Annotated in this window: 108 protein-coding genes, 1 pseudogene and 1 riboswitch (1 of these 110 cut by a window edge); of the genes and pseudogenes, 40 read left to right on the top strand and 69 right to left on the bottom strand. The window is 66.1% G+C overall.

Annotated elements, in window-relative coordinates; genetic code table 11:
• The first annotated feature begins 91 nt into the window (after window positions 1-91).
• A complete protein-coding gene (gene glnA / locus TVD_RS13790) occupies window positions 92-1501 on the top strand; it encodes a glutamate--ammonia ligase (RefSeq protein WP_018175903.1) in 1410 nt (469 codons plus the stop codon).
• A 227-nt stretch (window positions 1502-1728) separates the two neighbouring features.
• On the opposite strand, the gene asnB is transcribed toward glnA, so the two are convergent.
• The 8 genes from asnB to TVD_RS13755 form a co-directional block, all read right to left on the bottom strand.
• A complete protein-coding gene (gene asnB, locus TVD_RS13785; RefSeq protein ID WP_047251870.1) occupies window positions 1729-3747 on the bottom strand; it encodes an asparagine synthase (glutamine-hydrolyzing) in 2019 nt (672 codons plus the stop codon).
• Between the two features lie 95 nt (window positions 3748-3842).
• The gene (locus tag TVD_RS13780; protein WP_018144908.1) at window positions 3843-4925 is read right to left on the bottom strand and encodes an aspartate/ornithine carbamoyltransferase family protein; all 1083 of its coding nucleotides are present in this window, start codon (window positions 4923-4925) and stop codon (window positions 3843-3845) included.
• The gene (locus tag TVD_RS15015) at window positions 4913-5035 is read right to left on the bottom strand and encodes a hypothetical protein (protein ID WP_018168760.1); all 123 of its coding nucleotides are present in this window, start codon (window positions 5033-5035) and stop codon (window positions 4913-4915) included. The genes TVD_RS13780 and TVD_RS15015 overlap by 13 nt, the downstream gene beginning before the upstream one ends.
• Window positions 5032-6489, bottom strand: a complete 1458-nt coding sequence (locus tag TVD_RS13775; RefSeq protein WP_047251869.1) for a sodium:solute symporter family protein — start codon at window positions 6487-6489, stop codon at window positions 5032-5034. Before TVD_RS13775 ends, TVD_RS15015 begins: the two co-directional genes overlap by 4 nt.
• A complete protein-coding gene (locus tag TVD_RS13770; protein ID WP_047251868.1) occupies window positions 6486-7229 on the bottom strand; it encodes a cysteine hydrolase family protein in 744 nt (247 codons plus the stop codon). Before TVD_RS13770 ends, TVD_RS13775 begins: the two co-directional genes overlap by 4 nt.
• A 25-nt stretch (window positions 7230-7254) precedes the next feature.
• Entirely contained in the window at window positions 7255-8496 is a 1242-nt protein-coding gene (locus TVD_RS13765) for a Zn-dependent hydrolase (RefSeq protein WP_018144912.1), read from the bottom strand.
• Between the two features lie 81 nt (window positions 8497-8577).
• Entirely contained in the window at window positions 8578-8985 is a 408-nt protein-coding gene (locus TVD_RS13760) for a hypothetical protein (protein WP_018144913.1), read from the bottom strand.
• 22 nt (window positions 8986-9007) lie between these two features.
• A complete protein-coding gene (locus TVD_RS13755) occupies window positions 9008-9544 on the bottom strand; it encodes a MarR family winged helix-turn-helix transcriptional regulator (RefSeq protein WP_018168765.1) in 537 nt (178 codons plus the stop codon).
• A gap of 381 nt (window positions 9545-9925) precedes the next feature.
• On the opposite strand from TVD_RS13755, the gene TVD_RS13750 reads away from it, so the two are divergent.
• Complete coding sequence (locus TVD_RS13750; protein WP_018168766.1) at window positions 9926-11137, top strand: porin family protein; 1212 nt, start codon at window positions 9926-9928, stop codon at window positions 11135-11137.
• 108 nt (window positions 11138-11245) lie between these two features.
• Here TVD_RS13750 and TVD_RS13745 read toward each other — a convergent pair whose 3' ends face one another.
• Together TVD_RS13745 and TVD_RS13740 are read right to left on the bottom strand one after the other, a co-directional pair.
• Window positions 11246-12655 (bottom strand): AmpG family muropeptide MFS transporter, encoded by a 1410-nt coding sequence (locus TVD_RS13745; RefSeq protein ID WP_047251867.1) that lies wholly within the window; start codon window positions 12653-12655, stop codon window positions 11246-11248.
• Between the two features lie 36 nt (window positions 12656-12691).
• Window positions 12692-13465, bottom strand: coding sequence for an exodeoxyribonuclease III (locus TVD_RS13740; protein ID WP_255346780.1), 774 nt, complete (start codon window positions 13463-13465; stop codon window positions 12692-12694).
• 103 nt (window positions 13466-13568) lie between these two features.
• On the opposite strand from TVD_RS13740, the gene pyrE reads away from it, so the two are divergent.
• On the top strand, window positions 13569-14204 hold the full coding sequence (gene pyrE, locus TVD_RS13735; protein ID WP_019627695.1) for an orotate phosphoribosyltransferase: 636 nt from the start codon (window positions 13569-13571) through the stop codon (window positions 14202-14204).
• A gap of 252 nt (window positions 14205-14456) precedes the next feature.
• Here the strand turns inward: pyrE and TVD_RS13730 are convergent, their stop codons facing one another.
• The 14 genes from TVD_RS13730 to TVD_RS14845 all read right to left on the bottom strand — a co-directional run bounded on the left by TVD_RS13730 (window position 14457) and on the right by TVD_RS14845 (window position 24079).
• Complete coding sequence (locus TVD_RS13730) at window positions 14457-14813, bottom strand: cupin domain-containing protein (protein WP_018168770.1); 357 nt, start codon at window positions 14811-14813, stop codon at window positions 14457-14459.
• Window positions 14814-14824: 11 nt separating this feature from the next.
• Window positions 14825-16375 (bottom strand): 2,3-bisphosphoglycerate-independent phosphoglycerate mutase, encoded by a 1551-nt coding sequence (gene gpmI, locus TVD_RS13725; RefSeq protein ID WP_047251866.1) that lies wholly within the window; start codon window positions 16373-16375, stop codon window positions 14825-14827.
• A gap of 104 nt (window positions 16376-16479) precedes the next feature.
• Entirely contained in the window at window positions 16480-17655 is a 1176-nt protein-coding gene (gene tatC, locus TVD_RS13720) for a twin-arginine translocase subunit TatC (RefSeq protein ID WP_047251865.1), read from the bottom strand.
• Window positions 17652-18353, bottom strand: coding sequence for a Sec-independent protein translocase protein TatB (tatB, locus tag TVD_RS13715; protein WP_047251864.1), 702 nt, complete (start codon window positions 18351-18353; stop codon window positions 17652-17654). The genes tatC and tatB overlap by 4 nt, the downstream gene beginning before the upstream one ends.
• Window positions 18354-18394: 41 nt before the next feature.
• Complete coding sequence (gene tatA, locus TVD_RS13710; RefSeq protein ID WP_019594634.1) at window positions 18395-18685, bottom strand: twin-arginine translocase TatA/TatE family subunit; 291 nt, start codon at window positions 18683-18685, stop codon at window positions 18395-18397.
• A gap of 220 nt (window positions 18686-18905) precedes the next feature.
• Window positions 18906-19274, bottom strand: coding sequence for a phosphoribosyl-ATP diphosphatase (locus TVD_RS13705; RefSeq protein WP_019594633.1), 369 nt, complete (start codon window positions 19272-19274; stop codon window positions 18906-18908).
• Window positions 19271-20065 carry an imidazole glycerol phosphate synthase subunit HisF gene (gene hisF / locus TVD_RS13700; protein ID WP_018144925.1) on the bottom strand — a complete coding sequence of 265 codons (795 nt, stop codon included), beginning with the start codon at window positions 20063-20065 and terminating at the stop codon, window positions 19271-19273. The genes TVD_RS13705 and hisF overlap by 4 nt, the downstream gene beginning before the upstream one ends.
• 1 nt (window position 20066) lies before the next feature.
• Complete coding sequence (hisA, locus tag TVD_RS13695) at window positions 20067-20795, bottom strand: 1-(5-phosphoribosyl)-5-[(5-phosphoribosylamino)methylideneamino]imidazole-4-carboxamide isomerase (RefSeq protein ID WP_018144926.1); 729 nt, start codon at window positions 20793-20795, stop codon at window positions 20067-20069.
• 10 nt (window positions 20796-20805) lie between these two features.
• Window positions 20806-21462, bottom strand: coding sequence for an imidazole glycerol phosphate synthase subunit HisH (gene hisH / locus TVD_RS13690; RefSeq protein WP_018175911.1), 657 nt, complete (start codon window positions 21460-21462; stop codon window positions 20806-20808).
• Window positions 21463-21486: 24 nt separating this feature from the next.
• Complete coding sequence (gene hisB, locus TVD_RS13685) at window positions 21487-22080, bottom strand: imidazoleglycerol-phosphate dehydratase HisB (protein WP_018144928.1); 594 nt, start codon at window positions 22078-22080, stop codon at window positions 21487-21489.
• Between the two features lie 427 nt (window positions 22081-22507).
• The gene (locus tag TVD_RS13680; RefSeq protein ID WP_018938644.1) at window positions 22508-22885 is read right to left on the bottom strand and encodes a hypothetical protein; all 378 of its coding nucleotides are present in this window, start codon (window positions 22883-22885) and stop codon (window positions 22508-22510) included.
• Window positions 22886-23020: 135 nt separating this feature from the next.
• Window positions 23021-23305: a thiosulfate oxidation carrier complex protein SoxZ gene (gene soxZ / locus TVD_RS13675; RefSeq protein ID WP_018168776.1), complete on the bottom strand. Its 285-nt coding sequence runs from the start codon at window positions 23303-23305 to the stop codon at window positions 23021-23023.
• A gap of 46 nt (window positions 23306-23351) precedes the next feature.
• Window positions 23352-23822, bottom strand: a complete 471-nt coding sequence (gene soxY, locus TVD_RS13670) for a thiosulfate oxidation carrier protein SoxY (RefSeq protein ID WP_018938643.1) — start codon at window positions 23820-23822, stop codon at window positions 23352-23354.
• Window positions 23819-24079, bottom strand: a complete 261-nt coding sequence (locus TVD_RS14845; RefSeq protein ID WP_196799428.1) for a hypothetical protein — start codon at window positions 24077-24079, stop codon at window positions 23819-23821. The genes soxY and TVD_RS14845 overlap by 4 nt, the downstream gene beginning before the upstream one ends.
• A 79-nt stretch (window positions 24080-24158) precedes the next feature.
• Between TVD_RS14845 and lptM the strand changes: the two genes are divergently transcribed.
• From lptM to hslU, 8 genes are all read left to right on the top strand, one after another.
• Window positions 24159-24293 (top strand): LPS translocon maturation chaperone LptM, encoded by a 135-nt coding sequence (gene lptM, locus TVD_RS14485; protein WP_018144932.1) that lies wholly within the window; start codon window positions 24159-24161, stop codon window positions 24291-24293.
• Entirely contained in the window at window positions 24294-25583 is a 1290-nt protein-coding gene (gene lysA / locus TVD_RS13665; RefSeq protein ID WP_018938642.1) for a diaminopimelate decarboxylase, read from the top strand.
• Entirely contained in the window at window positions 25580-26254 is a 675-nt protein-coding gene (locus tag TVD_RS13660) for a class I SAM-dependent methyltransferase (protein WP_047251863.1), read from the top strand. The genes lysA and TVD_RS13660 overlap by 4 nt, the downstream gene beginning before the upstream one ends.
• On the top strand, window positions 26254-27090 hold the full coding sequence (gene dapF, locus TVD_RS13655) for a diaminopimelate epimerase (RefSeq protein WP_047251862.1): 837 nt from the start codon (window positions 26254-26256) through the stop codon (window positions 27088-27090). The genes TVD_RS13660 and dapF overlap by 1 nt, the downstream gene beginning before the upstream one ends.
• Window positions 27087-27824 (top strand): DUF484 family protein, encoded by a 738-nt coding sequence (locus tag TVD_RS13650; RefSeq protein ID WP_018144936.1) that lies wholly within the window; start codon window positions 27087-27089, stop codon window positions 27822-27824. Before dapF ends, TVD_RS13650 begins: the two co-directional genes overlap by 4 nt.
• Entirely contained in the window at window positions 27796-28719 is a 924-nt protein-coding gene (gene xerC / locus TVD_RS13645) for a tyrosine recombinase XerC (protein WP_047251861.1), read from the top strand. Before TVD_RS13650 ends, xerC begins: the two co-directional genes overlap by 29 nt.
• Window positions 28720-28812: 93 nt before the next feature.
• On the top strand, window positions 28813-29355 hold the full coding sequence (gene hslV, locus TVD_RS13640; RefSeq protein ID WP_018168781.1) for an ATP-dependent protease subunit HslV: 543 nt from the start codon (window positions 28813-28815) through the stop codon (window positions 29353-29355).
• Between the two features lie 41 nt (window positions 29356-29396).
• The gene (gene hslU, locus TVD_RS13635) at window positions 29397-30731 is read left to right on the top strand and encodes an ATP-dependent protease ATPase subunit HslU (protein WP_018144939.1); all 1335 of its coding nucleotides are present in this window, start codon (window positions 29397-29399) and stop codon (window positions 30729-30731) included.
• 56 nt (window positions 30732-30787) lie between these two features.
• Here hslU and TVD_RS13630 read toward each other — a convergent pair.
• Window positions 30788-31693 (bottom strand): annotated as a pseudogene (locus tag TVD_RS13630) (lysophospholipid acyltransferase family protein); the annotation flags it as partial.
• Entirely contained in the window at window positions 31668-32480 is an 813-nt protein-coding gene (locus tag TVD_RS13625; RefSeq protein WP_018938637.1) for a tRNA 2-thiocytidine(32) synthetase TtcA, read from the bottom strand. The pseudogene TVD_RS13630 and the gene TVD_RS13625, both read right to left, overlap by 26 nt.
• A gap of 229 nt (window positions 32481-32709) precedes the next feature.
• Between TVD_RS13625 and TVD_RS13620 the strand changes: the two genes are divergently transcribed.
• The 3 genes from TVD_RS13620 (at window position 32710) to dtd (ending at window position 34539) form a co-directional block, all read left to right on the top strand.
• Complete coding sequence (locus TVD_RS13620; protein ID WP_047251860.1) at window positions 32710-33021, top strand: hypothetical protein; 312 nt, start codon at window positions 32710-32712, stop codon at window positions 33019-33021.
• A gap of 88 nt (window positions 33022-33109) precedes the next feature.
• Complete coding sequence (gene pip, locus TVD_RS13615; protein WP_047251859.1) at window positions 33110-34096, top strand: prolyl aminopeptidase; 987 nt, start codon at window positions 33110-33112, stop codon at window positions 34094-34096.
• Window positions 34093-34539, top strand: a complete 447-nt coding sequence (gene dtd, locus TVD_RS13610; RefSeq protein ID WP_018938634.1) for a D-aminoacyl-tRNA deacylase — start codon at window positions 34093-34095, stop codon at window positions 34537-34539. The genes pip and dtd overlap by 4 nt, the downstream gene beginning before the upstream one ends.
• Window positions 34540-34846: 307 nt before the next feature.
• On the opposite strand, the gene TVD_RS13605 is transcribed toward dtd, so the two are convergent.
• The 21 genes from TVD_RS13605 to rpmH all read right to left on the bottom strand — a co-directional run bounded on the left by TVD_RS13605 (window position 34847) and on the right by rpmH (window position 53843).
• Window positions 34847-35143, bottom strand: a complete 297-nt coding sequence (locus TVD_RS13605; RefSeq protein WP_018144945.1) for a hypothetical protein — start codon at window positions 35141-35143, stop codon at window positions 34847-34849.
• 103 nt (window positions 35144-35246) lie between these two features.
• The gene (glmS, locus tag TVD_RS13600; RefSeq protein ID WP_047251858.1) at window positions 35247-37097 is read right to left on the bottom strand and encodes a glutamine--fructose-6-phosphate transaminase (isomerizing); all 1851 of its coding nucleotides are present in this window, start codon (window positions 37095-37097) and stop codon (window positions 35247-35249) included.
• Between the two features lie 3 nt (window positions 37098-37100).
• Window positions 37101-38435 (bottom strand): bifunctional UDP-N-acetylglucosamine diphosphorylase/glucosamine-1-phosphate N-acetyltransferase GlmU, encoded by a 1335-nt coding sequence (gene glmU, locus TVD_RS13595; RefSeq protein ID WP_047251857.1) that lies wholly within the window; start codon window positions 38433-38435, stop codon window positions 37101-37103.
• 127 nt (window positions 38436-38562) lie between these two features.
• The gene (locus TVD_RS13590) at window positions 38563-38982 is read right to left on the bottom strand and encodes a F0F1 ATP synthase subunit epsilon (protein WP_018144948.1); all 420 of its coding nucleotides are present in this window, start codon (window positions 38980-38982) and stop codon (window positions 38563-38565) included.
• 13 nt (window positions 38983-38995) lie between these two features.
• Window positions 38996-40372, bottom strand: a complete 1377-nt coding sequence (gene atpD / locus TVD_RS13585; RefSeq protein WP_047251856.1) for a F0F1 ATP synthase subunit beta — start codon at window positions 40370-40372, stop codon at window positions 38996-38998.
• Window positions 40373-40430: 58 nt separating this feature from the next.
• Complete coding sequence (atpG, locus tag TVD_RS13580) at window positions 40431-41291, bottom strand: F0F1 ATP synthase subunit gamma (RefSeq protein ID WP_018168789.1); 861 nt, start codon at window positions 41289-41291, stop codon at window positions 40431-40433.
• 12 nt (window positions 41292-41303) lie between these two features.
• Window positions 41304-42845: a F0F1 ATP synthase subunit alpha gene (gene atpA / locus TVD_RS13575; RefSeq protein WP_018168790.1), complete on the bottom strand. Its 1542-nt coding sequence runs from the start codon at window positions 42843-42845 to the stop codon at window positions 41304-41306.
• Between the two features lie 13 nt (window positions 42846-42858).
• Window positions 42859-43395 carry a F0F1 ATP synthase subunit delta gene (locus TVD_RS13570; RefSeq protein ID WP_047251855.1) on the bottom strand — a complete coding sequence of 179 codons (537 nt, stop codon included), beginning with the start codon at window positions 43393-43395 and terminating at the stop codon, window positions 42859-42861.
• Window positions 43396-43404: 9 nt separating this feature from the next.
• Window positions 43405-43875: a F0F1 ATP synthase subunit B gene (locus tag TVD_RS13565; RefSeq protein WP_018144953.1), complete on the bottom strand. Its 471-nt coding sequence runs from the start codon at window positions 43873-43875 to the stop codon at window positions 43405-43407.
• 54 nt (window positions 43876-43929) lie between these two features.
• Entirely contained in the window at window positions 43930-44166 is a 237-nt protein-coding gene (gene atpE / locus TVD_RS13560) for a F0F1 ATP synthase subunit C (RefSeq protein ID WP_012983953.1), read from the bottom strand.
• Between the two features lie 53 nt (window positions 44167-44219).
• Window positions 44220-45062 carry a F0F1 ATP synthase subunit A gene (atpB, locus tag TVD_RS13555; RefSeq protein WP_026182062.1) on the bottom strand — a complete coding sequence of 281 codons (843 nt, stop codon included), beginning with the start codon at window positions 45060-45062 and terminating at the stop codon, window positions 44220-44222.
• A 31-nt stretch (window positions 45063-45093) separates the two neighbouring features.
• Entirely contained in the window at window positions 45094-45480 is a 387-nt protein-coding gene (locus tag TVD_RS13550; protein WP_018144955.1) for an ATP synthase subunit I, read from the bottom strand.
• A 109-nt stretch (window positions 45481-45589) separates the two neighbouring features.
• Complete coding sequence (locus TVD_RS13545; RefSeq protein ID WP_047251854.1) at window positions 45590-46432, bottom strand: ParB/RepB/Spo0J family partition protein; 843 nt, start codon at window positions 46430-46432, stop codon at window positions 45590-45592.
• Between the two features lie 46 nt (window positions 46433-46478).
• The gene (locus TVD_RS13540) at window positions 46479-47234 is read right to left on the bottom strand and encodes a ParA family protein (RefSeq protein ID WP_047251853.1); all 756 of its coding nucleotides are present in this window, start codon (window positions 47232-47234) and stop codon (window positions 46479-46481) included.
• Window positions 47231-47860, bottom strand: a complete 630-nt coding sequence (rsmG, locus tag TVD_RS13535; RefSeq protein ID WP_018168794.1) for a 16S rRNA (guanine(527)-N(7))-methyltransferase RsmG — start codon at window positions 47858-47860, stop codon at window positions 47231-47233. The genes TVD_RS13540 and rsmG overlap by 4 nt, the downstream gene beginning before the upstream one ends.
• Window positions 47850-49724 carry a tRNA uridine-5-carboxymethylaminomethyl(34) synthesis enzyme MnmG gene (gene mnmG, locus TVD_RS13530; RefSeq protein WP_047251852.1) on the bottom strand — a complete coding sequence of 625 codons (1875 nt, stop codon included), beginning with the start codon at window positions 49722-49724 and terminating at the stop codon, window positions 47850-47852. The genes rsmG and mnmG overlap by 11 nt, the downstream gene beginning before the upstream one ends.
• Before the next feature lie 322 nt (window positions 49725-50046).
• Window positions 50047-51363 (bottom strand): tRNA uridine-5-carboxymethylaminomethyl(34) synthesis GTPase MnmE, encoded by a 1317-nt coding sequence (gene mnmE / locus TVD_RS13520; protein WP_047251850.1) that lies wholly within the window; start codon window positions 51361-51363, stop codon window positions 50047-50049.
• A gap of 6 nt (window positions 51364-51369) precedes the next feature.
• On the bottom strand, window positions 51370-53070 hold the full coding sequence (gene yidC / locus TVD_RS13515) for a membrane protein insertase YidC (RefSeq protein ID WP_038085732.1): 1701 nt from the start codon (window positions 53068-53070) through the stop codon (window positions 51370-51372).
• 8 nt (window positions 53071-53078) lie between these two features.
• Window positions 53079-53336, bottom strand: coding sequence for a membrane protein insertion efficiency factor YidD (gene yidD, locus TVD_RS13510; RefSeq protein WP_047251849.1), 258 nt, complete (start codon window positions 53334-53336; stop codon window positions 53079-53081).
• Complete coding sequence (gene rnpA, locus TVD_RS13505; protein WP_038084435.1) at window positions 53333-53686, bottom strand: ribonuclease P protein component; 354 nt, start codon at window positions 53684-53686, stop codon at window positions 53333-53335. Before rnpA ends, yidD begins: the two co-directional genes overlap by 4 nt.
• A gap of 22 nt (window positions 53687-53708) precedes the next feature.
• Window positions 53709-53843: a 50S ribosomal protein L34 gene (gene rpmH / locus TVD_RS13500; protein ID WP_018141118.1), complete on the bottom strand. Its 135-nt coding sequence runs from the start codon at window positions 53841-53843 to the stop codon at window positions 53709-53711.
• Window positions 53844-53998: 155 nt separating this feature from the next.
• Between rpmH and dnaA the strand changes: the two genes are divergently transcribed.
• The 9 genes from dnaA to TVD_RS13455 all read left to right on the top strand — a co-directional run bounded on the left by dnaA (window position 53999) and on the right by TVD_RS13455 (window position 66322).
• Entirely contained in the window at window positions 53999-55372 is a 1374-nt protein-coding gene (dnaA, locus tag TVD_RS13495) for a chromosomal replication initiator protein DnaA (protein ID WP_018937512.1), read from the top strand.
• Between the two features lie 242 nt (window positions 55373-55614).
• Window positions 55615-56718 (top strand): DNA polymerase III subunit beta, encoded by a 1104-nt coding sequence (gene dnaN, locus TVD_RS13490; RefSeq protein ID WP_047251848.1) that lies wholly within the window; start codon window positions 55615-55617, stop codon window positions 56716-56718.
• Window positions 56719-56731: 13 nt separating this feature from the next.
• On the top strand, window positions 56732-57814 hold the full coding sequence (gene recF / locus TVD_RS13485; protein ID WP_082119135.1) for a DNA replication/repair protein RecF: 1083 nt from the start codon (window positions 56732-56734) through the stop codon (window positions 57812-57814).
• Window positions 57815-57929: 115 nt separating this feature from the next.
• Window positions 57930-60359, top strand: coding sequence for a DNA topoisomerase (ATP-hydrolyzing) subunit B (gyrB, locus tag TVD_RS13480; protein WP_047251847.1), 2430 nt, complete (start codon window positions 57930-57932; stop codon window positions 60357-60359).
• A 39-nt stretch (window positions 60360-60398) separates the two neighbouring features.
• Entirely contained in the window at window positions 60399-60917 is a 519-nt protein-coding gene (locus tag TVD_RS13475) for a hypothetical protein (RefSeq protein WP_047251846.1), read from the top strand.
• Between the two features lie 93 nt (window positions 60918-61010).
• The gene (locus TVD_RS13470) at window positions 61011-63062 is read left to right on the top strand and encodes a M3 family metallopeptidase (protein WP_047251845.1); all 2052 of its coding nucleotides are present in this window, start codon (window positions 61011-61013) and stop codon (window positions 63060-63062) included.
• Entirely contained in the window at window positions 63059-63826 is a 768-nt protein-coding gene (xth, locus tag TVD_RS13465; RefSeq protein ID WP_047251844.1) for an exodeoxyribonuclease III, read from the top strand. The genes TVD_RS13470 and xth overlap by 4 nt, the downstream gene beginning before the upstream one ends.
• A 45-nt stretch (window positions 63827-63871) precedes the next feature.
• The gene (gene ubiD, locus TVD_RS13460) at window positions 63872-65335 is read left to right on the top strand and encodes a 4-hydroxy-3-polyprenylbenzoate decarboxylase (RefSeq protein WP_047251843.1); all 1464 of its coding nucleotides are present in this window, start codon (window positions 63872-63874) and stop codon (window positions 65333-65335) included.
• 3 nt (window positions 65336-65338) lie between these two features.
• Window positions 65339-66322, top strand: a complete 984-nt coding sequence (locus TVD_RS13455) for an alpha/beta fold hydrolase (RefSeq protein ID WP_047251842.1) — start codon at window positions 65339-65341, stop codon at window positions 66320-66322.
• Here TVD_RS13455 and TVD_RS13450 read toward each other — a convergent pair.
• Complete coding sequence (locus TVD_RS13450) at window positions 66319-66903, bottom strand: hypothetical protein (protein ID WP_047251841.1); 585 nt, start codon at window positions 66901-66903, stop codon at window positions 66319-66321. The genes TVD_RS13455 and TVD_RS13450 overlap by 4 nt on opposite strands.
• A 155-nt stretch (window positions 66904-67058) precedes the next feature.
• On the opposite strand from TVD_RS13450, the gene TVD_RS13445 reads away from it, so the two are divergent.
• A complete protein-coding gene (locus tag TVD_RS13445; protein WP_047251840.1) occupies window positions 67059-68087 on the top strand; it encodes a CDP-6-deoxy-delta-3,4-glucoseen reductase in 1029 nt (342 codons plus the stop codon).
• Window positions 68088-68372: 285 nt separating this feature from the next.
• On the opposite strand, the gene TVD_RS13440 is transcribed toward TVD_RS13445, so the two are convergent.
• From TVD_RS13440 to TVD_RS13425, 4 genes are all read right to left on the bottom strand, one after another.
• On the bottom strand, window positions 68373-69203 hold the full coding sequence (locus TVD_RS13440) for a uroporphyrinogen-III synthase (RefSeq protein ID WP_047251839.1): 831 nt from the start codon (window positions 69201-69203) through the stop codon (window positions 68373-68375).
• Window positions 69204-69207: 4 nt separating this feature from the next.
• A complete protein-coding gene (gene hemC, locus TVD_RS13435; RefSeq protein ID WP_047251838.1) occupies window positions 69208-70110 on the bottom strand; it encodes a hydroxymethylbilane synthase in 903 nt (300 codons plus the stop codon).
• Window positions 70111-70255: 145 nt separating this feature from the next.
• Window positions 70256-70978 (bottom strand): LytR/AlgR family response regulator transcription factor, encoded by a 723-nt coding sequence (locus TVD_RS13430; protein ID WP_018175930.1) that lies wholly within the window; start codon window positions 70976-70978, stop codon window positions 70256-70258.
• Entirely contained in the window at window positions 70975-72006 is a 1032-nt protein-coding gene (locus TVD_RS13425) for a sensor histidine kinase (RefSeq protein ID WP_018168812.1), read from the bottom strand. Before TVD_RS13425 ends, TVD_RS13430 begins: the two co-directional genes overlap by 4 nt.
• A gap of 113 nt (window positions 72007-72119) precedes the next feature.
• On the opposite strand from TVD_RS13425, the gene argH reads away from it, so the two are divergent.
• Window positions 72120-73568 carry an argininosuccinate lyase gene (gene argH, locus TVD_RS13420; RefSeq protein WP_047251837.1) on the top strand — a complete coding sequence of 483 codons (1449 nt, stop codon included), beginning with the start codon at window positions 72120-72122 and terminating at the stop codon, window positions 73566-73568.
• A 64-nt stretch (window positions 73569-73632) separates the two neighbouring features.
• On the opposite strand, the gene TVD_RS13415 is transcribed toward argH, so the two are convergent.
• Window positions 73633-74136, bottom strand: coding sequence for a hypothetical protein (locus tag TVD_RS13415; protein WP_047251836.1), 504 nt, complete (start codon window positions 74134-74136; stop codon window positions 73633-73635).
• Between the two features lie 145 nt (window positions 74137-74281).
• Here TVD_RS13415 and TVD_RS13410 point away from each other — a divergent pair, with 145 nt between their 5' ends.
• Complete coding sequence (locus tag TVD_RS13410; protein WP_047251835.1) at window positions 74282-75790, top strand: protein adenylyltransferase SelO; 1509 nt, start codon at window positions 74282-74284, stop codon at window positions 75788-75790.
• 52 nt (window positions 75791-75842) lie between these two features.
• Here TVD_RS13410 and TVD_RS13405 read toward each other — a convergent pair whose 3' ends face one another.
• Together TVD_RS13405 and TVD_RS13400 are read right to left on the bottom strand one after the other, a co-directional pair.
• The gene (locus tag TVD_RS13405; protein ID WP_018168816.1) at window positions 75843-77102 is read right to left on the bottom strand and encodes an inorganic phosphate transporter; all 1260 of its coding nucleotides are present in this window, start codon (window positions 77100-77102) and stop codon (window positions 75843-75845) included.
• Between the two features lie 34 nt (window positions 77103-77136).
• On the bottom strand, window positions 77137-77817 hold the full coding sequence (locus tag TVD_RS13400) for a TIGR00153 family protein (RefSeq protein ID WP_018144982.1): 681 nt from the start codon (window positions 77815-77817) through the stop codon (window positions 77137-77139).
• Window positions 77818-77918: 101 nt separating this feature from the next.
• Window positions 77919-78016, top strand: a riboswitch (TPP riboswitch).
• Window positions 78017-78097: 81 nt separating this feature from the next.
• Between TVD_RS13400 and thiC the strand changes: the two genes are divergently transcribed.
• On the top strand, window positions 78098-79987 hold the full coding sequence (gene thiC / locus TVD_RS13395; RefSeq protein ID WP_047251834.1) for a phosphomethylpyrimidine synthase ThiC: 1890 nt from the start codon (window positions 78098-78100) through the stop codon (window positions 79985-79987).
• A gap of 185 nt (window positions 79988-80172) precedes the next feature.
• On the opposite strand, the gene TVD_RS13390 is transcribed toward thiC, so the two are convergent.
• Complete coding sequence (locus tag TVD_RS13390; protein ID WP_047251833.1) at window positions 80173-80550, bottom strand: DUF5362 family protein; 378 nt, start codon at window positions 80548-80550, stop codon at window positions 80173-80175.
• A 213-nt stretch (window positions 80551-80763) separates the two neighbouring features.
• Here TVD_RS13390 and TVD_RS13385 point away from each other — a divergent pair, with 213 nt between their 5' ends.
• From TVD_RS13385 to TVD_RS13370, 4 genes are all read left to right on the top strand, one after another.
• Window positions 80764-81249, top strand: a complete 486-nt coding sequence (locus TVD_RS13385; RefSeq protein ID WP_082119155.1) for an FHA domain-containing protein — start codon at window positions 80764-80766, stop codon at window positions 81247-81249.
• Window positions 81250-81269: 20 nt separating this feature from the next.
• Complete coding sequence (locus TVD_RS13380; RefSeq protein WP_082119133.1) at window positions 81270-82997, top strand: serine/threonine-protein kinase; 1728 nt, start codon at window positions 81270-81272, stop codon at window positions 82995-82997.
• 449 nt (window positions 82998-83446) lie between these two features.
• Complete coding sequence (locus TVD_RS13375) at window positions 83447-83893, top strand: DsrE family protein (RefSeq protein ID WP_052772683.1); 447 nt, start codon at window positions 83447-83449, stop codon at window positions 83891-83893.
• 68 nt (window positions 83894-83961) lie between these two features.
• Window positions 83962-85290: a porin family protein gene (locus TVD_RS13370; RefSeq protein WP_047251831.1), complete on the top strand. Its 1329-nt coding sequence runs from the start codon at window positions 83962-83964 to the stop codon at window positions 85288-85290.
• Window positions 85291-85400: 110 nt separating this feature from the next.
• Here TVD_RS13370 and TVD_RS13365 read toward each other — a convergent pair whose 3' ends face one another.
• The 3 genes from TVD_RS13365 to TVD_RS13355 form a co-directional block, all read right to left on the bottom strand.
• On the bottom strand, window positions 85401-86450 hold the full coding sequence (locus TVD_RS13365; RefSeq protein ID WP_047251830.1) for a LysM peptidoglycan-binding domain-containing protein: 1050 nt from the start codon (window positions 86448-86450) through the stop codon (window positions 85401-85403).
• Between the two features lie 47 nt (window positions 86451-86497).
• The gene (locus TVD_RS13360; RefSeq protein ID WP_047251829.1) at window positions 86498-87334 is read right to left on the bottom strand and encodes a PP2C family protein-serine/threonine phosphatase; all 837 of its coding nucleotides are present in this window, start codon (window positions 87332-87334) and stop codon (window positions 86498-86500) included.
• 93 nt (window positions 87335-87427) lie between these two features.
• Window positions 87428-88378, bottom strand: a complete 951-nt coding sequence (locus TVD_RS13355) for a PDC sensor domain-containing protein (RefSeq protein ID WP_047251828.1) — start codon at window positions 88376-88378, stop codon at window positions 87428-87430.
• A gap of 170 nt (window positions 88379-88548) precedes the next feature.
• On the opposite strand from TVD_RS13355, the gene TVD_RS13350 reads away from it, so the two are divergent.
• The gene (locus TVD_RS13350) at window positions 88549-89055 is read left to right on the top strand and encodes a GNAT family N-acetyltransferase (RefSeq protein ID WP_156167554.1); all 507 of its coding nucleotides are present in this window, start codon (window positions 88549-88551) and stop codon (window positions 89053-89055) included.
• 227 nt (window positions 89056-89282) lie between these two features.
• Window positions 89283-90362 (top strand): GGDEF domain-containing protein, encoded by a 1080-nt coding sequence (locus TVD_RS13345; protein WP_047251826.1) that lies wholly within the window; start codon window positions 89283-89285, stop codon window positions 90360-90362.
• 50 nt (window positions 90363-90412) lie between these two features.
• On the opposite strand, the gene TVD_RS13340 is transcribed toward TVD_RS13345, so the two are convergent.
• Entirely contained in the window at window positions 90413-92926 is a 2514-nt protein-coding gene (locus TVD_RS13340; RefSeq protein WP_047251825.1) for an EAL domain-containing protein, read from the bottom strand.
• A gap of 277 nt (window positions 92927-93203) precedes the next feature.
• Here TVD_RS13340 and TVD_RS13335 point away from each other — a divergent pair, with 277 nt between their 5' ends.
• The gene (locus tag TVD_RS13335; RefSeq protein ID WP_019594576.1) at window positions 93204-94823 is read left to right on the top strand and encodes a methyl-accepting chemotaxis protein; all 1620 of its coding nucleotides are present in this window, start codon (window positions 93204-93206) and stop codon (window positions 94821-94823) included.
• Between the two features lie 70 nt (window positions 94824-94893).
• Here TVD_RS13335 and hypE read toward each other — a convergent pair whose 3' ends face one another.
• From hypE to TVD_RS13305, 6 genes are read right to left on the bottom strand one after another with little or no spacing between them, the layout of a single operon-like run.
• Window positions 94894-95898 (bottom strand): hydrogenase expression/formation protein HypE, encoded by a 1005-nt coding sequence (hypE, locus tag TVD_RS13330; RefSeq protein WP_047251824.1) that lies wholly within the window; start codon window positions 95896-95898, stop codon window positions 94894-94896.
• Entirely contained in the window at window positions 95895-96983 is a 1089-nt protein-coding gene (gene hypD / locus TVD_RS13325; RefSeq protein ID WP_047251823.1) for a hydrogenase formation protein HypD, read from the bottom strand. Before hypD ends, hypE begins: the two co-directional genes overlap by 4 nt.
• On the bottom strand, window positions 96980-97234 hold the full coding sequence (locus tag TVD_RS13320) for a HypC/HybG/HupF family hydrogenase formation chaperone (RefSeq protein ID WP_018144995.1): 255 nt from the start codon (window positions 97232-97234) through the stop codon (window positions 96980-96982). The genes hypD and TVD_RS13320 overlap by 4 nt, the downstream gene beginning before the upstream one ends.
• 4 nt (window positions 97235-97238) lie before the next feature.
• A complete protein-coding gene (gene hypF, locus TVD_RS13315) occupies window positions 97239-99548 on the bottom strand; it encodes a carbamoyltransferase HypF (RefSeq protein ID WP_047251822.1) in 2310 nt (769 codons plus the stop codon).
• Window positions 99545-99805: a hydrogenase maturation nickel metallochaperone HypA/HybF gene (locus tag TVD_RS13310; protein ID WP_018168831.1), complete on the bottom strand. Its 261-nt coding sequence runs from the start codon at window positions 99803-99805 to the stop codon at window positions 99545-99547. The genes hypF and TVD_RS13310 overlap by 4 nt, the downstream gene beginning before the upstream one ends.
• 9 nt (window positions 99806-99814) lie before the next feature.
• Complete coding sequence (locus tag TVD_RS13305; protein WP_047251821.1) at window positions 99815-100162, bottom strand: DUF3024 domain-containing protein; 348 nt, start codon at window positions 100160-100162, stop codon at window positions 99815-99817.
• Window positions 100163-100654: 492 nt separating this feature from the next.
• Between TVD_RS13305 and TVD_RS13300 the strand changes: the two genes are divergently transcribed.
• The gene (locus TVD_RS13300) at window positions 100655-100972 is read left to right on the top strand and encodes a response regulator (protein ID WP_047251820.1); all 318 of its coding nucleotides are present in this window, start codon (window positions 100655-100657) and stop codon (window positions 100970-100972) included.
• Between the two features lie 33 nt (window positions 100973-101005).
• On the opposite strand, the gene TVD_RS13295 is transcribed toward TVD_RS13300, so the two are convergent.
• Window positions 101006-102139, bottom strand: a complete 1134-nt coding sequence (locus TVD_RS13295; RefSeq protein WP_047251819.1) for an acyl-CoA desaturase — start codon at window positions 102137-102139, stop codon at window positions 101006-101008.
• A 272-nt stretch (window positions 102140-102411) separates the two neighbouring features.
• Here TVD_RS13295 and gdhA point away from each other — a divergent pair, with 272 nt between their 5' ends.
• The 5 genes from gdhA to TVD_RS13270 all read left to right on the top strand — a co-directional run bounded on the left by gdhA (window position 102412) and on the right by TVD_RS13270 (window position 111610).
• Window positions 102412-103761 carry an NADP-specific glutamate dehydrogenase gene (gene gdhA / locus TVD_RS13290; RefSeq protein ID WP_018937476.1) on the top strand — a complete coding sequence of 450 codons (1350 nt, stop codon included), beginning with the start codon at window positions 102412-102414 and terminating at the stop codon, window positions 103759-103761.
• Between the two features lie 277 nt (window positions 103762-104038).
• The gene (locus TVD_RS13285) at window positions 104039-106213 is read left to right on the top strand and encodes a type I restriction-modification system subunit M (RefSeq protein ID WP_047251818.1); all 2175 of its coding nucleotides are present in this window, start codon (window positions 104039-104041) and stop codon (window positions 106211-106213) included.
• A complete protein-coding gene (locus tag TVD_RS13280) occupies window positions 106210-107226 on the top strand; it encodes a virulence RhuM family protein (protein ID WP_047251817.1) in 1017 nt (338 codons plus the stop codon). The genes TVD_RS13285 and TVD_RS13280 overlap by 4 nt, the downstream gene beginning before the upstream one ends.
• Entirely contained in the window at window positions 107223-108533 is a 1311-nt protein-coding gene (locus tag TVD_RS13275) for a restriction endonuclease subunit S (protein ID WP_082119132.1), read from the top strand. The genes TVD_RS13280 and TVD_RS13275 overlap by 4 nt, the downstream gene beginning before the upstream one ends.
• Before the next feature lie 14 nt (window positions 108534-108547).
• Complete coding sequence (locus TVD_RS13270; protein ID WP_047251816.1) at window positions 108548-111610, top strand: type I restriction endonuclease subunit R; 3063 nt, start codon at window positions 108548-108550, stop codon at window positions 111608-111610.
• Here TVD_RS13270 and TVD_RS13265 read toward each other — a convergent pair.
• Window positions 111607-112257, bottom strand: coding sequence for a hydrogenase maturation protease (locus TVD_RS13265; protein WP_047251815.1), 651 nt, complete (start codon window positions 112255-112257; stop codon window positions 111607-111609). The genes TVD_RS13270 and TVD_RS13265 overlap by 4 nt on opposite strands.
• Before the next feature lie 40 nt (window positions 112258-112297).
• A protein-coding gene (locus TVD_RS13260) for a Ni/Fe hydrogenase subunit alpha (protein WP_047251814.1) crosses the window boundary here: on the bottom strand, window positions 112298-113521 show its 3' portion. 75 nt of this gene lie beyond the right edge of the window; 1224 of the gene's 1299 nt are visible here — the last part of the coding sequence; its start codon lies beyond the right edge, outside the window; its stop codon occupies window positions 112298-112300.

Genomic DNA, 113521 nt, shown 5'->3' with positions numbered 1-113521 from the left:
ATGCCTGCATAATGAACCGCGACGCCGCGCAAGCGCCCGACGGGCCGGCCGGCCACCTTTGAAGACTCAAGTAAAGACCAAGGAGATCCCCATGTCCGCAGCCGACGTGCTGAACCAGATCAAGGAAAAGGAAGTTCGCTTCATCGACTTCCGTTTTACCGACTCCAAGGGCAAGGAACAGCATGTGACCGTGCCGGCCCACGACATCGACGAAGAGACCTTCGAGGAAGGCAAGATGTTCGACGGCTCGTCGATCGCCGGCTGGAAGGGGATCAACGAGTCCGACATGATCCTGATGCCGGACGCCGAGTCCGCGGTCCTCGATCCGTTTTTCGAAGACATGACCATGAACATCCGCTGCGACGTGGTCGAACCGGCCACCATGCAGGGCTACGACCGCTGCCCGCGCTCCCTGGCGCGCCGCGCCGAGGCCTACCTGCAGAGCACCGGCATCGCCGACACCGCGCTGTTCGGCCCGGAGAACGAGTTCTTCATCTTTGACGACGTGAAGTGGGGCAGCACCCTGTCCGGCTCCTACTGCCGCGTGGATTCCCAGGAGGCCTCCTGGAACTCCGAGCGCGTCTACGAGGACGGCAACATCGGTCACCGCCCGGGCGTGAAGGGCGGCTACTTCCCGGTCCCGCCGGTCGACAGCCTGCACGACATCCGCTCCACCATGTGCGAAGTGATGACCGAGATGGGCCTTGAGACCGAGGTGCACCACCACGAGGTGGCGACCGCCGGCCAGTGCGAGATTGGCGTGGGTCCCGCGACCCTGACGCAGAAGGCCGACGAGGTGCAGATCCTGAAGTACGTGATCCAGAACGTGGCCCACGTCCACGGCAAGACCGCGACCTTCATGCCCAAGCCGATCGTTGGTGACAACGGTTCCGGCATGCACGTGCACCAGTCACTGTCCAAGGACGGCAAGAATCTGTTCTCCGGTGACCTGTACGGCGGCCTGTCCGAGACCGCGCTGTACTACATCGGCGGGATCATCAAGCACGCCCGCTCGCTGAATGCCTTCACCAACCCGTCCACCAACAGCTACAAGCGCCTGGTGCCGGGCTTCGAGGCACCGGTCATGCTGGCCTACTCCGCCCGCAACCGCTCCGCCTCGCTGCGTATCCCGTTCGTCATGAACCCGAAGGGCCGTCGCGTCGAGCTGCGCTTCCCGGACTCCACCGCCAACCCGTATCTCGCCTTCGCGGCGATGCTGATGGCCGGCCTGGACGGCATCCAGAACAAGATCCACCCGGGCGACGCGATGGACAAGAACCTCTACGACCTGCCGCCGGAAGAAGAGAAGGGCATTCCGCAGGTCTGCCATTCGCTGGACCAGGCGCTGGAAGCCCTGAACCAGGATCGCGAATACCTGACCCAGGGTGGCGTGTTCACCGACGACATGATCGATGCCTACATCGACCTGAAGATGGAAGACGTCACGCAGATGCGCATGACCACCCATCCGATCGAGTTCGACATGTACTACAGCCTGTAAGGCCGCCGCTTCCGGCCCCTCGGGGCCGCGAAGCCATCAGCCGCCCCCGGCCCCTGGCCGCGGGCGGCTTTTTTGTGCCGGTCGAGCGCGATCCGTGCGCGGCGGGCAACGGATGAGGGCGCTCACCCCCGTCGAGCCCCCGACCGGCCTTGTTGGCCAGAACGAAAAAGGCCCCGCGGATCTTCGTCCGCGGGGCCTTCTGGGTCACTCGAGGCTTGCACCCGTGATCAGGCGTGCCAGCCGAACTCCTCGGCCTTTTGCCGCGCCAGCGCCGGGATGTCGGTGGCGACGAACTTGTCGTGCAGCACCTGGACCCCGATCATGTGGTTGATCACCGCGTCCAGCTGAACCTGGGTGGCGGCCGGCGTGTCCTCGGACTCGTGCAGCTCGAACACCTGACGCACGCCCTCCGGGTCCAGCAACCCGGCCTCGGCGACCTTCTCCGGGGACAGATAGCGATCGGCCAGGGCCTTCATCGCCGCCCACTTGACCGGGTCGGTGTGCGCGGGCGGCGCCATGAAGGCGAACTTCTCGCGCTCGTAGAGCACCTTCGGAAGCAGTCCCTTCATCGATTCGCGCAGCACGTACTTCTCGGTCTTGCCCTTGATGCGCATGGTCGGCGGCAGGTGGGCGGCGAACTCGGCCAGGTGGTGATCGAGGAACGGCGGACGCGCCTCCATCGAATTGGCCATGTCCATGCGGTCGCCGCCCCAGGTCAGGATCTGGCCCTCCAGCATGGTCTTGATCCAGACGTACTGAGCCTTGTCCAGCGGATGCCGGCCTTCCAGCATGTCGTCATCCAGGGCGTTGGCGATCGCCTTGCCCGGCTTGTAGTCCTGCATGCGCTCGCGGCGCTTCGGGTGCAGCAGGCCCGGCACGTGGTCGGCCGCGGCCAGCCACGGCTGCAGGCAGGACGGGGTGAAGCCCATCATCTGCGTGAAGTCGGGGTCGTTGACCTCGTCCTCGGCCAGCATCGCACCGGAGACCAGCTCGTTGGACTCGTTCAGCATCTGCTGCCAGGCCTGGCGGTCGGCCTCCGGCAGGGTATCCAGGCCGTGCAGGAACATGTCGCGGCGGAAGGCCGGATAGCCGCCGAACAGCTCGTCCGAACCCTCGCCGGTGACGACGACCTTGTAGCCGGCCTTGTTCACGTGGCGGCTCATCAGCAACTTGGCGACACCCAGGGTGTTGTAGATGGTGCGCTCGGCGTGCCAGAGGGCCTCTTCGAAGTTGTCGTAGAGGTGGTTGGCGTCCAGGGTCATGATGTCCTGGTCGGCACCCACGCTCTCGGCCATCTCGCGGGCGATCGCGGTCTCGTCATAGTCGTCGTTGTCGAAGCCGATGGTGAAGGCCTTGACCGGCGCCTGCTGGCTGGCCGAGGCCAGCCCCAGGGTGATGCAGGAGTCGATCCCGCCGGAGAGGTAACAGGCGACCGGCACGTCGGCCTCCAGGCGCAACTGCACCGCCTCCATGAGCTGGTCGCGCACGCCCTCGATCCAGTACTCCTCGTCGGTCTCGCTCTCGGGCGGGCGCTCGGAGGCCAGCGGGAAGTCCATGTCCCAGTACTTCTCCTGGCGGATCTTCAGCTTCCCGTGGGCGCGCTCGACGATCACCATGTGGCCGGGCTTCACCTGCTGGATGTCCTCGAAGGCGGTGGTGCCGGGCACCATGGTCTGCATCAGCTGGTGGTAGAGGCCGTCATCGGAAAACTGGCGCGGCACATCGGGGTTGGCGAACAGCACCTTCAGCTCGGAGCCAAACACGAAGCTGCCGTTGGCCTCGGTGAAGTACAGCGGCTTGATGCCGAAGCGGTCGCGGATCAGGATCAGCCGGTCGTGCTTGCGGTCGTACAGCGAGATCGCGAACTCGCCACGGAAATGCTTGACCGCGTCCTCCAGCCCTTCGCGCTGGTACAGGTGCATGACCATCTCGGAGTCGCTCTTGGTGCGGAACTTCACCCCGCGCGAGGTGAGATCGGTGCGGATGCGCTTGTAGTCGTACAGCTCGCCGTTGACCGCGGTCATGATCTCGCCGTTGTCCATGCAGAACGGCTGACGGCCGCGGTTCTCGTCCAGGTCGATAATCGACAGACGCGCATGGGAAAAGCCCACACCGCGGTCATCCTGGGTGCGGTAACCGAAGCCGTCGGGGCCACGGTGATACTGGATCGCGGCCATGTTGACCAGGGTTTGCGGGTCGACCTTGCGGGTCGGGTCGGCGTGAAAGATTCCTGCGATGCCACACATGGCATGTCTCCTTGGTTATCCGTTCGGGGCGAGCGGGGCGCGGGCCGGGCAGGCCCGGCGCGCCACGCCGCTCGCGGTTCAACTAAAAGGCGGCGTCAGCCGTCCGGGGTATCCATCACCGCGCTGATGCGGCGTACCACCGTGGTCAGCAGCGCCATGCGCACGAATACGGCCCCGCGGGCCTGGGCGAAATACCAGTTGTGCGGGGTGGCATCGAGGTCGGTGGACAGCTCTTCACCTCGCGCCAGCGGATGCAGGACCACTGCGCCCTCCTTCAGCGGGGAGTGGCGATCCAGCTTCAGCCCCTCGCCCATCGCCTCGAAGGTGTCACCCACCCAGGCGATCGCGTTGATGTACACGACATCCAGATCCGGCAGCGCCGGGTCCAGGTCGTGCACCACGCGTAGCGAGATCCCGGCCTCTTCCAGTTCCTCGCGCTGACCCGGATCGAAATTCTCGTCCTCGCGCGAGACGAGCACGATCTCGTCGATCGCCTGCGGGAACAGGCTCAACAGGCGCAGCAGGGAGCGCACCGTGCGCATGCGCGAGGGCACCCCGATGATGCCGACCTTGATGCGCTGCTCCGGGGCCACCTCGCCGGTGAACAGCTCCGGGCGCCACTTGGCCAGGGCGTAGACGTCCGCCAGCGCCTGGGTCGGGTGTTCGTCGATCCCGTTGCCGGCGTTCACCAACGGGATGCGCAGGTTCTCCAGCATGTTGTGCGCGGCCTCGCCGTCGGAGGAGCGCAGGACCAGCACATCGCCGTAGTTGTTGAACATCTCGGCGATGTCCGCCAGCGATTCGCCCTTGGCAATACCAGTGCTCTTGGGGTCGGTAATCGACATGACCGAGCCGCCCAGGCGGTGCCAGGCACTCTCGAACGACAGCCGCGTGCGCGTGGACGGCTCGTAGAACGCGCTGATCAGGATCTTGCCCGCCAGCGGCAGGTGCATCAGCGCCGGCGTGGTCTCGTACTGCGCCGCCAGGCGGAACAGCTGCAGCAGCTCGTCGCGCGAGAACTGCTGGCTGGAGACCACATGCGAGGCCGCCAGCTTGAGAAGCGGGTCCGGGTCTTCCTCCACCGCTGCCAGCAACGCCTTCGGCCGGTCGGTACCGGCGGCGCCGTCTTTCGGGTGGAGCACGTGCAGGGGATCTTCGGTGTAATTCACCAGAGGCATCCTTTTTTCCAGTCGCGGATAAACAGGGCAATCAGCAGGATCGGGGTCAGGCTCGCCACCAGTGTGGCGATGATCACGATCACGGACAGGGCTGTAATGGAGATCGTCATGCGACCACCTCGCCGTCCGGACGGGCCAGGCGGCCCCAGTCGAATGGCTGTGGCATCAGCCAGGTGCTCAGCACCATCACGGCCAGCGAGACAGCGGCCCCGACCAGCGCGGCCACATAGAATCCAATCAGGAAGTAGCTGGCCAGGCCAATGCCCGACCCCAGTATCATCGACCAGGCCGCGCCCTGCGGGTTCGCCCGCTGCCAGTACAGCCCGGCGACGATCGGCCAGATCGCGGAGGCCACGAAGGCGCCGGTGAAGTACAGAAGCTCGGCCAGCGAGCCGACGATCGGCAGCTCGCCGCGGTAACTGGCCGCCAGCCAGGTCACGAGGCCCAGGAGCACCACGATCACCTTGGTCGCGTGGAACTGGTGCTGTTCGCTGGCCTGCGGGCGGATGTGGCCGCGGTAGATGTCGCGGGTCACCAGGTCCGAGGTGGCCGCCAGCAGCGAGTCGAGACTGGAGGCGAGCGCGGCGAACACCACGATGAACACCACGATCGCCCCGGTCAGGCCCAGCACCTCGGCGGCCACCAGCGGCCCGACCATGTCCGCGGCGGGCACGTTGAGGCCCAACGCTGGCGTGGCGAGGGCGATGAAGCCGGCCACGATCGGGATGGGCAGCCACAGCAGGCCGCCAAAGAGGTAGGCCCGGAAACCCACGTTGCGGCCAAAGGCGAAGGCGCGCGACCACCAGACATTGGAGTGGAAGATCTCGCCCACGCCAAACAGCAGATTGTTGAACAGGAACATGATCGCGGCCGGGAACAGCAGGTTCAGCAGCTCCGGGCGCTCTTCCATCAGGTTGAAGTGGATCGCCTCGAAGCCGACCTTGTCGATGGTCAGCCAGGCGATGAACGCCGCACCGGCGATGATGATGACGGTCTGGATGAAGTCGGTCCCGATCACCGCGCGCAGGCCGCCCAGCAGGGTGTAGAGCACGCAGACGGTCAAAATCACGGTCATGCCCACGCGGTAGTCGATGCCGGCCAGTGCGTTGATCAGCACCCCGCCGGCCATCGCCATCGAGACCAGCCAGCCGAAGGCGTAGATCAGTGACACCACCAGGAACACCCGCCAGGTGAATTTGCCGTAGCGCAGCCGGATAAAGTCGCCGGAGGTAAAGCCCTCGGGCATCAGTTCGCGGATGCGCCGCGCCAGCGGCGCGAACAGGATCAGGCCCAGCGCACCCAGCGAGTAGCCAAGCATGCCCCAGACGCCCAGTTGCAGCGCCAGCTGCGGGGCCGTCATCGTGGTGTTGGCGGTGACCCAGGTGGCCATCGCGGTGGCGGTGGCCAGCGCCAGGCCGACGTTGCGCCCCGCCAGCATGTGATCCTCGGCGGTCTTGTTGCGACGACCCAGCCACCAGCCCAGCACCACCCAGAGGACGCTGAACGCCGCCAGCAGCCCCCAGGCGATGGAGGTCGGGAGGATCGGGTCGTCGAGACCGGTCACGAAGCCTCCTGCACCTTCTTGATCTCGCGGATCGCCTCGTCGGTGGTCATCACGCGGGCGTAGCGGTCCTTGATGGTCGTGAGCGTGGCCTTCTGCATCTCCGGCGTCACCGTGGCCGTGGCGTCGTCCATCAGGGTGACATAAAAGCCCAGGTCACAGGCATCCCGGACGGCGGTGGATACGCACTCGTTGGAATACACGCCCACGATGAACAGCGCGCTGATGTTCAGGTTGTGCAGGATGTAGTGGAGGTTGGTGGAGTTGAAGACCCCGCTGGCGGTCTTGTCCAGCACGATCTCGTCCCCGACCGGGGCCACCTGCTCGACGAACTCGGCATCCTTGGAGCCGGGGGCCGCATGCAGGTTCAGGCGCTTGTGGCCCGGGCTGCGGTCGCGGCCATCATGCGTCAGCGAGCGGATGCGGGTATGGATCACCTCCAGCCCCTCTTCGCGGAAGGCATCCTGCAGGCGGCGCACATTGGGCAGCACCGTCTGTTCCAGGCGATTGAAGTAATACTCCTGGGCCTCCAGCGGCACGCCAGAGTCGGCGGAGTTCGCGAACACGCCGTGGCCGCGCGCGGCATCCAGATACTGCAAGTCGATGCACAGCAGGGCGACATGGTGCTCCCGCAACTCCTGACGCAGCACCGGCGTGGTGATCAGGCTTTCCTGGTACTGCTCGCGCAGCGGATCCAGGGAGTCGTAGTCAGTCAACTGGGTGACGTTGTCGTGTTCGGCCATTCCGGGCGCTTCCTCTCGTCGCGATTTATTGCCGAGCGGCCAACGCCAGGGCACTTTGCAGGGTCAGATTGGCGCCGGTCTCGATGTCTTCCCAGTTTGTCCATTCCGCGGCGGAATGGCTACGCCCCTGCAGGCTCGGCACGAAGATCATGCCGGTGCGGGTGATGCGGCTCATGCTCTGGGTATCGTGGGCTGCACCGCTGGGCATGGTGATGTACTCCAGCCCCATGCGTTCGGCCTGCGCCTCGATGGTCTGCACGACGCCGGGGTCACAGCGCACCGGATCGATCTCGGAGAGGACGTCGAACTCGAACATCAGGTCGCGTCGGCGCGCCAGACTGGACAGGGTGCGCCGGGCCGCATGGGCCAGCGCAGTCAGGACCTTCTCGTCGGTGTCGCGCACCTCGAAGGAGAAGGTCGCCATGCCCGGCACGGTATTCGCCGCCCCCGGTGCCAGCTCCACGCGGCCGATGGTGGCGCGCGAGTTCGGACTGCCGTGCTCCTCGATCAGGCGATTGATCTCGCCACCGAACTCCGCCAGACCCTGGAAGGGATCGATGCGCATGTCCATCGGCGTGGTGCCGGCGTGGTTGGGCTGGCCCTTCAGGCGCACCTCCCACTTGAACAAGCCGGTGATCGCCTCGACCACCCCGACACTGAGGCCGCGCCGGTCCAGCACCGGGCCCTGCTCGATGTGGGTCTCGATGAAGGCATGCAGGCTGTGCGGATCGCGCCGCGCGGCCAGCGCGTCGTCGGCGTTCAGCCCCCAGTTGGCCATGGCCTCGACCAGGGTCACGCCTTCGAGATCCCGCGCATGGCTGATGCTCTCCGGGGTCAGCTTGCCGGCCATTGCCTGCGAGCCGAACATGCCGCCGAAACGGCCCTCCTCGTCGGTGAAGTCGATCACCTCGAGCGGGTACGCGAGGTCGACCGCGTTCTCCTTGGCGGTGCGCAGCACCTCCAGCCCGATCAGCACGCCCAGCGCCCCGTCCAGCGGACCCCCACCGGGCACCGTATCTAGGTGTGAACCCATGGCCACTACCGGGCGCTTGCCGTCGTAGTCGAGGCGCCCGTGCAGGTTGGCGGCACCGTCCTGCCAGACATCCAGGCCGGCGGCCTCGAGGCGCCCGCGAAACCACTCGCGCCCGGCGCGGTCGCCGTCGCTGAACGCGCGACGATGCAGGCCCCGGTCGGCATCGCGGCCGATCTGCGCGAGATCGTTGATGTCCTGCTGCAGGCGCTGCATGTTGATCTTGAGATCCGTCATGGATACCTCCGAAAGCGGGCCCACCCCGGATCACGCGAGAACGTTAGCTCGACACGGATCGGCAGGGCTGGACCAAGTGAATCAGCTGCGCGGACGCCCGCGCAGGATGGCCCCGATCAGGACCAGAAAGACGACCGCGCCCACGGCAAAAAAACCGAAGGCTCGGGCCAGGCTGTGATGCTCCACCGACACCATGGCTTGATCGGCCCAGGCGTCCGGATCGGCATCCGCGGCGCGCAGGCGAAACCGGTAGTCACCATCGGGCAGGCCGCTGATGACCGTGCTGCTATCGCCGCCCTGATAGAGGATGCGCGCATCCGCGTGGTCGGGACCCGAGGCCTGCTCCAGTACCACGGGCGCATCTGCCTCCCACGCCAGGGTGAAGCCGCCATCCGTTGAGCGCTCGGGTGGCGCATCAAACGTGGGCTGCGCACCCGCCGCCAGTGGAAGGCAGAGAAGAAACGGCAGCAGCACGCGAAACAATCGCATCAGGGCCTCCGCGTCGGACGGTTCAGGACTTGCCGTCGAACGGCTGCAGGCCGGCCTTGGGCTCGGTGGTGTTCATTGCCTCGACCAGCAGGTCCAGGCCCTGGTCCAGCTCCACGAGACGTCCCTTCGGCAACGACTGCAGGGCGCGGTTCAATTCGCCCTGCGGGGCGGCCGGTGCCCTCTCCAGCAGTTCCAGCCCCGCATCGGTGACGTAAAGCCGGACGATGCGCTGGTCCTTTTCCGGGCGCCGGCGCTCGATCAGCCCCCGGTGTTCCAGCTTGTCCAGAAGATTGGACGTGGTAGAGGCATGCACCGATAGCCGGCGCGACAGGTCGCTGACGTTCAATCCCGGCGTGCGCTGCAACTCCCACAACGCCCACAGCTGCGAGGCGCTAATGCCACAGGCGCGCTCCACCGACCGCGAATGCCCCTGCAGGGCGCGGATGATCACGCGCAGCTGGCGGATCACCGACCGCGCAACATCCGGCTCGGCCGGCGCACCGGCAGGGGTACCGGATTCATCCTGGGGTGCCTGGTGCACGGCTTGGGTGGAGGTCATGAAAACTTCTCGCAATAAATCATTCGTCTATTTATTTTTGTACAAAAATAGTTTTATTGCAACTCGCGGTCGAACTGGCGAAATCGCGCCACGGGCTCTAAACAAGTGAGTTGGGGTACCTGCCCCGGCGAGAAACCCGCCTCCCCGCCGGGTCCGAGACGCGCGACCGAAGGGCCCCGAACCCTCGGGGCCACAAGGAGGAACACGGGGCGGGTGTGGTGGTCACACCACAGTGCGCCGAGCTCGCGTATCTTGTTTACAACGCATTAGAAACTGCTTATAAACGTTGCCGGCTACGATCAAGACGCACAGACGCACATTCCGTGTCCGCCCAGGATGGCCTCTGGCGACACCCGAACCGCCCGACCAGAGAGGATCGCAATGAAGAAGACGATGAGCTGGACCCTGGCACCCCTTTCCGGTGCCGTTGCCCTGGCCCTGTTTTTGGGCCCGAATGTCGCTGCCGCGGAATACGACAGCATCCAGGTCGGCAACCTGGCGATCGGCGGCGCCCTGCGCGCGAACTACACCGTGGGTGACTATGAAGGAGACCGACGCGATTGGGACAAGGGCGGCGACTTCCTTCTCGATACTGCCCGGATCAACCTTGACTACGAGAATGGGCCCTGGCTCGGCAAGATGGAATACCGTTGGTACAACGATGCCGCCAGTTCCTACAATATGCTGCACACTGGCTGGGTAGGTTATAGGTTCGAAAACGAGAACCAGCTCGAGGTGGGCGTAACCCGAGCACCGTTTGGGCCGGGTGCGTACGGCGTCTCCCAGAGCTGGTTCTTCGACCAGCATTACTACGTTGGTCTTTCCGACAATATGAACCTCGGCGTCAAGTACACCATGCCGATGGGTGACTGGACGTGGGACGTTGGCTACTTCTACTCGGATGCCGGCTCTTACTCTGGCAACAACTCTGATGACAGTGCGCGATACTCTTACGACGTAGTCGACGAAACCGGAACAGGCTTCGAGGAACGAAACCAAGTCAATTTCCGCGGGATTTACAACATCCCCAATACTGAACACGAGGTCGGTTTCTCGGCACAATATGGCGAGCTGAAGAGCAATGGTCCTCAAAGCGACGGCGACATGTTCGCGGTCTCAGGACACGCAGTTAACCGCTTTGGCAACTGGACCCTTGCCAGTCAACTGTCGTACTACAAGTACGACGTAGAAGAGCATGATCTTCTCGATGTAGGCGGGGAGGTCTTCCGAAGTGACAAGCTAGTGCAGTTTGGGGCCTACGACTACTGGAATGAAGTAGCGGCAGAAGCCTGGATTCCAGCGGTCTCGGCCAGTTACTACCACGAGACTCCAAATATTCCGTGGCTGGACTACGTGATCCCGTACGCAGAATACAGCTCCGTAGTGAAGCGCGAGAGCGACTTCAACAACAGCGACCTGCTGGTTCTAGGTGCCGCTTGGGCTCGGGGGAACTGGTACATCTACACCGACCTCGCTTACTCCAACGGCAACGGCTTTGTTGGCGGTGATACCCCTTACGGCGAACAGCTTGGTGCCAATACCACCGACGACTGGGAAACCCGTATCAACATCAACTTCGGGTATTACTTCTAAGGGCGGTCGCGGAAGGTCGTCGCCGGACGGCCTTCGGGCGAAGCCGAGCCCGCACCGAATGGTGCGGGCTTTTTTGTGCCCGCCGAAAGCCACTCGGATCAGGTGCGGCTACTCGCGAGCGGACGCCGGCGAGGTGTCTGGTCGACCGGGCTGGGGCATACGGTCGGGGTTGGCCCAGCGCATCAGGGCGAAGGCGAGCAGGATGGTGGGGATGCCGATCAGGGCGGAGCTGGCGAAGAACCAGACCCAGCCGATGTGCTCCGCCAGCACGCCGGTGAAGCCGGCGAGGAACTGGCCGGGCAGGGTCATGATGGAGCTGAACAGGGCGTACTGGGTGGCGGTGTAGGCGCTATTGGTCAGACTGGAGAGATAGGCGATGAACACCGAAATCGCCATGCCACCCGATAGATTGTCGGCCATGATCGCGAACACCAGCCCATAGGTCTCGGGCCCGAGCGTCGCCAGCCAGGAGAAGGTGAGGTTGGTCAGCGGCGCCAGGATCGCGGTCGCGATCAGCATACGCATGATGCCGAAGCGCACCACCAGCAATCCACCCAGGGCCGCACCGGTCAGGGTCATGGCCAGGCCGAAGGCGGCCGCAATATTGGCGATCTCTTCCTTGGTGAATCCGATGTCCAGATAGAACGGGTTGGCCATCACCCCCATGAAGATGTCGCTGATGCGAAAGACCGCGATAAACGCGATAACAACGAGGGCGATGCGGCCGAAACGCTGCCAGAACTCGACAAAGGGGCAGACCACCGCGCCGACGACCCAGGCCTTGAGGTCCCGCCACCAGCCGGTATCCGAGGTGTTGTTGAGGTAATGGACCACGCGCTCCTCGAGCCGGGCCGTGGCGGCATCGCGTTTCGCGACCTCGGGCTCACGCACGATCAACGTGCAGACGACACCTACCAGCATCAACGCGGCCATGGCGGCATAGGACAGGCTCCAGCTACCGACGGCGGCGATGTGCAGCGCCCCGGCCCCCGCGGTCAGCAGTGCGACGCGATAACCGAACACGTAGGCCGCCGCCATGGCGCCCTGGCGCTCCTGGCTGACGGCCTCGATGCGATAGGCGTCGATGGCGATGTCCTGGGTGGCGGCGCCAAAGGCGGTGAGCACGGCCAGGACCGCAACCAGCCAGAGCTGTTCGACCGGGTCGGTCAGGGCGATCCCGACCAGCCCGAGGATGATCACGGCCTGGGCGAACAGCATCCACGCGCGGCGGCGCCCGAATATCCGGGTCAGGAGCGGCAGGGCCAGGCGGTCGACCACCGGTGCCCAGAACACCTTGATGCTGTAGGCCATGCCGACCCAAGACAGGAAGCCGATGGAGGCCAGCTCCACCCCGAGATCGCGCAGCCAGGCGGTGAAGGTCCCGCCGGTCAGCAGCAGCGGCAACCCCGCGGCGAAGCCGAGGAACAGCATCCCGATGACCCGTGGGTGGCGGTAGACCGCCAGGGCCGCGCGCCAGTCGCGGCTCGGGGGACGCTGCGCTTCAGCGACTCCGGTCATGCGCCGACGTTACCGAATGCGAGGAACATGCCCCGATCAGGGCTGGTAGTCATAGTCGATCCAGAACGGCGCGTGGTCGGAGAAGCGATCGTCGGTATGGATGTACGGGTCATGCGCGGTGGCCGCGATGCCCGGCGTGGCGATCTGGTAGTCGATGCGCCAGCCCACGTTCTTGGCCCAGGCCTGGCCACGGTTGGACCACCAGGTGTACTGCTCCGGGCGTTCGTCCAGCCGGCGGAACACGTCCACCATGCCGATCTCGTCGAACAGGTGGTCCAGCCAGGCCCGTTCTTCCGGCAGGAAGCCCGAATTCTTGCGGTTGGACTTGTAGTTGGTCAGGTCAATCTCGCGGTGGGCGATGTTCCAGTCGCCGCAGATGACCCATTCGCGCCCGTCCTGCATGCGCTCGGTCAGCCAGGGCCGGAAGAACTCCAGGAAACGCCACTTGGAATCCTGGCGATGATCGCCGGAGGAGCCGGACGGCAGATACAACGAGACCACCGACAGGTTGCCGAAGCGCATCTCGGCATAGCGGCCCTCGTTGTCGGCCTCCTCGAAGCCGATGCGGGTCACGACCTCGTCCGGCTGGCGGCGGCTGTACAGGGCCACACCGCTGTAGCCGGGCTTTACGGCATCGACATAGACACTGTGGTACCCGGGCGGATGGAAGGGCTCGCCCTGGATCTGGTGGATCTGGGCCTTGGTCTCCTGGATGCAGACCACGTCGGCCTCGGTCCCCGGGAGCCAGTCGAAGAAACCCTTGCGGGCGGCGGCACGGATGCCGTTGGCGTTCATCGAGAGTATGCGCATGGCGAGGAACGATACCGGCGCGCGCACGCGCAGGAAAGGGCCTGGCTGCGGAATCCGCGTGTCCCTGTGTCAGAATACGGCGTTTTACGACCGGAGCACCCCGATGACCGCCCACGCCTTCCTGGAATACGCCCTGCAACGCGACGTCCTGCGCTTTGGCGAGTTCACGCTGAAGTCCGGGCGAACCAGTCCGTACTTCTTCAACGCGGGCCTGTTCAACCGCGGCTCCGACCTGGCCCGCCTGGGCGAGTTCTACGCCCGAGCGATCGTGGACTCCGGCATCGAATTCGACCTGGTGTTCGGCCCGGCCTACAAGGGCATCCCGCTGGCGGCGGCGGTCACCGAAGCGCTGTTCCGCGACCACGGCATGGACCGCCCCTGGGCCTTCAACCGCAAGGAGGCGAAGGACCACGGCGAGGGCGGGAACATCGTCGGTGCGCCGCTGCAGGGCCGGGTGCTGATCGTGGACGACGTGATCACCGCCGGCACCGCCATCCGCGAATCGGTGGACCTGATCCGCGCGGCCGGGGCAACGCCGGTGGGCGTGGCGATCGCCCTGGACCGCGAGGAGCGCGGCCGCGGCGAGCGCTCGGCGATCCAGGAGGTCGAAGCCGACCTGGGCCTGCAGGTCATCCGCGTTGCCGGGCTGACCGATCTCGTGACCATGCTGGAGGATACGGGCCGCGCGCCCGAACACCTGGAGGCCCTGCGCGCGTACCGCGCCGAGTACGGCGTTTAGGGGGCGCGTACCGCGGCATCGCCCCCCGTCATTGCGAGGAGCGAAGCGACGAAGCACAAAAGCAGCGAAGCTGCGTTGAACGGCCGCAGGCCGGCCCGCAGGGCGATCGAAGCGAGCAACCTCCCGGAGCTGGCAGGGGCCGGGCCGGGATCGGGCGGTTCCGGACGGAGGTTGCTTCGTCGGCTACGCCTCCTCGCAATGACGGGGGCAGGGGTTTACGCGGGGTGGCGGCATGTGCGCCGATCGGCGGCGCTACAGCAGTTCGGTATCGTCGTGCGAGTAGGCCGGGGAGCAGCTGCAGAGGATGTGCAGCGGCTCCGTGCCAGTATTGAGGATGTTGTGCGGCGTGCCGGGATGGATACAGACGGTGTCACCCACAGCCACCGGGAAGGTTTCCTCACCCAGACGCATCTCGCCCTGCCCGCGGGTCACGTGATAGATCTCCTCGGTGCGGGCATGGCGATGCAGGCGCGTGACGGCACCCGGCTCGACCACCGCCTCGGCCAGGCTCTGGGCCGCATTGCCGTGCACGTCAGGGTGCATCAGCTCGCGGATCTCGGAGCCGTCCTTCGTGTCGTAGGCCGGTGTGTCGCTGTAGCGTGTATGCATGGCGCGCTCCCTCAGGCCGAGGCCGGCACTTCCTCGAACAGGAGGCTGCGCCCGCCCATTGCAGAGGGCTTGGGCACGCCCATCAGCTCCAGCACGGTCGGGGCCACATCGGCCAGGCCGCCGCCGGTGCGCAGACGCCAGCGCTGCGAGTCGGTAATCATGCACATCACCGGATAGATTGTGTGCTGGGTGTGCGGGGCCCCGGTCACCGGATCCACGTATTCGTCGCAGTTGCCATGGTCCGCGGTGACGATCGCCGAATATTCGAGCCTCTTCGCCGCATCCAGCACCCGCCCGACCTCACGATCCAGGACCTGGACGGCCTCGATCAGGGCCTCGCGCTTGGCCGTATGACCCACCATGTCGCCATTGGCGAAGTTGACCAGGACGAACCCGTAGCGCCCGCTCTCCATCGCCTGGATGGTCTGGTCGGCGACCTCGACCGCGCTCATCTCCGGCTGCTCGTCGTAGGTATCCACCGACGGCGAGGGGACCATCACGCGCTGTTCGCCGGCGTAGGGCTCTTCCTTGCCGCCGTTGAAAAAGAAGGTCACGTGGGCGTACTTCTCGGTCTCCGCACAGTGGAACTGCGGGATGCCGGCGGAGGCGATGGTGCTGCCCAGAGTCGTCGACGGGCGTTCCGGCGGGAACGCGATCGGCGACAGGAAGCGCGGGTCGTACTCGGTCAGGCAGGTCTCGGAGACCGGGTGAAAGTCACCGCGGTCGAAGCCGTCGAAGTCGTCCATGCCCAGGGCCGCGGTCAGCTGACGCGGACGGTCATTACGGAAATTGAACAGCACGCAGACCGCATCCTGCCCCAGCGGCTCGCCACCGTTGATGATGCGCGGGTTGATGAACTCGTCGTCCTCGCCCGCCGCATAGGCCGCCTCGATCGCCTCGCGCGCGGAACCGGCGGCCTCCCCCTCGGCGTAGGCCATCGCGCGGAAGGCCTTTTCCGTGCGCTTCCAGCGCTTGTCACGGTCCATCGCGTAGTAACGCCCGCACACGGTGGCGATGGCGCCGCCAGCGTTCGCCAGCTCTTCCTCCAGCGGATCGAGGTAGTGGAGCGCGGAACGGGGTGCGGTATCGCGGCCGTCGGTGATCATGTGCACCATCGGGCGCGCGCCCTCGCGCTGGCAGATCTCCACCAGGGCGCGCAGGTGGCGGATATGCGAGTGCACACCACCATCGGACACCAGACCGATCAGATGCAACGGCTGGTCCTTCGCGGCCGCGGCGCGCGCAGCACTGACCAGGGCGTCGTTCTCGTAGAAGCTGCCATCGGTGATCGAGTCGTCGATACGCACCAGGTCCTGGTTGATCACGGTGCCCGCACCCAGGGTCAGATGCCCGACCTCGGAGTTGCCCATCTGCCCATCCGGCAGCCCGACGGCGCGACCACAGGCGTCCAGTGTCGTGTGGGTATGAGTGGAGAGGTACTCGTCGAGGCGCGGCGTATCGGCCTCGGCGTAGGCATTGTTCAGCTTGGACGGGTTCACGCCCACCCCGTCCATGATGATCAGCAGGACAGGGCGGCGGGGGGTGGGACGCGGGTGTGCCATCGCGGGATCATTACCTGGGTCAATGGGTTACCCGGGTATTTTAGCAACTTCCGATGCTTGGCGGGGGCGCAGGCCTGCACAAATACGGCCGCCGGCGCGGTGACTCAGCGATCGCGCCCCGTATTGCCATCCTCCTGCGATGCGTCCGCGTCGGGCTGGCCGTCGTCAGCTAGGCGCTCGCCACTCTGGCTTTCGTCCGCCTCGGGCGCCGGATCGGCGGGGGCGTCCGTGGCGAGTGTGCTCGCGGACCCGCGCTGGCGACGCAGTTCGGCCTGCTCTTCCTCGATGCGGTCGAGCTCGGCGTCCATCTCGTCGTCGGTCAACGGCGTGTACCCGGTGCGCGCGGCGGCGCTCGCGCCCCCGCCGGCGGATGCGGCCGCCGTGGACGAAGCAGCCCGCGTGGTGCCGGACGCCTTGCCCGAGCCACCGGGGCCACCGCGCGGCGTACCACCGCCGCCACCCGGTCCATCGTCGTCCGGACCATCATCGGCGTCGGCCGCATCGTCACCGCCCGCAGTCGCGCGGCGTTGCGCCTTCTTGCGCTCCATGATGCGCGACAGGATCAGGCCAATCTCGAACAGCAGCCACATCGGTAGCGCCAGCAGGGTCTGCGAGATGATGTCCGGCGGGGTCAGCACCATGCCGACCAGAAACACGCCGACGATCACATAGGGGCGCTTCTGCGACAGCTTGGCCGGGGTCGTGGCCCCCATGGAGACCAGCAGGATCGTTGCCACCGGGACCTCGAAGGCAATGCCGAAGGCGATGAACAGCATGATGACGAACGACAGATAGCGCGAGATATCGGTCATCACGGCCACGCCCTCGGGCGCCGTGGCCGTGAAGAACGCGAAAATCAGCGGGAAGACCACGAAGTAGGCGAACGCCATCCCCAGATAGAACAGCGCGGTGGACGACGCCACCAGCGGCAGCGCCATGCTCTTTTCGTGCGAGTAAAGCCCGGGCGCCACGAAGGACCAGACCTGATACAGCAGGTAGGGGATGCTGAGCACCACCGCCAGCAGCAGGGTCAGCTTGAACGGGATCAGGAACGGCGCGGCCACGTCGATCGCGATCATGCTGGTGCCTTCCGGCAGGTGCTGCATCAGCGGGCCGGCCAGCCAGGTGTAGATCGGGTTGGCGAACGGGAACAGGATCAGGAACATCACCAGGATGGCAATGAACATCCTGAGGATGCGGTCGCGCAGCTCGATCAGGTGCGTGAGCAGGGTCTCGGTCGCTTCCGGACTCGGCTCGACCCCCGGTTTGGTCTTGCTCATGAGTGCTTGTCAGGGGTCTGGTCGTTGTGGGTGGTATCCGCTTCGGGATCAGAGGCCTCGCCCCCCCGTGACTCGGCAGGGTCCGGGGTACGCCGTTCGCGCACCGCCGGTTTCGTCCGCTCCGGACGCGGGCCATCGGAGGCGCGCGCCTTTTGCTCGGCGGCCAGCGCCGGGTCGTCGGTCATCAAGTTGCCATCCAGATCGCCCTGGGTGGGCACACGCCGAACCTCGGGCACATCCGCGTCGTCGGCTGCCTCCGGCGCACCCGTGTCCGAAGCACGCGCCGACGCATCCGGGCTGCGCATGGATGGCTTGTCCCGCACCGCGGGCTTGGCCTTGTTCTCGGCCAGGGCCTTTTGCTCCTTGCCGGAGAGATCCTTGCGGGTCTTCGGCTTGCCCTCGATATCTTCGCGCAGGTCCCGCTCGGTATCCTCGATATCCTCGCGCAGACTGGTCTCGGTCTCGTCCATCATGTTCTTGAGCTGGCGGATCTCGCGATCCTGGCTCTTCAGCATGTTGCGCAGTTCGTCGGTCTGCAGCTCCTGCTCGAAGTCCGATCGCACGCTATGGACGAAACGCCGGGTCTTGCCGACCCAGCGCCCGATCTCGCGCGCAAGCCCGGGCAGACGCTCCGGCCCCACGACCAGAAGCGCCACCAGCACGATGATGATGATTTCCCAGAAGCCGATGTCGAACATGGGCTATCGCTCGAGCCTGGCCGCCGCGCAGGGCGCGAGGCTCAGGACTTCTTGTCCGATTGCGAGGCGTCGGAACCCTTTTCGCTGCTCTTTTTCACCTCGGCGTCGACCACCCGGCCTTCGCTGTCGGTCTGGTTCTCGACCTCACGCGGCTCTTCGCCTTCTTCGCCTTCCTTCTTCTCGGCGTCGGGATCCTTGACCGCCTGGCGGAAGTTTTTCATCGCCGAGCCGATATCCCCACCCATGTTGCGCAGCTTCTTCGTGCCGAACAGCAGCACGACGATGAGCAGGACGATGAGGAGCTGCCAAATGCTGATACCACCAATACCCATGGACTCTGTTCTCCAGTCATACAACTTTGGGGTTAGCCTGAACGGCGCCAGGCCCATAATCAACTCTGGGACACACCGGCCACTGTGGGCGTTCGTGCTGGAGTCGCTTTTTCTCCGCGGACAGGGCGCGGTGTTTGCAGTGTAGCCCCACCACATGAACGAACGCTTTACGGCCGGCGACTCAATGCGGCCCCCGGGGAAACACCGACCAATGTACAGACTACGAATGGTCGGATCGGCGACCACTGGTTTCGCGCGCGGCCTTCTCGGCGACGCCCGACAGACCGAAACGCCGGCCCAGTTCATCGAGGACATCGTCCGGGTGCCGCCCGCGGGCCGCAAGCACCACCAGGGCATGAAACCACAGGTCGGCCATTTCCGACACCAGGGCGTCGGTATCGTCGTTCTTGGCGGCAATCAGCGTCTCCGCCGATTCCTCACCCAGTTTCTTGAGCATCTCGTCCAGGCCCCGGGCGTGAAGCTTCGCCACGTAGGACTGCTCCGGGTCGGCCTGGCGGCGCTGCTCGATCACCTCGGCGAGCGCGGAAAGCACCTCGGCACCACCCGGACGGGGCGTCGAATCGGTCATTGCGCGGCCACCTCGGCATCGTTCGGCCGCACCGGGACACCGGCCGCCGCCATCGCGTCCTTGGCCTCGCCCACCGTGTGCTGACCAAAGTGAAAGATACTGGCGGCCAGCACGGCATCGGCATGGCCCTCGGTCACGCCCTCCACCAGGTGCTGCAGCTCACCGACCCCGCCCGAAGCAATCACCGGCACGCCGACCGCATCGCTGACCGCGCGGGTGAGGGGCAGGTCGAAGCCGATACGGGTGCCGTCACGATCCATGCTCGTCAGCAGGATCTCACCGGCCCCCAGGGACTCCATGCGCTGCGCCCACTCGACCACGTCCAGCCCGGTCTCGCGGCGGCCTCCGTGGGTAAAGACCTCCCAGCGCGGTGGTTCATTCCCCGTGCTGACCTGCTTGGCGTCGATCGCGACCACGATGCACTGGCTGCCGACCCAGTCGGCGGCCTCGCGCACCAGCTCGGGCCGGTGCACTGCAGCGGTGTTGATGGAGACCTTGTCGGCCCCGGCGTTCAGCAGGCGGCGGATGTCTTCGACCGCGCGCACGCCACCACCCACAGTCAGCGGGATGAACACCTCGCGCGCGACGGCCTCGACCACGTGCACGATGGTCTCGCGGTCGTCGCTGGAGGCGGTGATGTCGAGGAAGGTGATCTCGTCCGCACCCTGGGTGTTGTAGCGCCGGGCGATCTCCACCGGGTCCCCGGCATCGCGGATGCCGACGAAGTTGACACCCTTGACCACGCGGCCGGCGTCGACATCCAGACAGGGAATGATGCGCTTGGCGAGCATCTCAGGTTGCGAGGGCCTTGCGGGCCTCCTCCAGGGTGAAGGCGCCGTCGTACAAGGCCCGGCCGACGATGGCGCCGGTAATGCCCTCGTCCTCGCGGGCGGCGAGGTTGCGCAGGTCGTCCAGCGAGCTGATGCCGCCGGAGGCGATCACCGGCACGCGCACGTTGCTCGCCAGGCGCGCGGTAGCCTCCACGTTGGGGCCCTTCATCATCCCGTCGCGGGCGATGTCGGTGTAGACGAAGGCCACCACGCCGTCCGCCTCGAAGTGCTGGGCCAGGTCGATCACGTCGTGGTGCGACAGCTTGGACCAGCCATCCACCGCCAGCTTGCCGTCCTTGGCATCCAGCCCGACGATGATGCGACCGGGAAACTCCAGGCACAGGTCGTTCACGAAGTGCGGCGCACTGACCGCGCGGGTACCGATGATCACGTATTCGACCCCGGCATCCAGATAGGCCTGCACCGTGTCCTCGTCGCGCACGCCGCCGCCGATCTGGATCGGCAGGTCGGGGAAGGCCTTGGCAATCGCGTGCACCGCCTTGGCATTGCGCGGCTGACCGGCAAAGGCGCCGTCGAGATCAACGATATGCAACCGCTCGGCCCCGGCATCGACCCAGCGCTTCGCCATCTCCACCGGGTCCTCGCCGAACACGGTGGAATCGTCCATGTTCCCCTGGCGCAGGCGAACGCACTTGCCTTCCTTCAGATCGATTGCGGGAATGACCAGCATCTTCGACTCCTCACGACGCCCCGGGACCGTCACCGTCCCAGCGCAGAAAGTTATGCAGCAGACGCAGCCCGCAGGCGGCGCTCTTCTCCGGATGGCACTGCATGGTGAACAACGAGCCCCGCGCCAGTGCCGAGGCAAAGGTCTCGCCATAATCGGTGCGCCCGGCGACATCGGCCTCGCGCTCGGGCTGCACCCGGTAACTATGGACGAAATAAAACCACGGGGTCTCCGGCAGGCCGTGCCACAGGGGATGCTCCTGCGCCGGCAGCACGCGGTTCCAGCCCATGTGCGGGATCTTCAGGCGCCGGCCATCCGGGCCCTGCATGGCGGGAAAGCGCGCGACCCGGCCCGGCAGGATGCCCAGCAGGTCGACGCCGCCGCTCTCCTCGCTGGCGTCCATCAGGATCTGCTGGCCCAGGCACAGGCCCAGGAACGGGCGGTCGGCCGCCAGCTCCGGCAGCAGCCGGTCGAGCCCGCGATTCGACAGCGCCTGCATGGCATCCCCGGCCGCGCCCTGGCCGGGAAACACCAACCGGTCGGCCTCGCGCAACGTCTCGGGGTCGTCGGTCAACAGTACGCGCTGGTCGCCCGCGGCCTCGTGCTCCAGTGCACGCACGACCGAGTGCAGATTCCCCATGCCGTAATCGATGACGGCAACAGTTTCCATGGCCGGGTCTCGTCCGTTGGTCCGTTACAGACTGCCCTTGGTGGACGGCGTGATCCCCGCGGAGCGCGGATCGAACTCCGCCGCCACACGCAGGGCGCGCCCGAAGGCCTTGAAGATGGTCTCGGCGACATGATGCGCGTTGTCGCCACGCAGGCAGTCGATGTGCAGGGTCATCCAGCTGTGGTTGACCAGGCCCTGGAAGAACTCGTGGAACAAGTCCACATCGAATTCGCCGATGTGCGAACGGCGGAAATCCGCGTGCATCTCCAGCCCCGGACGCCCGGAGAAGTCGATGACCACCCGTGAAAGGGCCTCGTCCAGCGGGACATAGGCATGGCCATAGCGGCGGATACCCTTCTTGTCCCCCAGGGCCTTGGCCAGCGCCTGCCCCAGGGTGATCCCGACGTCCTCCACCGTGTGATGGGCATCGATGTGCAGATCGCCCTCGGCGCGTACGTCGAGATCCACCAGGCCGTGACGGGCCACCTGGTCCAGCATGTGGTCGAGGAACGGGATGCCGGTCTCGAGATGGCTTTGGCCGGTGCCGTCGAGGTTCAGCTCGACGGCAATCCGGGTCTCCAGGGTGTCGCGGCGGACAGATGCAGTACGTTCAGTCATGTTCCGGTTCGGGCACGGTAAAAGGTCAGTGTAGCAAGGCTGGCCGTCGCCCGGTATGACACAGGGAAACACGGGCCTATTCACGCCAGGGAAACACTGATCAATGTACACACTCGCGTTGGCACCCCAGGTTTTCCGAGACAAGGCGCGCCGTGGAACGGGTAGGGTTCTACCCGCAAGCGGTGCAACGCAGGATCGGGGAACCTGGGGTGCCAACCCCACAAGCCATTGAAAGCAGGGGCTCGGCCGCCCGTTGTTGACGAAAACGGGCGCGCGCACAGCGTTACGGCTCCCTTGTGCAGAATGACTGCACGGCAGTCACCGCGCCTTGTTCGCACGCAAAAGCGACTCGAGCGCGAGCGTGTACATTGATCAGTGTTTCCCTAGAGCAGCGTCGGGGCGGACAGCGGCCTCACCCCTTCGACGACTACATGCCGGAGGTCAGCTTCGGCCCCACCAGTAACGCCTCGGGCACCACCGCCTGGATCGCCCCCGGCACTTCAGTGCAAAGCCCGGGCCGCGCGGTCAACGAGACCCACAGGGTGTTCAGCTTCAGGTTCAGCTCCACGAACGCGATATCGTCCCCATAGCCGTTCAGCACGCGCTCGATGGCGCGCGCCCGGGCATGGAGTTCGGAGCGCGGACGCTGGCGCAGCCCGGGGATCAGCATCATGAAGTCCGCCAGCCGGCGGCCTTCGGCGTCGCGCCGGGGCAGGCGTTGCCACAGGGGCTGGTGGGGCTCGAGGAGCAGCGCCGGGCGCAGGGCCGGATCGGCTTCACGGGGCGCGGGGATATCCGGGGACATGGCGGTGCGCTCGGCATGGACCTTTCTGGAGTGTAGTCCACGCCAGAGAGACGCTGACCACAGACACCCGATGACCGGACACAAAAAAGCCGGGGACCAGCCCCGGCTTCTTCAAAGAGAGTGGAACCCTCTTTGTTACCGCACTTCGACGTCGGTCGAGTCGGATTCACCCTTGTTGTCCGTCCAGGAGACGGTCACGGTGTCACCGGCGGCGCCGTCGATCTCGCACTGCAGGAACGGGTTGCGGGAAACCGTGTAGTTCCAGTTGGCGGTAATGGCGGTGTCGCCATTGCGCGCAATTTCCACGGTTTCGATGAAGTGCGGGCCACCGTCGTCGTCGGGGACGAGCATGTCGTGGCTCATCAGCGCACGGATGTTGATAACGCCGTTGCTTTCTTGGGCGCGAACTCGGATAGACATATCTTAAACCTCCAGTAGTGTTCGGATCAGCGGTTGGGGGTCGGCGTTAGCCGCCGCAGCCACCGACCGTGACCTTCACTTCTTGAACCGTCTTGTACCAGGTGTCGCCGGACTTCACGGCGGCGATCACGTTGGAGGACTCGCCCATGCGGATACGGCCCGAGATGTTGGCGTGTGCGCCATCGGCCAGGACATAGTGGGCGGTCAGCGGCTGGTTGTTCAGCTCGACGAACACGGCCATTTCGGTCACGTTGTCCAGGCTGGATTCGACCGACACCGGAACCACGGCGCCGTTCTCGGCGATTTCCGGGGCGCTCAGGGTGACGTCGCCATCGGCAATGTCGCTGGAACCGGTAACGGCTTCAAAGGCGGCTTCAAGGCCTTCGGCGCCAAAGGCCTCGGACGGCCAGGCGGCGAGCAGCTTGCTCGGGGCGAGCAGACCGGCCCCGACGGCGACACCGACAGTACCGGCGGCGAGAGTGCCTTTCAGGAAGACACGGCGCTTGGTGCTAATCATGGATGATCTCCTCTCATCTTGTGGGTCAGATCCGGATTATCCGGGACGTCTTGGCGGCGAACCGCGGTGACGCCTGTTGCTTTGGACGGCGAGCTGCAGGTCTCTATTCCCTGCGGTTCGGGTTCCGCCCCCTGACCAGCTTCAGTGGTCTTTTGCTGGTCTCGCAGATGCATCGTCCCAAACCTGGCTGAATCATTGATGAACGAATCATCGCCGTTCACGATCGGGCAAATTTCGGCGGGCAGATACCGCAGCATCTACCGCTAGCACCTGAAGCCAGGGGCGTATCAATGGCACACTATCGCCTCTTGATGCAACGAACCCCGGATCCGACCCATGTTCTCCTGCAAGGCCCAGTGGCTCCTGATTGCCGTGATCGTCGTGCTCGGCACGATGCAGATGCTCTCCGCCTGTGGTCAGAAGGGCGATCTCTATCTGCCCGATGACGACGAAACCGAGGAGCGGCGCTGAATGGACTACTTCGATTACCACCGCGGCACCCTGTTCTGCGAAGGCGTAGCACTGGACCGCCTTGCCGAGCTGGTCGGCACCCCCGCGTACGTGTATTCCCGCGCCACGCTGGAGCGCCACTTCCGCGCGTTCAGCGAGGCCCTGATCGGCACCCCGCACCAGGTCTGCTTCGCCGTGAAGGCGAACTCCGCGCTGGGCGTACTGAATGTGCTGGCGCGCATGGGCGCCGGTTTCGACATCGTCTCCGGCGGCGAACTGGAGCGCGTGCTGCGCGCCGGGGGCGATCCGGCGAAGGTCGTGTTCTCCGGGGTCGGCAAGACCGCCGCCGAGATGCGCCGGGCGCTGGAGGTCGGCATCCACTGTTTCAATGTCGAATCCGCCCCGGAGCTGGACCGGCTGGAGGCCGTCGCCATGGAGATGGGTGTCCAGGCCCCGGTGTCGATCCGGGTAAACCCGGACGTCGACGCCGAGACCCATCCCTATATCGCCACCGGGCTGCGCGAGAACAAGTTCGGCGTCGCCATCGAGGAGGCACCGGCGCTGTATGCCCGGGTGCGCGACAGCCAGCACCTGGAAGCAACCGGCGTCGACTTCCACATCGGCTCGCAGCTGACCCGCATCGACCCGTTCACCGACGCGCTCAAGCGCGTACTGGCACTGGTCGACGAACTGGCCGCGGACGGCGTCGAGCTGGAACATATCGATGTCGGCGGCGGGCTGGGCGTGCGCTACCGCGACGAGACCCCACCGGAACCGGATGCCTGGGCCAGCGCCCTGCGCGAGGTCCTGGGCGATCGCCCGCTGAAGGTCCTGCTGGAACCGGGGCGCGCAATCGCCGCGAATGCCGGCGTGTTCCTGACCCGGGTGGAATACCTGAAACACACCGAGGCCCATGACTTCGCGATCGTCGACGGCGCGATGAACGACCTGCTGCGCCCGGCCCTGTACGGCGCCTGGCAGGAAATCGTCCCGGTGGTACCGCGCAGCGACACCGAGACCCGCACCTACGACATCGTCGGCCCGGTCTGCGAGACCGGCGACTTCCTCGGCCGCGAACGCGAGCTGGCGCTGGCCGCCGGCGACCTGCTCGCGGTGCGCTCGGCCGGCGCCTACGGCTACGTGATGTCCGGCAACTACAACTCGCGCCCGCGCCCGCCGGAGGTAATGGTCGACGGCGACCACTTCCAGATCATCAACCGCCGCGAGCAGGTCGATCACCTGATGATGCGCGAAAGCATGCTGCCCCGGGATCCGGAGGACCAGGACCCGTCAGGGAGCATCGAGCCGTGATCCCGCGGCGCCCGGAGCCGGAGTTGATGCTGGAGCCGGAGCAGGCCCGTGCCTATGCCGAGGCCGACTTCGCCGCCCCGCACGAGGGTTTCGTCGACGCCTTCGCCGAGGCCTTTCCCGGGCCCGTAACCGGGCCGGTGCTGGACTTGGGCTGCGGCCCGGGCGATGTCTCGCTGCGCTTCGCCACGCGCTACCCCGACTGCGAGGTCGACGGCCTCGACGGCGCCCCGGCGATGCTGGCGGCCGGCGACGCGCTGATGGCCGGGCACCCAGCCGCGGACCGTGTGCATCTGGCCGAAGGCTGCCTGCCAGAGGCGCGCGGACCACGCGCGCCATATGCCACGATCATCAGCAACTCCCTGCTGCATCACCTGCATGACCCGGCCGCTCTGTGGCAAACCATTGCGCGTGACGGCGCGCCCGGCGCGGCGGTGTTCATCATGGACCTGCGACGGCCGGATACGACCGAGACCGTCCGGGCCCTGGTCGCGGAGTACGCCGCCGACGCGCCGCCGGTGCTGCGCCACGACTTCGAGCACTCCCTGCATGCCGCCTTCACGCCCGACGAGGTGCAGCAACAACTGGCCGCAGCCGGGCTCGAGGGCTTCACAGTAACCGTCACCTCGGATCGCCACATGACCATTGTCGGCCGGCTGCCGGAGACCGCCTGATGCGCCTGGAATTCACCAAGATGCACGGCCTGGGCAACGACTTCGTGGTCATCGACGGCATACGTCAGAACGTGCGGCTCGACGAGCCAACGCTGCGTCACCTGGCCGATCGCCACTTCGGCATCGGCTGCGATCAGATCCTGCTGGTGGAGCCCCCGGGCGATCCGGCGCAGGCCCTGTTCCGCTACCGCATCTTCAATGCCGATGGCTCCGAGGTAGAGCAGTGCGGCAACGGCGCGCGCTGCTTCGCCCGCTTCGTCCGCGAGCAGGGCCTGACCGAGGCCCGCGAGATCCCGGTCGAGACCCTCGGCGGGCGCATCGTGCTGCATGTCGAGGACGACGAGCAGGTGCGCGTGGACATGGGGCGGCCGGAGTTCGCACCGGCGCGCATCCCGCTGCTCGCCGAGGCCGAGGCCGATGCCTACACGCTGGATGTGCAGGGCCACTCGATCACCCTGGGCGCGGTCTCCATGGGCAACCCGCATGCGGTGATCCTGGTCGACGACGTGGCCAGCGCACCGGTCCACGAGATCGGCCCGATCATCGAACGCCACGCAAGCTTCCCGCGCCGCGTCAATGTCGGGTTCGCCGCACTGCGCGACCGCGGACATGTCGACCTGCGGGTGTTCGAACGCGGGGTCGGCGAGACACTCGCCTGTGGCAGCGGCGCGGCCGCCGCGATGGCCGTATTGCGACGCCGCGGGCTGGTCGACGACAACCTCGAAGCGACCCTGCCGGGCGGGACCCTTGTGCTAAGCTGGACCGGACAGGCCGAGGCTCCGGTTTGGCTGACCGGGCCGGCCACCACGGTATTCAACGGCTGGATCGATCTATGACTGGGCAGCAATCCTCCAACGCCTCTGCGGCAAAAACCAAGACCCCCAAGACCCGGGCCCCGGAAGACCGCACGATCAGCGCGGCGGACGTCGAGGCCTACCTGCGCGAGCATCCCGACTTCTTCCAGGACCACCTGCCGCTGCTGGACATCCTGCGCCTGCCGCACCCGACCGGTGGCGCGGTGTCCCTGCTGGAACGCCAGGTCGCCCTGCTGCGCGAGAAGCACCGCGCCATGGAACAGCACATGGGCGAGCTGGTCGAGCGTGCCCGCGACAACGAGCGCATGGGCCAGCACCTGCACGAACTGGCCAAGACCCTGATGCGCGCCGAGAACCTGGACGCCGTGCTGGCGCTGACCCAGGACGCCCTGCGCAACGAGCTGGGCGCGGAACGCGTCAGCATCCGCCTGGCCCACCGCGAGGTCGACGACCTGCATGCGCTAACCACCAGCGAGCTGGCCACCTTCGACCCGCTGTTCAGCCGCGGCAAGGCCCAATGCGGTCGCGTCCCGGCCGAGATGCTGGACGTGCTGTTCGACGACGCCGAGGAGATCGGTTCGGCCATCCTGATGCCGTTGGGCAACGAATCCGACCATATCGGGGTACTCGGCCTGGCCAGCGAATCCGCGGACCGCTTCGAGCCCGACATGGGCACCTACTTCGTCACCCACATCGGCGACCTGCTGGCCGAATCGATCCGCTGCCATGTCGAGCGGGCCCACGCCGCTGCCTGACGCACCCGAGCAGGATGCGGATATCGCGGCCTTTCTGGCCCATTTGAGCGATATTCGCGGCCATTCGCCGCATACCGTACAGGCCTATCGACGCGACCTGGCCCGCCTGCGCGGGCTGCATAACGGCCCCTGGGATGCCCTCAAGGCAGCCGACATGCGGCGCATCGCCGGACAGCTGGCCCGCCAGGGCCGCCACCCGCGCTCGATCCAGCGCTTCCTGTCCGCCGTGCGCGGCTTCTTCGCCTATCAGGTCGAACAGCGGCGCATGCCGGCCAATCCGGCCGCCGGCATGCGCGGCCCGCGTGCCGGGCGCCCCCTGCCGCGCGATCTCGATGTCGATCAGACCCAGCGGGCGCTGACCCCGGCGGAGGGCATCGAACCCAACCTGGCGGCACGCGACCAGGCAATGCTGGAGCTGCTGTATTCGTCCGGGCTGCGCCTGTCGGAACTGACCGGACTGGATCTGACGGACCTTGACCTGGATTCCGGGCTGGTGCGCGTGCTCGGCAAGGGCCGGCGCGAGCGCAGCGTCCCGGTGGGGCGTGTGGCGCGCGATGCGCTGCGCACCTGGCTGAGATGCCGGGGCGACTGGGCCACAGCGGACGAGCGCGCCGTGTTCGTCAGCCGACGAGGCCAGCGCCTCGGCAACCGCGCGGTGCAACGCCGGGTCGCCGAGGCCGGCCGTCGCGCCGGGCTGGATGTGCGCCTGCACCCGCACCGTCTGCGCCATGCCTTCGCCAGTCACCTGCTGGAGTCGAGTGGCGATCTGCGGGCGATCCAGGAACTTCTCGGCCACGCCAACCTTGAAACCACCCAGATCTATACCCATCTCGACTATCAGCACCTGGCACAGGTGTATGATGCCGCCCATCCGCGGGCCCGCCGGAGAGACTGATTCGGCGACGATCGCACCCACCAGGTGAACGATCCCGGGCCATCGCAACCCAACACCGTGCCCCATGACACTCAGCCGTAACAGGAGAGATCCGTGGAACAGTTTCGCGGCACCACCATCGTATGCGTCCGCAAGGGCGGCGCCGTCACCCTCGGGGGCGACGGCCAGGTTTCCCTTGGCAACACCGTGATGAAGGGCAACGCGCGCAAGGTGCGCCGCGTCTACCATGATCGCATCCTCGCCGGTTTTGCCGGCGGCACCGCCGATGCCTTCACCCTGTTCGAACGCTTCGAAGGGATGCTGGAGAAACACTCCGGCAACATTACCCGCGCCGCCGTCGAGCTGGCCAAGGACTGGCGTACCGACCGCGCCCTGCGCAAGCTGGAGGCATTGCTGGCGGTCTCCGACCGCGAGAACTCCTTCGTGATCTCCGGCAATGGCGACGTGATCGAGCCCGAGCACGCACTGATCGCGATCGGGTCCGGCGGCCCCTACGCCCAGGCCTCCGCCCAGGCCCTGCTGCAGAACACGGATCTGCCAGCCCGCGACATCGTGGAGAAGTCCCTGAACATCGCCGCCGATATCTGCGTGTACACCAATCACAACATCACCCTGGAGAGCCTGGACGCGGAGTAACGCGACCCGGCGCCAAGCGATTCGACCAAGGCCCATTTGCCATGACCGACATGACCCCCCGCGAGATCGTCCAGGAACTGGACCGCTACATCATCGGCCAGGACGACGCCAAGCGCTCCGTCGCCGTTGCCCTGCGCAACCGGTGGCGCCGCCGCCAGCTGCCGCCGGAGCTGCAACCGGAGGTCACACCCAAGAACATCCTGATGATCGGCCCGACCGGTGTGGGCAAGACCGAGATCGCCCGGCGTCTGGCGAAGCTGGCCCACGCCCCGTTCATCAAGATCGAGGCGACCAAGTTCACCGAAGTCGGTTATGTCGGGCGCGATGTCGAGTCGATCATCCGCGATCTGGCCGAGGCCGCGGTGAAACAGCTGCGCGACGAGGCGATCAAGGAAAACCGCCTGAAGGCCGAGGACGCCGCCGAGGAGCGCATCCTGGATGCCCTGCTGCCAAGCCCGCGCAATGCCGGCTTCACCGAGTCCGAGCCGGACCACGGCAACAGCGAGACCCGCCAGAAGCTGCGCAAGCGCCTGCGCGAGGGGGACATGGACGAACGCGAGATCGACATCGAGGTCTCGCAGAACCCGCAGGGCGTGGAGATCATGACGCCCCCGGGCATGGAAGAGATGGCCAGCCAGCTGCAGTCGATGTTCCAGAACCTCGGCGGGCAGAAGACCCGCTCGCGGCGGCTGAAGATCGCCGAGGCGCGCAAGCTGCTGATCGAGGAAGAGGCCGCGCGCCTGGTCAATGAAGAAGAGCTGAAGCTGAAGGCGATCGAGCGCGTGGAACAAAGCGGCATCGTGTTCCTCGACGAGATCGACAAGGTCGCCAAGGGCAGCGAGAAGACCGGCGGTGGCGAGGTCTCCCGCGAGGGCGTGCAGCGCGACCTGCTGCCGCTGATCGAGGGCACCACCGTCTCCACCAAGCTGGGCATGGTGCGCACCGACCACATCCTGTTCATCGCCTCCGGCGCCTTCCACCTGTCCAAGCCGTCCGACCTGGTGCCGGAGCTGCAGGGCCGGCTGCCGATCCGTGTGGAGCTGGACGCCCTGTCGGCCGATGCCTTCGTGCGCATCCTGACCGAGCCCACCGCCTCGCTGACCGAGCAGTACACCGCGCTGATGAAGACCGAGGGCGTCGAGCTGCGCTTCGAGGAAGAGGGCGTGCGCCGTCTGGCCGAAATCGCCTTTGACGTGAACGCACGTACCGAGAATATCGGCGCCCGCCGTCTGCATACCGTGCTGGAGCGCCTGCTGCAGGACGTCGCCTACCGCGCCCCGGATGTCGAAGGCCCGGTGATCGTGGACCGCGCCTTCGTCGACGAACGCCTCGGCGACCTGGCGGAAGACGAGGACCTGTCCCGCTACATCCTCTGACGCGACCCGCTCAGCGGGTCAGCCATGCGCGGGGAGGTACCGCGCGGGAGGTTACTCGGGCGCCCCCGGCGATAGGGATCGGGCCAGCCCGCGGGCGGTGGGTTGAAGCGCTTGTAGGCCCAGTTGTACTGCTCGGGACAGCGCCGGACCAGGGTCTCCACATGGAGGTTGATCGCCGCGGCCGCCCGGGAAAAATCGCGATCGGCCACCTCCGGGCCGGCCACGACCTCGTGATAGCGATAGCCCCGCCCCCCGGGCAGACGCTCGGCAAACAGGAATACCACGTGATCCGCGCGCCCGCGCAGCAGGCGCGGGAGCAGGGTCATGGTCAGGGCCGGACGCCCGAAAAACGAGGCGTGCTGGCCCGAGGCGCCCTTGGGGCTCTGGTCCGGCAGGATGCCGATGATCTCGCCGCGGTCGCGGGCCTGTTGCAGGATGCGCAGGCCACTGCGATCAGCCGGGGCCAGCTCGGCCCCGGTGGAGGCACGGGCCTCGCGCACCCAGCGGTCCACCTCCGGGGTCTTGAACGGGCTGTACAGCGTGGCCATCGGCCCGTGGCAAGCGGCATGCAGTCCGGCGAATTCCCAGGAACCGAGATGCGGGGCGCACAGGAACAACGCCCGACCGGCGGAGCGCTCGCGCAGGCGCGCGTACTGCGGCGGCTGGACGGCCAGGGTCTCGAGGCTCTCCGGAGGCGACTGCCACAGCCAGGGGGACTCGGTCAGGGCGCGGCCCATCGCCATCAGGGAGCGCCGCCCCACCCGCCGCCGCCACGCCGGGTCCTTTTCCGGAAAGCACAGCGCCAGATTGATGCGGGTGATACGGGCCGCGCGGGTGGGCAGGTACCACACCAGCGCCCCGACCGTGCCGCCCAGGGCGTGGTTCACGCGCAGCGGGAGGCGCGCCAGCAGGCGCAGGCCCACCCCGATCAGGCGATCACGCAGATGCCGACGTCGGGCCATGTTCGGACACTGCGGGGTCGGTGGTTGCGGACGCGCTCGGCGGTGGATCGCGCGGAGGAATGCCACCCTCGGTCATCAGGGGCTTGAGGGTGGTACGCAGGTTACGGAACAGTCGCGGGTGCTGCGCCTCCTCCTGCGCCAGCAGCTGTTTCATGTGCTCGCGCTGGGTGGGCATGGCGAAGCAGGCGGGGCAGTTGTCGAGGATCACTGGGAGCCCCGCGGCGTCGGCAAAGTCGCGGGTCTGGCGTTCACGCACGTAGACCAGCGGGCGAATGACCCGCAGGTCGCCGGCGTCGATCGCGTAGTGGGCCTTCATGGTGCGCAGCTGGCCGCCATGGAAGGCGCTCATCATGAAGCTCTCCGCGAGATCATCGAGGTGCTGGCCCAGCGCCAGTACGTTGTAGCCGTGTTCGCGCGCGGTGCGATACATCAAGCCGCGCTTCATGCGCGAGCAGAAGGAGCAGAACGAGTCGTTGTCCATGTGCGCATCGGCCAGCTCGGCGATGGGCTCGGACACGAAGTGATAGGGGATGCCGTAGCTGCCCAGGTAATCCATCAGCCGCTGCGGCTCGAATCCCTCGATCTCGGGGTTGATCGTGACCGCCCCCACCTCGAAGCGCACCGGGGCCCGCCGAGCGAGGTTGTGCAGCAGCCACAGCAGGGTCAGCGAATCCTTGCCACCGGACAGGCCCACCAGGATGCGGTCGCCCTCGCGGACCATGTCGAAGTCGGCGATGGCGCGCCCGGCGAGGCGGCGAATCGAGGCGGGAACGGCGGGTGTCTCCATGGGCCCGCAACATAGGCCGGCGGTCGGCTGCACGCAAGCCCAACCCGCAATGCTGGCGCAGGATTTCGGTGCACACCGCGCCTCCCGTGCACCAGAGATGAACACCCGTCGCTCTCGCACAGGGCGGGGGTTGCGACCTGGGGGCACCGGGGCGGCGAATGGCGGGCGTCTCGCCGTGGCACCCCGCTTGCATGAAGACGGAGAAACCTACGCCCACCCGGGGGACCCGATGCACGACCGCAAGAGCCTCAGCCTGGCCGCCGAACTTCGGCGAAACCTGCGCGCCGAATTCCCCGCGGTAGCACGGCTGTCGGTCAGCGACCCGGACTTCATGGAGGCCATCCTTGATTACGCTGCCCGCTCGCAGTCGAGCATGGTCGAGGCGGCGGCGCTGACCCTGCGCAGTCAGCTGGAGGGAACGGGGTATCTACGAACACCCTCACCCGCGAAGACGCAACCAGAAGACGGGGCCCAAGGAGGACACCGGCCTGCGCACAAGCGGCGTGTCTATCGCGGGCGGGTAATCGAGGACCCGGAGTAGGGCCGGATCGGCGGTTGCGGGAAGAGCCCGAAGGGTTTCGCCCACGCTGCGTTTTGGCGACACTCGGGGTTTTGCCCGGAGGGCTTCCATGGACGCGCTGTATCCCGAGATCGAGCCCCACGGCATGGGGCGCCTGCAGGTTGGCGACGGCCACGAGCTGTACTTCGAGGAATGCGGCAATCCGGAGGGGATACCCGTCGTGTTTCTGCATGGCGGGCCCGGCTCGGGTTGCGAAAGCTGGCACCGCCGCTTCTACGATCCGGAACGCTACCGCATCGTGTTGTTCGACCAGCGCGGCTGCGGACGCTCGACCCCGCACGCAAGCCTCGAGGCGAACACGACCTGGCACGCGGTCGCGGACATCGAGCGCCTGCGCGAGCACCTGGGGGTCGAACGCTGGGTGGTATTTGGCGGGTCCTGGGGCTCGACCCTCGGGCTGGCGTATGCCCAGAAACACCCGGAGCGGGTCCTGGGCCTGGTGCTGCGCGGGATCTTCCTGTGCCGCCCGCAGGATATCCAATGGTTTTACCAGTCGGGCGCGGACCGGTTGTTTCCTGAGGCCTGGGCCGACTACGAGGCACAGATCCCGGATGGCGAGCGGGCGGACATGGTAGGTGCCTACTACCGGCGGCTGACCGCCGACGACCGGGCGGTGCGCGAGGCGGCGGCTCGGGCCTGGTCCGGCTGGGAGGGGCGCACTTCCTGCCTGATCCCGAACCACGACGTGATCGCGCACTTCGAGGAGCCGGATGTGGCCGTCAGCCTGGCCCGGTTGGAGTGCCACTACTTCATTCACGATACCTTCCTGGAACCCGACCAACTGCTGCGCGATGCCGGCCGGCTGCAGGGAATTCCCGGCACCATTGTGCACGGCCGCTACGACGTGGTGTGTCCGGTGAATCAGGCGGTGGCCCTGCACCAGGCCTGGCCACAGGCGCAGCTGGAGATCGTACCGGACGCCGGCCACTCGGCGGCGGAGCCGGGCATCGTGCGCCGACTGGTCGCAGCCACGGACCGACTGGCAGGGGAACTGTCCGGGCACATCGAGCCCGGCACTGGACGGGGGCAGGCGTGATCGCACTGATCCAGCGCGCAAGCGCGGCGCGGGTCACCATCGACGGGGAGGACGTCGGGGCGATCGGGAGCGGCCTGGTGGCTCTGGTGGCCGTGGAGCCGAACGATACAGAGGCGAGCGCGGAACGGATGCTCGACCGGCTATTGGGCTACCGGGTATTCGCGGACTCGGCGGGCCGAATGAACCGGAGCCTGGGCGAGACCGGTGGCGGGCTGCTGCTGGTGCCCCAGTTCACCCTGGCAGCCGATACGCGCAAGGGGATGCGACCGAGCTTTTCCGGATCGGCGAGCCCCGAGCATGGCGCAGCGCTGTTCGATTGGCTGGTACGGCGGGCAGGCCAACGCCATAAACCCGTGGCCAGCGGGCGTTTCGGGGCGGACATGCAGGTCAGTCTGACCAACGACGGCCCGGTGACCTTCTGGCTGGAGGCCAGGGGCCAGTAAGGGACGATCTCGTGGACACCCGCGATGAGGCTCAAGACGGGTGAAGCACAAAGGACACGGACAAAGGCCATGGTGACGCACATGGCCTGACCCTCTATTTGGGACCGACCCACGAAACTGGCCGGGGCCGGATGCACCGCTAGTTGCCGTTCATTTGATTGCCGGGCATGGCCACTGCCATGACGTGCACCTCAGTGGATGTCTGTCTGCCCCGTGTCCTCGGTGACGAACAAACACAGTTTCGCGACCCCAAACGAAAAGACCCGGCGCGAGGCCGGGTCCTGGCGGGTGATGATCCGTACGTGGATCAGGCCGCGCGGCGCAGGAACGGACGCTGGCCAGACTGGACCGCGCGACGGATGAAGTCGGCGCGGCCGGCCTCGCGCTGGTTCAGGTTGTCGGCGCATTTCGACGGCTCGTAGGCTGCGGCGGAGAGCATGACCTCCAGCTCGCACAGGTCGACCTTCGGCTCTGTGAGCTCGTCCGGGTTCGTATTCAGCTTGCGGCCGACTTCCCAGAACATGCGGGGGTTCCAAAGCTTGGTCTGGATTCGCGGGGACTGGAACAGGGTGACGCAGCGGTTGTTGAGCTCTTGCTGATCCATAAGGTGCTCCTGTGACAGGTTATTCAAGCGCACCAAAATCTAGCGAACCCGGGGCACGAATACAAGCGTTTCCTGATGGACTGAGCGGCTTGGACGCTGCCCACTATTCGACGGTCACCGATTTGGCGAGGTTGCGCGGCTGATCCACATCGGTGCCCTTCAGCACGGCCGTATGGTAAGCCAGCAACTGTAGCGGGACCGTGAACAGAACCGGGGCCAGCCAGGGGCTGAGCGCCTCGTTCTGCGGCAGACCGACCCAGGTGTCCTCGGGTTCAAGCGCCCGCGCGGCGTTGGATTCGCCAATGACGATCAGCTGCCCGCCCCGGGCCCGTACCTCCTGCAGGTTGCTGGAAAGTTTCTCCAGCTGGGCATCGTCCGGGGCGACGGCCACGACCGGCATCTCGGTATCCACGAGTGCCAACGGACCGTGTTTCAGCTCGCCGGAGGGGTAGGCCTCGGCGTGGATATAGGAGATTTCCTTTAGCTTCAGCGCGCCTTCCAGGGCAATCGGGAAATAGGCCCCACGCCCGAGAAACAGCGCATGCTGACGCTCCATGAGATCCTCGGCGATCCGCGCAATAGGCGTATCGAGCGCGAGGATACGGGCCACCTGATCGGGGAGACTGCGCAGGGCCGCGACCGCATCGGCCCGCGCGGCGGCGGGCATACGGGCGGCGCTGGCGACCTGACCCAGCAGCAGGACCAGGATGGCCAGGGCCGCCAGCTGGGTGGTAAACGCCTTGGTGGATGCGACACCGATCTCGGGTCCGGCATGGGTCATCAGGACCAGGTCGGCCGCCCGTGCCATCGTGCTCTCGGGCACGTTACAGATCGCCAGCCGCGCCAGGAACGGCTCGTCCTGGGACTGCCGCAGGACCGCCAGGGTATCGGCGGTCTCGCCGGACTGCGAGATCACCACCAGCAGGGTGCCCGGGGCGAGGACGTGGCGCCGGTAGCGATATTCGCTGGCGACTTCGACCCGCGCCGGAAGACCCAGATGCTCCTCGATCCAGTGCGCCGCGACCATGCCGGCGTGATAACTCGTTCCGCAGGCAACGATCTGGACGGCGGCGACATCGGCCAAGCGCTCGTCGCTGCCCGGTCCGAGGATGTTCTCGAGGATACCGGCTTCGCCCAGGCGCCCCGACAGGGTTTGTTCCAGGGCATGGGGTTGCTCGTAGATCTCCTTGAGCATGAAATGGCGGTACTCGCCCCGGTCCGCGATGCTCGCCTGGCAACGACTCTCGCGGATGCCGCGCTCGACGCGTTCTCCGGCGGCGTCGTGGATCTCGACGCCGTCGCGCGTGAGCCGGGCAATGTCGCCATCTTCCAGGTCGACGAAACGCTGGGTGACCGGAAGCAGCGCCTGCACGTCGGAGGCGGCGAAGGTCTCGCCAATGCCCAGGCCCAGCAGGACCGGGCTCCCGGAACGGGCAACAATCAATTCGTCGGGGAAGTCGGCAAACACCGCCGCGATCGCGTAGGCGCCTTGAAGTTCGGCACAGGCGCTGCGCATCGCATCCAGCGGCGACGAACCCAGTGCCATGGCCTGCTCAAGACGATGGGCAATCACCTCGCTGTCGGTCGCGGATACGCAGGGCCAGCCGGCGGCGTCGAGCCGGGAACGCAGGTCGCCGTGATTCTCGATGATGCCGTTATGCACGATGGCCACGCGGCCGTCGCGCGAACGGTGGGGATGGGCATTCTCTTCGGTCGGAGCCCCGTGCGTGGCCCAGCGCGTGTGGGCGATGCCCACCGGCCCCTCCAGCCCAGCGGCCTCGATCCGTTGCTCCAGGGCCGCAACCTTGCCGATGGCACGCAGGTCCGAAAGGGCACGGTCGTTGACCACGGCCACGCCAGCGGAGTCATAGCCCCGGTATTCCAGGCGATGCAGACCCTCGACCAGGACGGGGACCAGGTTTCGTTCGCCAATGCCTGCAACCAGACCGCACATCGATTACTTCTCCTTGTCGTTACCGCTCTTCTTCGGGCGCGGCCAGTCGCGAATCGTGCGGGCTCGGGCGCGAGTCAGCGCGAGAGCGCCCGCCTCGACGTCGTCGGACAGGGTTGACCCTGCGCCCACGGTCGCGTCGTCCCCGATGCGTATCGGAGCCACCAATGCCGTATTGGAGCCGATAAAGGCGCGCTCGCCGATCTCGGTGCGATGCTTTTTGGCGCCATCATAGTTGCACGTAATGGTGCCCGCGCCCAGATTGGCGCCAGCGCCAACCCGGGCGTCACCGACGTAGGTCAGGTGGTTCGCCTTGGCCCCGGCACCCAGGGTGGCATTCTTGATCTCGACGAAGTTGCCCACGCGCGCGCCGGTCCCCAGTTCGGTGCCGGGCCGCAGGCGGGCGAACGGTCCAATCCGCGCATCGGCATGAACCCGCACCCCCTCGAGGACACTATGCGCCGCGATCTGCGTGCCGGAACCGATGTCGCAGTCCCGCAGCACGCAACCGGGTCCAATATAAACATCGTCCGAGAGCGTCACCGTGCCCTCGATCACGACGTTCACATCGATCTGGCAGTCGCGCCCGAAGGTGAGAACACCGCGCACATCCAGGCGCGCGGGGTCGGCAAGGCCCAGACCCTCGCGCATCATCCCCGCACCAAGGGCTGCCTGGTACAGCCGTTCCTGAACCGCCAGTTGCTCGCGGTCATTCACCCCGAGCACTGCCGCGGCGTCGCCGCTTTCCACCACGCCGACGGCACATCCGTCGGCGCGGGCTGCCGCCACGACATCGGTCAGGTACCACTCGCGGGGTCCGGTCACCCGTGGCTCACAGGCGGCCAGCCATCGGCGCAGCTCACCCGCGGGGGCAGCCAGGACACCGGTATTGATCAGGTCCACGGCACGTTCCCGTGCACTGGCCTCCTTGTCCTCGACGATCCGCTCAAGTTGCCCCGACGAATCCAGAATCAAGCGCCCATAACCGCTCGGGTCGACGACCCGGGCGGCCAGCACGGTGACACCGTCGCCGTCCGCACAGGCCACCAGGTCGGCAATCGGGATGCGCGGGACATCGCCATAGGTCACCAGTACACGTGCGCCGTCCGGGATGGCTTCAAGGGCTCGAAACACCGCGTGGCCGGTCCCGCGGGGCTCCCCCTGGTCGACCCAGGTCAAGGCTTGCGGGGAGTCGGCGAACGCTGCCCGCACCCGCTTCTGTTCGTGACCGACCACCACGTGGCAGGCTGCGGCGTCCAGCGCCGCTACTCTTTCCAGGACATGGGCCAGCAGCGGACGGCCGGCGAGGGCTTGCAGGACTTTCGGATGGCGCGAGCGCATGCGCGTGCCCTTGCCGGCTGCAAGTACCGCGATGTGAAGGGGCTTGGATTCAGGCATGGGGACAATGATAAAGGGCCAACCGAGATGGTTGGCCCTTAGCGTAAGTCATCCGTCGCAGTTTGCCGGATTATTTCCGGCGCAGCTTCTGGATCATCTGCAGGCGTGCCGCCGCCTCGACCAGCTCGGCCTGGGCCTTGGCGTAGTCGAAATCGGCCTTGGAGTTGGCCAGTGCCTCCTCCGCACGTTTTTTCGCCTCGATGGCCTCGGCCTCGTCAAGATCCTTCGCACGCACCGCAGTGTCCGCCAGAACGGTCACATGGTACGGCTGCACCTCGAGGATGCCGCCGGACACGAACACCGGCTGCGGCTCCGCGCCTTCCTTTTCCAGGATGCGCAGTTCACCCGGATTCAGCCGGGCGAGCATCTGCGTATGCCCGGCATACACGCCGACCTCGCCCCCCTCGGCGGGTGCGGCGATCATCAGGGCCGTCCCGGAGTAGATCGACTCCTCCGCACTGACCACATCCACATGCATATTCATGGGCATAACGCCTTGCTCCTTAGCCGAGCTTCTCGGCCTTCTCGACAGCTTCTTCGATCGTGCCGACCATGTAGAAGGCCTGTTCCGGCAGGTGATCGTACTCGCCGTCCACGATGGCCTTGAACGCCCGGATGGTGTCCTTCAGGGAGACGTACTTGCCCGGTGCGCCGGTGAAGACTTCCGCAACGAAGAACGGCTGCGACAGGTAGCGCTGGATCTTTCGCGCACGGGCCACGGCCAGCTTGTCATCTTCCGACAGCTCGTCCATGCCGAGGATCGCGATGATGTCCTTCAGCTCCTTGTAGCGCTGCAGGGTGCCCTGCACGGCCCGCGCGGTGTCGTAGTGTTCCTGCCCGATGATCTGCGGATCCAGCTGACGCGAGGTCGAGTCCAGCGGGTCCACCGCCGGGTAGATGCCCAGCTCGGCGATCTGGCGGGACAGCACGACCGTGGCATCCAGGTGCGCGAAGGTGGTGGCGGGGGACGGGTCAGTCAAGTCATCCGCCGGCACGTAGACGGCCTGGATGGAGGTGATCGAGCCTTTCTTGGTCGAGGTGATGCGCTCCTGGAGCACACCCATCTCTTCCGCCAGGGTCGGCTGGTAGCCCACCGCGGAGGGCATACGACCCAGCAGCGCCGAGACCTCGGTACCGGCCAGGGTGTAACGGTAGATGTTGTCAATGAACATCAGCACGTCACGGCCTTCGTCACGGAAGAACTCGGCCATGGTCAGACCGGTCAGCGCTACGCGCAGACGGTTACCCGGCGGCTCGTTCATCTGGCCATAGACCAGGGCCACCTTGTCGAGGACGTTGGAGTCCTTCATCTCGTGGTAGAAGTCGTTGCCCTCACGAGTACGCTCCCCGACACCCGCAAACACCGAATAACCGGAGTGCTCGATCGCGATATTACGGATCAGCTCCATCATGTTAACGGTCTTGCCCACGCCGGCCCCACCAAACAGGCCGACCTTGCCGCCCTTCGCGAAGGGACACAGCAGGTCGATGACCTTGATGCCGGTTTCCAGCAGCTCGGTCGAGCCCGCCTGCTCGTCAAAGGTCGGGGCGGCGCGGTGGATCGACCAGGTCTCCTGGGCCTCCACAGCACCGGCGTTGTCCACCGGACGACCGAGGACATCCATCACCCGACCCAGGGTCCCCTTGCCGACCGGCACGGAGATCGGCTTGCCCGTGGCGGTAACCGCGGTCTGACGCTTCACGCCCTCGGTCGTGCCCATGGCAATGGTACGTACCACGCCGTCGCCCAGCTGCTGCTGGACTTCCAGGGTCAGACCGTTTTCCAGGGTCAGCGCGTCGTAGATCTTGGGCACTTCGCCGTGGGGGAATTCCACGTCCACGACGGCGCCGATGATTTCGACAATCTTTCCAGAACTCATTTGTTCATCCTCGTAAGTCGTAATTCGTGCCGAGTCGACCGATTCGTGCCGGTGGGCGCTAGACCGCAGCCGCGCCGCCGACGATCTCGGAGATCTCCTGGGTGATCGCAGCCTGGCGCGCCTTGTTGTAGACGAGCTGCAGGTCCTTGATCATCGTGCCGGCGTTGTCGGAGGCCGACTTCATCGCGACCATGCGTGCGGCCATCTCGCAGGCCACGTTCTCGACCACCGCCTGATAGATCAGGGACTCGACATAGCGCTCGAGCAGCGTATCCATCACCGGATGCGTGTCGGGCTCGTAGATGTAATCCCAGTGGTGCTTGAGCGATTCGTCGCGGCTAGGCGCCGTCGGCAGCAACTGCGTGGCCTGGGCCTGCTGCGTCATGGTGTTGACGAACTTGTTCTCGAGCAGCACCACGCGATCGACCTTGCCGTCGCGGAAGTTGTCCAGCACCACCTTGATCGAACCGATCAGGTCGTTGATGTGCGGACGGTCCCCGAGATCCTTGGACTCGGCCACGATGTTGCCGCCCAGGCGCTTGAAGAACTGCAGCGCCTTGCTCCCGATCACGCACAGATCGACCTCGACGCCCTCGTCGCGGTAGCGACGCATCTCGATCACGGCCTTCTTGAACAGGTTGGTGTTCAAGCCGCCGCAAAGACCACGGTCCGTCGACACGATGATCAGCGCGACGCGCTTGACCTCGCGTTCCACCATGAACGGATGCTTGTACTCCGCATTCGCCATCGCGACGTGACCGATCACGTCGTGGATCTTCTGTGCGTAAGGCCGGGACTCCTGCATGCGGTCCTGGGCCTTGCGCATCTTGGACGCGGCGACCATTTCCATCGCCTTGGTGATCTTCTGAGTATTCTTGATACTCTTGATCTGCGTCCGGATCTCCTTAGTGCCCGCCATTGCGTGCTCCCGTTACCAGCTGTGCTTGGCCTTGAACTCTTCCAGGGCGCTTTTCAGCTTTTCCTGAATGGAGTCGTTGTAGTCGCCAGTGCTGTTGATTTCGTCCAGGAGCTCCTTCTGGGAGGAACGCGCGTAGGCGATCAGTTCCTTCTCGAAGCTCACGATCTTGTCGGCCTCGACGTCGTCGAGGAAGCCTTCGTTCGCGGCGTACAGCGAAAAGGCCATCTCGCCGATGGACATCGGCTGGTACTGACCCTGCTTCATCAGCTCGGTCACGCGCTTACCGCGATCCAGCTGCTTGCGGGTCAGTTCGTCCAGATCGGAGGCAAACTGCGAGAACGCCGCCAGCTCACGATACTGCGCCAGCGCGAGACGCACGCCGCCACCCAGCTTCTTGATGATCTTGGTCTGGGCGGCACCACCGACTCGGGACACCGACAGACCGGCGTTGATCGCCGGGCGAATACCGGAATTGAACAGGTCGGTCTCGAGGAAGATCTGACCATCGGTGATCGAGATCACGTTGGTCGGAACGAACGCGGAGACGTCACCCGCCTGGGTCTCGATGATTGGCAATGCGGTCAGCGAACCGGTCTTGCCCTTCACCTCACCGTTGGTCTTCTCTTCGACGTACTCGGCGTTCACACGCGAGGCACGCTCCAGCAGACGCGAATGCAGGTAGAACACATCACCCGGGTAGGCCTCACGACCCGGCGGACGACGCAGGAGCAGGGATACCTGACGGTAGGCCCAGGCCTGTTTGGTGAGGTCATCGTAGACGATCAGCGCGTCTTCGCCGCGATCGCGGAAGTATTCGCCCATCGCGCAGCCGGCGTACGGGGCGATGAACTGCATCGCCGCCGACTCCGACGCATTGGCGGCCACGATGATGGTGTTCTGCATCGCGCCGGCTTCTTCCAGCTTGGACACCACGGAAGCGACCGAGGAGGCCTTCTGGCCAACCGCGACGTAGACGCACTTAACGCCGGAGTCCTTCTGGTTAATGATCGCATCGATCGCGACGGCGGTCTTGCCGGTCTGGCGGTCGCCGATGATCAGCTCGCGCTGGCCGCGACCGACCGGGACCATGGCGTCGATCGCCTTGATGCCGGACTGCAGCGGCTGGTCGACCGACTTGCGCTCGATAACACCGGGCGCGATCTTTTCGATCGGGCTGGTGATGTCGCTTTCGATCGGGCCCTTGCCGTCGATCGGACGACCCAGAGAATCGACTACCCGACCCAGCAGCGCCTCGCCAACCGGCACTTCGAGGATGCGGCCGGTGCACTTGACCGTCTGGCCCTCGGAGATGTGCTTGTAGTCGCCCAGGATCACGACACCCACAGAGTCGCGTTCAAGGTTAAGCGCCATGCCGAAGGTGTCGCCCGGGAACTCGAGCATCTCGCCCTGCATGACGTCACCGAGACCGTGGACGCGGGCGATACCGTCGGTCACGCTGACCACGGTGCCCTCGTTGGAGGCCTCGGACGAGGCATCGAATTTCTCGATGCGCTGTTTGATCAGATCACTGATCTCGGAGGGATTCAGTTGCATGTTAAATATCCTCTTAGCGACTCAAATTGGCAGCCAGGCGGTTCAGCTGGCCTCGCACGGAGCCGTCGATTACCAGGTCGCCGGCGCGGATGATGGCCCCTCCAAGAAGGGCGCTGTCGACCGAATGCTCGAGATCGACTTCGCAGCCCAGGCCCTTGGCCAGGGCGTCGTGGATCTCTTTCTCCTGCGCCTGGGTGAGCTTGCGAAAGGCGGTCACGTCGGCATGGACGCGGTGCTCGGCCGCGGCCTTCAATTCGGCAAAGGCATCGCTCACGGCGGGGAGGGCGGGCAGCCGGCCGTTTTCGGCCAGCAGGCGAACCAGGTTCCCCGCCTCGGGCCCCACCTTGTCACCGGCCACGTCGAGCACGAGCTGTGCCCGGTCCGGCCGCGGGACCCGCGGGTTGGAGAGGAGACTGTGCATCTGCGAATCGCGGGCGATCGCCGCCAGCAATTCGAGCTGCTCGGCCCAGCCGGCGAGATCCTTGGCCTCGCGGGCCCGCTCGAAAGCTGCGCGAGCGTAGGGTCGGGCGACCGAAATCAGGTCTGACATAACGTCTCCTTACAGCTTGGCCGAGAGCTTCTTGAGCAGATCGCCGTGCGCCTTGGCGTCGATTTCCTTGGCCAGGATCTGCTCGGCACCGGCAACCGCCAGCTCGGAGACCTGCTTGCGCAGCTCTTCCTTCGCGCGGTTGATCTCTTGCTCGATCTCGGCGTGCGCCGCCTGCTTGATGCGTTCGCCTTCTTCGTGGGCCGTGGACTTGCTTTCCTCAACCACGTCGTTGGCGCGCTTCTGCGCAGAGGCCACGATCTCGTTGGCCTGCTGCTTGGCCTCCTTGAGGACCTCGGTCGCACGCTCCTGGGCGAGCTCCTGCTCTTTCTCGCCACGTTCCGCGGCTGCCAGGCCGTCGGCAATTTTCTTGCGACGTTCTTCCAGGGCGGCGGACATGGGCGGCCAGACGTAGCGCATCGTGAACCACACGAAGACGCTGAACGCGAGCAGCTGGCCAATGATGGTCAGATTGATATTCATCCTGCTACCTCAGGTTGGACGAGTGGAGGGGACCTCGGGACTCGCTCAGCCTTATTAACCCAGGGCGAACAGGACGTACAGGCCGATACCCACGCCGATCATCGGCACGGCGTCAGTCAGACCCATCACGATGAAGAACTGGGTGCGCAGCATCGGGATCAGTTCCGGCTGACGCGCGGCGCCTTCCAGGAAGCGACCACCGAGGGTACCCACGCCGATGGCGGCGCCGACAGCGGCCAGACCCAGAAGCAGCGAGCCAGCCAGGACGATCAGAGCGTTAGCCATTTCCATTTTTGTATCTCCAGTCGAGTGTTGAAACAGTCAGTTGAGTAGGGAAGTCGAAATCAGTGGTCTTCGCTGTACGCCATGTCGAGATAGACGACGGTCAGCACCATGAAGATGAAGGCCTGCAGCGGTACCACCAGGATGTGGAAGATTGCCCAGCCCACGTGCAGCACACCACCGGCCAGACCCATGATCAGGCCCGCAGAGTACATGACACCGATCAGGATGAAGATCATCTCCGCGGCGTACAGGTTGCCGAACAGTCGCAGGGCGAGCGAGGCCGGCTTGGCCAGCAGGTTGATGAACTCCAGGACGAAGTTGATCACCCAGAAGAACGGCTTGATGTACACGATGTTGGTCTGGAACGGGATGCCCGTCAGTTCCTTGATGAAACCGACCGGGCCCTTGATCTTGAGCGAGTAGTAGATGATCAGGATGAACACACCGAGCGCCAGGCCCGCGGTCACGTTGATATCGGTAGTCGGCACGATCTTGAAGTAGGGGATGCCCAGCAGATAGGCGATGTGCGGGATCAGGTCGACCGGCACGAGGTCCATCAGGTTGAGCAGGAATATCCAGACGAAGATGGTCAGCGCGAGCGGCGCGACCATGTCGTTCTTGTGCTTGAACGAACCGCGGACGTTGTCGTTGACAAAGTCCATGAGCATCTCGACGAAGTTCTGCCAGCCGCCCGGGACGCCGGCGGTGACCTTCTTGGCCGCGGCGCGGAACGTGAGGACAAACAGCAGGCCGAGGGCGATCGACCACAACATGGAGTCGACGTGGATCGCCCAGAAGCCCATTTCGGCGGCTTCGGTGCTGGTGGTGGCGAAGCTCATCCCCTTCTCGGGGTGGAGTCCGAAGGTAAGATTCGTCAGATGGTGAGCAATGTGCTCTTCCATCGTGGGCAGTCCGCTTTCTGAAGCCATGCAGTTATCTCGTCATTGCTTGATCAGAAACCCGGTGCAGCCACCACAAGGGGGCCAGATGCACCAGGAGGAAGATGCCGAACAACGCCAGTAAATCCGGCTCGTCCAGGTAAGCGAACGCCACCCCGAATGCCACCGCGATGATTGCCAGTCGTCCCATCTGGGCGCCCATCATGCGGGCGGTCAGCGAGCCCACCTGATCGGAACGGTAGGCCCGAAACACAACAACCGCGGCCACGGCATTGCCGAGCGTCGCGGTGATGCCGCCCACCGCAGCCGAGATCGCCACGATCGGGGGGAACAGGGCCAGAAGCAGGCCCGACAGTATCAGCGTTAAGGCGAGCTGCAGACCTAGCGATTGTAAGGCGTGTCTGAAGCGTCGCGGTGTCATTCAGCGGATGGGCACACCCACCCCTCTCCCAAAAAGTGCGCGTAGTATAAGAGCGCCCTTCTACTGCGTCAAACGGCGTTCAGGGCCATCGGCCAGGCCGCTCAGAGAGTTACTGGATGTGGGCGAGGATGCCATCGAGCTCGTCGAGGCTGTTGTATTCGATGACCAGACGGCCTTTGCCCTGGCGGTTGTAGCGAACCTGGACCGCGGCGCCCAGCTGGTCGGAGAGACGGGTCTCCAGTTGCCGCACCTCGGGCGAGGGTCCGGCATCCTTCTTCGGCTCCGGGGTGGCGGCGAGGATCTTCTTGACCAGCTGCTCGGTCGCGCGCACCGAGAGCCCTCGCTTGACCACGGTCGCGGCCACCCCGGGCTGGTCGTCCAGGGGCACCGCCAGCAGGCAGCGGGCATGGCCCATCTCCAGACGCCCCTCGTTGACGTGGTCCTTCACCGTGTCGTGGAGTTCCAGCAGGCGCAGCAGGTTGGTGACCGCGGTGCGCGAGCGGCCGACCGCGTCGGCCGCGGCCTGGTGCGTCATCTCGAATTCGCCGATCAGGCGGCGGATGGCCTGCGCCTCTTCCAGCGGGTTCAGATCCTCGCGCTGGATGTTCTCGATCAGCGCCATCGCCGCGGCGGCCTGATCGGGGATGTCGCGGACCACCGCCGGAACGGTCTCCAGGCCCGCGATCTGGGCGGCACGCCAGCGGCGCTCGCCGGCAATCAGTTCATAGCCGTCGTCCAGGCGCCGCACCACCACCGGTTGCACGATGCCCTGGGCACGGATCGAGTCGGCCAGCTCCGCCAGCGCGGCCTCGGCCATGTGCACCCGGGGTTGATACTTGCCGCGCCGGATCTGCTCAACCGGGAGCTGCTCGAGGCTGTCGTTTTCGTCACCGCCGGCCTGGGCGCCGGAGAGCAGGGCATCCAGGCCTCGGCCCAATCCTCGTTTCGCCATGGTCGATCGTTCCTGCAGGCAGTCGGTAAGGGGGAACAGGCGGCGATCAGCGCCGCAGCATCTCGCCGGCCAGGGCCAGATAGGCCACCGCCCCGCGCGAGGAGGCATCATACAACAAGGCCGGCTGGCCAAAACTGGGGGCCTCCGCAAGACGGATGTTGCGCGGGATCACGGTACGGAACACGCGGTCCCCGAAGTGGCCGGTGAGCTGTTCGGAGACGTCGCCGGACAGGCGGTTGCGCGGATCGAACATGGTACGCAGCAAACCCGAGATGCGCAGCTTCGGATTGGGTCCGCGCTGGATGCTCTCGATCGTGCGCATCAGGGCGGTCAACCCCTCCAGTGCGTAATACTCGCACTGCATCGGGATGACCACGCCGTCGGCAGCGACCAGGCCATTGACGGTCAGGAGGTTCAGCGACGGCGGGCAATCGACCAGGATGTGATCGTAGCTTTCCCTGGCCGGTGCCAATGCCTCCTGCAGCCGGTATTCACGGCGCTCGGCCTCCATCAGCCGAACCTCGGCCACGGTCAGGTCGCCGTTGGCCGGCACCAGGTCATAGCCCGCCTCTACCCGATGAGCGGCCTCGGCAATGGTGGCCTGCCCCAACAGGACCTCGCAGGAGGTTGGATCGTCGGCGTGCTTGTCGACCCCGGAGCCGGTGGTCGCATTGCCCTGGGGGTCCATGTCCACCACCAGTACGCGCTTGCCCAGGCGGGCGAGCGAGGCGGCAAGGTTCACGCAGGTGGTGGTCTTGCCCACTCCGCCCTTCTGATTGGTGATGGCCAGCGTATCGGTCACGGGTCGGCTCTCTCGATAATGGCGATGTGCCGCTCGGCGGTCTCGCCGGGAATGGTAACCGGGTCCACGCTTCGGTACGACCACGGGGCCGGGAGCGGTTCGGCGACGACCGAGCGCTGACCCAGCATGGCCAGCACGCGGCCCCCCTCGGCCACCTGTGGCGCGACCCGCGAGACCATGTCGGCCGGGGCCTTGAACGCCCGCGCCAGCACCGTGGTATAGGGCGCGGAGGGCTGGAAATCCTCGATCCGTACATGCACGGCCTCGACCCCGGACAGCCGAGCGAGTCCGATCACGTTCCGCAGGAAGCGGATGCGCTTGGCTGCGCTGTCGAGCAGGCAGAATTCGCGTTCGCGCTCGGTGGCCGCGAGTACGAAACCAGGCAGTCCGGCGCCGGTCCCGACATCCAGCACCCGGTCCCCGTGAAGATACGGGCGCAACGTCAGGCTGTCGAGGATATGCCGGCGAATCCACTGCGCGGGGTCACGCACCGCGGTCAGGTTGTGCACGCGGTTCCAGCGCCCGAGCTGTTCCAGATAAATCGCCAGGGCCTCGATGGCCGGTGGGTCCAGCGCCCAGTCCCCGGCCACGGCGGCCAGGGCAGCGCGCCAGTCGTTACTCGCCACTGGCGCGCTGCTTCAGGTGCACGGCCAACGCCGACAGCGCGGCCGGGGTCACGCCCGGGATGCGCTGCGCCTGGGCCAGGGTATGGGGGCGGAATTCCGCCAGCTTCTGCCGGATCTCGTTCGACAGCCCGTGGACCCGGGCGTAGTCAAGGCTGTCCGGGAGGGCGGTCTGCTCGGCCTTCGCCTGGCGGTCGATCTCGGCCTGCTGGCGCTCAATGTAGCCGGCGTACTTGGCCTGGATCTCCGCCTGCTCGCGCACGTCGGGCGTACAGCCTGCATCCAGTTCGGGCAGCGCATGCATCAAGCCATCGTAATCGGCCTCGGGGCGGCGCAGCAGGTCGAGCAGCGTGGCATCCGGATCCGGCGCCTTGCCCAGCAACTCGATCAGGGCCGGGCGGTTTCGCTGGTCGCGGTCCGGGCGGGTTTGTCCGAGTCGGCTCATCTCGGTCTCGATGGCCGCGGCACGGGTCTCGAAGCGCGCCCAGCGGGCGTCGTCGACCAGCCCGTACTCGCGCCCGACCGGGGTCAGGCGCAGATCGGCGTTGTCCTCGCGCAGCAACAGCCGGTACTCGGCGCGCGAGGTGAACATGCGGTAGGGCTCCTGGGTGCCGCGGGTCACCAGGTCGTCGATCAGCACGCCGATGTAGGCCTCGGAGCGCTGCGGGATCAACGGCGCGGCGTCCTGCACCAGCCGCGCGGCGTTAAGCCCGGCGACCAGGCCCTGGGCGGCGGCCTCCTCGTAGCCGGTGGTGCCGTTGATCTGGCCGGCAAAGAACAGGTTGCCGAGCTCGCGCGTGGCCAGCGTCGGGCGCAGGCCGCGGGGATCGAAGTAGTCGTATTCGATGGCGTAGCCGGGGCGCGTGATGCGCGCGTTCTCGAACCCGGCAATGCTCCGCACCAAGGGGACCTGGATCGCATACGGCAGCGAGGTGGAGATCCCGTTGGGATACAGCTCGTGGGTGCCGAGGCCTTCCGGCTCGACAAAGACCTGGTGACTGGTCTTGTCGGCGAACCGCACCACCTTGTCCTCGATCGAGGGGCAATAGCGCGGGCCGGTGCTGTCGATCTGGCCGGAGTACATCGGCGCCTGGTCCAGGTTCGCCCGGATCAGATCGTGGGTCTTCTCGCTGGTGCGCGCGATATGGCAGGGGCGCTGCGCCGGGTGGTCGTCGATCGTGCCGATGAAGGAAAAGACCGGGCGCGGGTCATCGCCCGGCTGCGGCTCGAGCCGCGAGAAATCCACGCTGCGTCCGTCGATGCGTGGCGGTGTGCCGGTCTTGAGCCGCCCGACGGCAAAGGCCATCTCGCGCAGGCGCGCCGCCAGCCGCACACTCGGCGGATCGCCCGCGCGCCCGCCGGGCTGCTGGGTGAGCCCGGTGTGCATCTGACCATTGAGGAAGGTGCCCACGGTCAGCACCACGGCGCGGGCGCCGAACGCGATGCCGGCCTCGGTCACCACCCCGGTGACCCGATCGCCGGCCACGGTGATGTCAGCCACCGGCTGCTGAAAGATCTGCAGGTTCGGCTCGGCCTCGACGAACTGGCGGATGGCCTGGCGGTAGAGCTGCCGGTCGGACTGGGCGCGGGTGGCGCGCACGGCCGGGCCCTTGCGTCGGTTGAGGATGCGGAAATGGATGCCGGCGGCATCGGCAGCGCGGCCCATGACGCCCCCCAGGGCATCGATCTCCTTGACCAGGTGGCCCTTGCCGATCCCCCCGATGGCCGGGTTGCAGCTCATCTGGCCGATGGTCTCGATGTTGTGGGTCAGCAGCAGTGTGCGCGCACCGCTGCGCGCCGCGGCCAGCGCGGCCTCGGTGCCGGCGTGCCCGCCGCCAATCACGATGACATCAAAGGAGTTCGCCATGGTCCTGCTATCCCGGCCGACGGTCCGGCCTGTGAGTGCAATTCGCGCCGCTTACGGTCCGGGCACGAAAATCGGAATTCTAGCAGGGAGTTACGCGAGCGCGAAGCGGCCCCCGGGCCAAATGGTTTTCCGGGTGCGCAGCGCGGACCTGTTTGCCTGGTTCGTTGCGCCGCGGCGGCTTCGGCCGTGATGGGCAGCAGAGGCCGCATCCAGCGCCTCCCGTCATTGCGAGCAAAGCGAAGTAATCTCCGGAAGCTGGCATGACGTCGGGCCGCGAAATCCGGTGGTCGCGGCCCCTTTCGGGGCCTCGCAATGACGGGGACTACTTGCCGATGCAGAAGCCGGCGAAGATCTCGCCCAGCAGGGCCTCGTGGTCCTGGCGACCGAGGAGCGCGTCCAGGGCGCGTTCGGCCAGACGCAACTCCTCGGCGATCAGGTCCGGGGGCGCGGCGGCGTCGATCGCGGCGAGATGCGTGGCCGTCGTACGCAGGCCGTCCAGATGACGCGCGCGCACGCTGAAGCGTTGCTGGCCACCCTCGCTCACGCCCAGGCGCTCGACGATCGCCTGTTTGAGCGCGTCGACCCCTGCCCCGGTCCGTGCAGAGATCCTGAGCCCGTGGTCCGCTCGGGTGGAGTCGGCGACGCAGTCCATCTTGTTCCAGACGGTCAGTCGCGGGATTTCCGCCGGGGCCGCCAAGTCGGGGGCCGCATCCGGACGCGTGAGATCGCGCAGCTCCAGGATCAAGTCAGCCCCGGTGGCCGCCTCCCGCGCCCGCTCCATGCCGATCTTCTCCACCGGATCCTCGCTCGCGTGCAGCCCGGCGGTGTCGATCAGTTCGACCGGTATCCCGTGGATCGCAATCGGCGAACGCAGGACGTCGCGAGTGGTCCCGGGGCGATCGGTGACAATCGCGACCTCGCTCTCGGCCAAACGGTTCATCAAGCTGGACTTGCCGACATTCGGGGCGCCGACCAGGGCCAGGCGCAAGCCCTGGGCAAAGTAACGCGCCGGACGCAGCCGTTCGAGGAGTTCGCGGATGGTCGTGTGGAGGGTGTCGGCACGGCGTGCGATATCGGCGGCAGCCTCCGACTCGAGATCGGTCTCGCCGAAGTCGATCTCCGCCTCGATGATCACACGCAGGTCGCGGATCGCGCGCGAGACCGGTTCGAGTTCGGTCGCCAGGGCGCCGTCCAGGCTGGATCGCGCGAGCCTGGCGGCCTGCTCAGTCTGGGCGTGGATCAAATCGGCCACCGCCTCCGCCTGCGCCAGGTCGAGACGGCCGTTGAGGAAGGCCTGTTCGGTGAACTCCCCCGGTCGGGCACGACGCGCGCCGAGATCCACCGCGGCGGCGACGATCGCCTCCAGCAAGACCGGGCTGCCGTGGCCCTGCAGCTCGATCACGTCCTCACCGGTGTAGGAGTGCGGGCCCGGGAAGGACAGGATCAGACCGTCGTCCAGCGACTCGCCAGTCGCCGGATCAATGAAGCTGCCGTAGTGGGCGTGGCGTGGAAGCAGCTGCGCGCGTCGGGTCAGGCGCCGCGCGATGGGCAGGGCCTGGGGACCCGATAGACGGACCACACCGATACCGCCGACCCCCGGCGGGGTGGCGACCGCGACGATGGTGTCCGTCACGGTCACGGAGCGTCAGCTCTTCTGCTTGTCCGGGTCCTCGCCGCTCTCGATCTTGCGCGTGATGTACCACTGCTGGGCGATGGAGAACAGGTTGTTGGTGAACCAGTACAGCACCAGACCCGCCGGGAAGAAGGCGAAGAACACGGTGAACACGAACGGCAGCGCCATGAAGATCTTCTGCTGCACCGGGTCCATCGGCGGCGGGTTCAGCTTGTACTGCACGAACATCGACACGCCCATCAGGATCGGCAGGATGAAGTACGGATCGCGCGAGGACAGATCCTGCACCCACAGCCACCAGGGCGCCTGGCGCAGTTCGACACTCTCCAGCAGCACCCAGTACAGGGCGATGAACACCGGAATTTGCACCAGGATCGGGAGACAGCCACCCAGCGGGTTGATCTTCTCCTTCTTGTACAGGTCCATGAGCGCCTGGTTCATGCGCTGCTTGTCGTCCTTGTAGCGTTCCTTCAGGGCCTGCAGCTTGGGCGCGACCTTGCGCATGCGCGCCATGGAACGGTAGCTGGTCGCGGACAGCTTGAAGAAGGCCAGCTTGATCAGGATGGTCAGGATGACGATCGACCAACCCCAGTTGCCCACGAAGGCGTGGATCTTGTCCAGCAGCCAGAACAACGGCTTGGACAGGAACGTGAAGATGCCGTAGTCGGCCGTAAGCTCCAGCCCCTGGGCGATCTCGGAGAGCTCTGACTGGAGCTTGGGGCCGACCCACAAGCGGGTGGAGAACTCACCGCTGTTCCCCGCTGCGATCTGGCGCGATTCGGAGTGCAGACCAATCAGATACTCGTCACCCAGATCGCTGGGCACGGCACGGGCGTACAGCGCATTGACCTCGTCCTCACCCGGGACCCAGGTGGAAACGAAGTAGTGCTGAATCATCGCGATCCAGCCACCCTGGATGCGTGCCTGGATGGGGTCGTCGCGGAACGATTCGAAGCTTTCGCGTTGGTAGCTGCCATCGAAATAGGCTGCTCCGGTGAAGGTGTACAGCCACCAGGACTCCCGATCCGGCGTCGGCCCGTGGCGGAGCTGTCGGTACTGGCGACCGCTCCAGGTGGAATCGGACCGGTTGTGGACCTCGTAGTCCAGCTCGATCAGATGCGAGCCACGGGTAAAGGTGTAGGTCTTGGTGACCTCGATTTCGCCATCGTCGGAGACCCAGCGCAGCGGGACCTCGAGCTGTTCCTGCCCGTCGGCGAGCTCGAAGCGGTCCTGGTCTACCTGGAAATTGGCGTGGTGCGACGGTGCGCGCCCCTCCATCGACTGGTCGTTCACCCGGTCGTGGGTCAGACCACTCTGGGCGACATAGCCGCGCACGCGATGGTCGAACAGGCGGACCGGCACCAGCGGATCGTCCTGCAGGTCCCGTGGATACTGCAGCAGGTCGGCGCGCAGCAGCGTGCCCCCGCGGGTGTCAATCAGGATCTCGTGGGTATCGGTACGCACGGTGATCTGCTGACGGTCCGGCTCCTGCAGGGTGCTCACTTGCGGGGCGTCTGCCGCCCGCGTGTCCGGTTCCGACTCGAATTGCGGCGCATCCGGCACGTCCTCCGGACGGGCATCGGGGTCCTCCGCGGCGCGCTCGGCGGCGGTGTCCGGCTGGGATGTGCTGCCGTAATCCTGGTTCCAGGCCTGCCACATCAGGAACAGGACAAAGGCCAGGGTCAGCCACAATAGGGGGCGAAGGTTATCCATGAGCGCGACTACTTTGAGGGTCGAGTGCTGGGAGTATCGGAACGCGGGTGCGGGACCGGGTCATAGCCACCGGGCGACCAGGGATGGCAGCGCAGGATGCGGCGCAGACCGAGCCAAAAGCCCCGCAGGACGCCGTGAGTCTCGACCGCCTCGACGGTATAGGCCGAGCACGTCGGGTAATGACGACAGTGAGGGGCCATGAACGGCGAGATGCCGTACTGGTAGGCCCGGACGGGCAACAGGGCGATCTTGCGTGGCAGAGTCATTGCAGACGTTCCAGCAGGCTGTCGATCTCGGCGCGCAGGGCGCGGCGGTCCATGGTCGCCGCACCGCCTCGGGCCAGCACGATCATGTCGACCGGTGGCAGGTGGGCCCGCCGCCGGCGGAAGGCCTCGCGCACGATGCGCTTGATCCGGTTGCGGTCCGATGCCTGGCGGACATGCCGCTTGCCAATCGCAAGGCCCAGGCGTGCCTCGCCAGATTCCGAATGGCGATACAGCAGGGTCAGATCGCGACCGCGCTGGCGCCGGGCGTCCTTGAAGACGCGCTGATAATCCGCACCGGTCAACAGACGGACGCGGCGCGGAAAGGTCTCGCTAGCTGGCGCCGCGGTCACGGGAGCCGGCGCGCCGCCCGGACTACGGGCAGAGGCGCTTGCGGCCCTTGGCGCGACGGGCGTTCAGGACCTTGCGACCACCACGGGTGGCCATGCGGGCCCGGAAGCCATGCGTGCGGGCGCGAACGAGCCGGCTGGGTTGAAAAGTGCGCTTCATGAGAGTTCCCGTGACGCTTGGTTAAAGGGCGGTGAAAACTAGCGCCATCCGGACGCAAAGTCAATCTCGAGGGTCGGCAAGTCGCTGGCACCGGGTACCCCCATCGGCGTAGACTCGGTGGCTTCCAATTCCCCCGTCGCCCCGGAGACGAACGCGTGTCAGCCAATGCCCTGTGGACAGCCTGTCTGGATCGCCTGCAGGGGAAGGTCAGCGAACAGCAACTCAACACCTGGCTGCGGCCGCTTCATGCCGAAGAGTCCGAAGGCGGGCTGCGACTGCTCGCGCCGAACCAGTTTGTGTTCGAGCACGTGCGCGATCACCTGCTGGAATCGATCGAGCAGACCGTGGGCGAGCTGCAGCCGGTGGGCGGGCAGGACGGGCGCCGCGTGCGACTCGGGATTGGTGGTGCGCAGATTCCGGTCCCGCCGACCCCCAGTGGTCGCGAGTCCCGCCATGAACGCGGTGCTGCAGACAAGAGCGCCAGCACTGCGCCACGCCCGCAGGGGCCCGTGAGTAACCTGAACCCGGCCTTCACCTTCGACAGCTTCGTCGAGGGCAAGTCGAACCAGCTCGCGCGCGCAGCCAGCCTCCAGGTCGCGGAAAACCCCGGGGTGGCCTACAACCCGTTGTTCATCTATGGCGGGGTCGGGCTTGGCAAGACCCACTTGATGCATGCCATCGGTCACAGCATCCTGGCCCGGCACCCCGAAGGGCGGATCATCTATCTGCACTCCGAGCGCTTCGTGGCGGACATGATCAAGGCGCTGCAGCACAACGCGATCGACGAGTTCAAGCAGCACTACCGCTCCGCCGACGCACTGCTGATCGACGACATTCAGTTCTTTGCCGGCAAGGAGCGTTCCCAGGAGGAGTTCTTCCACACCTTCAACGCGCTGCTGGAGGGCCAGCAGCAGATCATCCTGACCTCGGATCGCTACCCGAAAGAGGTCGAGGGGCTGGAGGAACGCCTGAAGTCACGCTTCGGCTGGGGGCTGACGATCGCGATCGAGCCGCCAGAACTGGAGACCCGGGTGGCCATCCTCCAGCGCAAGGCGGAGCAGGCGGGGATCGAGCTCCCGTCCGAGGTCGCATTCTTCATGGGCAAGCGGATCCGTTCCAACATCCGCGAACTGGAAGGCTCGCTGCGGCGGGTGATCGCCAACGCGCACTTTACCGGGAAACCGATCACCGTCGAGTTTGCCAAGGACGCTCTGCGCGACCTTCTCGCGGTACAGAACAAACTGATTACACTGGAGAATATCCAGAAGACGGTCGCGGACTACTATCGCGTGAAGGTGGCCGATCTGCTGTCGAGCCGGCGCAGCCGATCGATTGCCCGTCCGCGGCAGATCGCGATGGCCCTGGCAAAGGAACTGACCCAGCACAGCCTACCGGAGATCGGACAGGCCTTCGGCGGTCGCGATCACACCACGGTAATCCATGCCTGCCGGAAGGTCGCCGAACTCCGCGAGGCGGACGCCAGCCTGGACGAGGACTACTCGAATCTTCTGCGGACTCTCAGTAGCTGAAGTGGCTGTCCAATGGTCGGCAAAGCTGTGGATAAGCTGGGTGCAACTGCGGTATGGAAAGGTGGAAAACGCGGACCGCGAAACTGTCCACAGGTTGGGAACAGGCTTCACAGAGGTTCGCGAGAGCCAAAAAGTGTCGACAAATAACTGAATTTAAAAAGAAATCTGGGTTTCCTGCACAGGTCGACGTGCCCCTTATTACTACTATTTAAATATCTAAACACTAGATACAGGACATCGCCATGGAACTGTCTTTCAATCGCGAGACGATGACCGAAGCGCTGCAACGGATTGTGGGCGCGGCCGAAAAACGATTGACGATGCCGATCCTCGGGAATGTGCGTCTGCGACCGGATGACAACGGTGCGATCCGGATGGATACGACCGATCTCGAACTCGCCTGGCAGGCGGGTGCGGAAGGCACCATCCCGGGCGAATGCGATGTCACCGTATCGGTGCGCAAGCTGTTGGACGTCGTGAAGGCGGCCCCGGGGGACAGCGAGATTCGGGCTCGGGTGGAAGGCGAACGCATGACCGTGGGATTCGCCGGTTCGCGCTTCAGCCTGGCGACCCTGCCCGGCGCGGACTTCCCCGACTGGGAGGCGCGAGGGTCGGAGGTCGTGCTCGATGTACCCCAGAACCGGCTGCGACGTCTGCTGGAAGCGACGATGTTTTCGATGGCGCAGCAGGATGTGCGTTACTACCTCCAGGGTTTGCTCCTGGTGGCCAGCGGGACCAGTCTGCGGGCGGTCGCGACGGACGGGCATCGCTTGGCGCTGGCCGAGGTGGAACTCGAGCACCCGGTGGAGGCGCGAGTTGAACGCATTGTCCCGCGCAAGGCCGTGGCGGAGTTGCGACGAAATCTGGCCGACGACGAATCGACGGTCCGGATCGGCTTCGGGGAAGACCAGGTCGTATTCGAACTCGGCAAAGCGGTCCTGCGCAGCAAGGTGATCGAGGGGCGCTTCCCGGACTACGAACGGGTCATCCCCTCGGATCTGCCCTCCACGTTGCGGGTCGACCGGGAAGTTCTGAAACAGGCGTTGGGCCGGGTGGCGATTGTGGCGAGTGACAAGTATCGCGGCGTACGCATGGCCCTGGGGGAGAACGGTTGCCAGGTGATGACCCACAACGCGGATCGTGAAGAGGCCCAGGAGTCGGTCGAGGCGGAATACGACGGGGGGCCAATGGAGATCGGTTTCAACCTCGGGTACCTGGCGGACGTGCTGAATGTCCTGGAGACCGATCAGGTCCGGATCGGGCTACGTGACGGGAACTCGTCGATCCTGATTCAGGCGGAACCACCGGGCGGGGCGCGCTACGTGGTGATGCCGATGCGCCTGTAGATCCGGGGTCTGCGTGCTGGAGTCGCTGTGGTGGCAGGGGGTCCGCAACCTTGAGGAACAGGCCTTGACGTTGGGGCCGGGAATCAACCGGCTGGTCGGCCCGAACGGTGCAGGCAAGACCTCGATACTCGAAGCAGTGCATATCCTCGCGGCTGGGCGCTCGTTCCGTACTCAGCAATTACGTCGTGTTGGGCGGAGCGGAGCCGAAGGATTGTGGATTGGGGCAGTGGTGAAGGATCCGGCCGGGGGCTCCCATCGGCTGGGGATTAGCTGGGATGGTGCGCGCCGGTCGCGGCTCGATGGCCGTTGGATGGAAGGCCACGCGGCGGTCGCCGAGTGGTTGCCGGCGCGCACGCTGCATGCGGGCTCCTTCGAATTGTTGACGGGTGGACCGGAAGAACGCAGGCGCTTGCTGGACTGGGGCTGCTTCCATGCGATCCCGGGGTACCGGGGCCAGTGGCAGCGCTGGAAGCGGGCCCATGACCAACGTAATGCCGCCTTGCGCGCGGGGGACCGCGCGGGGGCTCGCGAGTTTGAGCGACCCTGGCTGGAATTCGGCGAGGCGATCAGTGACGCGCGGCGTCGTTACGTGGAGTCCTGGCAGGCGGCGACCATGGAGGCTGCCCGGCAGTTCGGATTCGGCGAGCGGTTAGCCGATTTGAACTTGAATCCGCGGATGGGCTGGGACCGGGAAAGGAGCCTGAGCGAGGCGCTGGAGCGTAGTCGGGAGGGCGACGAAGAACGGGGCTTCGCGCAGGCGGGGCCGCAGCGGGCCGACATTGATTTGCGGCTATCGGGTCGTCTCGCCGCCGAGGCCTCCCGGGGCGAGCAAAAGCGATTGGTTACGGCTCTCGTGGGCGGGCAGGCATGGATGCTCGAGGCCGAGACCGGGCGGGCGCCGGTGATGTTGCTGGACGATGTAGTGTCGGAGCTGGATCGCGAGGCAGTGGAGGGGTTGATGTCCGGGTTGTGTGCGTCGGGCTGGCAGATCCTGGTGACCGCTGTGGGAGATGACATCCCGGGGCTGGCAGGGGATACCGCAGGGCAATTGTTCCACGTGAAACATGGTCGCGTAACACCCGAATCCCCAGCCTGATGCGCCCCGGCCTTGGGTCTCGTCGCCCTCCTGGACCCCCGCACCTGACCTCACCGGTGCCCCCCGCCTTTGCGCTATACTGGCGTGTCTGCAACTGGCCGGATGACTGACCCGCATGTCCGAAACTGAAGCCCAAGATCCCTCCGTCTACGATTCCTCTCAGATCCGCGTCCTCAAGGGCCTGGATGCCGTTCGCAAGCGACCGGGCATGTACATCGGTGACACCGATGACGGTACAGGCCTGCACCACATGGTCTTCGAGGTGGTCGATAACTCGATCGACGAGGCGCTAGCGGGTCACTGCGACAGTATTGAGGTCACGATCCACGAGGACAATGCGGTCTCCGTTACGGACAACGGTCGCGGCATTCCCGTGGATATCCACGAAGAAGAGGGTATGTCGGCCGCCGAGGTCATCCTCACGGTCCTGCACGCAGGCGGGAAGTTCGACAATAACTCCTACAAGGTCTCCGGCGGCCTGCACGGCGTGGGTGTCTCGGTGGTGAATGCCCTGTCGGAAGAGCTCCGCCTGGAGATCCACCGGGATGGTCAGCGCCACGAACAGATCTATCACCTCGGTGTCCCGGATGCGCCGCTGGCGGTGACCGGTACCACGGAGCGCAACGGAACGAAGATCTGGTTTCGCCCCAGCCCGACCATCTTCACCGACATCAATTTTCACTACGAGATCCTCGCCAAGCGTCTGCGGGAGCTGTCGTTCCTCAACTCGGGCGTGCGCATCACGCTGCGCGATCACCGGGACAATCGCGAGGAGACCTTTGTCTTCGAAGGTGGTATCCGTGCCTTCGTCGAACACCTGAACCAGAAGAAAACCGCGCTGCATCCCACGGTCGTCTACGCCGACCAGATGCGCGAGGACTACGCAGTCGAAATCGCCCTGCAGTGGAATGACTCCTACCAGGAGAACATCTTCTGCTACACCAACAACATTCCGCAGCGCGACGGTGGCTCGCACATGGCGGGCTTTCGCGCCGCGCTGACGCGCACGATCAATCAGTACCTGGAGAACGAGGGCCTGATCAAGAAGGCCAAGGTCGCCACGGCGGGCGACGATATGCGCGAAGGCCTCACGGCCGTGCTCTCGGTCAAGGTGCCGGATCCCAAGTTCTCCTCGCAGACCAAGGACAAGCTGGTTTCCTCCGAGGTCAAGCCGATCGTTGAAAGCGTACTGTCGGACGCCCTCAATAACTTTCTGCTGGAACACCCGCAGGAAGCCAAGGCCATCACCGAGAAGGTGCTGGATGCCGCGCGAGCGCGCGAGGCCGCCCGCAAGGCGCGTGAGGTCACCCGCCGCAAGGGCGCGCTGGATATCGCCGGCCTTCCGGGCAAGCTGGCCGACTGCCAGGAGAAAGACCCGGCTCAGTCCGAGCTCTACCTGGTCGAGGGTGACTCCGCCGGCGGTTCGGCCAAGCAGGGTCGTGACCGCCATTTCCAGGCGATCCTGCCGCTCAAGGGCAAGATCCTGAATGTCGAGCGGGCGCGCTTTGACCGTATGCTGGGTTCGGCCGAGGTGGGCACGCTCATCACGGCGCTGGGCTGCGGTATTGGCAAGGAAGAGTACGATCCGGACAAGCTGCGTTATCACCGCATTATCATCATGACTGACGCGGATGTGGACGGCTCCCATATCCGTACCCTGCTTCTGACCTTCTTCTTCCGCCAGATGCCGGAACTGATCGAGCGTGGCCACGTGTATATCGCGCAGCCGCCGCTGTACAAGATCAAGCGTGGCAAGCGCGAGCAGTACGTGCGCGACGAGGCCGAAATGGGCGAGATCGTGATCTCCCTCGCCCTGGACGGCGCCGCGCTCTATCCCAGCCCGGATGCACCTCCGATTACCGGCGAGGCCTTCGAAGACCTGGTGAAGGGCTATCAAAAGGCCGCGCGCGCCGTGCAGCGCCTGGGCCGGATGTACGACTCGCGAATCCTCTGGGCGATGCTCGAGGCCGACGCGATCCCCGAACCTCGAAGCGTGACCAACGCTGCGGTTCAGGCGTGGTTTGCCCGCATCCTGGAGAATCTGTCCAGCGACAAGGCGGGTGCCACCCGCTACAGCCTGGGGCCGGTGACCCAGCATGACGGCACGGCGCAGCTGAGCCTGGACCGCATCGAACACGGCGCCGCCCTGTCGCAGTACATCACCGATGACACCCTGGCTTCGCGTGATTTTCAGGCAGTACTCGACCTGTCCGCCCGTCTTAACGCCCTTCTCGACGAAGGTGCGTATATGAAGCGCGGAGAACGCGTCCACGTGATCGAGGGCTTTTCCGAAGCCATGGAATGGCTCCTGCAGGAAGGCCGCCGCGGGCTGGCAACCCAGCGCTACAAGGGCCTAGGCGAGATGAATCCCGACCAGCTTTGGGACACCACGATGAACCCGGAATCCCGCCGCCTGCTCCAGGTCCGGGTCGAAGATGCCATCCGTGCCGACGAAATCTTCACCACCCTGATGGGCGATCAGGTCGAGCCGCGTCGCGAATTTATCGAGTCGCGAGCCCTCAGTGCCGAGAACGTCGATATCTGACGTACTCGCTGCCACGGTACGACGAATCCCGCCGGCACCATGCAGGTCCTGGCCGCACTCCTGGTCCTGGTGATTCTGGCGCTGGTCGCGTTTCGCCTGTACACCCATCTTGCGGTCCATGAACGCCGCGTCGTCGCGGCCTGGGATCGACTCGATACCCTGCTCACCCAGCGCAATGGCCTGCTGGAGCGGGCTTGTTCCGCGACCCGGGCCGATCTGCCCCTGGACCTGCGGGCGCTCCAACAGCTGGTCCAGGAACAGGAGCGAGCGCGACGCTGCGGTGATCTTCCCGGTCTGGCCCGGGGCGAACGCGCCATCCGCGCCGAATGGGACCATATACGAACACAAATCCTTGATAAATATAACAATTTGTCGGTTTCGCCCGATCGACTGCCCCCTCGCGTAGCGGCACTGGACCAAGCAATTACGGAGGCCCTCGGCCGCTACAATGCTGCTGTGGATGCCTATGCCGGGCTGCGCTGCCAGTGGGCCTACGGACTCCTCGCCCGCCTCGCTGGCCATGCCGTCTTTCACCCCGTTCGCCCGCCGAGCCCATAAGCTTCGCCCCGACGACCCCGTTGCCGGGAACACCCTGCCGGGCTTTCTGTCCGAATGGCATAATCCACTGCTGGCCCGACCCCTGGAGATACCGTGTCCAACCCCTTGCTGCAGACCGACCGGCTGCCCGCCTTTCGTGCCATCGAGCCCCAACATGTCCTGCCCGCGGTGGAAACCGTCCTGGTGGAGAATCGCGCGGAGATTGATCGGCTGGTCGCGGCCGTCGGGGATCAACCGACCTGGGCCACGCTGATCCAGCCGTTGCAGGCGCTGGACACGCGCCTGGATGCCGTCTGGTCCCCGGTGGGTCACCTCAATGCGGTCATGAACGGTCCCGAGATTCGGGAGGCATACAACGCCAGCCTTCCCCTGTTGTCGGATTACGGCAGCTGGGTCTCGCAGCATCAGGGCCTGTACCGGGCGGTCCGTCGCCTGGCAGACAGTGAAGAGTACGCGCAGCTTTCGCCCCAGCGGCGCAAGGTGCTGGATGACATGCTGCGTGATTTCCATCTGAGCGGCGTCGATCTCCCCGAGGCCGAGCGTGACCGCCTGCGCGCCATCAACGCCCGCCTTTCGGAGCTGACTGCACGTTTCGAAGAGAACGTGCTGGACGCCACTCAGGCCTGGACCTGGCAGACCGATGATGCGGCCGCGCTCGCCGGCATCTCCGAGTCCGATCGGGCCATGCTCGCGCAGAACGCTCGCGATCACGACCAGACGGGCTTTGTCGTGACCCTGGATATCCCCAGCTACCTCGCAGTCATGACCCACGCCGAGGATCGCGACCTGCGTTTCCGTGTGTACGAGGCCTTCACGACGCGTGCGTCTGACCTCGGGCCCGGCGCCGGCAATCACGACAACAGCGAGATCATGGTCGAGATCCTCCAGTTGCGCGAGGAGAAGGCGCATCTGACGGGCTTTCGCCACTACGCCGAGCGTTCGCTCGCGACCAAGATGGCCGATAGCGCCGAGCAGGTCGAAGGCTTCCTCCAGGATCTGGCGCACCGCGCGCGCCCCCGGGCCGAGCGCGACCTGGACGAGTTGCGCGCCTTTGCCCGCGACGAGCTCGACCTGGGAACCCTGGAGGCCTGGGACATGGCCTTCGCGGCCGAGAAGATGCGCGAGCGGCGCCTGGGTCTCAGCCAGGAGATGTTGAAGCCCTACTTCCCCGCTGACCGCGCAGTCAACGGCTTGTTCGGTCTGGTCCAGCGCCTGTTCCAGGTCCGCTTCGAGCCCGACGACAGCATCGAGACCTGGCACGACGACGTCCGGTTCTATCGCATCTTTGACGCGAATGGTACCGAACGCGCCGGCTTTTACTTCGATCTCTACGCCCGCAAGAACAAGCGCGGCGGCGCCTGGATGGATGTCTGCCGCAACCGTTTCATCTCCGAGGACCGCGCCCAGCTGCCGGTCGCCTACATGACCTGCAACTCCACCCCGCCGGTGGACGGCAAGGCGGCCCTTTTTACTCATGACGAAGTGATTACGCTGTTCCACGAGTTCGGTCACGGCCTGCATCACATGCTGACCCGGGTGGACGAACCCGACATCGCCGGCATCAACGGCGTGGAATGGGATGCGGTCGAACTGCCCAGCCAGTTCATGGAGAACTGGTGCTGGGAACGCGAGGCGCTGGATCTGTTCGCGCGCCACCACGAGACCGGCGAGGCGATGCCCGAGGACCTGTTCCAGCGCCTGCAGGGGACGCGCCATTTCCACGCGGCGTTACAGCTATTGCGCCAGGTCGAGTTCTCCCTCTTCGACATGCGCCTGCATGCCGGGCCCGCCCCTGCGCAGGCCGCGGACATCCAGCAGCTCCTGGAGACCGTGCGTCAGGAGATCGCGGTGGTCCATCCGCCGGCGTTCAATCGCTTCGCCCACGGCTTCGGCCATATCTTCGCCGGCGGCTACGCCGCGGGGTACTACAGCTACAAGTGGGCCGAGGTCCTGTCGGCTGACGCATTCGGGCGCTTCGAAGAGGAAGGTCTGTTTTCGTCCGAGGTGGGGGCGGCCTACCTGCGCGAGATTCTCGAGGCCGGCGCCTCGCGCCCGGCCGCGGATTCCTTCCGTGCCTTCCGCGGGCGCGATCCGCAGATCGACGCCCTGTTGCGCCATAGCGGCCTGGAGGAGAAAGCCGCGTGAAGATCGCCAGCTGGAACGTCAATTCGCTCAAGGTGCGTCTGCCGCAGGTCCTCGATTGGCTGGGGAGCTCGCGGACCGACGTCCTGGCCCTGCAGGAGACCAAGCTGACCGACGAGAACTTTCCGGCCGCGGCCATCCGCGATGCGGGCTATCAGGTCGTGTTCTCCGGGCAGAAGACCTACAACGGCGTGGCCATCATCTCCCGCACCGAGGCCACCGACGTGGTCACCGACCCGCCCGGGCTCGAGGACGCCCAGCGCCGTATCCTCGCCGCCACCATCGGCGAGGTTCGCGTGGTCAACCTGTATGTCGTGAACGGCGAGAACGTCGGAACCGAGAAATACGCCTACAAGCTGGACTGGCTGGCGCGGCTGCACGCCTGGCTGGCCGACGAGCTTGCGCAGCACCCGAATCTCGTGGTCCTCGGTGACTTCAACATCGCCCCGGATGATCGCGACGTGCACGACCCCGAGGCCTGGCACGAGCGCATCCTGTGCTCCACGCCGGAACGCGAGGCCCTGGCCGCGCTGACCGATCTCGGCCTCACGGATACCTTCCGCACCTTCGAGCAGCCCGCGGAGGAGTATTCCTGGTTCGATTATCGAGCTGCGTCCTTCCGTCGCAATCGGGGCCTGCGCATCGACCTGGTCCTGGCCAGCGCTCCCTTGCAGGCCCGTCTGCAGGCCGCGGGCATCGACCGCGAACCGCGTGCCTGGGAGCGTCCGTCCGACCATGCCCCGGTCTGGGCGGAATTCTCCGCCTAACCCTGGCCCGGGTCGCACCAACCGGCCATTCCCGAGGGAGACCCCGTGAAGTACAAGGATCTGCGCGATTTCATTGATGGCCTCGAACAGCGCGGCGAGCTGCGCCGCATCACCCGCGAGGTGGACCCGAACCTGGAGATGACCGAGATCGCCGACCGCGTCCTGCGCGCCGGCGGCCCGGCCCTGCTGTTCGAAAACCCCACCGGCTCCGACATCCCGGTGCTCGCCAACCTGTTCGGCACCCCGGAGCGGGTGGCCATGGGCATGGGCGAGGATTCTGTGGAGGCCCTGCGCGAGGTCGGGCGCCTGCTCGCCTTCCTCAAGCAGCCGGACCCACCCAAGGGGCTCAAGGCCGCCTGGGAACAGCTGCCGATCTTTCGCAAGGTGCTGGACATGGCGCCGAAGAAGGTCCGTGGGGCGCCCTGTCAGCGCCATGTGCTGGAGGGCGATGCGGTTGATCTCGACCAACTCCCGGTCCAGACCTGCTGGCCGGAAGACGCCGGCCCGCTGATTACCTGGGGCCTGGTGGTCACCCGTGGCCCGGAGAAGTCGCGTCAGAACCTCGGGATCTATCGCCAGCAGGTCATTGGGCGCAATCGCGTGATCATGCGCTGGCTGTCCCATCGCGGCGGGGCCCTCGATTTTCGCGAGTGGTGCCAGGCCCACCCCGGCGAGCCGTTTCCCATCGCGGTCGCCCTGGGTGCCGATCCGGCCACCATCCTCGGCGCCGTGACCCCGGTGCCGGACACCCTGTCCGAATATGCCTTCGCCGGGCTGCTGCGTGGCAGTCGAACCGAGGTCACCCGCTGCATCGGTTCCGACCTGGAGGTCCCGGCCTCCGCCGAGTTCGTGCTCGAGGGGCACATCCACCCGGGCGACACCGCGCCGGAGGGTCCGTTCGGGGACCACACGGGTTACTACAACGAGGTGGACGAATTCCCGGTCTTCACCATCGACCGCATCACCCATCGCGATCAGCCGATCTACCATTCCACCTACACCGGTCGCCCGCCGGACGAGCCCGCCGTGCTCGGGGTGGCCCTGAACGAGGTCTTCATCCCGATCCTGCAGAAGCAGTTCCCGGAGATCGTGGACTTCTACCTGCCGCCCGAGGGTTGTTCCTACCGTCTGGCCGTCGTCTCCATGCGCAAGCAGTACCCGGGCCACGCCAAGCGCGTGATGATGGGGGTGTGGTCCTTCCTGCGTCAGTTCATGTACACCAAGTTCGTGATTGTGGTTGACGACGACGTGAACACCCGCGACTGGAATGACGTGATCTGGGCACTCACCACGCGCATGGACCCGGCCCGCGACACCACCCTCGTGGAAAACACCCCCATCGACTATCTCGACTTTGCCTCGCCGGTCTCGGGTCTGGGGTCCAAGATGGGCATGGACGCGACCTCCAAATGGCCGGGCGAGACCGATCGCGAGTGGGGCCGGCCGATCGCCATGGACGAGGCGGTCAAGCGCCGCGTGGACGAGATCTGGGATGAACTGGGGATATGAGGCGTGACGCGCCGCCGAATCCCGGGCGCGGTCGGGCTCCTGGCTGTACTGCTGCTGGCCTTGACCGCCTGTGCGGCCGCCCCGGAGCGTGAAACCGTGCGCGCGGCGGGGCCCCCAGTGAAGGAAGCTCCCGTGGGCGCAGCGATTGCCCCCGATCGCGTCCGCCGCTGGTCGGCCGCAGAACCCGTCGCCGTGGTGATCGCCCTGCACAGCTTCCGCGATCACGCCGGTGCCTATGACGCCCTGGGCCCCTGGCTGGCCGATCGCGGCTACAGTGTCCAGGCGCTGGATCAGCGCGGCCATGGCACCAGCGAGCCGCACGGCCGCTGGCCGGGTACCGAACCCCTGATCAGCGACGTGGCTGCAATGGTCCGCGCGGCGCAAGCGGAGGACCCCGACCGGCCGATCTTCCTGCTGGGCGAGAGCATGGGCGGCTCCGCCGCGCTAGCGAGCCTCGCCACCCACCCAGAGCTGGAGGTCGCCGGGGTGATGGCGGTCGCCCCGGGCCTGCGTGGCGGGATCCCCGCACGCGGTTTCTGGGATGCTGCCGTACGCACCGGCGAGGTCCTTGCCGGCGGGCTCACGCTGACCATCGACCCCGACTACTCCGACAGCCTCGCGCCCGCCGCGGTCGAACGCTTCTCCACGGATCCGCGCATCATTCGCCGCGTGCGCATGGATACCTATGCCGGCGTGGTCTGGCTGGCCCAGTACGCCACGGATCATATCGGCCACGTCACGGCCCCGGTGGTGTACCTGTGGGGCGAGCAGGACGGGACGATCCAGCGCGAGTCGGTCTGCATGGCCGCCCGTGCCCATCCACAGGGCCAGGCCGAGGTCTGGACCGACGCCGACTGGCCGCATCTCATTTTGCACGCCCCCGACTGGCAGACCACGGCCACCCGCTTGGTCGACTGGATGCAGCGGTTGGCAGGCGACGAGGTCGGCGCCCGCACGGCGCGAAGGCCCGACCCCTGCGACGATTAGTCGCCCAGGTGGGCACCGTCCTCCGGCGCCGCCGACCAGGCCGCGATATCACGGCCCATCACCTGCACGGTACGCCCCAGCACCGAACACGAGCCCTTGAAGCCGCCGAATGCGCCGCCGCCCGAGAAGCGCCGCGAGGTAAAGCTGGCCTGCTCCTCGCCGTCCGCGTACAGCGTTCCCGCTGCCTCGGTTACCTTGCGGTGGCCGATCCAGGCATTGCCACCGCTGACCGCGTCGGTCAGCTCGACCATCAGCACCTGGCCACTGGACGCTGGATCGAGATCCTGGCTGCGCTGGAAGCGGATGCCCTGATCGGCCCCGTAGTGCTCGATGAACTCGGAGAACTGTTCCCCCAGGTTGCACTCCTGGCGGATGTTGTTGGCGATGGTGGCATCGGCGCTGTAGGGCACCGCCTGCGCAACCCGGATCACCGGCGCATCCGCCGCGACCTCGACGGTAGCGGCCGGCGTGTCCGTCGGCGTGGCCGCCGCATCTCCGGAATCGGTGGAACGGGTCTCGTTGGAGGCGCAGCCGCTTGCAAGCAGCAGCCCGGCCCCGGCGGCAATCAGTAGGTGACGCATGGCATTCCCTTGTCGTTTTTATGGTTAGGGCCCGATTCTGCCGAACCCGTCCGCGCGAGGGAACCCCTACGCCGACGACCCGGCCGGACTGCGGTTGCTTGCGTTCGGGGCGGCAGCGGCGAGAATAACGGCCTTTCCGCGACCGAGGGTTTCCGATGGCGTTCGATGTCACCATTCAGCCCAGTGGCCATGTATTCGAGGTCGAAGACGACGAGACCGTCCTCGAGGCCGGCCTGCGCCAGGGCTTCGCCTTTCCCTACGGCTGCCGCAATGGCGCCTGTGGCTCCTGCAAGGGGCGGGTGCTGCAGGGCGAGGTCGATCACGGGCCGAACAAGCCACCGGGCATCAGCGAGGCGGAACTGGCCGACGGCATGGCCTTGTTCTGCCAGGCGGTCCCGGTGGACGACCTCGAGATCGAGGTGAAAGAGATCGGCGCAGCCAGGGACATCGTGGTCAAGACCCTGCCGTGTCGCGTGGCGGCCCTGAACCGCCTGGCCGACGACGTGATGGAGCTGCGTCTGCAGCTCCCGGCCGCCGAGCGCCTCCAGTTCCTCGCCGGGCAGTACCTGGACATCCTGCTCAAGGGGGGCGAGCGCCGCAGCTATTCCCTGGCCAACGCCCCGCACGATGACGCGCAGCTGTCCCTGCATGTCCGGCACATGCCGGGCGGGCGTTTCTCCACCATGGTGTTCGAGGAGCTCAAGCCCAAGGCGCTGCTGCGTATCGAGGGGCCGCTGGGCAGCTTTTTCGTCGACGAGGAATCCCCGCGCCCGCGCCTGTTCGTTGGTGGGGGCACCGGTTTTGGTCCGTTGAAAGGCATGCTGGACCATCTGGCCGCCGAGGGACTGGATCGACCGCACCACCTGTTCTGGGGCGCCCGCGGCGCCGATGGCATCTATGCCCCGGACTGGCTGCAGCAGATGACCGCCGAGCACGCCGGGCAGTTCCGTTTCACGCCGGTGCTGTCGGATACGCCGGCCGAGACCGCCGCCGGCTTTGCGGCCGTCAGCGGCTGGCCTCACGATGCGGTGCTGTCGGAGTACCCGGACCTGTCCGGCTTTGATGTCTACATGGCCGGGCCACCGGCGATGATCCACGCCGCGCGCGAGGTCTTCCAGGCGGCCGGTCTGCCGCCGGAGCAGCTGTACTACGACAGCTTCGAACCGGCCACCCCGGCCGAGTAACACCGCGGCGCCCGCGTCGCTTATTCACCACGAAGGGCGCGAAGACACGAAGAAAGGCAAGGTCACAATCGGTTGAACCACAGAGGAGACTGAGGTCACGGAGAAAACCGGGGATGGCGTCATAAGGACGGTAGGATGCGGATGAGCGCAGCGAATCGCATCAGTCCCTCTGCGAACCGCTGATCCCCGACCTCGATGCCCGATGGGTCTGCTCACCACAGCCCCGCGCGGGGACGACGGGCCAACACCTGTGGTGTAACCGCCCTTCTTCGTGCCAGAAAAAACCTAAGCCCCATCGGCGCGCAGGCGTTCCGCGAGATGATGGACTGCCGCCAGCATGGCCGCATCGGTCGGGTCCTCGGCGGTCTCGACGGCGGCCTTGAAGCCCAGCTCCTGCGCGATCTCCGCGATGCGTTCGCTGCCGACCACCAGCGGGGTCTTGCGCAGCCACATGCGCCCCAGCTTGCCGACCATCTCGTACAGGTTGCGCAGCCCCTCGCCACTGGTGATGGTGATCACGCCGATCTGCCCGCGCGAGAAGGCGTACATCAGCTCGCCGGTATCGCCCTCGGGGCGCCCGCGGCGGTAGGCCTCGGCAAAGGTCACCTCGGCGCCGCGGGCCTTCAGGGTGTCGCCCAGCAATTCGCGGCCGCCATCGCCGCGGAAGATCACCACGCGCTTGCCGGCCACGTCCTGCATCGCCTCCTGCGCCAGCAGGGCCTCGCTGTCGAAGCGTCGCGGCGGCAGGATGTCCGCCGGGCGCCCGAAGCCCTTCAATTCCTGCGCCGTGCGGTTGCCGATCGCCGCGATCTTTGTGGTGGCGGGCCATGAATGTTCCGCCAGGGCCAGATTGAGCACGCGCTGGACGGCGTTCGGGCTGATGAACACGGCGATATCGAAGTCCGCCAGCCGGTCCAGGACCTCGCGCAGGTTGGTGGGATCACTGGGGGCCAGGATCTCCAGCACGGGAAAGCGGATCACGCTCGCGCCCTCGGCCGTCAAGGCGGTACAGAACGGCTCCGCCTGGGCGGCCGGCCGGGTGACCAGGATGCCAAGGCCGGCGAGCGGGCCGCGGGCCTCGTCGACCACCGTGTTGTCGTCTGCGGATGCGGTCATGCGTCTACCCCTTCGTGTCCTGGCCGTGTTCCCGATGTGCGGCCGCGAGCAGTTCGCCTGCCCCGAGTTCCAGCAGCATGTCCGCCAGGCGGATCCCCAGGGCCTGGGCGTCGCTGCGCGGCCCCTCGACCTGGCGGCGCAACAGGCGACTGCCATCCACCGCGCCGACCAGGCCGTCCAGGTGCAGCTGATCCCCGACCAGCGTCGCATGGGCAGCCAGTGGGACCTGACAGCCGCCTTCCAGGCGACGGTTGAAGGCCCGCTCGGCGCGCACGCGGTCGGCGGTATCCGTATCGTTCAATGGTGCGATCAGCGCGCCGATGGCGGTATCGCCGGCGCGACACTCGATGGCGATGGCACCCTGACCAACCGCCGGCAGGCTGACGTCCGGCTCCAGGCAGCTGCGAATCCGCTCATGGAACCCGAGGCGTTTGAGCCCGGCTGCAGCGAGCAGGATGGCGTCGTATTCGCCGGCATCGAGCTTGCCCAGGCGGGTATTCACGTTGCCGCGCAGGTCACGGACCTCCAGGTCCGGTCGCCGCGCGCGCAGCTGGCATTGCCGGCGCAGGCTGGAGGAGCCAACCCGGGCCCCCTGCGGCAGCTCGTCGACATGTGCGTACTGGTTGGACACGAACGCGTCCAGTGGATCCTCGCGGTCGAGGATCACCGGCAGTTCGAGCAGCTCGGGCAGCTCCATCGGCACGTCCTTCACCGAGTGCACCGCGATGTCGGCGCGGTCCTCCAGCAGCGCGATCTCCAGCTCCTTCACGAACAGGCCCTTGCCGCCGATCCGCGCCAGCGGGGAGTCCAGGACACGGTCGCCCTGGGTGGTCATGCCCACCAGTTCAACCGGGCGTTCCGGATCACGGGCGCGCAGACGGGCGGCGACGTGTTCGGCCTGCCACATGGCAAGCGGGCTCTTTCGGGTGGCGATGCGTACAGGCTTCATGGATTGTCCGGGCGAGCCACGGCGCGAGCGGCCGGGCGTTCAAACGGCCTAGTATAACGGCGAATGCTTCGCGCCCCGAATCCCGCAGGGGTGTGCGGCCCTCTCAGGTCCCGTTGCGCAGGTAATCACGCACTCGTGGCAGCTGGCGGCGGCTGATGGGGATGGGGTCCAGGTCGTCGTGGAACAGCAGGCGGTGGTCGGTCTGGCCGAGGCTTTCGACGCCCTTGACCGAGGCCTTCACCGCCAGGCAGCCGCGGTGCACCCGCAACAGGGCGGGGCCGTACAGGCCCTCCAGTTCGCGCAGGCGGGCGTCGACGAAGCCGGCCAGGCGTGCCGAGCGCGCCATGACGTAACCGCCCTCCGCGATGAAGATGTCCACCTGTTCCAGCGGTACGCGTTCCTCGCGCCGGCCGACGGTGATGTGGACCTCGTTCGGGAAGGTCTCGGGCCGGTCCTGTTTTTGCTGCACCGCACGCTGCAACGCCTGTTCCAGCCGTTCGCGGCGCACCGGCTTCAGCACGTAGTCGCGCACCCCGGCCTCGAACGCCTCCAGCGGAAAGCGGTCGTGTGCGGTGACCAGGATTACCGTCAGCGCGGGATCTTCCGCATGCAGACGCCGCGCGAGTTCCAGCCCGGTTTCCCCGGGCATGTCGATATCCAGCAGCAGGGCATCCGGCGCGTGGTCCTGCAATTGCATCTCGACCTCGCCGGCATGCGCAGCTTGCGCCACCACCCGATGCCCCAGCTCCTGGGCGAGCGCGGTCAGGCGTTGACGGGCAATCGGCTCGTCGTCGGCAATCAATAACTCCAGTCGAGCGTTGTTCATGTGGTTTCCCCCCGGTTCGCGAGCGGCAAACGGATCCGGACCTCGAACCGCTCGGCCTCGGCCTCGGCCTCGAAGTGTACCTGCCCGCCGAAGGCGTGCTGCAGCCGCAGGCGTACCGCATCGGTGGCGGTGCCGGTCCCCTCGCCGCGTGCGTGTGGATCCACGGTGTTGCCGATGGTCACCGTGACCCGTCCGGAATCCATGCGGCAGCGCACCCATATGCGCCCTGCGCCGCGTGCGGGTGCGATCCCGTGCTGGATCGCGTTCTCCGCCAGCGGTTGCAGGATCAGCGTGGGCACATCGAGATCCAGGCCCGGGTGGTCGGGGCAGTCCCAGTCGAGTACCAGGCGTTCGCCGAAACGGGTCTGTTCGATCTCGAGGAACGCGCGGACCAGGTCCAGCTCCTCACGCAGCGAGTGGCGGTCGCCGGTGGCGAATGTGGCGCGGAACAGATCCGCCAGATCCAGGGTGATCTGTTCCGCACGCGCAGGATCACTGCGACACAGCCCGGCGATGGTGTTCATGCTGTTGTAGAGAAAATGCGGGCGCAGGCGGGCGCGCATGGCCTGTTCCCGGGCCGCTGCCACGGCCCGGGTTTCGCGTTGCCAGGCCGCCTGCAGGTACAGGTAGTGCATGGCCATCAGGCTGAGGATGGTGGCGACGCCGATCACCGGCCAGCGCAGCGCCGGGTCGGCCAGCACCAGTTCCTCCGCGAGGCGATAGACGATGGCGGTGTTGGCGATGGGAACCAAGGGCGGCAGCACGATCTGCGCGGTCAGCGGCAGTCGGTGCAGCGATCTCTTGAGCCCGCACAGGATCAACAGGCTGGTCAGCGCCACCCAGAAGATGAACAGCGCGTGCAGCGCCAGGGCCGACAGCCAGTCCTGGCCGCCGCCGCGCAACAGGGCCACGGCCAGTGCCAGCAGCACGGCCACCATGAGCACGCGCAGCAACGTCTCCGCACTGCAGAAATCGGGCAGCGGCGAGAGCTCCCCGGTGGTGTCCCTGGTGGTTTCCCCCTGGGCCATGCGTAACACTCTCCCCTGTTGCCGTGCGCAAACGGGCGCGGGACCGCGCCATGTTCACTCCCCGGCTGTGCCCGTATACTTCCGTGTCTTTCCCACCCGCTTCAGGATGCACCATGACGCAGGATTCCCCGCACGACAAGCCAGCCGCCACGCCTGCCGCCTCCGGTGAGGCCAAGCTGTGGGGCGGGCGCTTTTCCGAGCCGACCGATGCCTTCGTCGAGCGCTTCACCGCGTCGGTGGATTTCGACTGGCGTCTGTACCGCGAGGACATCCAGGGCTCGCAGGCGCATGCGCGCATGCTGGCCAAGGTCGGGGTGCTGACAGAGGCCGAGGCCGGGGAGATCCTCGCGGGGCTGGACGCGATCCGCGATGAGATTGCCGCCGGCGAGTTCGACTGGCAGGTCGGGCGCGAGGACGTGCACATGAACATCGAGGCGCGGCTGATCGAGCGCATCGGCGACGTCGGCAAGAAGCTGCACACCGGGCGTTCGCGCAACGACCAGATCGCGACCGACATCCGCCTGTGGCTGCGCGCGGCCATCGACGATGTCCTGCGCCTGATCCGCGGCTATCAGGATGGCCTGGTGGCCCTGGCCGAGCGTGAGGCGGATACCGTGATGCCCGGCTTCACCCATCTGCAGACCGCCCAGCCGGTCACCTTTGGCCATCACATGCTGGCCTGGTACGAGATGCTGGAGCGCGATGCCGAGCGTCTGCGTGATACGCGGCGCCGGGTGAACATCCTGCCGCTGGGCGCAGCCGCGCTGGCTGGTACGCCGTATCCGCTGGATCGTGAATACACCGCCGAACTGCTGGGTTTCGACAGTGTCACCCGCAACTCCCTGGACGCCGTCTCCGATCGTGATTTCGCCATCGAATTCACCGCGGCCGCCGCGACCCTGATGATGCACCTGTCGCGTCAGGCCGAGGAGCTGGTGCTGTGGACCAGCGCCCAGTTCGCCTTCATCGAGCTGCCGGATCGCTACTGCACCGGCTCCTCGATCATGCCGCAAAAGAAGAACCCGGACGTACCCGAACTGGTGCGGGGTAAGACCGGCCGGGTCTACGGCCACCTGATGTCGCTGCTGACCCTGATGAAGAGCCAGCCGCTGGCGTACAACAAGGATAATCAGGAAGACAAGGAACCGCTGTTCGACACCGTCGACACCCTGCTGGGCTCGCTGCGCGCGTTCGGCGACATGGTGCCGAACCTTGAGGTGCGGCGGGAGAATACACTGGCGGCGACGCGCAAGGGCTTCGCCACGGCGACCGATCTGGCCGACTACCTGGTCGGGCGCGGTGTGGCCTTTCGCGATGCCCACGAGGTCGTCGGGCGAGCGGTGCGTATTGCGCAGGAGCGCGGGGTGGACCTGGCGGAGCTGCCGCTGGCGGACCTGCAGGCGATCAGCCCGGCGGTGGGCGAGGACGTGTTCACGGTGCTGACGCCCGAGGGCTCGGCCGCCGCGCGTAACCTCACGGGGGGGACCGCCCCGGAACAGGTGCGCCGCCAGGCTGCGGCCGCCCGCGAGCACCTGGCCGCGCTGGCCCGCGCCGACCGCTGAGTTAGTTCACCCCGCACGCCGGTTCCCGGGGGCGGGGCGCGTCTGTGTGCCGCCTGGCCCGCCTTCAGATCCGGTCCAGCGTGGACTCCAGCACTTCCCAGTGGACGTTGCCGTGGACGACCTCGTAGGCCAGCAGTAGCTGGCCGTGCGCCGAGTCGCCCTCGAAGTTCGCCAGGACCCACTGGTGGTTCAGGACGTGGATGCCGTCGCGGCGGAACGCGTATGCGTCGCCTTCCGGCGCCTCGTGCGGGATCAGGCCGGTCTGCTGCATCAGGTCATCGGCGAGACGCTCGTTCGGGCGCACCATGCCGCGACGCTGCAGGTCCTGGAGATGGGCATTGGTCAGGCCCAGTTCCACCGGACGCGGGATCTCGTGGCGGGTGTATTGCTGCAGCTGCATCTGCGCCTGCAGCAGATCGCGGTTGGCCTCCGAAAGATCCTGTTCGAGCCCGTTGCCGCGGGCGATGTAGATCGCCAGCACGACCACGAAAAACAGCATGAAGCCGAGCCAGACCAGGCGTTCGCTGGTCTTCAGGTTCTGCGGCTTGGGGTTGTCTTGTTCGGACACGGGGCTTGCCTCCGGAATGCTAGGGTGCCGGCTGCCGTGGGGCATCCGGCCGGAAAATGAACGCGCGACCGCCGTGGGTTCCTGAACCCGGGTCGATGCGACGCGCATGATAACCCCTGACACCGCAACCTGCCGAGAATGCCCCATGTCGGTTCCCGACCCCGTCAACGCCGCCGCATCCGAGAGCCAGCTGGAGTGGATCAACCACTTTGCCCGTCTGCCGGAGGCCTTTCACGAGAGCCCGGCGCCCGCCCCGTTTCCGGATGCGACCTGCCTGGCGAGCAGCCCGGCCATGTGCGAGCGTCTGGGCCTGGAGGCCGCGGCCCTGGGCCGCGACCCGTGGCTCGGGGCCTGCACTCACGGTAGCGAGCTGGCGGGCGCCGAGCCGCGGGCCTCGGTGTACGCGGGACACCAGTTCGGCGTCTTCGTGCCGCAACTGGGCGATGGTCGCGCGAAGCTCCTGGGCGAGGTTCGCACGCCAACGGGCGAGACCTGGGAGTTGCAGGTCAAGGGTGCCGGCCCGACGCGCTTCTCGCGCGGCGCGGACGGTCGTGCGGTCATGCGTTCCTCGGTGCGCGAGTACCTGGTCTCGGAGGCGATGGCCGCGTTGGGCGTGCCGACTACCCGCGCGGTGGCGTTGTTTGGCTCCAGCCTGCCGGTGTACCGCGAGCGCGTCGAGCCGGCGGCCATCGTGCTGCGCGCCGCGCCCAGCTTCCTGCGCTTCGGCCATTTCGAATACTTCCACTACAACGGCTACAGCGCCCGCCTGCAGGAGCTGATCGACTACGCCCTGGCGCATGACTACCCGGAACTCCAGGGGGCCGATGATCCCGTTGCCGCGATGCTGGAGGCGGTGATCGCCCGCACCGCGGAGATGGTCGCCGACTGGCAGGCCATCGGCTTCTGTCACGGCGTGATGAACACCGACAACATGAGCCTGGCCGGCCTGACCATCGACTACGGCCCGTTCGCGTTCATGGATGCCTTCGACCCCGGCTACATCTGCAACCACACCGACCAGGGTGGGCGCTATGCCTTCGACCAGCAGCCGCAGATCGCGCAGTGGAACCTGATCCGCCTGGCCGAGACCCTGGTGATCCATTTCGCCGACGCCACCCGCGAGGCGGCGATCGAGCGCGCCAAGGCGCTGCTGCAGGGCTTCCAGCCGCAGTACCGGCAGGCCTGGTTGGCGCGTATGCGCGCGAAGCTCGGGCTGCAGGTGGAACAGGAGGACGACGAGGCATTGATCCAGGAGCTGCTCGCACGCATGGCGGCCGAGGGCGTGGATTACACCCGCTTCTTCCGCCAGCTGCCGGATCTGGAGCAGGCGGAGATCCGGGCGCAACTGGAATCGGAACTGGAGGATGGGGCCGCATGGCAGGCCTGGTGGTCGCGCTATCAGGCGCGGCTGGCGAGGGAGGGGCTGCCCCCTGAAGAGCGGCGCGCGGCGATGAATGCCGTCAATCCCAAGTACATCCTGCGCAACCATCTGGCCCAGGCCGCGATCGAGCAAGCCGAGGCAGGGGATGCATCCGAGGTGCTGCGTCTGCAACAGATCCTGGCGCGTCCGTTCGCTGAACAGCCGGAATACGAGGCCTATGCGGACCTGCCGCCGGAGTGGGCGAGCGGGATCCAGCTAAGCTGTTCCTCCTGAGGGGGCGTGCAGGCCGGACCCCGGACTGGAACGTCCGGAGACCGGGGCCAACTTATCCGAGGATGCCGCGCAGGATGTAGAAGTAGACCACCGCGAGGATCGCGCCGGCCGGCAGGGTCACGATCCAGGATAGGAAGATCATCCGCACCAGCCCCAGATTGATCGCGGCAATCCCGCGTGCCAGGCCCACGCCGAGGATCGCGCCCACTAGGGTATGGGTAGTGGAGATCGGCAGGCCGGTGCCGGAGGCCAGGACCACGGTGGCCGCCGCCGCGGCGGTGGCGGCATAGCCGCGGCTGGGGGTGAGCTGGGTGATCCCGGTACCCACGGTCGCGATCACCTTGTGGCCGTAGGTGAACAGGCCGAACACGATCCCGACCCCACCCAGCAGCAGCACCCACATGGGCACGACGGTCTCGGTGCTCACATCGCCGGTCTGGATCACGTCCACGACTGCAGCCAGCGGGCCGACGGCATTGGCGACGTCGTTGGAGCCCAGGGCAAAGGCCATCGCGCACCCGGTCACCACCATCTGGATGCCGAACACCTTCTCGACATTGGCGAAATGGGAGCCTTCCTCGCCCACGCCGGTGGGATCGTCAAAGCGCAGGCGCCGGATTGCCATCATCCCGAGCACGACCACGATGGCGCTGATCAGGATCGCGAAGCCATAGGCCTGCACGGGCGTGAGGTCCAGGCCGACGTGGGTCAGGCCCTTGAACATCGTTACCAGTGCCGTGACAAAGGCCGTGAGGAAGATATAGAGCGGCGCCCAGCGCTTGGCGTTCTTCAGCGGATCGACGGTATCGAGGATCAGGATCTGCACACTGCGGAACAGGGCAAAGGCGATCATCCCGCCGACGAGCGGCGAGACCACCCAGGACATCGCGATGGTGCCGACACGTTCCCAGCGAACCACCTCGAAGCCGAGGCCGACCACGGCAAAGCCGACGATGGCGCCAATGATGGAGTGGGTCGTGGAGACCGGCCAGCCAAAATAGGAGGCGACCATCAGCCAGGTCCCGGCGGCTGCCAGGGCCGCCAGCATCCCGTAAACGAGCAATTCGGGGTTGTCGGCCATCAGGCTGGAGTCGACCATCCCGCTGCGAATGGTCTGGGTGACCTCGCCGCCGGCCAGCCAGGCCCCGGAGAACACGAAGATCGCGGCTACAAACACCGCCTGGCGAATCGTCAGCGCGCGTGAGCCCACCGAGGTGCCCATGGCATTGGCAACGTCGTTGGCGCCGATGCCCCAGGCCATGAACAGGCCGAAGATCACTGCAAGGCCGAGCAACAGGGTGCTGTATTCCATGCCGTCCTCGGTGCCTGTGCCTGGGTGCCGGTGGTTACTTGGCGAGCATCAGCTGCAGGCGGCTGCCTACACGCTGGGCCAGGTCGGCCAGCTCGCCGATGGAGTCGATCACGCGATACATGAACATCACGTTGACCGGCGGTAGTTCGGCCTCCTGCGCGAACAGGATCTCGCGCACCTCGCGCTGGGCCTCGTCGGACTCGTGCTCGATCTGGTCCAGCTCAGTGAGGATGCCGTTGACGACCTCGACCTCGTGGCCGCGGAAGCCCGCCTCCACCAGTTCGTCCAGCTCGTTGATTGCCCGGCCGGCCTGGTCGACCGCATCCACGCTGCGATCGAGGAAGCGCTTCAGCGGCTCGCCCATGTTGTCGGGGAATTGCATCTGCCGGCCCAGCATCAGCCCGGCGATGTCTTTCGCCATGTTGGCGATGCGGTCCTGAATCAGCAGGGTATCGAGCACGTCGCGGCGCGACATGGCCAGCATCATGCCCTTGGGTAGGTGCAGGCGCAGGTCCTTCTTCAGGCGGTCCGCCTCGCGTTCCAGCTTCGAAATCTTCTTCTGCTGTACCCGCGCGGTCTCCCAGTCGTCGCGGGCCATGGCCTCCATGAACGGCGGGAGCTCGGCGATGCAGGCGCGCACCTTTTCCATGTGCGCCTGTAGCGGGCGTACCGGGGAACGGCCAAACAGCTCGAAGACGAAGTTCTTGGGGGACATGGCGGCGCGAAGGTTGTCACAAAGCGATAATCTAACGCAAAACACCGGAGCGCGCGCTGTCTTGTTGGTCCCGCCGCCGCCCTCTGTGCGGTACACTCATCCGTCAGAGCTGGGGGTGCCCGCGATCGATGCGAGCTGAGAGAGTCCCCTTGAACCTGAACCAGTTAACGCTGGCGGAGGGAAGCTCGGTGCTCGATCCAGTCCGCGCGCGCCCCGTTCGCAGTCTGTCCAGCCCGTTCTGTTCCCTCTGCTGCCACATCCGCATCGCAGAGGTCACCGTATGAGCGCCATTCCCGAGTCCTTCGCCCGCAAGACCGCCCAGGTCTCCGCCGACGTCACGCGCCCGTTTCCCAATTCCGAGAAGGTCTTCGTGCAGGGTTCGCGCCCGGATATCCGCGTGCCGTTCCGCCAGGTCGCACAAAGCCCCACGCTGACCTCCGGCACCCCGGAAGAGAACCCGCCGATCCCGGTCTACGACACCTCGGGCCCGTACACGGATCCGGACGCGACCATCGATCTGCGCCAGGGCCTGACGGATCTGCGCGGCGGTTGGATTGACGAGCGCGGCGACACCGAATGGCAGGATGGCCCCAGTTCCGAATACGGCCGCGTCCGCGCCGCCGACCCGGAACTGGCCAGCCTGCGCTTCGAGCACATCCGCCCGCCGCGCCGCGCGCATGCCGGGGCGAACGTCTCCCAGATGCACTACGCCCGCCAGGGGACCATCACCCCGGAGATGGAGTTCGTCGCCATCCGCGAGAACAACCGCCTGCAGGAGCTGCGCGCCGACCCGCGCTACAAGAAGCTGCTGCGCCAGCACGCCGGCGAGTCCTTCGGGGCGTCCATCCCCGAGGCGATCACGCCCGAGTTCGTGCGTGACGAAATCGCCCGCGGCCGCGCGATCATTCCGGCCAACATCAACCACCCGGAGCTGGAGCCGATGATCATCGGCCGCAACTTCCGCGTGAAGGTCAACACCAACATCGGCAACTCGGCGGTCTCCTCCTCGATCGAGGAGGAGGTCGAGAAGCTCGTATGGTCCGCGCGCTGGGGCGGCGACACCCTGATGGACCTGTCCACCGGCAAGAACATCCACGAGACCCGCGAGTGGATCCTGCGCAACTCGCCGGTGCCGATCGGCACCGTGCCGATTTACCAGGCGCTGGAGAAGGTCGACGGCAAGCCCGAGGACCTGACCTGGGAACTGTTCCGCGACACCCTGATCGAGCAGGCCGAACAGGGTGTGGACTACTTCACCATCCATGCCGGCGTGCGGTTGCAGTACGTGCCGCTGACCGCCGATCGGGTGACCGGCATCGTCTCGCGCGGTGGATCGATCATGGCCAAGTGGTGCCTGGCGCATCACGAGGAGAACTTCCTCTACACCCGTTTCGACGAGATCTGCGAGATCATGAAGGCGTTCGACGTCTCGTTCTCCCTCGGTGACGGGCTGCGCCCTGGCTGCCTGGCCGACGCCAACGACGCCGCGCAGTTCGGCGAGCTGGAGACCCTGGGCGAGCTGACGCAGAAGGCCTGGGCGCACGACGTGCAGGTGATGATCGAAGGCCCCGGCCACGTCCCGCTGCAGAAGGTGAAGGAGAACGTCGACAAGGAGCTGGAAGACTGCTTCGAGGCGCCGTTTTACACTCTCGGCCCGCTGGTCACCGATATCGCCCCGGCCTACGACCACATCACCTCCGGCATCGGCGCGGCCAACATCGGCTGGTACGGCACCGCGATGCTCTGCTACGTGACGCCGAAGGAGCACCTGGGCCTGCCTAACAAGCAGGACGTGCGCGACGGCATCATCACCTACAAGATCGCCGCCCATGCGGCCGATCTCGCCAAGGGCTTTCCCGGCGCGCAGCTGCAGGACAACGCGCTGTCCAAGGCGCGCTTCGAGTTCCGCTGGGAGGACCAGTTCAACCTGGCGCTGGACCCGGAACGCGCGCGCGAATTCCACGACGAGACCCTGCCCAAGGACGCGCACAAGGTCGCCCACTTCTGTTCCATGTGCGGCCCCAACTTCTGCTCCATGAAGATCACCCAGGACGTGCGCGACTACGCCGCGGCCCAGGGCGTCTCCGAAGACGAGGCCCTGAAGAAGGGGATGCAGGAGAAGGCGGTCGAGTTCGTCAACAAGGGCGCACAGATCTACCGCGAGGTCTGAGCGACATCCTCGTCATTGCGAGGAGCGCAGCGACGAAGCAATCTGCCTCTGGCCCCACCGGACGTTGCGTCCGACCTGGCTATCGGTAGGCCGCTTGCGGCCCCAACGGCGGCCGCCGGGTGTGTTCGTGTTCGTCTGCCACGCCCCCTTCCGGGGGCTCGCCATGACGCGGCCGGGGGGGCACGCTACTGCATGTGGCCGAAGCCCCCGGTGCCCATCAGCCCGGCCCCGATGCCGAACAGCATGCCGACCACCATCAGGATCAGGTAGATCAGCAACAGCACCCCGAAGATGGTGAAGTAAATGCGCAGCCGGCTCATTGCGTATTTCATTTCCAGCGGGTCGGCACTGTCGAAGGCGCGCTGCGAGGCGCTGGCGGCCTGCATCAGCACCACGCCGGCCCAGATCGGGATCCAGGCAATGATGATTCCGACGATCGACAGGGCCGTCAGCACGCCCGAGATGATCAGCATCACTCCGATCAACTGCATCCAGAATTTTCCGCGAACCAGGGGTTCGATCAGTTCCCTGAGCGGGGCTCCGTCGGTGGCTTCCTGCTCCATGGTCAAACTCCCTCCGTGGTGGATCCGATGAATCGAGCATAGCAGGCCGTTTCATGCTGTGACGCGTTCGTTGTTTTGGCGCGCGGCGGCCGTGCATACTCGGCCAGTACGCTAGGACGACCAGCAGAGCCACCAATGGCCGATGGATCAGGGGGAGCGATGAGCGATCAGGGACGACGCAAGGACACCGGGCGCAACGGCCCACAGGGCACGATGCTGTTCCAGGGGCAGGAACTGCCGGATCAGGAGACCGCGCCCGACACGGCCAGCGCGGCTGCGCCGCCCGGTGGCCACCCGGTGCTGGTGGGTATATCCGAGCCCTTCGCCCAGCAGCGCCTGACGCTGAAGCCGGGCAAACGCTCGGTGGGGCGTCAGGCTGCCAATGACATCGTGTTGCAGGAGGGCAGTGTCTCCTCGCAGCATGCCTGGCTGGTGAACGACGGCGGCGAATGCCGGGTGGTCAATCTGTTGTCCACCAATGGCACCTGGGTCAATGACGAGAAGGTGCACGAGGCGACCCTGAAGGACGGCGACCACGTGCGCTTTGGTCGTGTGGAATTCGTCTTTCGCCGGCGTGATGATGGGTCCGAAGTCCGTGCGCAGGGCGGCGGTCGCCGGCGGCTGTGGCGCTGGCTGGGCATCGCGGTGGTCGTGTTGGTGCTGGCGGCCGTCGCACGCATCCTGCTCGAGACGGCCTGAGGCCCGGCCCCGCGTTCCTCATGCAGCGGATCGGGCGCTACGGGGTCGGCGACGAAATCGGACGCGGGGCGATGGCCGTGATCTACCGCGGCTATGACCCCGACATTCGGCGGCCGCTGGCGATCAAGTGCTTGCAGCCCGACTATGCCTGTCGCCCTGAATACCGGCGCCGCTTCCTGGCCGAGGCGCGTGCCGCAGGCACCCTGACCCACCCCGGGATCGTCACGATTTTCGACGTGGGCGAGTCGGATCATCAGCCCTTCATCGCAATGGAACTGCTGGACGGCATCACCCTCACGGAGTTCGCGGAACAGTTCCGCCCGCTGCTGCTGCGCAATGTCCTGAAGATCGCCATCCAGTTGGTGGAGGCCCTGGACTACGCACACCGCAACGGTGTGGTGCACCGCGACATCAAGCCCGAAAACATCATCGTCACCAGCGCCACGGCGAACATCAAGGTGATGGACTTCGGCATCGCCCGCACCCTCAGGGACCCCGACTGGCGCGCCGACGACGACTGGCTTGCCGAGGACGACGACGGTTATATCGCAGGATCGCCGCACTATATGGCGCCGGAGCAGATCCGTGGCCGCGATACCGACGCTCGTGCCGACCTCTATTCCGTCGGCGTGGTGCTGTACGAGCTCCTGACCGGGGCCACCCCGTTTCGCGGGCATGATGTCGAGACCCTGCTGACCCGGGTGGTCAAGGATCCGGTCCCTGCACCGCGGGTCATCGTGCGCGACTGTCCGCAGGACCTGATCGAGCTGGTGCTGCGCCTGCTGGCGAAGGAACCGGACGAGCGCTACCAGTCGGCCGGCGAGCTATTGGTGGACCTCGAACGTATCGACGAGCAACGCGCCGAGCGCGACCGGGCGGGCGCCGGGCGTCGGATCATCCCGCTGCGTCTGCGCTGGGCCGCGGTCATGGGGGCACTGGTGGCAGTCACCCTGGTTGTCGGCGGTACGCTGGTACACCAGAAGCAGAACGAGGTGATGACCGACCTGGCGTTTGACTATGGGGCCACGCTGGCGCAGATCATCTCGGTGGAGAGTGCCGAGGACCTGTTGCTGGAGGACACCATCGCGGTCCAGGGCCGCCTGCGCGACATGCAGGCGAACCGGGAGATTGCCCTGCTGAGCGTCGTGGACCACCGCGGCGAGGTGGTGGCCAGCAGCGACCCGGAGGCCCTGGGCCAGCCCTACGAGCCGCCTTCCGAGGACCGCCTGCTTCAGCGTCGCGACGGCCAGGCCGTGTGGTCCATCACCGGGCGGGATGGCGCAGAGCTGTTCATGTTCGAGGCTCCGGTTCGCTACCAGGATCATCACATCGGGCAACTTCAGGTCGGGCTGTCCACGGGATCGCTGCGCGCGGCGAACGAGGCCACCTTCATGGCCTTGCTGATGCTCACGCTGGTCACCCTCCTCGCGGTGCTTCTGGGGGCCTACGTGCTTGCCCGGCGCCTTCAGGCACCGCTGGACCGCCTGCGCGGGGCGCTGGACCAGATCGGTCAGGGGCGGCTCGATACCCGGATCCGTGCCCGTCGACACGACGACTTCGAGCGGGTCTTCAGTGCTTACAACGCGATGGCCGACTCGCTGGAGGCGCGCATGAAGCGTCGGGTCAGCGGTGACATGGGTCGTAACGCCGGGTACGCCGCTACCTCGCCCACCCTGGATCTGTCCAGCGCCAGACCCTCCGTCGACGACCGGCCCCATGATGAACCGCACGGCGATGGCCATCGCTGAACACGCAGGGTATGCGTATATACGCATGCATATCATGTAGTTGTCGTGCCGCAAAACCCCGTGCTAAAAGCTCTCTTGTCCGGTCGGAGTGTTCGCGACCGGACCTTCCCGATCCCCTGACTACGAGCTGACGTGACCCTCCTGGCGCCAGCTTTTTCCGTTCGGGGTTCGGGTGCTTCAACGGATCGGTGTACCCGGGCTTCAGGGAAGAAGCGCACCCCATCGGCAATCCGGAACCACTCACGGTTCCCGGCGGCCCTCGCCGCCAACGCCGCCTAACTCCTCCCTGCTGCCCGACTCGATTGACCACGCGCCACCCGGCGTGAACGAGCGCGTTTGGCCGGGGCAAGGAGGCCAGCGATGTATCCGTCAATTCGTGACCGACCCATGCCCGCACAAGGCGCCTTGCGCGTCTTGCCGTCCATTCTCATGACACAGGAAGTGACATCATGATCGACGCACACCGCCAGCTGCTCCTTGCCTTTGCTACCTGCCTCCTGCTGGGTCTTGCACTGCCGGCAATCGCCAGTGACAACCCGTTCGCGGAGGAGCACGTGGTCCTCCAGATCAGCGATAACGACCCCTCCAAGCAGACCTTGATCCTCAACGTCGCCAACAACCTGCTCAATCACTACGGACCAGACCGGGTCGCGGTGGAGGTCGTTGCGTTCGGCCCGGGCTTGCGACTGCTGTTCGAGAACAACACCAACCAGGATCGTATCCAGGCCCTGGTGGACCAGGGGGTCCGCTTCAGCGCCTGTGCCAACACGCTGACGGGTATGGGAAGGATCATCGGGCACCCGCCAGACCTCAACCCCCATGCCCAGATCGTGGACGCTGGTGTGGTCCGGATCATGGAACTGCAACAGCAGGACTATTCGCTGATTAAACCCTGAACCCCGCCCCGGCGCCCCCGAGGTGCCCCGCAATGGAATGCACCCTCACGACCACAAGGACAGGAAACATGAAAACGACCACCCGATGGGCTCTGAAATCCCTCGTGTTTGCCACCGCCCTGGGGCTCGCTGCACCGGCGCAGTCGGCTAACTGGCTGATGTTGCAGGGCACCGAGCCCGAGGATGCCGCCGCGCGCGCCCACTTCTGGGGCTTCGTGCAGCCCGGCTTCAAGCATGATGCCAGTGACCCGAACCCGGGCGGTGCCTATGTGCCGCCGAAACTCATTGGGCCGGACCTGACCTCGCAGTCCGGATTCAACCTGAACCGGGCGCGCATCGGGGCGCGGGGGACCGGCTTCCCCCTGGATGGCCGGATCAACTACTTCATCATGGCCGAACTGGGGAACAACGGGATTACTCAGCCCGGCAACAGTTTCGCCAAGCTGACCGACGCCAGCATCACCTTGAATCACCTGCCCGGCGCACGTGTTCGGGTCGGCCTGTTCAAGACCCCGGGCTCCGAGGAGGTCTTCCAGGGGATCGTGAACCTTGATTACATCGAGTTTACGAACTTTGCCAATCAGCAGTTGATCGAGCGCCTCCCCAATGACCGCTACACCTCCAACATGCCACCCCAGCCGATGGACAGCGCCGGGGACTTGAATCGCTTCGACAAGTCGGTCGCCGCGGGGCGAGACACCGGCATTCAGGTATTCGATACCTTCGAGTTCGGTGACTGGGAACACAGCTACGCGGTGATGGTAGGGAACGGCAACGGCCTGAATGTGGGCGACATGGACAACAACCGTGACACCTATCTCTACTGGTCTTCCGAATACATCTTTGGGGGGCAGGGGCCACGCGTGGAAGGGGTCAAGATGTTCGCCTGGGACCAACGTGGAAAGCGCCGCCTGGACCACACCAACGACGGCGTACACAACCCGGAGACCTTTGATCGCGAACGTCGTGGGCTGGGCGTTCGTTATCTGAAAAAGCCATGGCGCATCGCGGCCGAATACGGAACCGCCGAGGGCATGATCTGGGTCGGCCCCCACGCACCTACCTTTGACATGAACCCGGCGGTTCCGGCTGGCAACGGGGTCAATGGCAAGGCCGACGGGTATCAGGTCGATGTCGGATACTACATCCCCAACACGAAGTGGGAGGTCGCGGGGCGCTACGATATCTACAATCGCCTGAAGAACGACCCGTTCGAGACTCGATGGGAGACCCTGACCCTGGCGGCGCAGTATCACTTCAACCCGAAGACACGCCTGACTCTGAATTACATCATGCGTGATGTGGAGGCGGTGAACTTCCCGAGCGGTGCGGGCCCGAACGCGAATGTCGACGGGATCGGCAATCGCACAGCGATCCAGTTGACGCACATCTTCTAAATCCGCCAGAAGGCCTGGCCGCCGGGTCTTCCCCGGCACCTGTCAGCCCCGCCCCGCCACCGTGGGGGGCGGGGCTTTTGTCATGTTCGTTCCCCGGTCCGCGGGCGGCCTCAGCCCGCCCCGTTGTCCAGGGCATCCAGGCGACGCTGCAGTTCCAGGGCTCGCAGGCGATAGCCGCGCGCCGCCTCGAACCCGGGGTCGATCGCCAGGGCCTCGTCCCACAATGCGATGGCGGTCTGCAGGTCCTGGTTGCGGTAGCGCACGATGGCCTCCGCGTGCAGGGCCTCCTTGCGCTGTTGCTCCAGATCGTCAAGGTGCTGGCGTGCGGTCGCGTGTTGCGGGTCCTGTTCGAGCACCCGGCCGAAGGCCTCCAGCGCGTTTTCGGTCGCGCCTGCCGCGCGCGCCTCCACGCCCCGCCGGTGCCAGTAGCCGATCGTCGCGTCGCGCGCCAGCGGGTCCAGCCAGCTGGCCCATTCGTTCTGCGCCTCGGGGTGTTCGCGGGCCAGCTCCACGACCTCCAGCGCCGCGCCATAACGCCCGGCTGCCAGGTCGGCCTCGATGGCGCGGCGCAAACCGTCGTCGCTGACGCCGGGCGCGGCGTCGGGGTCCAGAGCCATCAGCTGTTCGTCCAGATCGGTCTCGCCACGTTGCGGCCCCGCTGCATCCCGCGGGATGCGCAGCCGTTGCCCGACGAGCAGTCGGTCCGGGCGTTCGATGTCGTTGTAGCGTGCGAGGATCACAAAGCGGGTGGCATCGCCGAGGTGCTCACGCGCCAGCCCGCCCAGGCTGTCGCCCGGCTCCACCGTGTGAACGAAATAGGCCTCGCCCAGGGTCGCCTGCGGATCCCCGGAGAGCTGTTCACGCAGGCCGCGGGCGGCGCGGTTGCCCGGATCATCTGCGAGGATCCGGTCCAGTGCCGAGCGTGCCCGGTCCATCTCGCCGCCCTGCAGGAGCTGCACGATCTCGGCGATCTTGAGGCGCTCGTCCTGCTCCTCGCGGGCGATCGGGTCGGACGGGGCCTCGTCGGTCGCGGCGACCACGTCCTCGGCGGACTCCGCCTCGGGGTCGAACAAGCCCTGTAGCTGCGCACAGCCGGACAGGAACGCTGTGAGTACGACAAGCAGGACGAGGCGAATCAGCGTGGTGTGGGCTGGCATCATGGCAAGGACTGGTGCGGCTCGGCGAGTCCGCGAGTATACGGTTGGCATCAGTCCAGCGGCCACAGCAGGATCGCAAGGGCCGTAGCCAGTAGCGCCAGCAGGCCCAGCGTGGGCCCGATGCGCGCCTTCAGGTGCCGGCGCCAGAAACGCCCGCGCGGCGGCCCGCTCCGCCATGCTGCCAGGGCCACGTTGTCACCCTTGGCTCCGCCGCGTCGCGCCGCTTCGACGGCGGCGCTCGCGGTGGCCGAGTCGAGGTCCGGGCTGTCCAGCAGTTCCGCGATCTCGATCGGTCCGATCTGTTCCCAGAAGCCGTCCGAGCACAACAAGAAGCGCGTGTGACGGGTGACGGGGGCCTCGGCGTAGTCCACCTCGATCGGGTCGACCACGCCGAGGCCTCGCAATAGCCGGTTCTGCTCCGGGTGCGTTGCCATTTGCGCCTCGCTTATTACCCCCTCGTCGACCAGCTGCTGGACCCGGGTGTGATCGCGCGTGCGTCGCTGAAGGGTGTCGCCCTCGAAGTGGTACAGCCGGCTGTCGCCGCAATGGGCCCAGCAGGCGGAGGTCGGGGTCACATACAGTGCCACCAGCGTGGTGCCGGGGCGTTGTGACGGATCGGTACCCCCGGCCTCCAGCAAGGCTGCATGGGTCTCGTGGAAGAGAGCGTGGAGCAGGTCACGGGCATCGGCAGCCTGCCCCGCGTAGCGGGTCCACAGGCGTTCGGCGGTCGCGATCGCGGCGTGCGAGGCGCGTGCCCCGCCCTCGTGGCCGCCCATTCCGTCCGCGACCAGCAGCAGGGCGCTCTGCCCGTCCGCGTTTTGTAGCACGGTCACCGCGTCCTGTTGCTCGGCGCGGCCACCCATCTCCCTGGCGTATCCGGTTTCCATGTGCGTGTGGCCCCGCTGATCCCGCGACCATGATGACCGAGTTGATCGGCGCGCGACAGCCCCGGGGGGAGAAGCGCATCGATCCGTGTCTCCCTAGCCGGTGGCGCCGATCCAGAACTGGATGGAGCGGCCGAGGAAGTCGTCCCAGGTCATGTAATGCGAGCCGTCGCACGAGAAGGTCAGGCTGATCATGCCGTTGAACAGGTTGATCGAGGCGGAGCGCAGGTACACGGTCTCGTCGGCATAGCGCAACGCGCGCAGCGCCTCCAGCACGCGGCCGACATCCTCCTTCGGGATCAGCGCTTCCGCGGGATATGGCTCGTGCGGAAACGCCAGGCAGACGTCCGGGTCGCCCAGGGACTCGTGCGTCAGGATGCGGTAGCGGTACGGGTCCTCGGTGGTCCACAGCGTGGCGCGCGAACTGGAGAAGTGGAACACGCCCTGGAACACGCCGCGCTCGGTGAACAGTTCTTCCAGAATGGCCAGGGCGGTGTCCATGTTCTGGTCCATCAGGCTCTCGGTGCGGCTCTGCAGGAACAGTGTTCCGCGAATCGACGGATCGCCCTTGATCTGGCGCCACTCGCTGGGCTCCTCGTACAGGTCCTCGGAAAAGTCGGGCAGGTTGCGCAGATCGAAGTCCGCGCCGAGAAAGCCCAGCGCATTGCCCTGGTCGTCGCGCACCAGCTGCAATGAGGTCAGGGATGGCCGGCGTCCGAGCAGGCTGATGTAGGCATCCGACAGCAGGAAGCCGTCCGCGGGCACGGCCTCCTTCATGTACGGGCGCTGCGAGCGATCGCGCCCGAAGTGTTCCGGCAGTACACCAGTGCGCGAGATGTTGTCCGAAAGCTGGACCCCCTCGGTGTTCAGTGCATACACGAAGGTCGCTTCCGGGATCTGGCGGATCGCCTCCTCCAGTATCGAGTCCAGCGCCTCGCGGCGCGGCCAGGCGGCACTCAGCCGGCCGGCGATCTCCGCCAGGGGTTCATGCAGCTTGTCCTCGAGGTAGTCGCGCTGGTGCTCGATCGCCTTTTTCAGTTCCGTCATGGTGCGGTGTCGTCTCCTTTCAGTGCGCTGCGATTATCCCCGATCGCGGATGGCGTTGTCGTGACGGCGCGCGCGCGCCGTTTGTCCCGGCACTTCGGCCTGTCGAACAGGTCCGAGCAGGAACCATGCCGACGACGAGCCCGACTGTGCCCGATACTGCAAACATGCCCATGACGAAATCTACCGAATCCCTCCGCCCGGCCCGCCCCGGCGATCTCGACACCATCAACCATCTGGTGGCCGAGGCGATCGAGGATTGGCCCCTGCCCGAACGTGTGCGCCGGCTCGCCCTGCCGGCCTACCGCTATACCGAGGCCGATCTGATGTTCCTCGAGGTGACGGTGCTGGAGCGTGCGGGCGAGGTGGTCGGCGTCGCCGCCTGGGAGACGGCGGAGCCCCGCGAGCTGCCGGAGGGTGCCGCCGACGGGCTGCTGCTGCATGGCCTCTACGTGGGGCGAGCCGACCGCGGGCAGGGTGTGGGCCGGCAACTGGTCGAGGCCTGCCGGAGCGCCGCGCACGAGGCCGGGGTGGCCGGGGTGCTGGTCAAGGCCCAGGCCTCGGCGGCCAGCTTCTTCGCGACGATGGGTTTCGTCCCGGTACCCGTGCGCGATCGCGACCGCGACTACGAACAGCGCTACTGGCTCCCATCTCTGCCCAGCGGTGGCGGCGGCAACTAGCCTGAGGTCTTGGCGTCGGACGCTGCCTGTCGCCAGCCGCGGCGGTATCCAGTGTTCGAAGGGTGGTTTTGGCGTGGAGCCGTGTTTCCGGATAAAAGTGCCGATCCGTGAACGGTTTGCGGGAGGCCCTCCTTCCTCGGGGCGTGCCGGATGCAGGAGGATTTTGATGGAATGCGAGATCACGGCTCTTTTGGATGCGGTCCGATGCGGGTCGTCGGAGTCGCCGGATGTTCGATGAAGCGGCTCGGCTCGAGGCGCTCAAGGCCTACGACATCCTGGATACCCCGCCGGAGCCCCAGTTCGACGACTTCACGCGCCTGATCGCGTACATCTGTGATGCACCGATCGCGGCCATCAACCTGGTGGATCGCGACCGCCAGTGGTTCAAGTCCGAGATTGGTTTGGGCGTGCGCGAGACGCCGCTGGATATCTCGATCTGTCGGCACGCCATCCTGCAAAAGGGTGTGTTCGTGGTGCCGGACACCACACGAGATTCGCGTTTCATGAACAACCCGCTGGTCACGGGTGCCCCCCATTTGCGGTTCTATGCCGGTGCCCTGCTCGAAAGCGCAGACGGTCTGCCGTTGGGGACGTTATGCGTGTTGGACTACAAGCCACGAGAACTGACGGCCGAGCAGGAAGATGCGCTGCAAGTGCTGGCGCGCCAGGTGATGGCGAATCTCGAACTGCGCCGGCAAATGCGTGAACTTCAGAAAGCGCTCGCCAGCAACGAGAAGCTTCGCGAGGGGCTGGAGGGCAAGCAGGAAGAACTGCTCTCGCTCAACGAGGACCTGACCCAGCTGGCGACCACGGATTCCCTCACCGGCATTGGCAATCGTCGGGTCTTCGATGCTGTGCTAAAGAAGGAGCTGCATCATTTCCGGCGCAATACGGAGCCTTTCTCCCTCGTCCTGCTCGACCTCGATGATTTCAAGTTGATCAACGATCGCTTTGGGCACGACGTGGGAGACCTGGTTCTGCAACAAGTCGTCGAGCGGCTGGGACCGCTGGTGCGCAAGGTGGATCTGATCGCGCGGATTGGTGGCGAGGAGTTCGCCCTGATCCTGCCGGCGACGAACGCCGCCGCCGCCGGCGAAGTGGCGGAGCGCCTGCGGCTGCGGATCGCGGACTGCGGCTTCGCGCGGGTCGAAGCTCGGCCTGTGACGCTCAGCGCGGGGGTGGCGACCGTGCGGCCCGATGACACGGAGGCGTCCCTGTACGGCCGCGCAGACAAGGCCTTGTACCGGGCCAAGGCCAACGGCCGCAATCAAGTGTGCAGCGACCAGCTCCAGGCGCCCAACGAGTAGCCAGGGCATTCCTGATGGCGGGACGGATGGCTCGCCACCCGGAGGGTGGCTCAGCCCATGATGGCCGTCGCCGGTCCCGGGCGCCCGAAATAATAGCCCTGGAAGTAGTGGCACTCGATCTCGGCGAGCAACTCGAATTGCTCGGCCGTTTCCACGCCCTCGGCCACGACCCGCATGTCCAGGCTTTGGGCCAGGTTGATGATGGCCTCAATGATGACCCGGTCTCGTCCGTGACCGGACTGTCCGGCCGCTTGCACGAAGGCCTTGTCGATCTTGACCTCGTCGAACGGGAGACGGGACAGGTAGGCCATCGAGGAGTATCCAGTACCGAAGTCGTCCATGGAGAACCGGATGCCCAGTGCCCGGATCTGCTCCATCTTGTACATGCTGTCCTCTAGATCGGCGAGTACCAGCGATTCGGTCAGTTCGAGCTTGAGCCGTTCAGGCGGGATCGGCCAGCCTTCCAGGAGACGTTCGATCTGAGAAACGAAGTCGTCTTGATGGAACTGCGCGGCGCTGACATTGACCGACAGGCTCAAATGCGCGGTAGCCGGGTCCTGTTGCCAGCGCTGGATCTGTCGGCAGCCTTCATTCAGGACCCAGTGCCCGAGTGGCCGGATCAGCCCGGTATCCTCCGCCAACGGCATAAAGTCCAGGGGGGCGACCAGCCCGCGTACCGGGTGATGCCAGCGTAGCAGCGCTTCGGCGGCCACGGTGTGGCCATCGGGGCCGACCTGCCTCTGGAAGTGCAGCACGAAGTGATCGCTACCCATGGAGGCTCGAAGGTCCGCTTCCAGCCGGAAACGCTCCTCCATCTCCGCCTGGAGCGTCGGATTGAAGAAACGGATCGCGTTGAAGCCGGCCGCCTTTGCCTGGTACATCGCGGCGTCGGCGCGGCGCAAGAGCTCCTCATGGGTATGCTCGTCGCCCAAGAACACGGTAAGGCCGATACTGACGGCACACTGATAGTCGTGACCCCGCAGTTGCACCGGTTCGGTCACGAGGGCCTGGACTTCCTCGGCCATATGAGCGGCCTGCTGGGCGGCGAGGTCTTCCCGCTCGCCGAGTTTCTCGAGGACGATGACGAACTCGTCACCCCCAAGGCGTGCCACCGTATCCGCACTGCGTACGTGATGCTCCAGCCTGCGCGCCAGTGTCTTCAGGAGTGCGTCCCCGACCGAGTGCCCCAGCGTATCGTTGAGGCGCTTGAAGTCGTCCAGGTCGAGGAATAGGACGGCCCCGTAATGCCGGTGACGTGCGGAAAGAGCCCGCGCATGTTCGAGGCGCTCCTCGAGCAGTCGCCGGTTTGCGAGTCCGGTCAGTTCGTCATAGAAGGCCAGTTGGTGGATGCGTGCCGAAGTGCGCTTCTGGTCCGTGATATCGGTGATGAAGCCGTTCCAGAGTACGCCCCCGTCCGGTTCGCGATCCGGGGTCGCGTTGCCCTGGAGCCAGCGTTCGCCGTGTTCGGGGTGTCGCACGCGATACTCGTGTCGCCATACCGACAGATCGTTGGCGGAGGCCTGGATGGAGGCCAGAACCCCGTCCAGATCCGCCGGGTGAATGACGTTGGTGAGCTCCGAGGCATCCTCCTGCACCTGTTCGGCGGTCACCCCGTAGATATCTTCGATCGCATGGCTGGCATAGGGGAAGGACAGGCTTCCATCGGGCCCCAGGCGGAACTGATACACCACGCCAGGCAGGCGGGAAGCGATCTTCTGGAAGCGGTCATCCAGCTGTCGGGCCCGTGCTGCCAGGATGTCTGCGTCCAGTTGCGCGCCCTCGATGCGCAGGCGCAGGGTCACCGTGATGGTCGAGGTGATCAGGATGAACAGGCTGGCACCCACGGCCAGGCCGGCGATCAGCCCCGGTTGTACAGTCAGGCCCGCGAGGCTGGAGTGCTGACCGTCGCCAGGGACAAAACGCGCGGCCGACATGGCCACATAGTGCAGGCTGGAAATGGCCAGCCCCATAAGGACTGCGCTGCCCAGTTTGAACAGGGTAGGTTGATACCGTTCTCCGTTTTCCAGGAAGCGATCCAGCAAGCGCGGAATGGCCAGGGCCATGCTGGCCATGATTATGGCCACGGCGATCGACAGGGCGAAAAGCGCGGGCTGGTGCAGCATGTCGGCATCCACGATCATGCCGCTCATGCCGATATAGTGCATGGCGCCGATGCCGACCCCCATCAGGCTCCCGCCCAGCGCAATTGCCTGTACCGAGACGCACGGCGCGCGCAATACCTGCAGGGCGACGTAACCGGCCGCAATGGCCGGCAGCACGGAAGCCATGGTGATGCCCAGGTGGTATTCGATTTCCAGGGGCAGCTGGAACGCCACCATGCCGATGAAGTGCATGGTCCAGACGCCGACCCCCATTGCGATAGCGCCGTTGATCTGCCAGCCGATGCGCGCGGCCCGCGCGGTGGTGTTCCGGATCAGGTCAACGTGGCTGATGCTCGCGTAAGCCGCCAGGATCGCGATAGCCAGCGATACCACCACCAGGGGCGCCGAGTGACTGCCACGATAGGCTAGCTCTCCAAGCGCGTCTGTCGTGGCGAAATTCATCGCGGCATTCTGCGGACGTCCCGGGTCAAACGCCAGCCAGGGCGCAACGGGTAATGGCTCAGTCGCCTTTCCCTAAGCATTGCCTGGAGGCCCGCACGAGCCGCCTGGCTACGGGCGCTCGGCGGGAAGTGTCACGATCGGGCATGGCAAGATCGCGCGCCCTGAGGCGTGAGCCCGGAGCGGGGCGGTTGATCTTCAGTATTCGTTCCGACGGCCGATAAGGTAGAAGGCGGTTTTATCGCCACGTTTATTCGCACAGCCAAGGAATGCCAACAACATGATCTCTCTGCAGACGATTCGCGGTCGCATGATCGCGACGGTCTTGATTACCACGGCCCTGATTGCCATTGCGGTCGGTGTGACGCTGCGGGGCGTGCAGAACGTCGAGGCTGAATTCACGACGTACCTGGACGAGAACGAGGCGCGGATGTCCGCCCTGAACACCATGTTCGGGGATGGTCTGCTGGGGGGTATTGCCACGCGGAACCAGATCTTCAATCCGGACCTGGAATTACCGCCGCAGGTGGTGGCGGGCACGGCCGAACGTTTTGAAGGGGCGCTTTCGTTCCTGCGGGATGTCGCGGTCCGGCAGGACGTCATTGCCAGTCTGGACACGATCGAGGCGAACTGGGCGCAGGTGCAACGGGCTCGTCTGAATGTGCTCGATCTGGCGCGTGCCGGTGAGGTGGACGAGGCCTCGCGATTGCTCGCCGAAATCGAGAACCCGGCATGGCGCCCGATCCGTCAGGAAATCCAGGCGCTGACCGAGACCGAGGAGGCCGCCACGGAGGCCGCCCGGGAGCGTGTGCAATCCCAGGTGGAGGCGGCGTTCATCAGCGGTCTTGGGGCCGGTGTGGCGGCGGTCGTTGTTTCGGCGGGTATCAGCCTGTGGATGGCGATGATGCTGGCGCGGCGTATGCGCAAGGTGCAGGGCATGGCGGATGACCTGGCGGCGGGAGACGGCGACCTGACCAAACGCATCGAGGTGGAAGGCCGGGACGAGCTGGCGGAGCTTTCTCGCAGTTTCAATGCGTTCGTCGACAAGGTGCACCAGCTGGTGCGTCAGGTGTCGGGTTCGACTTCTCAGGTGGCCGCAGCCGCCGAGGAACTGGCCACAGTCACCCGGGAGTCGGATGCGGCCGTGCAGCGCCAGGGTTCGGAAACCGACCAGGTGGCCACTGCGATGAACGAGATGACCTCCACGGTTCAGGAGGTCGCCCGGAACGCGATGGGGGCTTCGGAGTCCGCCAACTCGGCGGACGACGAGACGCGCTCCGGATCGGCCGTGGTTAGTGAAACCCGCAGCGCGATCGAGAAACTTGCCGGCGAGGTGGAAACAGCTGGGGCGGCGATCGAGGAAGTAGGCCGGGATTCCGAGTCCATCAGCAAGGTCCTCGAGGTCATCAAGGAAGTCGCGGAGCAGACCAATCTTCTGGCATTGAACGCGGCGATCGAGGCGGCCCGCGCCGGTGATCAGGGCCGTGGATTCGCGGTGGTGGCTGACGAGGTGCGTTCGCTCGCCAGCCGCACGGAACAATCGACTCAGGAGATTCAGGGCATGATCGAGCGCCTGCAGTCGGGTACGCGTCATGCGGTCGGTGTGATGGAAAAGAGCCGGACCCAGGCGGGGCAGTCCGTCGACAAGGCCGGGGAGGCTCAGGCTGCACTGTCTCGCATCCAGGAGGCCGTGGGCCAGATCCGCGACATGAATACCCAGATCGCCAGTGCCGCGGAGGAGCAATCCGCCGTGGCCGAAGAGATCAACCGCAACGTTACCAATATCAACGACATCGCCACCGAGGTTTCGACGGGATCGCGCCAGACGCAGTCCGCCGGCGACGAGCTGGCCCGCCTGGCCGCCGAGTTGCAGCGCCTGGTGGGGCAGTTCCGCGTTTAGGGCAGGCGGCCCTGGCACCGCTGGGGCTCGCGCCTGAGATCCCTGTCATTGCGAGTCGTGTACGACGACTTCAGCAGATCCGGGGCAGCTGTTCGCCGGCCGGCAGGATGACGCGGCGTTCCACCCCCGTCGCCAGGCGCCGGATCACCGCCGGTTCGCCCGCCTCGGCACGGCCGATGGCGACGGCGCCGGCCGTCTCCGGACGCGCCTGAAGGATCGCCAGCGCCCGGGTTGCTGCGGGTTCCGGAACGGCCACGAGGAAGCGTCCTTCGCAAGCCGAATGCAGGGGATCCAGCCCGAGGATCTCGCAGGCCCCGCGTACATCGTCGCGCACCGGTATCGCGGTATCGTCCAGTACCAGGCGGCAGCCGGAGGCGTCGGCCAGCTCCTTCAGGGCGGCGATCGCACCGCCGCGGGTGGGGTCGCGCAGCGCGCGGACTGGCACGCCGGCGGCCAGTAGTGCGGCCACGGCCCCGGCGACCGATGCGCTGTCACTGGGGATCGGCGGGTCCAGGGCCAGGTTTTCGCGGGCGGCGAGGATTGCGACACCATGGCGGCCAAGATCGCCACTGGCGAGCAGTACATCACCGGGCCGGATCGCGCCCGGCGTGATCTGCACGCCTTCGGGCACGACGCCCACCCCGCTGGTGCTGATGTAGACCCCGTCGCCGCGCCCGGCCTCCACCACCTTGGTGTCGCCGGCGACCACCCGCACGCCGCATTCCTCTGCGGCCGCCTGCACCGAGGCGAGGACGCGCCGCAGGTCGTCCAGCGGCAGCCCCTCCTCCAGGATCAGGCCGAGGGTCAGCCACAGGGGGCGCGCCCCGGCCATCGCCAAGTCGTTGATCGTACCGTGCACCGCGAGCCGGCCGATGTCGCCACCCGGGAAGAACAGCGGCCGCACCACGAAGCTGTCCGTCGTCATGGCCAGGCGCCCGCCCGGGGCGTCGAGCACGGCAGCATCGGGGGCGGCGAGGGCCGGGATGCCCAGCGCTGGCAGGATCACCTCGTCCAGCAGCTTCGCCTGCATCCGCCCCCCGCCGCCATGCGCGAGGCGTACGACGTCGGTGGTCATGCCTCGCCCCGATAGTGCAGGTAGGCCGCGCAGGCCCCCTCGGAGGAGACCATGGGCGCGCCCAGCGGGGTATCCGGCGTGCAATCGCGGCCGAAGGCGGGACAGTCGGTGGGGCGGCGCAGTCCGCGCAGCACCTCGCCGGCGATGCAGGGGCCATCCCCGGTCGCCTCGGGTGTGACGAGCCCGAAACGGGCCACGGCGTCGAACCGGGCGTATTCCGAGCGCAGCCCGAGGCCGCTGGCGGGCAGGCGTCCCATGCCACGCCATTCGCGCTCGACCGGCTCGAAGACGCGAGAGACCGCAGCGCGCGCGGCTGCGTTGCCGTCGTCCGGCGCGGCCCGGCCGTAGCGGTTCTCCACCCGGGCCGCGCCGCGTTCCAGTTGCTCCACGCAGGCGTGGATCCCGGCCAGCAGGTCCACCGGCTCGAAGCCGGTCACCACGATCGGGACCCGGAAGCGTTCGGCGATCGCGTGATAGGCGGCCGCCCCCTCCACCGTGCAGACATGGCCGGCGGCCAGGAAGCCCTGGATGCGGTTGTCCGGGTCGGCCAGCAGGGCCTCCATCGCCGGCGGTACCAGCGAGTGCGAGACCAGCAGCGACACGTTGGCCAGGCCCAGGGCCTCGGCCTGCAGCACGGCGATTGCGGCGGCCGGGGCGGTGGTCTCGAAGCCCACCGCCAGCAGCACGACCTCGCGCTCCGGGTGTTCGCGCGCCAGCGCCACCGCATCCAGCGGCGAGTAGATCACGCGCACCTCGCCCCCGGCCGCGCGCGCCGCGTTCAGGTCCCCCAGCGCCCCGGGCACGCGCAGCATGTCGCCGAAGGTGCAAAGCATCACCTCCGGGTGGCGGGTCAGCAGTACCGCCTGGTCCAGGGTCTCGGCCGGGGTCACGCAGACCGGGCAGCCGGGCCCGTGGATGAGCTCGACGGCGTCCGCCAGCAGTTCATCCAGGCCATGGCGCAGGATCGCGTGGGTCTGGCCGCCGCAGACCTCCATCAGCGTCCAGCGCCGGGTGCAGGTGGCGCGGATCGCTTCCACCTGGCGCAGGATCAGGGCCGGGTCGCGGTATTCGTCCAGGTGCTTCACGGGCCCTCCGGGGCGGGCGGGTCGTGCGCGGGGATTTCGCGCAGGGCCGCCAGGGTGCGTTCGGCAGCGGCCTCGTCGAGGGTGGCGATCGCGATGCCGGCGTGGACCAGCACGTAGTCGCCGGGCCCGGCCTCGGGGGTGCAGGCCAGCGAGATCACGCGCGTGACGCCACCGAAGGCCACGCGCGCCTGGCGGAACAGCGGGTCGTCGCCGTCCACGCTGTCGATACGACCGGGGATGGCAAGGCACATGGGCTCAGTCTCCGTTCGGGGGCACCGCGGCCCGGCGCCCGATCACCGCCTGGCCCAGCGCCAGCCCGCCGTCATTGGGCGGGATGCGTTGCGGCCACAGCGGACGGAAGCCGGCGGCCTGCAGCGCGTCCACGCATTGTTGCAGCAACCACCGATTCTGGAAGCATCCGCCGGTCAGCGCCACGGTTGCATGCCCCCCGGCCCGGGCGGCGTCGACCGCGAATCCGGCCAGCGCCCCGTGCAGGCGGGCCGCCATGCGTCCGGGTGTCGCCGCGCCGGCATGATCGGCCAGCAGGGCGGCGACCAGCGGGCCCCAGTCGGCCCGCCACGGTGTTGTGGCGGTACTCAGCGAAATGCCGGAGGCGTCGACCCCGCCCCCTGCGGCTTCCGCCGCCTGCTGCACGAGCATGGCCGCCTGCCCCTCGAAGCCGGCACCGGTGCGCAGCCCTTCCAGCGCCGCGACCGCGTCGAACAGCCGCCCGACGCTGGTCGTCCAGGGGGCGTGGATCCCTCGCTCCAGTGCAGCGAGCAGCGGGTGCCATTCCGCAGCGGTAAACAAGGCCCGCGCGGGGCTCGCCTCCAGCGCGGCCGGATCGCCGTCGAAGTGGGCATGCAGCAGGCCCAGCAGGGCGCGCCGGGGTTCGCGGATCGCGGCCTCGGCCCCGGGCAGGCGGAAGGGCCGCAGATGACCCCGCCGTTGAAAGCCCCCGTCGGCGTCCACTGCCAGGCATTCGCCGCCCCACAGCGTGCCGTCCTCGCCGAGGCCCATGCCGTCCCAGACCAGCGCCACGGCCGGTTCGCGTACCCCGTGCTCCGCCAGGCAGGCCGCCGCGTGGGCGTGATGGTGCTGTACGGCGACGACCGGAGGCCCCCAGCCCCCGGCCAGCGACGTGGAGGCGTAGTCGGGATGCCGGTCGCAGGCGACGCGCGCGATGTCCACGCCACAGAGCTCGCCCAGTGCGCGGGCCTCGCCAGCCAGCCGGTGCAGGGCCGCATCGCTGTCCAGGTCGCCGACGTGGGCGCCGACGACCACGTCGTCCTCCAGGGCCAGGGCCGGGGCGGCCTTCAGGTGGCCCCCCAGCGCAAGGGTGACGGGCCCGGCGTCTGGCAGGGGCACTCGCAGCGGCGCATACCCGCGGCCGAGGCGCAGGCATTGAGGCCGGCCCGCGGCGATCTGGACCACCGAATCGTCCAGTGCCCGCGCGATCGGCCGGTCGTGGTCCAGGATCCCGTCCGCGATCATGCCCAGTCGGGTCACCGCCTCCGCGGTGTCGATACAAAGGGGCTCGCCGCCGCGGTTGCCCGAGGTGCAGACCAGCGGGCCGGCGAAGCCCTCCAGCAGCAGGTGATGTAGCGGCGTCGCCGGCCGCATCAGTCCCAGACGGTTGAACCCCGGCGCCACGCCCTCTGCCAGCGGGGCGCCGGGCCGGCGGTCCACCAGCACGATCGGAGCCTCCGGCGCATCCAGCAGCGTACGTTCGGCGCCGGTGGCGCGCGCCACTTGGTCCAGCCAGTCGCCATCCGGCAGCATGACCGCCAGCGGCTTGTCCGGGCGCTGCTTGCGCGCGCGCAGGCGGGCCACCGCATCCTGGCGGGTCGCGTCCACCAGGAGCTGGAACCCGCCCAGACCCTTCAGCGCCAGGATCTGCCCCTCGCGCAGGGCGTTGACTGCCGCGTGCAGGGCCGCATCGCCGGTGGCGTGTTCGCTTCCGTCGGGGCCGCGCAGCGTTACCTGCGGCCCGCAGTCCGGGCAGGCCATGGCCTCCGCGTGAAAGCGCCGGTCCCCCGGGGCCTCGAACTCCGCCCGGCAGGCCGCGCACAGCGGGAATCCGTCCAGGGTGGTCTGCGAGCGGTCCCAGGGCAGGGCCGTCGCTATACTCCAGCGCGGCCCGCAGACCGTACAGGCGGTAAACGGGTAGCGGTGGCGCCTTGCCTCGGGGTCACGGATCTCGGCGCGGCAGTCGGGGCAGGGTGCACGGTCCGGCGCCAGGGCCGGCGCGCCGCCCTGCCCGGGGCCCTGAACCACGCGGAAGGTGGTATCGCCGACGGGGCGAGATGCCGTCACGGTGATCGCATCGACCCGCGCGGCCGGCGGGGCCTCCTGCTCCAGGGCCGCCCGCAGCGCGACCAGCGCCGCTTCTCGTCCCTCGGCCTCGATGACCACGCCGGACGGCGTGTTGCCCACCGAGCCGGTGATGCCGAGCCGCCGGGCCCGCTCCGCGACAAACGGCCGGAAGCCAACGCCCTGAACCCGGCCGGTGACCACCAGGTGCCAGCGCGCAGGCGACGGGGCGCGTGTCGCGGCGGCGCTCACGCCACGTCCAGGCTCCGCAGCAGGATCTGCTGGGCCTCGGGGTGGGTCTCGTCGTCCGAGGTCTCCACCTCCAGCTCGGCCCCCTCGGCGACGGTGCCGCGGGTGCCGTCCTCGAAGTGCTCGCGGAAATGCTCCGGCGTGATATGCGACAACGCGCCCAGCCATACCCGCACGCGGGTCACGCGCCGGGCGTTGTTGTCGGCCGCCACCTGCTCGATCTTGCGCATCAAATCGGCCATCAGCGAAAACTCGTGCATCCGTGTTCCCTATCCGAAAAAACAGGCGTATTCGTCTTTCTCCACCACCTGTAGCACGTCCTCCAGCGAGGCGAGTTCCGGGTGTGGGTCGTAGCCATGCCACTTCAGGTCTGCCCGTTGCCAGTAGAGTTTCCATCGGCCCGACTTGCGCACGAATGTGGCCTTGAATACCGGGTTTTCCACGATCCTCGAAGCGTCATCCATCAGCGGGCGCACCTCGTACAGCGACACGCTCTGACCTTCCAGACGCCAGACAAAGTCCAGACGGTCTCGAACATGGGCGGGCGGTCGGCGCCTTTCCATGAACGCCTCCATCACCTTTTCAACCCGCTTGCGCTCGAATTCGCTCAGGGCCATTGGTATCCGTTCTCGGCTGCTGTCGGGGCCAGTCGTTGTCCAGCCGGCGTCACGTAACGTGATGATCCCGATAGTTTAGAGTGTGTGCCGCGAGATCGCGCGGGACCTAGGGAAACACTGATCAATGTACACGTTCGCGTTGGCACCCCAGGTTTCCCGAGACAAGGCGCGCCGCGCAGCGGGTAGTGGTTCTACCCGCAAGCGGCACAACGCAGGATCGGGGAACCTGGGGTGCCAACCCCACAAATCCATAAACGAAGGGGCTCGGCCGCCCGTTGTTGACCAAAACGGGCGTGGGAACGGCGTTGCGGTTCCCTTGTGCAGAATGACTGCACGGCAGTCACCGCGCCTTGTTCGCACGCAAAAGCGACTCGAGCGCGAACGTGTACATTGATCCGTGTTTCCCTAGCGCGCGGGGATGGCTGCCCGTGTCCGGCCAAGTCTCCGGAAACCGCGAGCCCCCTCGACCGGCCAATCCCCTCGGGAGACCCCATGCAGATTCACCTCGACACCCCGGACCTGATGACCCGCGTGCGGCTGGAGTCGCGCTGGCGTTCGGCCGGCGCATCGGTTTCTAGCGGTCAGGCGCCGGAGCAGCCCGACCTGGTGGTAGTCGACCTCGGCAGCCTTGGCGTGGAAGCGGTGTCGACCTGGCGCGAGCGCTACCCGGACGCGAAGATTCTCGCCTTTGGCCCGCACGTGGAAGGGGCGATGCTCAAGGCGGCGCGCCAGGCGGGCGCCGACGAGGTCGTGGTCCGTGGCAAGGTGGCCGACCGGGTCGCAGCCAAGCTGGGGGGTGATCGCGCCTGAAGGCGCTCCGGCCCCGCAATCCGGGGCCCGCGTTCACGCCGTGGTCGCGCGACGAGAGGCCGACAGGGCGCGCAGGCGGCGGCGCTGCATCTTGAGGCGATACTCCAGCTCCTTGAACTGGGTGCGCAGTTCCGTGCGCACCCAGCGATCGTTCATGGCCTCGCGCCCGGCCCGCATCTTGCGCGCCTGCACCTCCTGCCACTGGTTCACGGTATCGCGGAAACGCTGATACTCCCGCTCCACGGTTGCGCGCCAGGAGTCGTGCGCCGGCCCGGCCTGGTCGGCATTGAGCAGCCGGAGAAACTCGGTGTGCAGCCGTGCGCGCATGATCTTGAAGCGCGGTGTCCAGCGGCGGTCATACACCAGTCCCGTCCAGGCAAAAAGGTTGATCAGCCACTTCGAGGGGTCGTACTGCCACCAGCGCACCCCGTTGCGGTAGTCCGCCTGAAAGGCGTGGTGGAAGTTGTGGTACCCCTCGCCCCAGGTGAGCAGGGCGACCAGTCCGTTGTCCACGGCGGTGCTGTCGTCACTGTAGGGACGACGGCCCCACCAATGCGCCAGGGAGTTGATGAAGAACGTGAAGTGGTGGCTGAGTACCATGCGCAGAATGCCGGCCAGCAGCAGCATGCTGATCACATCCCCGAACGCCAGTCCCAGCAGCAGAGGCAGGCCCAGGTTCAGTCCCCATGCCAGGGTCCAGTAATGCCGGTGCTGCCACATCACCACCGGATCCTTCGCCAGGTCCTTCACCCGCGAATAGTCGGGCTCGCTGGTGGGCCAGTTGCGCAGCATCCAGCCCATGTGGGCATGCCAGAAACCACGCTTGATGGAATGCGGGTCGCGTTCCACATCATCCACGTAGCGATGATGCACGCGATGCCGCGCGCCCCAGTTGTAGATGCTGTTCTGCAATGCCAGGGCACCGCTCAGCGCCAGCAGAACGCGCAATGGCCCCCGCGCCTTGAAGGTGCGGTGCGCCCAGAGCCGGTGATAACCCACCGTGATGCCCAGGCCGCTCAGCACCAGGAACAGGCCAAAAAACAGCCAGGCCGCGCCGCTGAAGCCCTGGGTGAGCCACCACCACGGCACCAGCGTGACCGCGGCCACGTTGGTCAGTGCAAAGAAAACGGCCGGTGTCCAGGCAATCGAGGGGGCACGTTCGGACATGGTGGAGACCTGCTGGCGACCGGGGCGAGCGAAGATGCTCACCTATTCATAGTAGATGAGACTGCGACGGGCGAGTAAAAGTGCCCTCGTTCCGGACGGGCGGCCCCAGAGCGTTGCCGGACGATGGTGATTCCATCGGAGGCGCTGCTCCCTGGCTCCCTTCCTGCGTTGCCCGGCCGGTGACGCAATGCACCATCATGGGGCGCTCGGCATTGTCTTCTCGGCACCCGCATGCCTAAATGCGTTCGAATCAGACCATCAGGATGCGATCCATGAACGGAAGCCTCGACGAGAAGCTCGAACCCATTTACCAGGAAGTCCTGCACCGCAACGCCGGTGAGACGGAATTCCATCAGTCCGTCCATGGCGTGCTGGAGACGCTGGGGCCGGTGCTGGTGAAGTACCCGGAGTTTGCCGAGCTCAAGATCATCCAGCGCATCTGCGAGCCCGAGCGTCAGATCATTTTCCGGGTGCCCTGGCAGGACGACAAGGGCGAGCTGCACATCAACCGGGCGTTCCGCGTCCAGTTCAACAGTGCGCTGGGGCCCTACAAGGGGGGCATGCGTTTCCACCCCTCGGTGTACCTGGGCATCATCAAGTTCCTCGGCTTCTCGCAGGTGTTCAAGAATGCCCTCACCGGCCTGCCGATCGGCGGCGGCAAGGGCGGAAGCGACTTTGATCCGAAGGGGCGCTCCGATTCCGAAATCATGCGCTTCTGCCAGAGCCTGATGACCGAGATGTACCGCCACATCGGCGAGTACACCGATGTGCCCGCGGGCGACATCGGCGTGGGCCAGCGCGAGGTCGGCTACCTGTTTGGCCAGTACAAGCGCCTGACCAACCGCTTCGAGGCCGGCGTGTTCACCGGCAAGGGTCTCGACTGGGGCGGCAGCCGTGCACGCACCGAGGCCACCGGCTACGGGGCGATCTTCTTCACCCAGGAGATGCTGAAGGCGCGCAACGACTCGCTGGAGGGTAAACGCGTGATCATCTCCGGGGCCGGCAACGTGGCGATCCATGCCACGGAGAAGGCCCAGCAGCTGGGCGCCCGGGTGATCGCCTGTTCCGACTCCCGCGGGGTTATCCTCGACGAGGACGGGCTCGACCTGGACCTGGTGCGCCAGATCAAGGAACGCGAGCGCGGCCCGATCAGTGCCTACGCGGAGCGCAAGAAGGGCGCGAAGTACAGCGAGAATGGCAGTATCTGGGAGATCCCCTGCGATGTGGCCCTGCCGTGTGCCACCCAGAACGAACTGACCGGAAAGGACGCCAAGGTCCTGGTCGAAAACGGCTGCATCGCGGTCGCCGAGGGCGCCAACATGCCGGTCACCCCGGAGGGTATCCAGACCTTCCGCGAGGCCGGGATCGCCTTTGGCCCCGGGAAGGCCGCGAATGCCGGCGGTGTGGCCACCAGTGCGCTGGAGATGCAGCAGAATGCGAGCCGGGACTCCTGGACCTTCGAATACACCGAGGCGCGCCTGCAGGAGATCATGGCCAACATCCACCGCACCTGCCACGAAACAGCCGAGGAATACGGCGCGCCCGGCAACTACACGGTCGGCGCCAACATCGCCGGCTTCGTGAAGGTCGCCCGCGCCATGGAGGCGATGGGCCACATCTGAGCTTGCCCGCGCCGGGTTTGCTGGATCTCCACTCCGAGGCTGGAGCGTTCGAACCTCGGCCCGTGCCATCGGGTGCCGGTCCGTGTCGTCGGCCGGGCTGGTGTCCACTGGGGTGAGGGTCGCGCAGGCATACTTGTGGGAGCGTGCAAGGGGGTCTCCGTGTTTCCCCAGGCCTTTTGCTCGCGGGCCCGGGAGAGGCAAAAGGCAAGGTTTGACCCTGGATCACAGCGTTCGACCTTCTACCCAGGAAACAATCACAAACCATAGCAGGGGACCAATGGCCTCCACCGATACGTCTCGCCTGATTGATTTCGTCTTTGACATCGCCAACAAGCTCCGCGGCCCCTACCGGCCGCCGCAGTACCGCAAGGTCATGCTCCCCATGACGGTGCTGCGCCGCCTGGACTGCGTGCTGGCGCCCACCAAGGAGCAGGTGCTGAAGGAGTACGAAAAGCTTCAGGCTCGCGGCCTGGAGGGTGACGCTCTGCACAAGGTGCTTGCGCGCAAGGCCAGCCAGGGGCGCGAACATCCGCTGTACAACATCAGCCCCTACACCTTCGAGAAGCTACTGGCAGACCCCGAGAACATCGCCACCAATCTCACCAGCTACATCAACGGCTTTTCCGAGTCCGCCCGGGCCGTATTCGAGGCCTTCGGGTTCGAGTCCGAGATCGAGAAGCTGGACAAGGCCAACCGGCTGTACCTCATCGTCAAGGAGTTCGCCGACCCCCGCATCGACTTGCACCCCGACCGGGTCAGCAACCACGACATGGGCTATGTGTTCGAGGAGCTGGTGCGCAAGTTCAACGAGCAGGCCAACGAGGAGGCCGGCGATCACTTCACGCCGCGGGAGGTGATCCGCCTGATGGCCCATCTGCTCTATACCAAGGACGAGGAGGTCTACACCCCCGGCATCGCCCGCACCATCTATGACCCCACCGCCGGGACCGGCGGCATGCTGTCGGTTTCTGAGGAATACATTACCGAACAGAATCCCCAGGCCCACCTGGCGCTGTACGGGCAGGAGTACAACGAAGAATCCTGGGCCATCTGCCGCTCGGATCTGCTGATCAAGGATGAGCCGGTGGACAACATCGCCTTTGGCGACACCCTGGGCGACGGCGAAACCGGCGATGGCCACCCGGACAAGACCTTCCACTACATGCTGGCCAACCCGCCCTTCGGCGTGGAGTGGAAGCCCCAGGAAGACTATGTGAAGAAGGAGCACAGGGAGCTGGGCTTCAACGGCCGCTTCGGCCCCGGTCTGCCGCGCATCAACGACGGCGCCACCCTGTTCCTGTTGCATATGCTCAGCAAGATGAAGCCCAGCCCTGAACAAGGGGGTGAGGGTTCGAAGATCGCCATTGTCTTCAACGGCTCGCCCCTGTTCAACGGCGAGCCCGGCCCCAGCGAGAGCAACATCCGCCGCTGGATCATCGAGAACGACTGGCTGGATGCCATCATCGCCCTGCCGGACCAGCTCTTCTACAACACCGGCATCTACACCTACATCTGGCTGGTGAGCAACCGCAAGCCCATTGATCGCAAGGGCAAGGTGCAGCTCATCGACGGCACCCACCACTACCGCAAGATGAAAAAGAGCCTGGGCAACAAGCGCAACGAGCTGGGCGATGCGCACATCGAAGAACTGACCCGCCTTTACGCCAACTTCGTCGACGGCGCTACCTGCCGGGTGGGCCTGAACGGCAAGCAGACCGAGCGGGTCTGCACGAAGGTCTTCGACAACCGCGACTTTGGCTACCTGAAAGTCACCGTGGAACGCCCCCTCCGGCTCAACTTCCAGGTCAGCGCCGAGCGCATCGAGCGCCTCTGGCAGGAGACCACCTTTGTCAATCTCGCCAAGAGCAAAAAGCGCAAGAACGAAGCCGAGATGGAGGCCGAGGTGAAAGCCGGTGAAGCCACCCAGCAGCGCATGATCAGTATTCTGGAAGGGCTGGATGGCCGACTTCATACCGACCGCGCCGAGTTCGAACCCCTGCTCAAGGCCGCGTTCAAGGACGCCGGTGAAAAACTGCCCGCGCCGGTCAAGAAGGCCGTTCTCAACGCCCTGTCCGAGCGCGACCCCGAGGCCGCCATCTGCCGGGACAGCAAGGGCGACCCTGAGCCGGATACCGAGTTGCGCGATACCGAGATCGTGCCGTTGCCCGCCGACATCCCGCTGCCGCTGCCCATCGGCTACGACAAGGACGCCGACAACAGCCAGTTGCTCGATCTCGTCCGCGACCACTGCGAGGACTACCTGGCCCGGGAAGTGCTGCCCTTCGTCGATGACGCCTGGATCGATCACGGCAAGACCAGGGTAGGCTACGAGATCCCTATCAACCGGCATTTCTATGTCTACGAACCGCCCCGGCCGCTGGAAGAGATCGAGCAGGATATCCAGAACCTGGAGGGCGAGATTCTGGAGATGCTGAACAAGGTGACGGCATGAGCGCGGGCGAGCTGATCCTTTACCGCAGCGAGGATGGCCGTGCGGAAATTCAGCTCCGGGCAGACGGCGAGACCGTCTGGCTGACCCAGGCGGAGATGGCCGAGCTGTTCGACACCACCCCCCAGGCCATTACCCAGCACATCCGGGCCATCTATGAAGAGGGCGAGCTGAGCGCGGAGGCAACTTGTAAGGATTCCTTACAAGTTCGCCAGGAGGGCCAGCGGCAGGTGCGGCGCCGCCTCAAGGCCTACAGCCTGCCCATGATCCTGGCCGTGGGCTACCGGGTGCGCTCCCCCCGGGGCACCCAGTTCCGCCAGTGGGCCACCGCCCATCTGGAGGAATACCTGCTCAAGGGCTTCGTCATTGACGACCAGCGCCTGAAGGAGCCCGGCGGCTGGGACTACTTCGACGAGCTGCTGGCCCGCATCCGCGACATCCGCGCCTCGGAGAAGCGCTTTTACCAGAAGGTGCGCGATCTGTTCGCCCTGTCCAGCGACTACCAGCCCGACGACCGCGACGCCAACCTGTTCTTCGCCGAGGTGCAGAACAAGCTGCTTTATGCCGTTACCGGCCACACCGCCGCCGAAATCGTGGTCCAGCGCGCCGACCCCAACTCTCCCAACATGGCGCTCACCAACTGGAAGGGCGCGCGGGTGCGCAAGCAGGATGTGACCATCGCCAAGAACTACCTCACCACCGACGAGATCGACACCCTCAACCGCCTGGTGGTGATCTTCCTGGAACAGGCCGAACTGCGCGCCAAAGAGCGCAAGGACCTGACCCTGGACTACTGGCGCCACAATGTGGACCGGCTGCTGGAATTCAACGAGCGGCCCATCCTCGACGGCGCGGGCAGCATCAGCCGCGACCGCATGGAGCAGATCGCGCACGAGCGCTACGAGCAGTTCGCCGCCCAGCGGCGGCGGGATGAGGCACGGGAGGCCGATGCCGAGGATTTGCGGGAGTTGGAGGCGTTGGAGGAGCGGATTAAACGGCAGGGCGACCAGTCATGACGAAGCAACATTACGAAAGCTATAAAGAAACGGGAAACCCATGGCTCGGAAAAGTACCGTCTGACTGGCAGGTACGCCGCGCTGATTTTGTCATCAAAAGTCGCAAACTCCAGATCAGCCCGTCCGATCTGGAGAGCAGGGATGTATACCATTACGCCATTCCCACTGTTCAGGCGACCGGCGCTGGTACTGTTGAAGAAGGAGAATCAATTGATAGTGGCAAATTGATTATCAACGAACCTCAAGTTCTGGTCTCGAAGCTCAACCCCCGAAAGGCGACGGTTACCATTGCTGAGCCTCACCCAGACTATCTGACAGTTGCATCCACGGAGTTCGTGCCGATTATTCCATGGGAAGCCGACCTGAACTACATGTTCTATGTCTGGAAAAGCCAAAAGGTCACGGACCGGCTTTCGTCATTTGTCCAGTCAGTGACGCGCAGCCATCAGCGCTGTGACCCAGCGGAGATCACGAAAATAACTTGGGCATGGCCGAGTGAGGGCAAACAACAAAAAATCGCCGCCTTCCTCGACCGCAAGACCGCCGAGATCGACACCCTGATCGCCAAAAAGCGCCGCCTGCTCGAGCGGCTGGCCGAAAAGCGCACCGCCCTGATCACCCGCGCCGTCACCAAGGGCCTCAACCCCGATGCCCCCATGAAAGACAGCGGCATCGAGTGGCTGGGGGAGATTCCGGCGCATTGGGGTGTCTCGCGTGTCAAGTTCTTCGCAGCAGTCGGGAATGGCTCCACGCCGAGCCGAGAAAATGCGGATTACTGGGTTGGCGGTGACTATCCTTGGCTGAATAGCGGGGTCGTGAATAAAGCATCGGTAACGGAAGCAGATCAATTCGTTACGAAATCGGCATTGCGTGAGTGCCATCTGCCGATAATTGATCCTCCCGCAATTCTTTTAGGGATCACTGGCCAGGGCAAAACACGAGGGATGGCTACCAAGCTGGAGATTCAAGCAACAATCAATCAGCATTTGGTGTTCGTGAAGCCAGATGAGCGGGTTTTTGATATTGATTACCTTTATGCCATTTTTGAACGAGCTTACCTATATCTAAGAAGTGAGAGTGACGGGGGAGGGAGTACAAAAGGAGCGATAACTTGCGGTCAAGTCGAAAACCTATGCGTCCCGCTTCCTCCAGTATCCGAGCAGCGAGAGATCGCGCTGGCACTCCAAGAAGGCCAAGTGGAACTGCATGGGGTGTCGAGAAAAATCGGCAAGGCAATTGATCGCCTGGAAGAATACCGCTCCGCCCTGATCACCAACGCCGTTACCGGCCAGATCAAGGTGGCCTGAACAGGGGGAAAGCCATGCACCAGGAAATCTACTTCGAACAGGCCATGGAGCAGTCGCTGGTCGAGCAGGGCGGCTTCGAGCGCGGCGAGGCTGGCGGTTTCGATCCGGCGCGGGCGCTGTTCCCGGAGGAGGTCATCGCCTTTGTCTCCGCCAGCCAGCCCGAGCGCTGGCAGTCGCTGGTGAAGCTGCACGGTGACAAGGCGGGGGAGGTGCTGCTGGGCTCGCTGGTCAAGGAGCTGGCCTCCAAGAACGCGCTGCATGTGCTGCGCCACGGCTTCAAGTGCTTCGGCAAGACCTTTCGGCTGGCCTATTTCGCCCCCAATACCGGCATGAACCCGGAGGCGGCAGCAGCCTACGGCCACAACCGCCTGCGGGTGACCCGGCAGGTGCATTTCAGCGAGAAGCATCCGAAGAAATCGCTGGACATGGTGCTGTCGGTCAATGGTCTGCCGGTGGTCACGCTGGAGCTGAAAAATCCCATGACCGGGCAGACGGTGGACGACGCCATGCGCCAGTACCGGCGCGACCGCGACCCGGCCGAGCCGATCTTCCGCTTCAAGGAACGGGCCCTGGTGCATTTCGCCGTGGACCCGGACCAGGCCTTCATGACCACCCGCCTGGCCGGGGACGACACCCGCTTTCTGCCCTTCAATCGCGGCCACAACTGCGGCGCCGGCAACCCGCCCGCCGAGGATGGCAACTACCGTACCGCGTATCTCTGGGAGCAGGTGCTGACCCGCGACAGCCTGATGGACATCCTCGCCCGCTTCCTGCATCTGGAGGTCAGCGAAAGCAAGGTCACTACCAAAAAGGGCGTCAAGCGCCACCGGAAGGAAACCCTGATCTTCCCCCGCTTTCACCAGCTCGACGCGGTGCGCAGGCTGATCGACTCCGCCCGCGCCCAGGGGCCGGGGCACAACTATCTGGTGCAGCATTCGGCGGGTTCGGGCAAGTCCAACTCCATCGCCTGGCTGGCCCATCGCCTGTCCAGCCTGCACGATGCCGGGGACAACAAGGTCTTCGATACCGTGGTGGTGATCACCGACCGCCGGGTGCTGGACCAGCAGTTGCAAAACACCATCTATCAGTTCGAGCACAAGCAGGGGGTGGTGCAGAAGATCGACGAGAACACCCAGCAGCTTGCCCAGGCGCTGTCCTCCGGGGTGCCCATCATCATCTCCACCATCCAGAAGTTCCCTTTCATTACCCAGGCCATGGACACCCTGGCGAAGAAGGGCGAGGAGGTGGCATTGAACACCGGCGGCAAGCGCTTCGCGGTGATCGTGGACGAGGCCCACAGCTCCCAGTCCGGCGAGACGGCCATGGAGCTGCGCAAGGTGCTCAACCGTGATGGCATCGAATCGGCCATCGCCGAAGAGTTTCTGGATGTCGAGGAAGAAGATCTGTCAGAGGAAGCACGGCGAGAGCTGTTCAAGGAGATGCTCAAGCGGCCGCGCCAGCCCAGTATCAGCTTCTTCGCCTTCACCGCGACGCCCAAGTTTAAGACCCAGGCGGTGTTCAACGAGCCCGGCCCGGACGGCCAGCCGCCGTTTCACCTCTACTCCATGCGCCAGGCCATCGAGGAAGGCTTCATCATGGATGTGCTGGAGCACTACACCACCTACAAGACCTACTACGGGCTGATCAAGTCCATCGAGGACGATCCCCAGGTGCCCAAGCGCAAGGCGGCTCGAGCACTGGCGCGCTTCATGTCCCTGCACCCGCACAACATCGCGCAGAAGGTGGAGGTGATCGTCGAGCACTTCCGCCACAACACCCGCCACCGCATCGGCGGCCGGGCCAAGGCGATGGTGGTCACCGCCTCGCGCTTGCACGCCGTGCGCTACAAGCAGGCTTTCGACAAGTACATCAAGGACCACGACATCACCGGCATCCGCTCGCTGGTGGCCTTCTCCGGCAGCGTCACCGACCCGGACTTCCCGGACCAGTCCTACACCGAAGTGGGCATGAACGAGGGCATCAAGGAATCGGAGCTGCCGGACCGCTTTGCCTCCGAGCACTACCAGGTGCTGCTGGTGGCGGAGAAGTACCAGACCGGCTTTGACCAGCCATTGCTGCACACCATGTATGTGGACCGGCGGCTCTCGGGTATTCAGGCGGTGCAGACCCTCTCCCGCCTGAACCGGACCGCCCCCGGAAAGGAAGACACCTTCGTGCTGGATTTCGTCAACGAGCCGGGCGAGATCTTTGAAGCCTTCAAGCCCTATTACGAAGTGACGCCCGCTGGTGAGCCCAGTGATCCCCATCAGCTCTACGAGTTGCAGCACCGGCTGGAAGAGCACCAGGTCTTCACCAGCGACGAGGTGAATGCCTTTGCGGAGATCTGGTACAAGAACCGCAACGAACCCACGGCGGCGGATCACCAGAAGATTAACGCGATCCTTGATCATGCCGTGGAGCGCTACGAGGCGCTGGACGAGGAGGAACAGGACCAGTTCAAAGGGCAATTGGCCAGCTTCCGCAACCTCTACGCCTTTCTGGCGCAGATCATCCCCTACCAGGACAGTAGTCTGGAAAAGCTCTACAGCTACGGGCGCTTTCTGCTCCACAAACTGCCCCGGCGCGCCGATGACACCGTCTTCGAACTGGAGGACGAGGTCTCGTTGAAGTATTACCGCCTGCAGAAGATCAGCGAGGGCACCATCGATCTCGGCGTAGGCGAAGCACAGCCGCTGTATGGACCCACCGAGGTCGGGACGGGCAAGGCCGAAGATGACGAAGTGGAGTTGTCCACCCTGATCGGCAAGCTTAACGAACGCTTCGGTACGGAATTCACCCCGGCCGACCAGCTCTTCTTCGATCAGATTGCCGAGAGCGCGGTCGAAAACGACACCCTGCGCGAAGCCGCCCGGGCCAACACGCGTGACAACTTCGCCTATGTGTTCAACCGTATGCTGGAGAACCTGTTCATCGAGCGCATGGACGGCAACGAGGAGATCTTCGGCCGCCTGATGAACGACGACAACTTCCGACGCGTGGCCAGCGATCATCTGCTGCGCGAAGTCTACGATCGCCTCCAGAGCACCGAGGAACCAGAGAGCACTCCCGGCCGCTAGAAATCGCTGTGATTTGCGTTCGGCGATGGCCCAAATTCGTCGCAGATTCCATGGAGGAGACGGGGCATGTTCTCGGCGATGGCTGTGGAGAGATCGGCCCCATCCTCAAGGCAGGCGGGTTCGATGCCGTGGACGATGAGGGTTTCCGGGAGCTCGCCGAGGGAACGGGCGAGTTCGACGGCCTCGGCGAGGCCGATGCCGTGCGAGGAGTAGCGGGCGCCGCGCGGCAGGGGCTCGCGGGCGTCAAGACGATGGAGGGTGCCGGGGGCGGCGCCGGTGACGATGGCGTCGACCAGGATCACCGGGTCGTGGCCCTGCCACAGGTCCATGAGCTCGGCGGGTTCGCCACTGCAGGTGGCGGTGGTGAGGCCCGAGGTGCCCTGCAGGGCCTCGACTACGGCGTGGCCGACGCCGTCGTCGCCGCGCCAGGGGTTCCCTATGCCGATGACGAGTGGGCCCTTGCCTGCCGATCTTCCATCGTCGGCCAAGGCCTCTTGGGTTTGTTCAGGGGTCTTGCGGGATCCGTTTTCCGCGGCCTCGACAATGGATGCCCTGCGTTCGTTGTCCTTGTCCGATTCGAACTCGCCTGCTTCAAAGGCATCGAGCAGTTCCTGCTCTTCCTGATTCAGTTTGGTGGGCTTCCGCATGCGTTCCTTCCGAAACTCGCATCTTTCTTTCGGGCGCCGTTCATTTTCGGTCGACGGTCAGGTCGAGGAAGTGGGTGGCGCAGGAGATGCAGGGGTCGTAGTTGCGGATGGCGACTTCGCAGTGGTGGCGCAGTTCGTCGTCCGGCAGGTCGAGGTGGGTTTGCACCAGTTCGCGCAGGTCGGCCTCGATGGTGGGCTGGTTGACCGAGGTGGGCGGGACGATCTTGGCGTCGGTGATCAGGCCCGCGTCGTCGATGTTGTAGCGGTGGTAGCAGATGCCGCGCGGGGCCTCGGTGGCGCCGAAGCCGGTGCCGGCGCGCGGGGTGACCGGCAGCGCGGGTTCGGCCGGTGCGGCGCGGTAGCCGTTGACCAGGCGCAGGGCCTCCTCGAAGGCGAGGACGATCTCGATCATGCGCACCTGGATACTGCGAAACGGGTTGCGGCAGGCGATGCCCAGGCCGGCGCGCTCGGCCAGCTCGGCGGCGCGCGGGGTCAGGCGTTCGCGGTTCAGGGCGAAGCGCGCCAGCGGGCCCATGAACACCGGTTCGCCGGAGTCCGAGCGGTGGCTGTGCAGGGCGTTGGAGTGGGCGACGTGTTCCTCGGTGAAGATGTCGTCGTAGTCGCGGATGGCCGCGTCCAGGCCGCTGCTGGAGCCGAGGCGCCCGTGGGTGATCGGGTATTCGTCCGGGTGCACCAGCGACACGAACTCGTAGTCGCGTTCGAGGTTCGGGTAGTCGAGGGTGGCGAGGAATTCGGCGACCTCGCAGGAGGCCTCCAGGCCCCAGGACAGGTCCTCGCGCAGCCCCGCGACCTCGGCCGGCGACGGGGCGCGGTAGAAGCCGCCGACGCGCAGGTTCACCGGGTGGATCTCGCGCCCGCCCAGCAGGCGCAGGATGGCGTTGCCGATCTTCTTGATGCGCAGGCCGTTGCGCACCATGTCCGGGTGGTCCTTCGCGGCGGTGACCGCATCCGGATAGCCGAGGAAGTCCGGCAGGTGGAGCATGAATACATGCAGGGCGTGGCTCTCGATCCACTCGCCGCAGTAGGCCAGCCGCCGCAGGTCCTGCAGCACGCCGTCCACGGTGATGCCACAGATGTCCTCCATCGCCAGCGAGGCGCCCATCTGGTAGGCGATCGGGCAGATGCCGCAGATGCGCGCGGTGATGTCCGGGGCCTCGCGGAAGTCGCGCCCGCGCAGGAAGCCCTCGAAGAAGCGCGGCGCCTCGAAGATCGACAGCTTCACCTCCTCCACGCGGTCGCCCTC

Source organism: Thioalkalivibrio versutus (assembly GCF_001020955.1).
GTDB lineage: Bacteria > Pseudomonadota > Gammaproteobacteria > Ectothiorhodospirales > Ectothiorhodospiraceae > Thioalkalivibrio > Thioalkalivibrio versutus.
The sequence above is the reverse complement of the archived record's forward strand: the minus strand, read 5'-3'. Positions and strand labels throughout refer to the sequence as shown.

Bases quoted from the DNA above. Each gene is read 5' to 3' on its own strand.
- glnA (WP_018175903.1), top strand. From the start codon at position 92: ATGTCCGCAGCCGACGTGCTGAACCAGATCAAGGAAAAGGAAGTTCGC.
- tatC (WP_047251865.1), bottom strand. From the start codon at position 17,655: ATGAGCAAGACCAAACCGGGGGTCGAGCCGAGTCCGGAAGCGACCGAG.
- TVD_RS13265 (WP_047251815.1), bottom strand. From the start codon at position 112,257: ATGCGGAAGCCCACCAAACTGAATCAGGAAGAGCAGGAACTGCTCGAT.
- yidD (WP_047251849.1), bottom strand. From the start codon at position 53,336: ATGACTCTGCCACGCAAGATCGCCCTGTTGCCCGTCCGGGCCTACCAG.
- TVD_RS13370 (WP_047251831.1), top strand. From the start codon at position 83,962: ATGAAAACGACCACCCGATGGGCTCTGAAATCCCTCGTGTTTGCCACC.
- soxZ (WP_018168776.1), bottom strand. From the start codon at position 23,305: ATGTCTATCCGAGTTCGCGCCCAAGAAAGCAACGGCGTTATCAACATC.
- TVD_RS15015 (WP_018168760.1), bottom strand. From the start codon at position 5,035: ATGACGATCTCCATTACAGCCCTGTCCGTGATCGTGATCATCGCCACA.
- TVD_RS13570 (WP_047251855.1), bottom strand. From the start codon at position 43,395: ATGTCAGACCTGATTTCGGTCGCCCGACCCTACGCTCGCGCAGCTTTC.
- glmU (WP_047251857.1), bottom strand. From the start codon at position 38,435: ATGCGCTCGCGCCATCCGAAAGTCCTGCAAGCCCTCGCCGGCCGTCCG.
- hemC (WP_047251838.1), bottom strand. From the start codon at position 70,110: ATGTGGCAGGCCGAACACGTCGCCGCCCGTCTGCGCGCCCGTGATCCG.
- pyrE (WP_019627695.1), top strand. From the start codon at position 13,569: ATGACCGCCCACGCCTTCCTGGAATACGCCCTGCAACGCGACGTCCTG.
- tatA (WP_019594634.1), bottom strand. From the start codon at position 18,685: ATGGGTATTGGTGGTATCAGCATTTGGCAGCTCCTCATCGTCCTGCTC.
- hslU (WP_018144939.1), top strand. From the start codon at position 29,397: ATGACCGACATGACCCCCCGCGAGATCGTCCAGGAACTGGACCGCTAC.
- gdhA (WP_018937476.1), top strand. From the start codon at position 102,412: ATGAACGGAAGCCTCGACGAGAAGCTCGAACCCATTTACCAGGAAGTC.
- TVD_RS13765 (WP_018144912.1), bottom strand. From the start codon at position 8,496: ATGACGGATCTCAAGATCAACATGCAGCGCCTGCAGCAGGACATCAAC.
- TVD_RS13350 (WP_156167554.1), top strand. From the start codon at position 88,549: ATGACGAAATCTACCGAATCCCTCCGCCCGGCCCGCCCCGGCGATCTC.
- TVD_RS13440 (WP_047251839.1), bottom strand. From the start codon at position 69,203: ATGACCGCATCCGCAGACGACAACACGGTGGTCGACGAGGCCCGCGGC.
- TVD_RS14845 (WP_196799428.1), bottom strand. From the start codon at position 24,079: ATGCTGCGGTATCTGCCCGCCGAAATTTGCCCGATCGTGAACGGCGAT.
- TVD_RS13605 (WP_018144945.1), bottom strand. From the start codon at position 35,143: ATGGATCAGCAAGAGCTCAACAACCGCTGCGTCACCCTGTTCCAGTCC.
- atpE (WP_012983953.1), bottom strand. From the start codon at position 44,166: ATGGAAATGGCTAACGCTCTGATCGTCCTGGCTGGCTCGCTGCTTCTG.
- gyrB (WP_047251847.1), top strand. From the start codon at position 57,930: ATGTCCGAAACTGAAGCCCAAGATCCCTCCGTCTACGATTCCTCTCAG.
- TVD_RS13280 (WP_047251817.1), top strand. From the start codon at position 106,210: ATGAGCGCGGGCGAGCTGATCCTTTACCGCAGCGAGGATGGCCGTGCG.
- TVD_RS13445 (WP_047251840.1), top strand. From the start codon at position 67,059: ATGGCGTTCGATGTCACCATTCAGCCCAGTGGCCATGTATTCGAGGTC.
- atpB (WP_026182062.1), bottom strand. From the start codon at position 45,062: ATGGAAGAGCACATTGCTCACCATCTGACGAATCTTACCTTCGGACTC.
- tatB (WP_047251864.1), bottom strand. From the start codon at position 18,353: ATGTTCGACATCGGCTTCTGGGAAATCATCATCATCGTGCTGGTGGCG.
- hisF (WP_018144925.1), bottom strand. From the start codon at position 20,065: ATGCTCGCCAAGCGCATCATTCCCTGTCTGGATGTCGACGCCGGCCGC.
- TVD_RS13450 (WP_047251841.1), bottom strand. From the start codon at position 66,903: ATGCGTCACCTACTGATTGCCGCCGGGGCCGGGCTGCTGCTTGCAAGC.
- TVD_RS13565 (WP_018144953.1), bottom strand. From the start codon at position 43,875: ATGAATATCAATCTGACCATCATTGGCCAGCTGCTCGCGTTCAGCGTC.
- TVD_RS13345 (WP_047251826.1), top strand. From the start codon at position 89,283: ATGTTCGATGAAGCGGCTCGGCTCGAGGCGCTCAAGGCCTACGACATC.
- TVD_RS13545 (WP_047251854.1), bottom strand. From the start codon at position 46,432: ATGGCGAAACGAGGATTGGGCCGAGGCCTGGATGCCCTGCTCTCCGGC.
- mnmG (WP_047251852.1), bottom strand. From the start codon at position 49,724: ATGGCGAACTCCTTTGATGTCATCGTGATTGGCGGCGGGCACGCCGGC.
- thiC (WP_047251834.1), top strand. From the start codon at position 78,098: ATGAGCGCCATTCCCGAGTCCTTCGCCCGCAAGACCGCCCAGGTCTCC.
- TVD_RS13320 (WP_018144995.1), bottom strand. From the start codon at position 97,234: ATGTGCCTTGCCATCCCCGGTCGTATCGACAGCGTGGACGGCGACGAC.
- TVD_RS13745 (WP_047251867.1), bottom strand. From the start codon at position 12,655: ATGACCGGAGTCGCTGAAGCGCAGCGTCCCCCGAGCCGCGACTGGCGC.
- xerC (WP_047251861.1), top strand. From the start codon at position 27,796: ATGTCGAGCGGGCCCACGCCGCTGCCTGACGCACCCGAGCAGGATGCG.
- TVD_RS13750 (WP_018168766.1), top strand. From the start codon at position 9,926: ATGAAGAAGACGATGAGCTGGACCCTGGCACCCCTTTCCGGTGCCGTT.
- atpG (WP_018168789.1), bottom strand. From the start codon at position 41,291: ATGGCGGGCACTAAGGAGATCCGGACGCAGATCAAGAGTATCAAGAAT.
- yidC (WP_038085732.1), bottom strand. From the start codon at position 53,070: ATGGATAACCTTCGCCCCCTATTGTGGCTGACCCTGGCCTTTGTCCTG.
- pip (WP_047251859.1), top strand. From the start codon at position 33,110: ATGGACGCGCTGTATCCCGAGATCGAGCCCCACGGCATGGGGCGCCTG.
- TVD_RS13270 (WP_047251816.1), top strand. From the start codon at position 108,548: ATGCACCAGGAAATCTACTTCGAACAGGCCATGGAGCAGTCGCTGGTC.
- hisB (WP_018144928.1), bottom strand. From the start codon at position 22,080: ATGACTGAACGTACTGCATCTGTCCGCCGCGACACCCTGGAGACCCGG.
- TVD_RS13310 (WP_018168831.1), bottom strand. From the start codon at position 99,805: ATGCACGAGTTTTCGCTGATGGCCGATTTGATGCGCAAGATCGAGCAG.
- TVD_RS13620 (WP_047251860.1), top strand. From the start codon at position 32,710: ATGCACGACCGCAAGAGCCTCAGCCTGGCCGCCGAACTTCGGCGAAAC.
- TVD_RS13385 (WP_082119155.1), top strand. From the start codon at position 80,764: ATGCTGTTCCAGGGGCAGGAACTGCCGGATCAGGAGACCGCGCCCGAC.
- TVD_RS13295 (WP_047251819.1), bottom strand. From the start codon at position 102,139: ATGTCCGAACGTGCCCCCTCGATTGCCTGGACACCGGCCGTTTTCTTT.
- TVD_RS13590 (WP_018144948.1), bottom strand. From the start codon at position 38,982: ATGCCCATGAATATGCATGTGGATGTGGTCAGTGCGGAGGAGTCGATC.
- TVD_RS13680 (WP_018938644.1), bottom strand. From the start codon at position 22,885: ATGTCCCCGGATATCCCCGCGCCCCGTGAAGCCGATCCGGCCCTGCGC.
- atpA (WP_018168790.1), bottom strand. From the start codon at position 42,845: ATGCAACTGAATCCCTCCGAGATCAGTGATCTGATCAAACAGCGCATC.
- TVD_RS13400 (WP_018144982.1), bottom strand. From the start codon at position 77,817: ATGTCCCCCAAGAACTTCGTCTTCGAGCTGTTTGGCCGTTCCCCGGTA.
- TVD_RS13335 (WP_019594576.1), top strand. From the start codon at position 93,204: ATGATCTCTCTGCAGACGATTCGCGGTCGCATGATCGCGACGGTCTTG.
- lptM (WP_018144932.1), top strand. From the start codon at position 24,159: ATGTTCTCCTGCAAGGCCCAGTGGCTCCTGATTGCCGTGATCGTCGTG.
- TVD_RS13550 (WP_018144955.1), bottom strand. From the start codon at position 45,480: ATGACACCGCGACGCTTCAGACACGCCTTACAATCGCTAGGTCTGCAG.
- TVD_RS13405 (WP_018168816.1), bottom strand. From the start codon at position 77,102: ATGGAATACAGCACCCTGTTGCTCGGCCTTGCAGTGATCTTCGGCCTG.
- hisA (WP_018144926.1), bottom strand. From the start codon at position 20,795: ATGCTGGTCATTCCCGCAATCGATCTGAAGGAAGGCAAGTGCGTTCGC.
- TVD_RS13705 (WP_019594633.1), bottom strand. From the start codon at position 19,274: ATGACCGATTCGACGCCCCGTCCGGGTGGTGCCGAGGTGCTTTCCGCG.
- TVD_RS13380 (WP_082119133.1), top strand. From the start codon at position 81,270: ATGCAGCGGATCGGGCGCTACGGGGTCGGCGACGAAATCGGACGCGGG.
- TVD_RS13425 (WP_018168812.1), bottom strand. From the start codon at position 72,006: ATGGCCCAGGGGGAAACCACCAGGGACACCACCGGGGAGCTCTCGCCG.
- TVD_RS13755 (WP_018168765.1), bottom strand. From the start codon at position 9,544: ATGACCTCCACCCAAGCCGTGCACCAGGCACCCCAGGATGAATCCGGT.
- TVD_RS13740 (WP_255346780.1), bottom strand. From the start codon at position 13,465: ATGCGCATACTCTCGATGAACGCCAACGGCATCCGTGCCGCCGCCCGC.
- soxY (WP_018938643.1), bottom strand. From the start codon at position 23,822: ATGATTAGCACCAAGCGCCGTGTCTTCCTGAAAGGCACTCTCGCCGCC.
- argH (WP_047251837.1), top strand. From the start codon at position 72,120: ATGACGCAGGATTCCCCGCACGACAAGCCAGCCGCCACGCCTGCCGCC.
- TVD_RS13625 (WP_018938637.1), bottom strand. From the start codon at position 32,480: ATGGAGACACCCGCCGTTCCCGCCTCGATTCGCCGCCTCGCCGGGCGC.
- dapF (WP_047251862.1), top strand. From the start codon at position 26,254: ATGCGCCTGGAATTCACCAAGATGCACGGCCTGGGCAACGACTTCGTG.
- atpD (WP_047251856.1), bottom strand. From the start codon at position 40,372: ATGAGTTCTGGAAAGATTGTCGAAATCATCGGCGCCGTCGTGGACGTG.
- TVD_RS13355 (WP_047251828.1), bottom strand. From the start codon at position 88,378: ATGACGGAACTGAAAAAGGCGATCGAGCACCAGCGCGACTACCTCGAG.
- TVD_RS13390 (WP_047251833.1), bottom strand. From the start codon at position 80,550: ATGGAGCAGGAAGCCACCGACGGAGCCCCGCTCAGGGAACTGATCGAA.
- rpmH (WP_018141118.1), bottom strand. From the start codon at position 53,843: ATGAAGCGCACTTTTCAACCCAGCCGGCTCGTTCGCGCCCGCACGCAT.
- lysA (WP_018938642.1), top strand. From the start codon at position 24,294: ATGGACTACTTCGATTACCACCGCGGCACCCTGTTCTGCGAAGGCGTA.
- TVD_RS13770 (WP_047251868.1), bottom strand. From the start codon at position 7,229: ATGGCCGAACACGACAACGTCACCCAGTTGACTGACTACGACTCCCTG.
- hisH (WP_018175911.1), bottom strand. From the start codon at position 21,462: ATGGAAACTGTTGCCGTCATCGATTACGGCATGGGGAATCTGCACTCG.
- TVD_RS13365 (WP_047251830.1), bottom strand. From the start codon at position 86,450: ATGATGCCAGCCCACACCACGCTGATTCGCCTCGTCCTGCTTGTCGTA.
- dnaN (WP_047251848.1), top strand. From the start codon at position 55,615: ATGGAACTGTCTTTCAATCGCGAGACGATGACCGAAGCGCTGCAACGG.
- TVD_RS13475 (WP_047251846.1), top strand. From the start codon at position 60,399: ATGCAGGTCCTGGCCGCACTCCTGGTCCTGGTGATTCTGGCGCTGGTC.
- TVD_RS13650 (WP_018144936.1), top strand. From the start codon at position 27,087: ATGACTGGGCAGCAATCCTCCAACGCCTCTGCGGCAAAAACCAAGACC.
- TVD_RS13275 (WP_082119132.1), top strand. From the start codon at position 107,223: ATGACGAAGCAACATTACGAAAGCTATAAAGAAACGGGAAACCCATGG.
- TVD_RS13760 (WP_018144913.1), bottom strand. From the start codon at position 8,985: ATGCGATTGTTTCGCGTGCTGCTGCCGTTTCTTCTCTGCCTTCCACTG.
- TVD_RS13305 (WP_047251821.1), bottom strand. From the start codon at position 100,162: ATGGCCCTGAGCGAATTCGAGCGCAAGCGGGTTGAAAAGGTGATGGAG.
- hypE (WP_047251824.1), bottom strand. From the start codon at position 95,898: ATGACCACCGACGTCGTACGCCTCGCGCATGGCGGCGGGGGGCGGATG.
- TVD_RS13285 (WP_047251818.1), top strand. From the start codon at position 104,039: ATGGCCTCCACCGATACGTCTCGCCTGATTGATTTCGTCTTTGACATC.
- TVD_RS13780 (WP_018144908.1), bottom strand. From the start codon at position 4,925: ATGCCTCTGGTGAATTACACCGAAGATCCCCTGCACGTGCTCCACCCG.
- TVD_RS13375 (WP_052772683.1), top strand. From the start codon at position 83,447: ATGATCGACGCACACCGCCAGCTGCTCCTTGCCTTTGCTACCTGCCTC.
- gpmI (WP_047251866.1), bottom strand. From the start codon at position 16,375: ATGGCACACCCGCGTCCCACCCCCCGCCGCCCTGTCCTGCTGATCATC.
- glmS (WP_047251858.1), bottom strand. From the start codon at position 37,097: ATGTGCGGTCTGGTTGCAGGCATTGGCGAACGAAACCTGGTCCCCGTC.
- TVD_RS13340 (WP_047251825.1), bottom strand. From the start codon at position 92,926: ATGAATTTCGCCACGACAGACGCGCTTGGAGAGCTAGCCTATCGTGGC.
- asnB (WP_047251870.1), bottom strand. From the start codon at position 3,747: ATGTGTGGCATCGCAGGAATCTTTCACGCCGACCCGACCCGCAAGGTC.
- TVD_RS13360 (WP_047251829.1), bottom strand. From the start codon at position 87,334: ATGGAAACCGGATACGCCAGGGAGATGGGTGGCCGCGCCGAGCAACAG.
- TVD_RS13300 (WP_047251820.1), top strand. From the start codon at position 100,655: ATGCAGATTCACCTCGACACCCCGGACCTGATGACCCGCGTGCGGCTG.
- TVD_RS13730 (WP_018168770.1), bottom strand. From the start codon at position 14,813: ATGCATACACGCTACAGCGACACACCGGCCTACGACACGAAGGACGGC.
- TVD_RS13410 (WP_047251835.1), top strand. From the start codon at position 74,282: ATGTCGGTTCCCGACCCCGTCAACGCCGCCGCATCCGAGAGCCAGCTG.
- TVD_RS13430 (WP_018175930.1), bottom strand. From the start codon at position 70,978: ATGAACAACGCTCGACTGGAGTTATTGATTGCCGACGACGAGCCGATT.